A 107,764-nucleotide genomic window follows, 5' to 3' on the forward strand; every position below is an offset into this window, starting at 1 on the left:
GGCCGCGCCTGCGCCACCGGCCGCGCCACCGCCACCGCCACCGCCACCGCCGTTGCCGGGGTCGCCGCTGTTGGCGGAGGGCCCGGCCGGGGCGGTGGGGGCTCCGCCGTCGCCGGCTCCCGTCCCGCCCGGGCCCGGGCTCCCCGGGCCGCCGTCGTCGCCGGACAGCGGCGCATCGTGGCGACCGTCTCCGGAGCGGTCGTAGGAGGACTGCTGCGCGGCCCGTGATGCGTGGCCGAAATGGGGTGCGAACTGCGCCGTCAGCGCGAGCGCCGCGGCTACAGCGATCGTGGACCGGTGAATGCCAGGCATGGACTCAGGCTGGGCGCGGGCGGGCGTCCGGCGCGCTGTCCACCGGAACAGTGTGGTCTGGCCTCCTCGAGCGTGAAGAAGGCATACGATGCGCATGAGAGGCAAGCGCGTATGACCCTCGACGGGACCGAACCGCCCGCGCACACGCAAACGCTGCACGCGGACGCCCGCACGCGGGTCAGCCGGCTGCACTTCTCCGAGCGCACGGTCATCCGCAAGGAACCGGTGGGGCCCGACGCGGAGGCACGCCTGGCCCACGAGACGGCCATCCTGGAGCGCCTGCGCGGGGCGGAGGGGGTGGCGCAGTTGCTCGATATCCCGCGCTACCCGGGATCGATGGTGCTGGCGGACGCGGGTCGTGAGACCCTCGCCGGCCGTGCGACGCCGCTCGAGCCGGGTGAACTCGTCGAGCTCGCGACCCGGCTGGCACGGGCGGTGGCGGCCATGCACGCCCGGGGCGTGGTCCACCGCGACATCCACCCGGCGAACATCGTGTGGTCAGCGGGCGGCGCTGCGACCCTCGTCGGTTTCTCGGTGGCGACGACGTTCGCCGAGATGCGCCCGGAGTTCGCGCACCCGTCCGAGATCATCGGCGCGCTGGCGTACGTGGCGCCGGAGCAGACCGGGCGAACGGGCCGCTCGGTCGACCACCGGGCCGACCTGTACGCGCTGGGCTCCACCCTCTATGAGGCGGCGACCGGGAGCCCGCCGTTCGGGGTCGGCGAGCCCCTGCGCCTGATCCACGACCACCTCGCGCGCGTGCCGACTCCGCCGGCGGCGATCAACCCGGCGGTGCCGCCGCTCGTCTCCGGAGTCGTGATGCACCTGCTGGAGAAGGAGCCTGACAAGCGCTACCAGACGGCGGACGGGGTCCTCCACGACCTGACCGCCCGGCCGGCGGCGGGGGCCGGCGATCTCGGCCGGCACGATGTTCCCCTCAGGCTGCTCGCACCGTCGCGCCTGGTGGGGCGCGACGGCGAGGTCGGCGCACTGCGCGACGCCTTTCGCGGGGCGCTCGACGGCCGCTATCGCGGGCTGCTCATCAGCGGTGCGCCGGGCGTCGGCAAGACCGCGCTGATCGAAGAGCTGCGCTCGGAGGTGGCCGACGCGGACGGCTGGTTCGTCACCGGCAAGTTCGATCAGTACCGGCGCGACCTCGAGTTCGATGCCGGATACCAGGCGTTCCGTGCTCTGGGACGGCTCCTGCTGGCCGAGCCGGAGAGCGAGCTGGACCGGCTGCGAGATCGATTGCTCACGGCCCTCGCGTACAACGCCGGTCTACTGGCCGCCGTGCTGCCGGAGTTCGCGTCCCTGCTCGGGGTGACGCCTGAGCCGGGTGATCCGCTGACCGCCCAGGCACGCGCACAGCGAGCCGCCGCCGACGCGCTGCGCGCCGTCGCGGACCCGCAGCGCCCGCTGGTGCTCGTGATGGACGACCTGCAGTGGGCAGGGCGGACCCCGCTCGGGTTCATCGATGTCGTCTTGAGTGAGCGGCCGATCGACGGTCTGTTGTTCGTCGGCGCCTACCGCGCCGAGGCGGTGGACGCGGCGCATCCGCTCGCGGCGCCGCTCGCGCGGTGGAGCGAGCAGCCCACCGTCTGGCAGTTGCGGCTCGAGAACCTTCCGGCGAGCCTGCTCGCCGCGCTCGTCGCGGAGATCCTCCGCGTGGACGTCGCCACGGCAGCACGGCTCGCCGCGGTGATCGAGCCGCACACCGGCGGCAACCCCTACGAGACGATCGAGCTGCTCAACGCGGTTCGCCGCGGCGGGCTGCTGGCCGTGGCCTCGGAAGGCTGGCGATGGGATGAGGCGGCCGTTCGCGCGCATCTCGGACGCTCCGAGGTCGACGCCTTGCTCGGGGCGCGCGTCGCCGCGATGCCCCCGGCGTCCCGTCGCCTGGTCGAGTCGATGGCGTGCTTGGGCGGGCGCGTGGGGGTGAGCGTCCTGGAGGTCGCTTGCGGCCTGTCGGCAACCGCCGTCGAGGCCGCGCTGGTACCCGCGCTCGAAGAGGGTCTGCTGTTGATGGATCCCGGCGCCGTGCGCTTCCGCCACGACCGGATCCGCGATGCGGTGCTGCGCGAGCTGAGCGCCGAGCAGCGGAACGCGCTGCAGCTCGTTCTGGCGCGGCGGCTCGCCCAGGCGCCTGCGCTCTTCGCGGTCGCGGCCGAGCAGTACATGCCGGTGGTCGATGCCGTCGAGGCCGCGGACGAGCGGCATCAGGTCGTGGATCTGCTCAAGCGCGCCGCGGACCAGGCGACGCTGATCGGTGACCACGTGCTCGTCAGCGGGTTGATGACGGCCGCGCTCCAACTGGTCGGCGAAGACGACGAAGACTCGCTCGTCGAGGTGCGCACGGCTCGTCACGCCGCGCTGGTCAGCCTGGGACAGTTCGAAGAGGCAGATGTCGACTACGGCGCGATCGAGGCGCTGCGCCGCGCCGCGGACGAGCGGCCGCTCGCGACGCCGTCGCAGGTCCGCAGCCTCACGCACCGCGGACGTCTGGCCGAGGCGACCGAGCTGGGGCTTCGCGCACTGCGCGAGTGCGGCGTCGACGTGCCGGCCGAAGACCAGCTCCAAGCGCGGTTGGACCGGCGGCTCGAGACCCTGTTCCGCTGGCTCAACGAGACCGACGACGCGGACGATCTGGCCAAGCCCGACGTCACCGATCCGAAGCTGCTGACCGCGGGCCGCCTGCTCGATGCGTTGCTGGCCCCGACCTTCTTCCTCGGCGACCTGCGCATGTACTCATGGGTGTCCCTGGAGGCACTGCACATCTGGTCCGAGCACGGGCCCGCGGCGACGCTGACCGGCACCGCCGCGAACGCGGCCGCCCAATTCGTCACCGAGCGCGGCGACTATGCCGCCACCTACCGGGCGTCGCGCCGGATCCTCAGACAGGGCGAAGCGCGCGGATACGAGCCCGGGACGTCGCACGCCCGCAACGTGTTCTCCTTGCACAACTGCTGGTTCGAGCCGCTCGAGAACGCCATGGCGGAGTCCCGGCGGGCGTTCGAGGGCCTGATCGCGGGCGGCGACCTGGCCAACGGCGGCTACTCGCTGCATGGGTTCATCGCGGCGTCACTCGACTGCGCAGCGTCGCTGGACGAGCTGATCGCGGCGGTCGACGAAGGGCTGGCGTTCGAGCAGCGCACGGGCGGCGAGCAGGCCGGCCTGTGGCTCAACGAGTACCAGTGGCTGGTCGCGGTCCTGCGCGGCACGCTCCCGCGCGCGGCCGGAGCCGCGGCTCCCGCCAGCCGCCATGCCGGCAATCCGCTGGCACTCAACCACCTGTACGTGGTGCGCGCGGTGGCCGCCGCGATCTTCGGCGACGCCGAGAGCCTGGACCGGCACACCGCGCCGTTGCCGTCGCTCGCTCCCACGCTGGTCGCCTGGTCGGTCAGCGCGCTGGCCTACCCGCTCCGCGGGCTGGCGCTGGCCTGGCAGCTGCGGGAGCGTCCCGCCGACGCCGACCTGCTGCGCGAAGCCGACGCGGTGCTGCGCTGGCTCGTCGCCCGCGCCGCCGACGCTCCCGACAACTTCCTGCATCTGCTGCACCTCGTGGAGGCCGAGCTGGCGTGGACGCGGGGGGACTTCCACGCCGCCGCGGTGAACTTCGATGCGGCGCTGCGCGAGGTCCGCGATGGCCGGCGCCCGTGGCACCGGCCGCTGATCGAGGAGCGCGCGGCGCGCTTCTTCCTGACCCACGGACTCGAGCACGTCGGCTACGACCTCCTCGCGCGGGCTCGGCGCAGCTATCTCGCGTGGGGCGCGACGGCGAAGGCCGACGAGCTCGATTGGTCGCATCCGAGCCTGCCGACCGCGGCCGCGGCCGGCGACCCCGTCGCCGCCGGCACCGTCGACCTCGTCGGCATCCTGTCCGCCTCGCAGGCGCTGAGCTCGGAGACGAACCTGGAGCGGTTGCACCACCGCGTGACCGAAGTGGTGAGCGCGATGACCGGCGCCACCGAAGTCCGCCTGCTGGAGATCAGCGACGAGCGCGAGGGCTTCAGGATGGCGTCCGAAGGCGACGAGCCCGCGGCGCCCGAGACGGTGCTGCGCTACGTTCACCGGACCGGCGAGCCGCTGGTCGTCCGCGATGTCGTCGCCGACCCACGGTTCGCCCGCGACCCGTACTTCGCCGGGCTGGACCTGTGCTCGCTGCTGGCGCTGCCGGTCTTCAGCCGCGGCAGCCTGCGGGCGGTGCTGCTGCTCGAGAACCGGCTGATCCGAGGCGCGTTCGCCGCCGAGCGGCTGGACTCCGTCAGCCTGATCGGCGGGCAGCTGGCGGTCTCGCTGGACAACGCGCAGCTGTACGCCAGGTTTCGCGTCGTCGCGGACGAGCAGGCCGCGCTACGACGAGTGGCGACCCTCGTGGCGCAAGGCGCGGCTCCCGCCGCCGTGTTCGGTGCCGCGGCCGACGAGCTCGCCGGGCTGCTCGGCGCGGATGGGATCACGTTGTGCCGGTATGAGCCCGGTGACGAGCTGACCATCCTCGCCCACCGCGGCCTGCACGTGGACCGGCTGCGGCCCGGCACGCGGATACCCCACGACGGGACGAGCGTCGTGGCGACCGTCCGACGTACCCGCCGGCCGGCCCGGATCAACGCCTACGTCGATACCGACGGTCGGATCGGCGAGCTGATCGAGGACCTCGGATTCCGTTCCGGGGTGGGTGCACCGATCATCGTGGAGGGCCGCCTCTGGGGAGCCACGATCGCCAACTGGGCGGACGAGACGCCTCCCGCTCCCAACACCGAGCAGCGCATGGCCCAGTTCACGCAGCTCCTCGAGACGGCGATCGCCAATGCCGACAGCCGGGATCAGCTCAACGCCTCTCGGGCGCGCCTGCTCACCGAGGCCGACGACGCCCGCCGCCGCGTCGTCAGGGACCTGCACGACGGTGCGCAGCAGCGCTTGGTGCACGCGATCGTGTCGTTGAAGCTGGCACAGCGAGCGTTGCTTCAGGACCGCGACGGGGCGGCGTCGCTGATCGCCGAGGCGATCGAGCACGCCGAGCGGGGAAACGCCGAGCTGCGCGAGCTCGCGCACGGGATGCTGCCCGCGGTGCTCGCGCACGGTGGGATTCGTGCCGGCGTCGAGACGGTCGCGGCGCGTCTGGACCTGCCGGTGCGGCTCGATCTCCTTGCCGAGCGGTTCCCGGCCGAGGTCGAGGCGAGCGCGTACTTCATCGTCGCCGAGGCCCTCACGAACGTCGTCAAGCACGCGCAGGCGTCCGAAGCCGCGGTGCGAGCCCACGCCGAGCGCGGGGCGCTGCAGATCGAGGTGCGCGACGACGGCGTCGGCGGAGCCGACCCGAGCGGCCATGGATTGGTCGGGATGAACGACCGCGTGACCGCGCTCGGCGGCCGGCTGGAGATCGAGAGCCCGCCTGGCGGCGGAACCCGGCTGCTCGCCACGCTGCCGCTGGCCGACTGACGACCCGCGAGGCGCGCGCTCAGCGTTCGATCAGACCGCGGACCGTCGTGACGTACGTGTCCGCGCACTCGCGCCAGATCGCGGCGTGACTCTCGGCGAGCGGCAGCAGCGCGAGCAGCTTGGTCGCCCGCACCGCCTCGACATGCGCATCGGCGAGGCGATCCACGGTCGCGGAGTAGAGCTCGAGGTGGCGATGGGTGAGGGTGAGCGCGGTCTGTTGCCAGCGCTCGAGCACAAGCCCGGAGTCGGACGCGGTGTCGAACGGCATGTGGACATTCCTCCCTTGGCTGGGCATGATCGGGTCGACGGTAGGTGTTGCGGTGAGCGGTTGCGAACGCGGCGGTCGTCAGCTCGCCCGTTCGGGTAGTCGCACCCGCCCAAACGTGGACCGCCTCCGCGACGCGCGGCTACAAGCGACTGGATGCTTGCCGCCTTTGCCGACCTCGCCGCTCCCCACGCGCTCGCCGCGGAATCCCTCCGCTCCGGCCGCGAGCTCCTGCGCATCGTGCTCGGAGCGTCCGACGTCGAACCGCCCCCCGGCGACCGGCGCTTCGACGATCCCGCCTGGACGCTGCACCCCGTCTACCGCCGCTGGGCGCAGGCCTATCTGACCTGGACGGGCGCACTCGAGCGTCTCGCGGAGGCCCCGGGTCCCGGCGGCGACTGGCGGCGATCCGAACGCGCGCGCTTCGCGGCGAAGCTCCTCGCCGACGCGACGGCCCCCACGAACCTGCTGGCCGGCAATCCCGCCGCGCTCAAGCATGCGTTCGACACGGGCGGCACGAGCCTGCTGCGCGGCACGCGCAACGCCGCGCGCGACATCGCGCGCAACCGCGGGCTGCCCACACAGGTCGACCGCCGCGGCTTCGTCCTCGGCGAGAACCTCGCGGCCACCCCGGGCGCGGTGGTCTATCGCGACGACGCGTTCGAGCTCGTCCAGTACGCGCCCACGACCGGACGCGTGCGCGCCCTGCCGCTCCTGATGATCCCGCCGCAGGTCAACAAGCACTACTTCCTCGATCTCGCGCCGGGCCGCAGCCTGGTCGAGTACCTCGTCGGTCGCGGACTGCAGTTCTTCACGGTCGTCTGGCGCAACCCGTCCGCCGATGACGGCGGCCGCGCCATCGACGACTACGTGGCGGCGCAGCTGCGTGCCGTCGACGTCGTCCGCGAGATCGCGGGCTGCGAGCAGCTCGGGCTGCTCGGCGTCTGCGCCGGCGGGCTGACCACCGCGCTGATGCTCGGGCACCTGGCAGCCGCGGGCGAGGCCGAACTCGCAAGCTCGGCCACGTTCGCGATCTCGATGCTCGACACCCGCCATCCGAACCCGATGGGCCGGCTCGCCACCGCCGATGTGCTGCGCGACGTCGCGCGCGATGCGGAGGCCGCGCGCGTGTACGACCGCCGGCGGATCGGCCGCGCCTTCGCATGGCTGCGACCCGACGACCTGGTGTTCAACTACGTCGTCAACGGCTGGCTGATGGGCAATGACGCGCCGGCGTTCGACATCCTCGCCTGGAACGACGACGGCTCGGACCTGCCGGCGCGCTTCTTCTGGGAGATGCTCGACCTCTACGTGCACAACCGCGCCGCCGAGCCCGGAGCCCTGCGAGTGCTCGACGCACCGGTCGACCTCGGGCGCGTGTCGTGCGACAGCTTCGTCGTCTCGGGCACCCGGGATCACATCACACCGTGGGACTGCGGCTATGAGACCAGCCGCCTGCTCGGCGGCGAGAGCGAGGTCGTGGTGACCACGACCGGACACATCCAGACGATGGTCAACCCGCCTGGCAAAGCACGTGCGCGCTACTTCGCCGGTGCCGAGCCGGGCCCCGAGCCGCACGAATGGCTGGCCGCCGCGACCGCCCATGAGGGCTCGTGGTGGCCGCGCTACGCGGACTGGCTGCTGGCCCGCTCCGGGGAGGAAGTCGAGCCCCCGGCCAAGCTTGGCAGCGGCCGCCACCGGCCGATCGAGCCCGCACCCGGACGGTATGTCCACGGCTGACCGCGCGTTCGGCGTGGGTGAGCCGGCGGCCTGGTGGCACCGGCGGCCGCGGGAGCGGCGGGTCCGGGACGTTGTCGGCGTCCCGGAGCGCCCAGGCGCCGACGAAGATCGCCGCCGCGACGAGCGCGACGGCGATGAAGGCCAGCAGCAGCTCCAAGCGCGGCGGGGCGGAGGCGCGACCCGAGGTCGCGCGCTCCGCCTGCCGTGGGTTCACCGTCGCGGCGCGACCTGCGTCGGCTGGGACGGGGCGAACCAGGTCTGCCAGACGGACGCCGCGGCGTCCGCGCCGGCCTGCCAGCCCGCGCGGCCGGCTTCCGCACCGGCCTGCCAGCCCGCGCGGCCGGCCTCCCAGCCCTGACGTGCCGCGTCCGCGCCGGCCTGCCAGCCCGCCATGCCGGCCTCCCAGCCGGTCTGGTAGGCATCGGCACCGGCCTGCCAGTCGGAGGACGGCGCCGTGGCGGCACCGGCACCGGCGACCGGTCCGAACGCCCCGATCGCTGCGACCGCGGCCGCAACGGCTGCGATGCGCTTTGGCGTCAACATGAATGCATCTCCTTTCGCCGCGCCGCCCTGAGGGCGGGACGCGGCGTTCGTCGATTTCAACGTCGATGCTGATGACCCCCGCCGGGCCGGACGCCTGTACCGGCGGCCGGTGTGCGCTGACGCTTAGGAGCCGGTTGACGAATTCCGGTGCGCCCGCTGCGGCACATCCGCGGCGCCTCGCGCCACCCACGCTGCTCACGTGCCAGAGGCACGCATCGCGAGCGCGTGCGGCCCGAGGCACTGGCGGCTGCACCACATCGGTCGGACCGACCATTCGTCAACAGACTCCCCCCGTCAGCGCGGATCGTGACGATCGAGGAAGTGCCCGATCGCCCGGTCCGCCTCGGGCTCGTCGGTGACATAGAGATGCCCGGCCTCGGGCCAGATCGCGAGCTCGGCGCCGTTGATGGCACTCGCGAGCAGCTGGGCGTTGCGCGGAGCCTGCAACTGGTCCTGGCCGCCGTGCACGACGAGCGTGGGCGCGGTGATCTCACCCAGCCGCGACTGCGTGCTGTGGGTGGCCGCGGCCGCGACCTGGTGCAGATAGGCCGACGCGTCCGGGGCGCGGCGCAACCGCCGCGCGATGTCTTCGGCGATCCGGTTGCCGTGGTCGCGGCGCGTGCGGAGCCCGTAGCTGTAGGGCACCGCGGCCCACTCGGCCTCTTCCGCGCCCATCGCGCCGACACGCGCGTAGAACGTGAGCACGCGCGCGTTCATCGGGACGGCGCGCGGACCGCCGGCGGTGGTCGCACCGAGCACCAGCGACTGGACACGGTCGCGATGGCGCAGCGCGACCTCCTGCGCGATCATGCCCCCGAGCGAGATCCCGTAGATGTGCGCGCGCCGCTCACCGGCGGCGTCGAGCACCGCGATCGCGTCGTGCGCGAGCTGCGGGACGAGGTAGGGGAAGAGCGCACGATCGCTGCGGCCCATGTCGCGGTTGTCGAACGCGAGCACGCGGAAGCGGCCGCTCAGCGCCTCGACCGTGCGCCAGCCGGCCTCCAGCGACATGCCCTGGCCGAGGATGAGCAAGACCGGCGGGCCCTCCCCGGCGCTCTCGTAGTACACACGCAGGGAACCACTACGGGCGTAGGCCATCGCCGCTCACGCGTCGGTCGGCCACGCGAGGACCCCGCGGAAGAGCGCCAGGAACTGCCTCGCCGCGGCACGGTCGAACTGCGCATGGCGATAGCGGAGCGTGAGGTGCAGGGATCCGCCGTGCGCGACGACGCCGATCGCCGCGCCGAGCGGCATGCGGCCGGGCGGCGAGAACCACACCGCGCGCACGTCTCCTGGCAATGGCTCCAGCACACCGAGGTTGGACAGGCTCGCCGTGTCGACCACGACGTCGCCGGTCAGCGGGATCAGATCCGCCATCCGGCGCTTGACCGCGATCATCTGCATGCTCGGGGCGTCGAGCAGGTCGACGACGGTGCCCGCGAGGCGATCGCGCTTGATCGCCCGCGTCTGGCGCGCGACGGATTCGGTCGCGCGCCGCACGTCGCGCGCCGAAGCGCCGACGACGACGCTCACATACGACGCGAAGTTGCCGACGACCTCGTCGCGCCACTCCTCCGGGCGCAGGTTGACCGGCATCGTCAGGGCGATCGGCGCCACACGCCGTCCGTACGCGGCGTTCCAGCGCCGCGCCGTCACCGCGAGCGCGCCGAGCAGGAAGTCGTTGATCGTCGCTCCCGCCGGGCGAGCCGTGTCAAGCGCGCGGGTCTCCTCCCGCGTCAGTGCCGTGTGCACGACGCCGTAGCCCGCGTGGTCGCGGCCGCCGCGGCGCGCCAACCGCGCGGGCGGAATCACGCGCGCGGCCGCCTGCCGCACGAGTGCGCGCCAGCGCATGCGGCGCTCGGCGCGCGTGGTCGCACCCGCGAGCGCCTGCACGTCACGCGCCGTGAGCGGGTCCACCGGCGGCGCCGGGTCGTCCTCGCCGGCGTAGGCGAGCAGGATCGAGCGCATCAGCCGTGCCGCCGCGATCCCGTCGCCGGCGGCGTGGTGGAGGCTGAGCACGAGCGCGTCGCCGTCGGCGGTGTGCGCGAGCAGCACCGCGAACGGCGGCGGTGCCGCGAGTCCGGGGCTGACCCGCAGCAGCGCCTCGCGCGCGATGTCGAGCTCCTGCTCGTCCGCGCAGTTCGCGACGGCCAGCGGTACCGCGGGGGCGTCGGCGATCCGCCAGTGATAGCGGCGCTCGTATCCGCGCCAGTCAGACAGCGACGCGCGGGCGATCGGGTGCCGCTGCATGGCGGCGGCGATCGCGCCGGCGAGCCGCTCCGCGTCCAGCCGCCCGGCCACGTGGACCTCGAAGTGGACGTTCCACGGCTCTGCCTCCCGGTCGAGGCCGAGGAAGTGCTCGTCGAGCCGGTCGAGTACGACGGTCGTCTCCATCGATCCAGCGTGGTCGCGTCAGGGTCCGGACGCACCTGAACCACGGAACGCGCATCGCCGTACGCCCGGCCGGGGCGCTGCGTCAGCCGCTCGGCTGTGGCAGCGGAGCGCGCCGCACGTCTTCCGGGATCGCGTCGGCGATCTGCGCGCGCGAGCTGATCTCGAGCTTGGCGAAGATCTTGCTGAGGTGGTATTCGACCGTCCGGGGACTGATGAACAGCCGCGTGCCGATCTCGGCGTTGGCCAGCCCCGCGCCCGCGAAGCGCGCGATCTCCTGTTCGCGTTCGGTGAGCCCGTCGCGCAGCTCCGGCTTGCGCGCTCGCGCGTTCTTGCCCGCGGCGCGCAACTCGCGGGCGCAGCGCTCGGCGAACGCGTGCGCGCCGAGCGCCGTGAACGTTCCGTGCGCGCGCAGCAGCATGTCGCGGGCGTCCCGCCGGCGCCGCTCGCGGCGCAGCCATTCGCCGTAGAGCAGCTGGGCGCGCGCCAGCATCCCGGTGAGGCGGGCTCGCGCGAGGCACTCGATCGCGGCGCGGTAGCGCGCGTCCGCGCTGGGGCCGTCGAGGACGAGCGCCTCGGCGACGGCTTGCGCCCCGCGCGCCCAGTCGGTGTCGGCGGCGTCGGTGGTCGCCGTCAGCCGCACGAGCGCCAGCTCGGCGCGCGTGCGATCACCGGTGCGCACCGCCGCCTCGACGAACTCGCACAGCGCCCAGGCGGCGTACGGTCCGTGTGCCGCCCGCTCGGCGACGCGCAGTGCTTCGGCGTAGTCGCCGCGCGCGTTGTGCGCCAGCGCGGCCGCGAAGCCGGCGGTGCCGGGTCCGGCGCCCTCGGTGAGCGCTGCGGTGTCGCACTCCCCGCCACTCCAGGCCGCCACCACGAGCGGCCAGTCGAGCGTGAGCCGGTTGGGCGCCACGGCGGCGATCGTGGTCAGCTCGTCCGCGAGCGCCCGCGCGCCCGCGAGATCGCCCGCGACGACGCGCACGCCGATGCGGGCGTCGAGCGCATCGGGGAGCAGGCCGAGCGCGCCGGTCTCGCGCGCGAGGACGTATTGCCGTGCCGACAGCGCGTCCCACGCCTCGTAGTCCCACAGGTCCACGGCGACGCGCGTGGCCAGCGGCAGCCAGGACAGCTCGTCCTCGCGGGTCGCGCGGCCGTGGACGAACTCGCGGACGGCGCGCCGGTTCGCGTCGGCGCCGGCCGCGAAGCCTGACGACCAGCGGCGCGTGAGGCCGTCGAGCAGGAGGCCGCCCGCGTCGGGCGAGGGTTCGCCCGCGGCCGCACGTGCGTCCGCGGCGATCGTCGCGCCGCCCGAGCCGGCGCCCAGCGCGGCGCCGTAGGCCTCGAGGTAGCAGTCGCGCGCGATCTGCGGGGCCAGCGGCTGGATCCGCCGCGCCGTCTGCAGCAGCAGCGGCTCGGCGTCCCCGCCGTCGGCGACGATGGCCTGCGCCCGCAGCAGGTCGGCCTGCGCGCGGTCGACCTCGCTCAGCGGCCCGGCGTCGGCGACGGCCAGCATGTGGAGCATGGCGTCGACCGCGCCGGCGCGATGCAGCATGCGCGCCGCGGCGAGCGCCCGTGCGGCGTGTTTGGAGGGCGTCGACGTGAGCGCGGTCGCGCGCTCGAGGAAGGCCCCGGCCGCCGGGAACCCTCCATGCGCCTGGGCGCGCCCGGCCGAGCGTTCGAGCTCGTCGGCGACGGCGTCATCCGGTCCCGCCGTCGCGAGCGCGTGATGCCAGGCCCGCATCTCGGGCGCGGCCGCCGGGTCCGTCGCCGCGGCGAGCGCGCGGTGGGCGGCGGAGCGCTGATCCGCGGTGGCCAGGGCGTAGATGGCCGACCGGATACGCGGATGCCGGAAGCGCACGTGCCCATTGAACTCCGCCAGGCCGGCCGCGGCGTCGACGGCGTCCGGGCCGACGCCGAGCTCCGCCGCTGCGCGCCGCACGAGCCGCGCGTCGCCGACGGGCTCCGCCGCCGCGATCAGGAGCAGCTGACGCGTATCCGCGGGCAGGGCGTGAATCCGTCGCGTGCTCGCGTCGCAAGGCCGCCGAGCGGTGATCGTGCGCGGGACGCCGAAGCCTCCGGCCAGCTCCGCCGCCGTGAGGCCGCGGCTGAGTTCCAGCAGCGCCCGCGGGTTGCCCTGCGTCTCGTCGGCCAGCCGCTCCGCGATCCGCTCGTCGAGCGGCCCGGCGACCGCGGACCGCAACAGGGCGCACGCGTCGGCGCGGGCGAGCCCGCCGACGGTGAGCGTCGGCAACCCGTGCAGTCCGCGCCTGAGGCTGGTGGCGGCGAGCACCAGCCCGACCTGCTCGTGCCCGACGCGGCGGGCGACGAAGCCGAGGACGTCGGCTGAAGCGCGATCGAGCCACTGCGCGTCGTCGATGAGGCACAGCAGCGGCCGCTCGGCCGCGGCCTCTACGAGCAGCCCGAGCGCCGCCAGGGAGACGAGAAACCCAGGAGGCGCCGGGCCGCCGCGCATGCCGAAGGCCGTGGCGAGCGCGTCACGGCGCGGCTCAGGCAGACGGTCGAGGCTGTCGAGCAGCGAGGCGCACAGCTGATGCAGGCCCGCGAACGGCAGGTCCATCTCCTGCTGCACGCCGACGGCGCGCACGACACGACAGCTGGACTCGCCCCGGGCAAGACGCTCGAGCAGCACCGTCTTGCCGGCGCCGCGGTCGCCGCGCAGAACGAGCGCGCCGCCGTGGCGGCGACGGATGTCGGCGACGAGCCGATCCAATGTCCCGCACTCACGCTCGCGCCCGCGCAGCACCGCATCCACCTACCTCGCGGGACCGGCCGGGAAAGACGAGAACATCGCCTTCAATGGTGCCGTCTCGTCGTGTTGACGTCATCGGCCTAGAGTCGACGATCGGGCCTGCATCGGAAGGCTGACGCCGGCAGTCGCGCATACGCCTGGAGGCGACCGCGCCGCTTCAGGTCGTCGGCGTGCCGAGGCCGAGCAACCCGCTTACGAAGGAGAACGGGAACGGGAACGGCCACGGCACCCACGGCTTGCCGTCGGGACCGCACCACGCCGGGAACGGGTAACACGGGATCGCCGAGCCCGGGTTGGATGGAGTGGTCGCGGCGGGGGCCGCGGCGACGGGGCCGGCGAGCGCGAGCGCGAGGCTCACGGGCGCGATCACAGCAAGCTTGCGAAGGGTCATGTGGCATCTCCTGGATCGAAGCCGGGCGCTTGCCCGGCGCGGGAGATACTCCGCCCGTGCACGGCGTGCATGGGCTGCCCCGTCGTCGCATTCGCGCTGGCCCTTGGTCGTTCGCCCCCACGCCGCACCGAAGGTCGTCACGGTCTGGCATCTCGACCAGCTTGTGGTGACCGCGACGGCGGCGATGCTGCTCGCCGCGAATCGCCCCGACGGCATCACGCCGTCATGCTCGCGTCGCTGCCGTCAATCAGCGGCGCGACGTCCTCGGCGATCCGCGACCAGCGGTACCCAGCCACGCAACCGGGGGCGGACTCGCCAGACGGCGGTCCGCTCCCGGGACCAGGTCCACAGGACGGTGCGCGCGGCGGATGTCTCTCGTGGCGGCTCACGCAGCCGCCGCGCCGCTGCGTGCTGTCCTTCAGGACAGGGACGACCGGCCCTTGGACGCCCGGGCGCACCCCTACGCGCGGGGGGAGGATATGTCGCATGCCGATGGTCCACTGTCCACACTGCGCGTTACGCCAGTACGCCGCGGCCTCGCACGCGATGCGCGGCCAGTGCGTCTGCTGCGACGGCACGATGATCGTGGCCAGCGCACTCCCTAGGGTGCGCGGCGCGGTGTCGACTAGGGGCGGCGACTGGGGTCCCCCAGATGCGAAGGGCCCGGACGGCGAGGAGTCTCGTCAGCCGAGCCCCCATGAATACGATCAACGCTGCAACCACATCTGAATCGCTTGTTCATCCGCTCCCGGCGCTGCGGTCCGTCCCGACTTGGACCGCTGCGCTCGGCCCCGACTCGACGGATCTCGGCGCGCTGGCCGCGCTCGTGACGGCTTCGGCCGTGGACGTCGCCGACCGTGCTCGAACCGTCCTCGCGCCGTTGCTGGCGCACGACGCCCTCGTGCTGGTGACGCCGAGCGCCGCCGAGCTGCCGGTGCAGATCGCCGGGCCGCGTGGCCTGAGCGAAGGCCTCACCGCCGTCGATTGGCGGCGCGCGGTCGAGGACGACGTCGTGCCCCCCGACGGCGCGGCGACGCGCCTGCGTCTCGGGAGCCTCGACTGCGGACTCGAGGTCGCCGGCTGGACCGCGACCACGGGCCGCGTGAGCGTCTCACTGGTCGTCGCCTCGCGCGGACGGCTCGAGCCGACGCCGGCCGCCGAGCGCGCCGCGATGCTGGTGGCGATGCTGGCCGCGGTACGCATGCGCCGCGTCGACGATGATCCGCCGCCCGGCACGCTCGCGTTCTCGCGGGCGGTCAGCCGCGAGCGCGAGCGGGTTCGCGCGGAGCTCAATACGCGCCACGCCGCCACGCTCTCCGGGATCCTGCAGACCCTGCGAAGTGCCACCTGGGCGGGCGGCTCGCGCAGCGCCCCGCCGGCGGTCACCGAGGCGATCGACCGCGCGTCGCATGCCCTGCTGGACCTCGAGGCCCTCAACGCGCTCCACGACGAGGCCGACCGCGTCGCGCTGCACAAGACGTTCGCGGACACCGAGAGCGAGGTGCGGGGCATCGTCCACGCGGCTCGCCTGCGCGTGCTCGCGGATCTCGATGCCCGCGACGAGTTCCAGGTACCGCGCGCGATCGCGCAGGCGGCCCGGTTCGTCACCGCCGGCGCCGCCCTGCGCGCCGCCCGCGACTCCGGGGGAGACCGTCTGCGCGTCCTGTGGCGGCTGACGGATTCCTCGCTGGCGGTCATCGTCGCCGACAACGGCGCGGGTCCCTCGGGCGACGAGGCCTCGATGCTGCTCGCCGAGCTCGAGCGCCGGATCGGCGGCCTCGGCGCCCAGCTCGAGTTCGACTCGCGTTCGCACTGGGGCACGACGTTGACGTGCCGGCTTCCGCTGCACGACTCCGCCGCGTCGCCCGAGACGCCGGCGGTCAAGCGCCTGGCCGAGTTGCGCGACCGCGAGCGCGAAGTGCTCGAGCTGATGATCGCCGGGTTGCGCAACCGCGAGATCGCCGACCGCCTCTTCATCAGCGTGCGGACGGTCAAGTTCCACGTGTCGAACGTGCTGCGCAAGCTCGACGTCGATTCCCGCACCGCGGCGATCGCGCTCGCGCACTCGGCCGGCGTCAGTGCGCCCACGGCCGCGCTGGAACCCGAGCCCGAGCCGGCGCCGGTGAGCGCCGCACGCCCGACGTCGCTGCGCGCGGCCCGCTGACGCGTGACGCTCAGGCGAGCTCCGGCGCTGCTCGCGGCGCTGGTCCTCGCCGGCTGCGGGGGCGCCCCCAAGCGGGCGGCCCCCGCGCCGGCGACGGTCATCGACTCCTCGTCGTGCCGGCCACAGAAGCAGCACCCGAACCCGGTGGTGCTCGTCCACGGCACGTTCGCAGTGACATCGTGGGCGACGATCGGCCCGGCGCTGGCGCGACGGGGCTACTGCGTGTTCACGTTCTCCTACGGCGACGCCGGCACCGCTGACATCGTCGCCTCCGCACGCGCGCTCCGCGCGTTCGTCGCGCGGGTGCTCGCGCGTACGCACGCCCAGCGCGTATCGATCGTCGGTCACTCCGAGGGCGGGATGATGCCGCGCTACTACATCCGCTTCCTGGGTGGCGCGGCCAAGGTCGAGGACCTCGTGGGGCTGGCGCCGTCCAACCATGGGACGGACAATCCGCTGGCGCTGGCGGGCGCGTTCGCCGGCTGCACGGCGTGCGGGCAGCAGCTCGCGTGGGGCTCGCGGTTTCTCGCCGTGCTCAACGCGGGTGACGAGACGCCCGGGCCGGTCGACTACACGGCGCTCCAGACGAGCTACGACGCGGTGGTCGTCCCGTACACGTCGGCGTTCCTGGACGGACCCGTCGCACGGGTCACGAACGTCGTCCTGCAGACGGCCTGTCCTTCAGACGTCAGCGGGCATCTCGGCATCGCGACCGATCCGGTCGCGCTGCAGTGGGTCGAGAACGCGCTCAACCGGCCCGGGCCGGCCGATCCGTCGTTCCAGCCCGGCTGCGAGTCGTAACCGGACGGTAGTGTCAGCCCGACCTCCCTATCGGGACGGTAGGACATCAGACTCGGGTGTGTGGGGATGGGCGCGCGGGGGTCGCGGCGGGACACTCGAGTAGTCGGGCCGCGCGGCACGGAGCGCGGCCACCTCAGACCGAGGAGCACCACCATGTCCACACGGCACATGATCCGTCCCACGTGGCGAGTCCTTTGGGGATGCGCCGCCGACGATCCTTACAGCGCGTGGTTCAACGCTGAGCATCGCTGCGGGGAAGCGCTGCAGGCCTGGCGCGACGCGCAGGGCGCGAGCGCACGTGCCACGGCGTATCTCGCCTACTGCTTCGCGATCGACGTCGAGGAGCGGGCTGCCGCGCAGCTGGCGCGAGCGGTGGCGGCCCCGCTCGCGGCGTGACTAGCGTTTCTCGTCGCGCAGGAAGGCGAGCACCGCGAGCACGCGGCGGTGCTCGGTGGACGTCTGCGGGAGCTCGAGCTTCTGGAAGATGCTGGTCACGTGCTTCGAGACCGCCGCCTCGGTCACGAACAGCGCCGCGGCGATGCCCTGGTTGGACTTGCCCTCGGCCATCGCCGCGAGCACCTCGCGCTCGCGTGCGGTGAGCTCGGCGACCCGGCTGCCGGCGGCACGCCGTCCGAGCATGCGCGCCACGACCTCCGGGTCGAGCACGCTTCCGCCGGCGGCGACGCGGTTGACGGCCTCGACGAACGCGTCGACGTCGCCTACGCGCTCCTTGAGCAGATAGCCGACACCTTCGCTGCGCTCGGCGACGAGGTCGAGCGCGAACCGCGGCTCGTAGTACTGCGAGAGCACGAGCACGGCGGTCTCGGGACGCAGGCGCCGCAACTCGATCGCGGCGCGCAGCCCGTCATCGGTGCGCGACGGCGGCATCCTGACGTCGACCACCGCCACGTCGGCGTCGTGCGCCAACGCCTCGTCGAGGAGCGTCTCGGCGTCCCCGGCCTGAGCCGCGACCTCGAAGCCCGCCTCGGTCAACAGCCGCGCGATCGCTTCCCGGAGGAGCACGTCGTCCTCGCCGATGACCACGCGGACGGGCTCGTGCATCTGGTCAACCTACTCCCCTCGCGATGTCCGCCTTACTTACATCCGGCGTTTTGGGGAAGTGTTCGCCCGCTGTCAGGGCGCCAGGAGCGTCACGCGACGCCCAGCAAATCGGCGCGCTGGGCGACGAGGACGTCGCGCAAAGTGACCGGCGAGCGCCCTGTGAGGCGCTCAAACGCGTGACCCGCGACGTCGAAGTACCCGTGCCGGACGGCGCGGCCGAAGCCGGTGATGGCCAGTGAGGTGGACACGGGTGTGCCGATCGCGACGAGCATCGACTGCATGATCGCATCGGTCAGCGTGACGACCTTTACCGACTTCCCGCTGACCTCCGCGTACAGCGCCGCGAGGCCGGTCGGGGCCAACGCTTCGGGGCCCACGATGTCGTAGGTCTTGTGACTGCGGCCGTCGGTCGTCAGGGCCACCGCCGCCGCCTCCGCGCAATCGGCGCGCGAGATCGGGGCCATCCGCCCGCGGCCGCTGTTCGTGACGAGCTGGCCGTTCTTGACCGCCGTCGCGGCGTGCGGCAGCCAGAGCTCCGCGAACGTCCCGAACCGCAGCGAGGTCCACGCCAGCCCGCTGCGCTCCAGCATCGACTCGGTCATGCCCTGCTCCCAGGCGTTGGCGCCGAGCGGGTTGGCCGCGACCGGGTTGACGATCGACGTGAACACGACGTGTCGCACGCCGGCCGCCGCCGCGGCGTCGATGGCGGCGCGGTGCTGGCGGACACGGTGCCCGACGGCATCGGTGCTGATCAGCAGCATGCGTTCGCCGCCGGCGAACGCAGCGCGCAGCGAGTGCTGACGATCGAAGTCGCCGTAGCGGACGTCCGCGCCGCGGGCGCCCAACTCGCGCAAGGCGTCGGGACGGCGCGTGACGAGGATCAGGTCCTCTGGCGGCACGCGGGTCAGCAGACGCTCGGTGACGAGGCGGCCCAGGTGGCCCGCCGCTCCTGTGACGATGAGGCTCATTCTGTGCACATGAACTTACGCGTCCGCGGGAGCCAGACTGGCCGCTCCGAAGCAAAGCTCTGACCGTACGAGAGGCCAGCGGATCGCCGCCGTCGAAGGGCTTGACTGAAGTCGCATGCCCTTCGCGACTAACGGCGCCGTCAGGCTGCACTGGGAGAGTTCCGGTGCCGGCCCCGCCGTTCTGCTCCTCCCCGGACAGGGGATGACCGCCCAAGCCTGGTGGTCGACGATCCCGGTCCTCTCGCGCTCGTTCCGGGTGATCGCCTTCGATTACCGTGACACCGGCCGCAGCGGTCGCTCGCGCTTCCCCTATTCGGTCGCGCAGCTGGCCCACGACGCGGTGGCGGTCCTCGATTCGGCCGGCGAGCGGCGAGCCCACGTGTACGGGATCTCGCTCGGCAGCCTCGTGGCCCAGGAACTCGCCCTGCGCCATCCGGACCGCGTCCAGGCGCTCGTCCTCGGCTCCAGCTCGGCCGGCGGATTCGCCGCGTACAAGCCCGCGTCCTCGTCCTTCGCGCAGACCTTCCTCGTTCGCGCGGGGAGCATGGGGCCGGAGGAGGCGCAGTGGGCCGCGGTGCCGTACACCTACGCCGAACGGACCCGTCGCGAGCACCCCGACCGCATCGCCACGGACATCGCCCACCGCCTGGCGGGCGAGGCCGGACCGTTCGCCTACGTGCATCAGGCGGCGGCCGTCGCGAGCCATGACGCCTACGAGCGGCTCAACCGCGTGCGCTCTCCCACGCTGGTCGTCCACGGCGAGCAGGACGTCTTCGTCCCGCCCGCCAACGCGCTCGTGCTCGCCGAGCGCATCCCTGGAGCGCGGTTGCGACTGTGGCCGGACGCCGCCCACGTGTACCCGATCGACGAGCCGCTGGCCGACCCTGAGATCGCGCGCTTCCTGTCTGAGCAGTCGGACGTCTTGGCCGCCGCGGCGTGAACGCTCCGCGGATCACGCGCGCCGCGCTCTGGATCCTGGCGGCTGAGGCCGCCGTGGTCGCGGTGCCGGCGCTGCTGGCGCCGCGGTACTTCTACGACAGCTTCCCGTTCGGCGCGTCCTGGGTCGATAGGCTGCCGCCGTTCAATCGCCATCTCGTCAGCGACGTCGGCGGCTTCTATCTCGCCTTCGCGCTGCTGTTCGCGTGGGCGGCGGTCACGCTGCGGCGCGCCCTGATCGTGCCGTTGTGCAGCGCCTGGGGGATCGCCGCGCTCGTGCACTTCATCTACCACGTGACGCACCTGGACGGATGGGACGCCGGCGACGCCATCGCCCAGACCGTCAGCCTCGCGATCGTGCTCGCACTCCCCGCCGTCGCCATAGCCGCCGCGCCTCAGGACTGAGGCGCGGCGGTTTCATTTTCGGTGTGCGCTACCCGGCCATGCGGCGGATCGTGCCGGTGGCGGCTTCGATCGCCGTCGCGACGCGCCGAGGGCCTGGCCCGGCGCCCATGACCAGCGTGTAGTGGTTCACCCCTGGCACGGCCTCGATCTGCACCGAGGGGTGCGCAGCCGCGAAGGCGCGCAGGTCGGCAGCGGTGATCAGCGCGGCGTCGGGTTCATTGAACAATCCTCGCTCGGCCCGGAGGAGGTAGACCGGGCACTGCACGCGCTCCAGCGCCGTCCGCGTCACGGGGTCGCTGACCAGTTCCTCGGTGTCTGCGCGGACGGCCGCGGGGTTGCAGACGCACCGCGCCACGCTCCCGTTGAGGGCGAGGTCGTAGCGGGCGTACGCCTCGATGTCCTCATCCCATGCGTCCGCGAACGCCGGATGCGCGCGCCAGCCCTCGAGGTATCGCGCGGCAGACGGGAACGTGATCGACAGGCGCATGATCACGTTGGCAACGGCTGCTTCGAGCGTGTCCTCGAGATCCGTCACCGGGGGAAGCGGCAGGCCGGCGTCGAGTGCGACAAGGGCCCGGGCGCGCTCGGGGTGCTCGGCGGCAAGGCGCGCGAGGACGTACGCGCCCATTGAATGCCCCACCAGCACGGCGGAGGAGACGCCGGTGGCGTCGAGCACCCCGAGCAGATCGGTCACGTGCGCGGCGATGCCGTAGGGGCCGGGGAGCTCGGCGCTATGGCCGCGGCCGCGCAGGTCTGGGGCGAGCAGGCACACGTCGTCTCCGAGCACGCGTGCCAGCGAGCGCCAGGTCATCAGCGAGGCGGTTACGCCGTGCGCCGCGAGGACGACCGCGGCGCTCGCCTCCGGCGGCGGCCCCGCACGCGCGACTTGCAATGTGCCGCCGTTCACTCCCACCTCGAAGTGGTCGCTGAACGGGTCGGACAGGATGGCCTTTCCGGCGTTTGACTGCATCGCCTTAAGGGCTACCGTCCGCTCGCTTGCGGAGGCCGTCCTACGGACCGGCATCGCCTGGTCCGATCGCCAGATCCTCAGTTGCACGAGTGCAGGGGCGCGCCGAGCACGACGGCGTCGTAGTCGCGCGCGGCGAGCTCCGCCACGATCGCGGGCTCGGGCTTGCCGTGGCGGATCGCGGTGACGACCGGAATGTCGGGCGGGATGCGCAGGACGGTGTCGTGCAGCCGCTGGTGCGCGTCGGTGTCGGCCGCCTCCTGCAGGTGGGCCGGGTACGGGACGCCGGGCTGGATCGTGGCGCAGCGCCTCGCGTCGCCGACGATGTCGGGCACGACGGCCAGAAGCGTGATCGTGGCGTGGTGGCGGCGGGCTTCGGCGATGGCCGCCGCGAGCGTGATCTCCGTGTTCGGCGAGGCGTCGACCAGGACCAGCTGGCGGCGCGGACGCAGCTCGTCGAGTACCTCTGTGGGCTGCGCAGCCATGGCGGTGGCGGTCATGGGGCTACTCCCTTCGGGGTGCCGGCGGTGACTAGGAGGCGAACGCGCTGGAGCGTGCGGTGACGGGCGTCGTCACCTGCAGCTCGTGCACGACCCGTTCAGTGGACATCTCGTGATCGATGAGCCCGGCGATGGCGAGCAGTCCGGCGCCCACCGCGGTCGCGAACGAAACCCACATCAGCGTGTCACCGGTGAAGATGACGGCGAGGACGATGCTCCAGATTCCCACGATCGCGACGATGCCCCCGAGCGCACGCTGGCGTGAGGTGCCCGCGACGCCTGGTGCCGCGGCGAGCACCACCATGACGAGGCCGCCGGCGATGAACAGCCATTGGAGCGTGTCGCCCGACCACACCTGAGAGGCAACGACCAGGACGGCGGCGACCACGAGCAGGGCCAAGCGCGAGAAGAACTCGATGCGCATCTGTGGATTCCTTTCATTCGTCTGGATGACGTCGGGTAGCGTCGCGTCAGGCACGGTGATCGCACATCACATGAAACGTGTGATCTGCGTGATCAGCGCCTGCGCGATGACGTCGCCAGCAGCCCGAGGTCGCGGCCGCGCTGGACGGCATCGGCGCGCCGATGCACGCCGAGCTTGGCGTAGAGGTGGCGCATATGGGTGCGAATCGTGTTCTCCGAGACGAACAGCTCGGAGGCGATCTCCGTGGCGTGCAGGTTGGTCGGCAGGTAGCGCAGCACGCGCAGCTCGCTCTCGCTCAGCGGGTCCCGCAGCGGCTCCACGTCGCGCGGGCGGCCCGCCCCCGCCTGCCCGGCGAGCAGATCGAGGAGCTCTGCCACCAGCGCCGCGTGGGCCGTCCGGGCACGCGCATGGCGCTCGAGCAGGTCCGGCGCCGGGAACAGCAGGAAGGGCAGGAGCAGGCCGCTGCGCTCGCCCAGGTCGAGCGCGCGCTCCAGCGCGCGTGACGCGGCGCCGGCGTCGCCGCGGGCATCGTCCGCGAGCGCGCTGAGCAGGAGGGCCGACATCGGGGCTTCGGTGCGGGACGGCTCGACTCCCGCGAGCAGCTCGGCGGCGGTGTCGGCATCGTCGCGCGCGAGCGCCAGCGCGGCCGCGACGATCGCCATCTCAGCGCTGCCGTCCAGGGCTGGCTCGACCGCTTCCCAGTGGCCGGCCCGGATCTGGGCCAGCAAACGGTGCACGCGCACGCGCGCCGCCAGCACGTGCGTCGGCAGCAGGGCGTGGACGGCCTCGGCGGCGGCGAACTCGCTCAGCGCTTCGTCGACCCGGCCGCGGACGAGCTCCAGCAACCCGCGCGAGCCGTGGAACATCACGGCGACGGCCGGTTCGACCTCGGGCAGCACGGCCTGCTCGCCGCGTTTGAGCCACACGTCCGCCTCCTCCAGGCGTCCCTGCCAGAGCATGCTCGAGCCCAGGACGGTGTACACCACGCCGACGAACGGCTTGTCCTCCCAACCGTTGGCGCGCGCGAGCGCGAACGCCTGCAGCTCGGCCTCGTCCGCAGTGCCGGTGCCGCGCAGGGCCGCGGCCAGGCCCGAGTAGGCCAAGGCCCCGAGCTCGAACACCGGCCGGTCGATCCGGCGCGCCAAGGTGACGGCCATGTTCAGGTGGCGCTCGGCCTCTTCGAGCTGCCCGGTCCAGATGTTGGTGATGCCGAGCTCGTGCAGCGTGAGGGTGCGCAGGTCGTCGCTCAGCGCGACGTGCGCGGTGCCGCCCTCGGCCGGCACGAGCAGACGCTCGGCGAACGCCGCGACGCCGTCGAGATCCATGCGCCTGCGCGCCAGCGAGAGCCGCATCGCGGCCACATAGACCTCCAGTCGCTCGCGCCGCTCGCTGGGCAGCGACGGCGCCCCGCGGTCGGCGAGCGTGAGGTAGCGTTCGGCGGCGTCGAGCGAGCCCATGGTGAGCTGGTCGATCGCGGCCACCGCCGCGAGCTCGGGGTCGGCGGTGGCCGTACCGGACGGGAACAGCGCGAGCAGCTCGCGCGTGGTGGTGGCGCGGCCGTCGAGGTACAGGCTGTAGAAGCTTTCGGCGAGCAGCCGCGCGCCCTGGGTCCAGTCCTCCGCCGCCAGCGCGTGGCGGACGGCCTCGACCGGGTGGCCGTTGGCCGCCAGCCACTCGCTCGCGGTCGCGTGCAGCGCCTGCAGCTCGTCTCCCGACTGGCGCCGGAGCTCGAGCGCCAGCAGGTCGGCGAACAGGTTGTGGTAGCGAAACCACGTGCGCTGCGGGTCCAGGGACACGACGAAGGCCTGCTCGTCCTCGAGCTCGGTGAGAATGCGCTGCGCCCCGGTCCCGCCCGTCAGCCGGTCGGCGAGCGGGCCGCTCACGCGCTCCAGGATCGACGTGCGCAGCAGCAGCCGCGTGACCTCGGCCGGCTGGCGGTCGAGCACTTCCGCCAGCAGGTACTCGGCCACCGTGCGCTCGCTGCCCGAGAACTCCGCGGCGAAGCGCTCCGGGTCCGGGTGGTGGACGAGCGAGAGCGCGGCCAGGCGCAGACCCGCGGCCCAGCCCTCGGTCCGCGCGACCAGGGCGTCCAGCGCCGCGTCCGACAACCGCGTCCCCGTGGCCTCGATCAATGCGCGCGCCTCCTCGCGCGAGAAGCGCAGGTCGGCACCTCGGAGTTCGGTGAGCTCGCCCTGCAGGCGCAGGCGGTGCAGGCCCAACGGCAGGTCGACCCGTGTGAGCAGGATCAGCCGCATCGGAGGCGGCGCATCCGCCACGAGCCGGCTGAGCTGCTCCAGCGTGTCGCGGCCCGCGAGCTCCTGCACGTCGTCGAGCACGAGCCAGAGCGGCTGGGCCAGCGGACGCAGGTCCTTCAGCAGCCCATCCACGATGTTCCAGACATCGAGGTCCGGGGCGGCGGTCAAGGCGCCGACGAGCGCTGATCCCGGGCGCGTGGCCCGCACCGCGTCCAGCACAGAGAGCCAGAACCGCTCCGCGTCGTGTTCATCGCGGCCCACGGAGACCCAGGCCGCGTCGTCGGACAGGTTCGCCTCGGCGATCCACGTGCGCACCAGCAACGTCTTACCGCTACCCGCTCCGGCCGAGATCTGCGTGACGCGCCCGGCACCCGCGAGCACCGCGAACAGACCCGGGCGCACAACCGCTCCGGTGCCGCCACGCGCGGCGGCATGACCGGCGGCTCGCGATCCGCTCCGCGATTTCATCCGAAAACGGTGACGCCGACTCACCGGCCCGGCAATCATCCTGTTGACCAGGATGTCCGAGCCTTTCACCAGACCTCACTACGAGATCCGTGTCCGCGGCCGGCTCGGCCCCACGCTGCTTGAAGCGTTCCCTTCACTGGCCGCGGAACCGTCCGAGGGTGAGACCGTGCTCGCCGGCGCGCTACCCGACCAATCCGCGCTCTACGGCGTTTTGCGCCAGCTCGAGGCCCTCGGTCTCGAGCTGGTCGAGGTGCGCCGGTTCGACCGTATGCCGGGCGGTCCCGAGCTCGTGGTCCGGCGGGTGAACGGTTCCCCGCCGCCCGGCGAGTGACGACGGCGTCGGGGCCCGAAGGCCAGCGGCAACGGGCTGTGAGGACAGCGGGTCGCGGCGCGCCCGACACGACCCTTTGGTCAGATGCTCGACGACCGCGAACTCGACGCGCCACAGCCCATCACGATGCCGGCGACCGTCAAGGTCGACCCCGTGTGCTTCTGGCTGGCGGTGGCGAGCGCGCTCGGCGTGATCATCGGCGCCGTCGGCCCGTGGACGACCGCCTGGGGCATGGTTCAGGTGAGCGGCACGGGCATGCACGGCTGGCGCGAGGTCGCCGTCGGCGTCGTCGCGCTCGCGCTGCTCGCCGTCCACCGCCGGCGCGGCGGGGCGCTCGAGCTCCTGCTCGCGGCCGCCGACGGCGTGGTCGGCGCGTCGGGCGCCGCCGTGGCCCTGTCGAAGATCAACGCGAACGACACGCTGTCGGTCCTCGGCTTCCACTACACGTTCCTCGATCCCGCCTGGGGCATCTACCTCGTCCTCGGCGGCGCGATCCTGCTCACCTGCTGCGCCTCCACGCTGGCCTGGCGCAGCGCCCGCCGAGCGCGGTCCGATCGCAGACCGCGTGCGACGTACTCCTCCGGGAGTACGCCGAAGACTGTCCTTGAGACCGATGACGGGAGCGCGCCGCTCGCCGATCATTGAGGACGTTGGCGCTACGCCCTCCTCCGGCGCTCAACCAGGGCCCGCCCCGCGTTCCCATCGCGAGCCCACATCCCGGCGCTGACCCCGCCGACGCGAAGACCCCGGCCCCCCGGGGTCTTCGCCTTTTCGGCGGCCAAGTCATCGACGAGCTGCAGCGAACGCTTGCCCCTCCACGCCACAGGTGATGGTCTATTTCAACGCTCGCTTTTTCGCGATCGCGTGGCACGCCGCGAACACCCACGCGGCGACAGCGCCCGCAGCGAGGTCGAGTACGCGTATCCGATGACGTGTGTTCGAGAGGTGCTCGTCGATGCGCTTGTGCACCGCGACTAAGAGTCGGTGAAGTCGGTCATCGAGATGTAGGTGACGAACTGCGCGACGTTGTGGAGCGCGGCGAGCTGGTCGGCGTGGAAGCGCTCGAAGGCGGGGAGGTCTGACACCTCGACGCGCAGGAGGTAGTCGAACGTGCCGGTGACGTGGTGGCACTCGGTGATCTCGGGTACCTCGCGGGCGCCGGCCTGGAAGCGCTGGATGTGTTCGCGCTGATGGCGGGCGAGTCGCACGGCGACGAAGGCGGTCAGGCCGCGGCCTTCGGCCTTGGGGTCGATGATCGCCGTGTAGCCGCGGATGACGCGAGTGTCTTCGAGGCGCCGGAGGCGGCGCGAGCAGGCCGACGCCGACAGGCCGGTGGTGACCGCGAGTTCAGAGACCGTCGCTCGTCCATCGCGGCGCAGGTGGTCGAGGATCGCGCGATCGGCGTCGTCGAGGTCGGTCATCGGTGTTGGTCCTTGCATCGAGATCATCGGAATCGCAATGATCGTGCAAGTTCGAACACCATCTTGCCGAATGATTGCGGACTGGCGATCCCGTGTGCAGGATCTGGCGCATGGCTGATCCTCGTCGCAGGGCCGCAACGGCGGCGATCCACACGCGGCGGGCGGCAACGCCGGCGCGGCCCGTGTCGTCGCCGATCTTCCAGTCCACGGCCTTCGCCGCCGCGTCGGCGGACGCGCTGGCTCGCGTCGCGGTCGAGGTCGCGACGCCGGACTTCTACACCCGTCACGGCAACCCGAACCACGCCGAGCTGGCGGATGCGGTCGCGACACTCGAGCGGGCCGAGGCCGGTCTCGTGTTCGGGTCAGGGATGGGTGCGCTGACGACGACCGTGCTGTCGCTGGTGGGCAGCGGCCAGCACATCGTGGCGCAGCGCAGCATGTACGGCGGCACCTTGAGCCTCGTCCAGAAGCTCCTGCCGCGCTTCGGGGTGGAGTACACGCTCGTCGATCAAGCCGACACGGGCGCGTGGGCGGAGGCGATCACGCCCGCGACGCGCGTGTTGCTCATCGAGTCGCCGAGCAACCCGCGGCTGGAGATCACCGATCTGCGCGCGGTCGCCGAGCTCGCCCGTGCGCGCGGCATCGTCACCGTGGCCGACAACACGTTTGCGACCCCGGTCAACCAGCGGCCGGTCGAAGCCGGCATCGACCTGGTCTGGCACAGCGCGACGAAGTACCTGGCCGGGCATTCCGATGCGTCGGCGGGCGTGGTGGTGGGACGGGCCGAGCTCATCGAGACGATCTGGAACACGGCGCTGAACGTCGGCGCCGTCCTCGGACCGATCGACGCCTGGCTCGTCACCCGCGGCATCCGCACGCTCGACCTCCGCGTCGGCCGGCACAACGCCACGGCCGTCGCGCTCGCCGAACACCTTCGCAAGCATCCCGCGGTCAAGGTCGTGCACTACCCGGGATTGCCAAGCCACCCGTCGCACGCCCTCGCGGCTCGCCAGATGACCGGGTTCGGCGGCGTCCTGAGCATCGAGCTCCGCGGTGACCGCGCGACGGCAGTGCGAACGATCGAGCGCCTCGAGCTCTTCCAGCTCTCGGCCAGCCTGGGCAGCGTGGAGAGCCTCGTGGTCCACCCGGCCTCCATGTGGGGCGCGATGCTGACCGAGGAGCAGATGTCCGCCGCAGGCGTCCAGCCCGGACTCGTGCGCCTGGCCTGTGGGTTGGAGGACGCCGCCGATCTGATCGACGACCTCGACCGAGCGCTCGAAGGAGCATGACGTGCCACAACCTGCCGTATCCCTGATCTCCCGCGGCGACATCGCCCGCTACCTGTCCATCTCGCGCAGCCTGGAGCTGGCCAGGATCGCCTACGCCGCGACCGCGACCGGTGACGCCCTGCACAGCTCACTCGGTCATGTCGCGGCCCCCGACGGCGAGTTCCACATCAAGGGCAGCGGACTCGTCGTCGACGGCCGGCTCTTCGCGGCCGTCAAGGTCGTGGCCTACTTCCCCGAGCGGACCACCACTCTCAAGCTGCCGAGCATCGTCGGCCTGATCGAGCTCTTCGATGGTGCCAACGGGCAACCGCTCGCCGTGATGGAGTCGGAGCTGATCACCAAGCTGCGGACCGCCGCGGGGACCGCCGTCGCCCTCGATCAACTCGCCCGCCCCGACGCCCGCCGGCTGCTCGTCTGCGGAACCGGCGCCCAGGCACTCCCGCACATCGAGGCCGTCGCCGCGATCCGCGATCTCGAGTCCGTGCACCTGTGGGGCCGCAGCCTCGAGCGCGCCCGGGCGACGCTGGCGGAACTGCGCGAGCGCTTCCCGGACCTCCGGAGCGACATCGCGCAGGACGTCAGCGCCGCCGCCGGACGCGCCGACCTCATCGTGTGCCTGACCGCGGCCACGAAGCCATACCTGCATCCCGGCGACGTGCGACCCGGCACGACGATCGCCGCGGTCGGCTCGGACACCCCGGAAAAGCAGGAGCTCTCGACTGACCTCCTCGCGTCGGCGACGCTCGTCTGCGACGTCACCCACCAGTGCGCCCACGCCGGAGAGCTTCACCACGCCCTCGAGGCCGGCGTGATGACCCGCGCCGACGTCCGCGGCGAGATCGGCGAGGTGATCGCCGGCCAGCGCGACGGCCGCCGGACCCAAGACGAGATCGTGGTCTTCGACTCGACCGGCACCGCGGTCCAGGACACGGCTCCCGCCGCCGCCCTGTACCTGGCGACCACGAACGCGCCCACCGCCGACCTCTGGGCGATGATGTAGCGCCGACCGCCGCGACCACGGCGCGCGGTCGGCATGAGTCATGCTCTCGGGATGGTCACGAGGCTGCCCGGAGCTCAGTTGTTCGGGCGCGAGCTCGAGCGCGAGGCGCTCGAGCGGCTTCTGGACCAGGTGCGCAGCGGCCATTCTGCCGTGTTGGTCGTGCACGGCGAGCCGGGCGCCGGGAAGACCGCGTTGCTCCGGTACGCGGTCGAGGCCGCGCCGGACTTTCGCGTCGCGAGAACGGTCGGAGTCGACGGCGAGATGGGGTTCGCGTTCGCGGCGCTGCAGCGGCTCTGTGCGCCGTTGCTCGAGCTCGCCGAGCGGCTCCCGCCTCCTCAACGCGACGCGTTGGCCGTGGCGTTCGGACTGCGTTCCGGGACCGCGCCGAATCCGTTCCTCGTCGGGCTGGCAGTCCTCGGGGTGTTGTCGGAGGCCGCGGAGGAGCAGCCGCTGCTCTGCCTGGTCGACGATGCGCAGTGGCTCGATCGTGCGTCAGCGCGCTCGCTGGCGTTCCTCGGCCGCCGCCTGCTGGCAGAGCGGATCGCGCTCGTGTTCGCGACCCGCGAGTTGGGCGACGCGACGGCGGGCCTGCCGGAGCTCAGCGTCCAGCCCCTGGGGCGGCGCGATGCGCGAGCGCTCTTGGAGTCCGAGCTGCCGGCGCCGCTTGACGAACGGGTGCTCGAGCGGATCGTGTCCGAGACGCGCGGCAACCCGCTCGCCCTGTTGGAGCTGCCGCGCGGGCTGACGCCCGCGCAGCTCGCGGGTGGGTTCGGCCTGCCCGCCGCGGCGCCGCTCTCCGCGAGCATCGAGGAGAGCTTCGCGCGGCGGCTGGCGAAGCTTCCGCACGATGCCCGGCGGCTGTTGCTGCTGGCCGCGGCCGACCCGGTCGGTGACCCGGCGCTCGTCTGGCGCGCAGCCGAGTCCCTCGGGATTCCCGATGCGGCGGCGGAGACGGTCGAGGCGCAGGGCCTTCTCGCCTTCGCCCCGCATGTGGTGTTCCGTCACTCGCTCGTGCGGTCGGCCGTCTACGGAGCGGCCGGGCTGGGGGAGCGGCGTGAGATGCATCGCGCGCTCGCCGACGCCACCGATCCCGCGATCGATCCGGATCGCCGGGCGTGGCACCGCGCGCAGGCGGCGGCCAGGCCCGACGAGACGATCGCCACCGACCTCGAGCGGTCAGCGGCGCGCGCGCAGGCGCGCGGCGGGTTCGCCGCCGCCGCGGCCTTCCTCGAGCGCGCGGCCGTACTCACCACCGACCAGGCGCGCCGGGCGCGACGTCAGTTGGCCGCCGCACAGGCGATGTTCCGCTCCGGGGCGCTCGCCGAGGCGCTCGAGCTGCTCACGTGGGCCGAGGCGGGAGGACTCGACGAGTTCGAGCAGGCGCAGGCCGAGTTGCTGCGCGCTCGTATCGCGTTCGTCTCGTCGCACGGCAGCGACGCGCCGCCGCTGCTGCTCGGGGCCGCCCGCCGGCTGCAGCCGCTCGATCCGCCCCTCGCGCGCGAGATCTATCTCGAGGCGATGTCCGCCGCGATGTTCGCGGGGCGCCTCGCCTCGCCCGGCGGCAGCGCACGGGAGGTGGCGCAGGCGGCACGCGCGGCGCCCGCACCGGCCGTGGCGCGCGGTCCCGACCTGTTGCTCGACGGGCTGGCGACGATCTTCGGTGAGAGCTACAGCGCTGCCGCACCGGCGCTGCGGCGCGCGCAGGATGCGTTCGATGTCGCGGATATGCCTGCGACCGAGCAGCTGCGTTGGAAGTGGCTGGCAACCGTATCGGCCGTGCATCTCTGGGACGACGAGCGATGGCTGGCGCTCTCGGAGCGCCATGTCCAGATCGCCCGCGAGGCGGGCGCGCTCGCCGAGCTCCCGCTTGCGCTCAGCCAGCGCATCTACGTGCACCTCTTCGCGGGTGAGCTGACGGCCGCGGCCGCGCTGGTCCAGGAGATCGAGGCCGCCACGGAAGCGACCGGCACCGACCTCGCTCCGTACGGCGCGGTCGGACTTCTCGCCCTGCAGGGGAACGTCGCCGAGGCGACGCACCTGATCGATCGCAGCCGCACCGATGTGGCACGACGCGGTGAAGGCATCGGGCTCTCCGCGCTCGACTGGGCCGAGGCCGTCCTCTACAACGGACTCGGGCGCTACGAAGACGCGCGCGCCGCGGCGCTTCGGGTCACTCAGCATCCGCACGACTTGAACACCTCGAGCTGGGGTCTGGCCGAGCTCGTCGAGGCCTCGGTTCGCGCCGGCACCCCGGAACTGGCCGCCGGCGCTCAGGTCCGCCTCGCGGAGATCGCGCGAGCGACCGGTACGGACTGGGCGCTCGGGATCGCGGCACGCTCGCAGGCACTCCTCGTCGAAGGCAGGCAGGCCGAGGAGCGCTACCGGGAGGCCGTCGATCGGCTGGCCCGAACCCGGATCGCGGTCGACCTCGCCCGCGCCCACCTGCTCTACGGGGAGTGGCTGCGGCGCGAACGCCGGCGCACGGACGCGCGTGCGGAGCTGCGCCGCGCACACGACCGCTTCTCGGGCTTCGGGATGACAGCGTTCGCGGAGCGGGCGCGGATCGAGCTCGAGGCCACCGGCGAGCGGGCGCGCAGGCGCACGGCGGACGCGATCGACCAGCTCACGCCGCAGGAGGCGCAGATCTCCCGCCTCGCCGGGCAGGGACACTCCAACCGCGAGATCGCCGCTCAGCTGTTCATCAGCCCGAGCACCGTCGAGTACCACCTCCGCAAGGTGTTCCGCAAGCTCGACGTCAAGTCGCGGACGCAGCTCGCTCACCGCATGTCGTAGTCGCTTGAGCCAACCGCCGGGATCAGGTGATGCGGACTCACCAGATCAACGACGAGCTTTGCGCAGATGACCAGCCAAGCGATTCGGGACCCGTTCGCAGACCATCTGATCACGCCGCAGAACGCGGCGTTCGTCCTCATCGACTACCAGCGCGAACAACTCGCCGCGGTCAGATCGATGGAGCACGAGCTGCTGATGAAGAACGCCGTCTCCACGCTGCGAGCGGTCAAGGCGTTCGGCGTGCCGATCATCCACTCGACCGTGAACGTCGCCTCGGGTCAGGTCGGCCCGACGCTGCCCGAGCTCGCGGAGCTCTTGACGGACGACCCGCCGCTCGACCGCACCACCGTGAACTCGTGGGAGGACACGGAGTTCGTGCGGGCGGTCCGCGCGACGGGGCGCCGGAAGCTGATCTTCTGCGCGCTGTGGACCGAGGTCTGCATGGCGTTCGCGGCGCTCGACGCGCTGCGCGAGGGCTACGAGGTCTATCCGGTGGTGGACGCGATCGGCGGGACGTCGGTGGAGGCGCACCGCGCCGGGCTGGAGCGGGTCGCCCAGGCCGGGGGACAGCCGATCAGCTGGGTGTCGCTCGCCTGCGAGCTGCAGCGTGATTGGGCGCGCGTCGAGACCGTTCCCGCGATCGTGGAGATCGTGCTCACCGACCGGCTGTTGCAGGAATGAGCCGCACGATCGATCTCCACCAGCACGTCATCCCGGACTTCTATTGGCAGGCGTCCAACGAGGACGGCAACGCCGCCGGCGGGATCAATCCCCCGCGCTGGAGCCTGGACAGCGCGATCGCGTATCTGGACGCGGCAGAGATCGATGTGGCCGTACCGTCGATCAGCACCCCGGGCGTGCATTTCGGCGACGACGCGGCGGCGCGGACGCTCGCGCGGCGCGTCAACGAATATCTCGCGGAGATCCGGCGCGATCGCTCGGACCGGTTCGGTGGGTTCGCGGCACTGCCGCTCCCCGATGTGGAAGGGTCGCTCGAAGCGCTTGCGTACGCCCTCGACGTGCTCAACCTCGACGGGGTGTCGTTGATGACGAACGCCGGCGGGAGCTATCTGGGAGACACCCGCTTCGATCCGATCTTCGCCGAGTTGCAGCGGCGCGCCGCGCTGGTGTTCGTCCATCCGACCGCGTCGCCTGACCCGATCGCGCACTCGCTCGGCCTGCCCGACGCGCTGCTCGACTACCCGGTCGACACCTCGCGGGCGATCGCCAAGCTGCACTACAGCAACACGTTCGCGCGGACGCCGGACGTCAAGTACGTGTTCTCCCACGCCGGCGGGACGGTTCCGTACCTCGCGTCGCGCTTCGGGATCGTCGACGCGATGGACGTCATCGCAGGGGCGGACGAGCGCGGGTCGTTCGCCGACACGGCAACACGCCTGTACTGGGACACCGCCTCCGCGTTCAGCGACCCCGTGCTCCGCCTGCTGCGATCGGGTGACCGGCCTGCAGAACGTCGTGTTCGGGACCGACTACCCGTATCCGCACGACGAGATCTCGATCGGCGGGCTGCGGATGCTGCGACGCACGGCCGAGCTCTCCGGCGAGGAGCGCGCGGCCGTGCTCGGCGACACCGCGTCGCGGTTGATTACTCCGCGGTGACGGTTTCCGCGGCGGCGAGATGCGCCGAGAGGAGCCGCCCCGCTCGGTCGAGCGCGGCGGCTCCTTCGTCGAGGATCGCGTGATAGGCCTGGAAGACGTGGGGCACGCCGGGGGTGATGTCGAGCGTGACCTCGACGTCGGCGGCGACGGCTCGTTGCGCGAGGCGGACGGCGTCGTCGAGCAGGACCTCATGCGTTCCGGCCTGGATGATCAGGGGCGGCAGGCCGGACAGATCGGCGAACACGGGGCTGATGAGGCCGAGCGCGGCGTCGTGTCCCGCCGTGTAGTCGGGGACCCGCGCCTGGAGGGCTTCGGGGCTGAGCAGCGGGTCGGCGTCGCGCCTGGTCTCCATGGTCGTCCCGGCCAGCGTGAGATCGACATACGGCGACATGACGAAGGCCGCCGCCGGCAAGGGCAGCCCGCGATCGCGGGCGTTGATCAGCGTCGCGATCGCGAGGCCGCCGCCGGCGGACTCTCCCGCGAACACGATGTCCGAGGGGGCGACGCCGTCGCGCAGCAGCGTTTCGTAGGCGGCGAGGGCGTCGTCGACCGCCGCCGGATAGGGGTGCTCAGGGGCGAGCCGGTAGTCGACCGAGATCGCCGTGGCGTCCGCCCGCCGGGCGACCTGCGAGGCCAGGTCGGCGGCGAGGAAGGCGTCTCCCATGACGTACACGCCGCCGTGGAAGTACAGCACGACGTGGCGTCCTTCGATGCCGTCGACGGTGATCTCGGCGGTGGCAACCCCGCCCAATGTGCCTGCCGTCACGGTGATCTCGGGCGGCAGCGGCTGCGAAGAGAGCAGCGCTCGGAGGAGCCGCCGCTGCTCGTTGACGTCGCTGCCGGCGGGGAACGCCGATTGCCGCAGAATCGCGTCGAGGGTCTCTCGTTGCTCGATGCTCATTGAGGAATCTCCTTCGGGTGGGTTGGCTTGAAGCGCGCGACGAGGCGCGCCAGGTGGCCGCAGTAGGGCGCGCCGGGACAGCGCGCGAAGGCCATCGCGGCGGTCGCCGCGTCCCGGTGCTCCTGACGGCGCCCGGGGAGCAGGACGAGGGCCAGCAGCGCGGCGGCGGCGCACAGGATCGCGGCCACGGTGAACGCTCCGGTGAAGCCGTGCGTCAGCGCGGCGGCCGGCGTCGCTCCGGCGTCCAGCTCGCTCGTGATCCGCGACGTCGAGATCGCCGACAGGACGGCCAGGCCCAGCGACCCCCCGACCTGCTGGGTCGTGTTGAGCAAGCCCGAGGCGAGGCCGGAGTCCTCGGCCGCGACGCCGGTCGTCGCGGCGATCGTGACCGGCACGAAGACCATGCCGAGCCCGACGGCCATGACGACCATCGCGGGGAGCACCTGACCGGCGTAGCTCCCGTCGGGTTGCAGGCGGGTGAAGAGCGCGAAGCCCACCGTGGCGATCAGCAGGCCGAGGACGAGCACCGGCTTCGGGGTGAAGCGATCGACGACCTGCGAGGCGAGCGCGGAGCTGGCGATGAGCGTGAGGCTGAGCGGCAGGTAGGCGACGCCGGTCTTCAGCGCGTTGTAGCCGCGCACCTGCTGCAGGTACAGCGTGCAGAAGAAGAACACGCAGAAGAGCGCGGCGGCGACGAGCAGCATCGTCGCGTCGGCGGCGGCGAGGCTGCGGTTGGAGAAGATGCGCAGCGGGACGAGGGGGTTCTCGTGCCGGCGCTCGATCCACACGAACCCGACCAGCAGCACGGCGGCGATCGCAAGGCCGGCGAGCGTCCGCGTCGATCCCCAGCCCCAGTCGTTGGACTTGATGAGCGTGAAGACCAGCGCCATCGTGCCCAGCGTGATGGCGCTCGCGCCCTCGAGGTCGTAGCCGCCCCGGACGCGCTCGGCCCGGCTCTCGGCGAGGATCCGGGGCGCCAGCAGCAGGACCGCCGCGCCGATCGGCAGGTTGACGAAGAAGACCCAGCGCCAGCTGAGCAGTTCGACGATCGCTCCCCCGAGCAGGAGCCCGACCGCGCCGCCGGCGCCGGCGATCGCACCCCACACGGCGAGCGCCCGGTTGCGCTCGCTGCCCTCCGCGAACGTCGTGAGGATGATCGACAGCGCCGCGGGGGAGACGAGCGCGCCGCCGAGGCCCTGCGCGCCGCGGCCGATCAGCAGCGTGGCCTCCGACCGCGACACGCCGCAGACGAGCGACGCGCCCGCGAACAGCGCGATGCCGGCCATGAACAGGCGACGGCGACCGAGTCGATCGGCGGCGCGCCCGCCGAGCAGCAGGAACCCGCCGAAGATCAGCGTGTAGGCGTTGAGCACCCACGACAGGTTCTGCTCGGAGAAGCCGACGTCGCGCTGGATGCTCGGCAGCGCGACGTTCACGACACTCGCGTCGAGCACCACCATGAACTGGGCCACGGCGACGACACCGAGCACCGCGCCCGCGCGGGCCATCACGCGGCCTTCGCGATCCGTTCGGCGATCATGATCGTCGTGGGGTTGATCGCCACCGACGGAACGTCCGGGATGATCGATGCGTCGACCACGCGGAGCGCATCGATCCCGCGCACCGCGCCACGGGAATCCACCACCGCCCACGGGTCATCGGCACCGCCCATGGGCGCTGTCGCCGTGGGGTGGCCGTAGGAGGCGAGGTTGGACGCGATCGCGTCGGCGAGCTGGTCGTCTCCGACCGCGTCGCCCGGCAGGATCTCGAGCTCGAGGAACTGCGCGAGCGCCGGGTTGCGACCGATTCTGCGGGCGAGCTTCACGCCTTCGAGCATCCGGCGCGCGTCACGGCCTTCGGCGAGGAAGTTGCAGTCGATCTCAGGCTGCTCGCGCGGGTCGCGGCTGCGCAGGGTGAGCGTTCCGCGCGAGTCGGGCTTGGCGACGGCGACGCTCAGCGCGATCGATCCTCCGGTCGGGCTGTACTGGGTCGGCATCAGGTGCGTCACCGCGATGTGGAGGTCCAACTCGTCGCCGCGAGCTTCGCTGGACGCCGTCCAGAGCAGGGCGCCGACCGCCGGCCGCATGTCGAGCGCGCCCGTCTTCAGGGCGTAGGCGTTGTAGTAGAAGGGCTGGTCGTGCAGACGCTGGCCGACGGACAGATCGGCCACGACCTCGATGCCGAGCTGCGCCAGGTCGGCCGCCGGACCGACGCCGGACCGCAGCAGGATCGCCGGGCTCCCGTAGGCGCCGCCGCAGAGGATCACCTCGGCTGCCGGGATCTCGGTGCCGCTTGCCGTCAGGACTCCGGTCGCGCGGCGCCCCTCGAAAAGCACGCGATCCACGAGCACGTCGCCGGAGAGCGTGAGGTTGGGGCGGTTGCGAACCTCCTCGGTGAGATACACCAGGCCCGTGTTCTGCCGCACGCCGTCGATGACGTTGACCGGGGACGCGCCGACGCCGCGCGGATCCGGCCCATTGAGATCCTCGACGCGGGTGAACCCCTCCGCGACCGTCGCGTCGATGAACCCGCGCAACGAGGCGGTCAGATCGCCGTAGCGCTGCTGCCGGATCGGGAACGGCCCCGTGCGCCCGCGGTCGGCGTCGTCGCCGTCGGGCGTGTTCTCCATGGCTCTGTAGGTCGCGTAGACGTCCTCGATCGTCCAATCGGGGAGTCCGTGACGTTGCCAATCGAGGATGTCGCCCGGTCGTGCCCGCATCGCCACCGTCGCGTTGTGCGCCGAGCAGCCGCCGAGCACCTTTGCCCGCGCGGCCGAGATCTCCGGTGAGGCCGCTCCGCCGCGGGCGGTGAAGCCCCACTCGTGCTCGGGGTTGGCCGGCACGTGTGCCGCATCCCGCAGATCGTCTGGATAGCCGTCGACGCCGTAGGCCCGGCCTGCCTCGAGCAACAGCACCGAGCGGGTCGGATCTTCGCTGAGCCGATTCGCGAGGACGGCCCCCGCCGAGCCTCCTCCCACGATGAGCACGTCGTGCATGGACGGCATCGTGCGCGGAGAGCGGGTGACGCGCCCATCGCCGGATTCCGGTGACTACGACAGTCGTTCCGCGAGCTGCGTCCGTGACTTGACGCCGAGCTTGCGGAACGCCTTGCGCAGGTGATACTCGACGGTGCTGGCGCTGATGAACAGCTGCGCCGCGATGGCCCGGTTGGTCTCACCCTGTGCCGCCAGGCGAGCGATCTGCGTCTCCTGCGGTGTCAGCTGGTCGAGGGTGTCGACGGTCCGCTTGCGGGCCCGCTCACCCGTGGCCTCCAGTTCGAGCCGTGCCCGCTCGGCGAACGCGTCCATCCCGGCGTCTCGGAAGAACTCGTGGGCGATTCGCAGTTGTTCGCGAGCATCGAGCCGCCGGCGCTCCCGCCGCAGCCACTCGCCGTAGAGGAGGTGGGTGCGCGCGAGCTGAACGCGGATGCGTGTGCGACCGAGCCGGCTGATGGCCTCCCGGTAGAGCGCATCGGCAGCGTCGCCGTCGCTGAGCAAGGCGAGCAGGCGAGCCTCGATCCCCAGCGCCCAGTCGGTGCCGGCGGCGCGCGTTGTCTCTCTGACCCGCTCGAAGGCGCGCCGGGCACGCTCCGGCTGGCCGAGCCGAACGGCCGCCTCGATCAGCTCGGTCAGCGCCCAGATCGCCGGCCCTTCCCTGTAGAAGCGCTCGGCGGGTGCGACTGCGGCCAGCGCGGCCTCGTAGCGGCCGAGCGCGTTGTAGAGGCCTCCGCTGAGAAACTCGGCGTTCGTCAGGGCGATCCCCTCCCCCCGAGCCTCAGCGTCGCCGAGCGTGGTTCGGATCAACTCCGCGAACTCGGCCTCGCGACCGCGCAGCGCAGCCAGCGACAGCGCGCCACTCGGGTCCGCGGCAACGCCGATCGCCTCGGTTGCCGCCCGCTGTTCCTCCGCGAGGATCGCGGCGGTTCTCAGCTCACCGAAGAACGCGTACACCGCGATGGCGGAACCCAGATGGAACGCCAGCGCCGAGAGGGCACCGGTTCGGCGCGCGAGCTCGAGCTGCCGGGTGGACAGCGCCAACCAGGCGTCGTCGTCCCACATGAACAACGCGATCACGCTGGCGAACCACAGCCACCGTGCGTCATTCGGCGACAGGTCCTCCTCGCGCTGGAAGGCGTCCAGCGCCGCCTGGAGCAATGGCGCCGCGGGCGCATATCCCTCGGTGGCTTGCACCGCGAGTCCCCGCAGGAGCAGGTCAGACGGCTGCGGCTGGTCAGGCGGCGGGCCGGCCAGCGCCGCCTCGCTGATCTCGACCAGGCCGCCGCCTCCGATCAGGCGCCCCGCGAACGTCGCCGCAGACAGGGCGTCGAGGTAGGTCGCCCGTGCGAGGCCGGGATCCACCGCCTGAAGCTCGCGCGCGGCCGCGAGCAGCAGCGGGGCGGCGTCGCTGCCTCGCCGCGCCGCGAACGCGACCTGGGCACGCAACAGGTGCGCGTGGGCACGCAGTCCGTCGTCGACCGCCGAGCCGGACTCCGCGGTCTTCAGCAGCTCGAGCGCCTCGTCGAGCGCCCCGGCCTGGAGTTTCGTCTCCGCGGCGATCAGCGCGCGTCGCGCGCGGCTCATCGGGTCGGGCGAAAGGGCGACCGCGCGCTCGAGGAAGGCTCCGGCGGCGGCGAGACCGCCGCGGGCCTGCGCGCGTGCGGCCGAGCGTTCGAGCTCGGCGGCGACCTCCTCGTCCGGCTTGCCCGCGGCCTGCGCGCGGTGCCAGGCGCGGCGATCCGGGTCGATGTCCCGGTCGGTCGCCTCCGCGAGGGCGCGGTGGACCTCGCGACGGGCATTCGGCTCGGCGGACCCGTAGACGGCCGAGCGAACCAGTGGGTGGCGGAACGCCACGCGGGGAGACAGCGAGAGCAGCTGCTCCGATTCGACGGCGTCGGCCGCCGACTCGGGGATCCCGAGCCGTTCGGCCGCCCGCCAGACCAGCGCCGGATCGCCCACGGGGTCCGCGGCCGCGACGAGCAGCAAGCGCCGCGCGTCGGGCGGCAGCGTCGCCAGCCGGCGGGTGTAGCGGTCCTCGATCCCGGCGGACAGCGGCGCCGTGGTCGGCAGGCCGAACCCCCCGGCGAGCTGGGTCGGGCTCAGCCCGCGAGGCAGCTCCAGCAGGGCGAGCGGGTTCCCGCGCGTCTCGGCGACGATCCGCTCGAGCACGCGTTCATCCAGCCGAACGGGCAGGACCGAATCCAGCAGCGTACGCGCGTCCGTGCGGTCCAGCGGGGCGACGTGGAGCTCCGGCAAGCCCGAGAGCGTCTCGCCGAGCTCGCGTGTCGCGAACACGAGGGCGATCTTCTCGGCGACGAGCCGGCGCGCCACGAAGGCCAGGGTGCGCGCGGACGCACTGTCGAGCCATTGCGCATCGTCGACGGCGCAGGCGAGTGCCTGCTCCTCGGCGGCTTCGGCGAGCAGGCCGAGGACCGCCAGGCCGACCAGGAATCGATCCGGTGCGGGTCCCGTCCTGCGTCCGAAGGCGACCTCGAGCGCGTCGTGCTGGGGTTGCGGCAACCGGTCCATGAGGTACAGGAACGGTGCACACAGCTGCTGCACCGCCGCGAACGGGAGCTCCATCTCCGCCTCGACCCCGACGGTGCGGGCGATCCGGAACTCAGGTCCAGCCTCGACCGCGTACTCGAGCAGCGCGGTCTTGCCAACGCCGGGCTCGCCGTGTATCACGAGCACGCCGCCTCGCCCGGCGCGCACGCCGTCCAGCAGCCGGTCGAGCGCGTCGCGTTCGCGTTCGCGGCCGACCAATGTCCTCCCGCTCATCCTGCCTAAGGATGAAGGACTAAGGATTCAAGGATTCGAACGCCCGGCGACAGCGCCACGATCCATGGCCGTGGATGACAGAGCGCGGCTCTTGGGAAAGGTGTGCGTCATCACCGGCACGGGTGGCAGCATGGGCCGCGCGACGGCTCTGGCGTTCGCTCGCGAGGGCGCGTCGGTCGTCGGCTGCGACGTCGCCGTCGAGGCCGCCGAGTCGACCGTCGAGATGGTCCGCGGCGCCGGGGGAGAGATGGTCTCCAGGCAGCCCTGCCGCCTCGACGATCCGTCCGAGTGCGACGCACTCATCGAGCTGGCGCTGCGCACCTACGGCAAGATCGACGTGCTGTTCAACCTCGCCGCGGTCTCGTCCTTCAACTGGCTCGAGGACATCACGGATGAGGAGTGGGATCAGGCCCGCTGGGGCGAGGTCGACCTGGTCTTCTACCTCACGCGCGCGGCGTGGCCGCATTTGAAGGCGAGCGGTGGCGTGGTCGTGAACATGGCGTCGCTGAACGCGTCACTGAGCTTCAAAGTCCTTCCGTCACTCGCCCACACGACGAACAAGGCCGGGATCATCGGCATGACGCGACAGCTGGCGATGGAGGGCCGCGAGCATGGGATCCGCGCGAACTCGATCTCGCCAGGCCTGATCGAGAGCAACGCGACACGCGAGCAGCTCGAGGACCCGGAGTGGGCGAATGCCATGCTCGGCAAGACGTTGCTCGGTCGCCTCGGCCGGCCCGAAGAGGTCGCGAGCGTCGCGCTGTTTCTGGCCTCGGACGAGAGCTCGTATGTCACGGGCGTCGACATCGTGGTCGACGGCGGGATGAAGGTCTGGTGAACGGAGCGGAGTGCAACTGATCTCCACCGACGCCTCGGCCGCCCGGGGCCTGCTGGATCGCGACGACCTCCTCCAGGTCCTGGATCGCGCCGTCAGCCGGCGCGTGACGATCATCTCGGCGCCGCCTGGAAGTGGCAAGACCTCGCTCTTGCGCGCATGGGCAGAGCGCGCGACCACCGTTCGTCACGTCACGTTCGTGTCCGTCGACCGCGACCAGCAGGATGCCCAGCAGTTCTGGTGCACCGTCCTGGACGCGCTCGCTCCCGAGACGCACCACGCGCCACTCGACGCCGATCAGCTCGTCGAGCTGATCGTCTCGGAGCTCGCCGGACACGTCGATCCCGTCCTACTGATCGACGATCTCCACGAGCTGCGGTCCGCTGACGCCCTCAGGCAGCTCGAGCAGGTGCTGGCGGTGCTTCCGAGCTCTGCGCGCGTGGTGCTGTCGTCTCGCCGGGATCCGGCGATCAGGCTGCACCAGCTCAGGCTCGCGGACGAGATCGCCGAGATCCGAGCCGCCGATCTGCAGTTCACCGAGCGCGAGACGCGCGAGCTGCTTGCGAGTGCTGAGGTCAGTCTGTCCGATGGCGGGGCGTCCGCCTTGCACCAGCGCACAGAGGGTTGGGCCGCCGGCCTGCGTCTCGCGGTGATCTCGCTCAACGGCCACGCCGATCCGGAGCGTTTCGTGGCTGAGTTCTCGGGCACCGACCGGGCGATCGGCGAATACCTGATGGCCGAGATGCTCGAGCGCCAGCCGAGCGAGGTTCAGCGCATGTTGCTGCGGACCTCGCTCGTCGAACGGCTGAACGGAGAGCTCGCGGACCTGTTGACCGGCCGCGCGGGCTCCGAGCAGCTGCTGCTGGAACTCGAGGACGCCAACGCGTTCGTCCTGTCGCTCGACGCTGAGCGCACCTGGTTTCGCTACCACCAGCTCCTAGCGGATTTCCTTCGCCTGGAGCTCCGCCGAACCGCGGCGGATGAGGTTCCCGCCCTCCACCGCCGGGCCGCGCGGTGGTTCGCCGACCGCGGAGAGGTCGTCGAGGCCGTCCGCCAGACGCTCGCGGCCGGGGACTGGCCCGATGCCGCTCGGCTTGTCGCGGACCACTCGTTCAGGTGGGTGCTCGACGGGCAGGCCGGAACGATTCGCGAGGTCCTGCAGGCGTTTCCCGAGGGCGCATCGGTCGATCATCCTGACCTCGCGCTGGCACACGCGGCAGCGGAGCTCAACCAAGGGCGGCTGGAGGAGGCGGCCGCGCAGCTGGCGCTGGCCGAGTCCCACGTCCAGAGCGCCCCGCCGGCGCGCCGCCGGCGCTTGTCGGTGGCGATCGCGTCTCTGCGGTTGGCGATCGCCCGGCGCAGCGGTCAGTTCAGTGAGGTGGTCGAGCAGGTGAATCTGCTCGATGCTTCGATGGCCGACGAGCCGAGCGAATCGATGGCGATGGGGAGTGAGTTGCGCGGAGTCGCGCTGCTGAATCTCGGGATCGTCGAGACCTGGTCCGGGCGACTCGCCGACGCGCAGCGGCACCTCTCCGAGGGAGCCGCGCTCGCCCAGACGATCGGCCGGCCGTACCTGGAAGTCGCCTGTCGCGCGCATCAGGGGTTCCCGTCGAAGGTCGTCTCGGTTGCCGCCGCACGCGAGCGCGGCCGTCAGGCGGTAGCGCTCGCCGAGCGCTACGGCTTGGACGATCGGCCGATACTCGCTCCCGCACTTGGCTCTGTGGGCGGCATGGCGATCTGGATGGGCGAGTTCGACGAGGGAGAACGCTGGCTCCAACGCGCCTGGACGGTCGCGTCAACCTCCATCGATCCTGCCGCCGCCGTCCTGCTGCACGTGGCCACGGGCATGTTGCACGCAGGACGCGGGCACCATCGATCGGCGCTCGAAGCCTTCACGGCGGCAGCGCAGGCGCAGTCGCTGCTCACCGGTGTGCACGCTCTCGCGCCCCGGATCACGGGATGGCTCGCGTCGATGCACGCTCGCCTCGGAAGCCTCGATGAGGCGCGCGCGACGCTCGCCGGATTCTCCGCTGACGCGGCGCGGATGGGTGTCCTCCCGAACGCACGTGCGGTGATCCTCCTGGAGGAAGGGGACCCCGCCGCGGCGGTCGAGGTACTCCGGGACAGCCGATCGTCCGCGATCGTCTCCCCGTTCACGCACGTGGAAGCGCACCTGCTGGCCGGTACTGGGTACCTGCGTCTGGGCGAGCGGGACGCCGCCGTCGCCGCCGCCGAGGAAGCGCTCTCGGTCGCCGAGTCCGACCGGCTGATCTTCCCCTTCGCACTGACCGACGCCGCGGAGCTCCTGCACGCGCTCCCCGGTCACCGAACGGCTCACGGCGCCCTGCTCGCCGACGTCCTCGACGTGTTGCGCGGCGGGCCTTCACCGCGCCCCGACCAAGAGCCGTTCGACGAGTTGAGCCCGAGCGAGCTGCGCGTCCTGCGCTACCTCCCGACCAACCTGACACGGCCCGACATCGCGCGCGAGCTCTACGTGTCGATCAACACCGTCAACACGCACATCCGCAACATCTATTCCAAGCTCGGTGCGCGTGACCGCTCGTCCGCCGTCGTCCGCGCGCGCGAGCTGCGGCTCCTCTCAGCCGGACGCGCCTGAACATCACCGGATCCCGGCGGTGTCGCCTCACTGGGCCGGGCGGCACGATGCTCGTGTGGCCACGCCATTGGGCTTGTACACGATTCGGATACGCGGCCGACTGGGCGCTACCGCCCTGTCGGCCTTTCCATCGATGGTGTCTGAGCTGAAGGGCGGCGAGACCGTGCTCACCGGCTTGCTCGAGGATCGCTCCGCGGTGTTCGGCGTCGTCGCCCAGATCGAGGCGCTCGGACTCGAACTCCTCGAACTCCGGCGGATCCAGCCGAGACCCAAGGCGCCTGAAGGGGGAATCACCGGCATCCGGTGAGGACGGCTCACCTGGGTCGCGGTGAGCCTGCAGCGCATGCAACTTGTCGTCAACGGTGCCGCTGCCGAGGTCGATGACCGGCACGCGAAGACCCCGCTGCTGTGGGTTCTGAGGGATGTCCTCGGCCTGCGTGGCACGAAGTTCGGGTGCGGTGGCGGGTTCTGCGCGGCGTGCACCGTGTTGGTCGACGGGCACAACACGAAGTCCTGCCAGACACCGGCCGAACGCGCGGCCGGCAAGGCCGTGACGACGGTCGAGGGCGCCGCCGGTCCGGTCGTGGACGCGGTCCGCGACGCGTGGCATCGCGGCAACGTCGTGCAGTGCGGCTACTGCCAGCCTGGGCAGACCCTCGCCGCCGTGTCGTTGCTCGAGTCAGACGCCTCCCCCGACGACGCGACGATCGACCAGTGGATGAGCGGGAACCTGTGCCGCTGTGGCACCTATCCGCGCATCCGCGCCGCCATTCACCGCGCCGCGGACACCCTCGCGGCGGGCGATGCGCCGGTCGCGCTGGTCGCGCCGCCCGAACTCGACGTGCGCCGCCTGACGCCTGAGGAGGCGAGCGACCCGGTCCATCCGTACATCCGGATCCACGCCGACGGGACGGTCCTCGCGTACTCGAGCCAGATCGAGATGGGGCAGGGGATCCACACGGGGCTGGCGACGATCGTCGCCGAGGAGCTCGACGCCGCGTTCGATTCGGTCCGGGTCGTCAACGCCGCGAACGGGGCGGGGCCGAACGGTGACGTCTACGGGAATCCCGCCGCCGGCGGCGCTCTCCAGCTCACGGGCGCGTCCAATTCGATGCAGGGGTACTGGATCCGGTACCGGCTGGCCGCCGCTCAAGCGCGGGCGCGGCTCGTGAACGCGGCGGCCGAGGCGTGGGACGTGCCGGCGGCCGAAGTCGAGGTCGAGGACGGCGTCGTGCGCCATGCGAGCGGGCGCCGGGCGGCGTTCGCCGAGCTCGCCGCGCGAGCCGAGCAGCTCCCGGTTCCGGACGGTGTGCAGCCCAAGGATGCGGCCGCCTACAAGCTGATCGGGCGCGAAGGCCGGCTGCGGGTCGACGCCGTAGGGAAGATCCTCGGCGCCACCCACTTCACGATCGACCTCAGCCTTCCGGGGATGCTGACGGCGCTCGTCCTGCACCCGCCGAGGTTCGGCGCCACGGCTGCCGCGATCGATGACCGGGCGGCGCTCGCCGAGGCCGGCGTGGCCGCGGTCGTCCCGATCGACGAAGGCGTCGCCGTGGTGGCCGAGAACCTCGCCGACGCGCAGCGTGGCCTGCGTGCCCTGGTCGTGGAGTGGGACGATGCGAACGCCGAGCGGCGCAGCACCGAGGAGCTGCTCGCCGAGCACCTGCGGCTCCTCGAGTCGCGCGAGAAGGCAGTGACGTCTCGGGACGACGGCGATGTCGACCGCGCCCTCGCCGACGCGGCCTCGACGGTCGACGCGACGTACGTGTTGCCCTACCTCGCCCACGCCGCGATGGAGCCGAACAACGCGGCGTGCCGGATGCGCGACGACGGCGTGCTCGACGTCTGGGCCGGGACCGAGGGACCCCAGTACGTGAAGATGAACGCCTCCTCGATCGCCGGGATCGACGTCGAGCAGGTCGAGGTGCACGTCTCCTTCGTCGGCGGATCGTTCGGTCTGCACTCGAGCGCCGAACACGACCCGGTCGCCGAGGCCGTGCAGATCGCGAAGGCGCTCCGATGGGAGCACCCGATCAAGGTGCAGTCACTGCGCGAGGAGGAGTTCAAGGTCGGTCGCTACCGGGCGATGGCCGTCCACCGGGTGCGGGCCGGCGCCGACGCGGACGGTCGCCTCACCGCCTGGCATCAGGAGATCGTGGCCGCGCCGACTTCGATCAACCTGCCGTTCGTTCGCGACGTGATGTTCACGAACGGCGTCGACTTCTTCACGACGACCGGTGCCGTCGACCCACCGTACGCCGTCGAGAACTTCCGGGTCGACTCGACCAACTTCGAGTCGCGGATCTCGACGATGGTCTGGCGATCGGTGGGCAACTCGCACACCGAGTTCGCGCGCGAGTCGGCGATCGACGAGCTCGCGCTCGCGGCGGGCCGTGATCCGGTCGACCTCCGTCGCGCGCTGCTCGCCGGCAGCCCGCGCACGGTGCGCGCGCTCGAGCTCGCGGCGGAGTCTGCAGGCTGGGGATCTCCGCTGCCGGAAGGGCATGCGCGCGGCCTCACGTGCTCCGGCTTCCTCGGCCACAGCGCCAACGTGACCGAGGTCTCGCTCGATGCTCGCGGGCGCGTCCGTGTCGACCGGATCGTGTTCGCCCTCGACTGCGGGCGAAACGTCAACCCCGATCTCATCCGTGCGCAGGTCGAAGGTGGACTGCTGTGGGGGCTGAGCGCCGCGGCGTGGGGCGAGGTCGTCCTCGGCGAAGGCGGCGAGATCGTCACCCAGAACTTCGACCGCTACCCGATCCTGCGGATGCGCTCCGTCCCGCAGATCGAGATCCACCTGATCGACTCGACCGAGCCGCCGACCGGCGTCGGCGAGGTCTCCGTGCCCTCGGTCGCTCCCGCCCTGGCGAACGCCATCGCCGCGCTCACCGGGACCCGGATCCGGAATCTGCCCTTCTCCAAGACCATCAAGATCGCCTAGGGAGGCCCCGCCATGCCCGACGTCACCATCACCCCCAGCGAAGACGGCCCGTACATCGTCGCCGGCCCGGTCACCCTGGTCGCGCCCGACGGGCACGTGATCGACCACCCCGATCCGATGGCGATGTGCCGCTGCGGGCACTCGTCGAACAAGCCGTTCTGCGATGGCACACACGCCACGATCGACTTCGACGGGACCCTGGCGAACTGATGACCGAGAGCGTCGGGATCATCGGCGCGGGCCGGATCGGCCGGGCGATGGCGCGGATCGCGCGCCGTGCCGGCCGACCGGTCACGATCGCCAACCGGCGAGGGCCACAGTCGCTGATGTGGCCGGACGTTCCGAAGGCCGTCGACGGGTTGGCATGGGAGGGACGGACCGTGATCGACCCGACCAACGCCTTCGATCCAAGCGACCTCGACGGGCGCACTTCCAGCGAGCTCGTCGCCGATCTCGTCACGCCGGCCCGGGTGGTCAAGACCGCCAACAACTTCGCGGCCGACGTGCTCGCGTCGGACCCGCACCAAGCGGGTGGGCGGCGGGTCATGTTCCTGTCGGGAGAGGACGCCGGCGCCAAAGCTGAAGTGGGCGAGCTGTTCGAGGCCGCCGGCTTCTTCGCCATCGACCTCGGTGGGCTCCGCGACGGCGGACAACTGCAGCAGTTCGGCGGCCCGCTCGCCGGCCAGAACCTGATTCGTCTCGCCTGAGTGGATCACCAGCATGATCCACATTGAGATCACACATGCCGAGCAGGCCGACCGGCTGGCCATCCGCGAGCTGATCGACGCCTACGCGCACTGCGCCGACCGCCGCGACGCCGAGGGCCAGAAGTCGCTGTTCACGGACGACACGCACTTCGTCGTCTACATGGAGGGCGAGCGTTCCACCCCGACGCAGGCGCTCGACGGCCGCGAGGCATTGACGCCCGTCTTCGCCGCCCTGAACACCTACGAGACGACGATGCACTTCAACGGCCAGAGCACGGTCGAGCTCGCCGGCGATCGGGCAACGGGCGAGACCTACTGCATCGCTCATCACCTGTTCACGACGGACGGGAAGCGCCAATTGATGGTGGCCTTCCTGCGCTACCACGACACGTTCGTCAAGCGTGACGGGACCTGGTTGTTCGCCGCGCGTGAGCTCTACGTCGACTGGACCGAGACCAGGGCGTCGCAGCCCTGAATCAACGAGCGAGAGGTTGGAGAGTGGGGGCCATGTCGGCAGATGCTGTTCAGAACGCTCCGGGCGCCGTCGATTCGAGGCACCTGCTGGTGGTCGGGACCGGCCCGGGGCTGGGTGCGTCCGTCGCGCGCCGCTTCGCGCGCGAGGGGTATCGCCTGACGCTCGTTGCCCGGTCGCCGGCGACGTTGGCCGCGCTCGCCGATGCGTTGCGCGCCGCGAGCACCGACGTCACGATCGTCGCTGCGGACGCCGGTGACCCTGATCGCCTGAGTGCCGCCCTCGCACCGCTGTTCGCCGGGCCCGGGGCGCCGGGCGTCGTGATCTACAGCGCGGCCTTGGCGGCATCCGACGAACTGCTGAGCGTCACGCCGCAGCAGCTCGCCGCGGCTTACGCCGTCAATGTGATCGGCGCGGTGGTGACGGCACAGCTCGCCGTGCCCGCAATGCGCGCGGCGGGTGGCGGAACGCTCCTGTTCACCGGCGGCGGCTTCGCAGACGCGCTCCCGGAATCGCTGACCACGCTCTCACTCGGCAAGCTCACCCTGCGCGGGGTCGCGACGATGCTCGCGCGCCAGGTGCGCGACGACAACATCCACTCCGGCAGCCTCACGATCCGCGGGCAGATCGCCGCGGGCACCCCGTTCGCCCCGGACCGGATCGCCGACGCGTATTGGGCGATCCACAACGAGGACCGTGACGGTTGGCGCGAGGAATATCGCTTCGACGGCGCTGTCGCGACCACGGACGCCTGACCCGGCTGAAGCCACCGCCCGGAGTTAAGTCGATCGCCCGATGCCGCGGCCGCCGATGGCGGATACGCGGCGTCGGATGACAGGCGCGCCCGGCAGGCCGATCGGCGTCAATACTCGATCGTGGAACTCCGCCATCTGCGCGTGTTCGTCACCCTCGCGGAGGAGCTGCACTTCGGGCGGACGGCGCTTCGTCTGCACCTGACGCAGCCCTCTGTCAGCGGGCAGTTGCGCCAGCTCGAAGCCGACTTGGGTGTCCGGTTGATCCGTCGCAACGCGCGCCAGGTGACGTTGACCGACGTGGGGGTGGGGTTTCTGCGCGATGCCCGCCGCGTGCTCGAGCAAGCGGACGCAGCGGCGGGCGGCGTCCGGCGGTTTCAGGACGGCGTCCGAGCCAGCCTCAGAATCGGCTACCTCTGCGACGCGGTCCCTGAGCGATTCCCGTTGGCACTCCGGCGCACCGCGCACGGCTTTCCCCCGACGCGCGTGGTGCTCAGCACCGGGGAGCCGCAGAAGCTCCTCGAGGACCTCCGCGATGACCTGCTCGACGTCGCGGTGGTCTCGCTCCCCGCTCCGGTCGCCGGCCTCCGGGTGACACGGGTGGGCTTTGAGCGTGCGGTCGCCGCCGTCCCCTCCAACCTCGACCGCGACGACGCGTCACCGCTCGAGCTGCTCGCGCAGCACACGCTGTTGACGCTTCCTCGCCGGCGCAATCCGGCGTTCTATGACGCGCTGATCGCGGCGCTGCGGTCGGCGGGGCTTCCGGGATCGCTCGTAGAGGTCGAGGCCGCGTCGATCGAGCCGTTGCTGATGGAGGTCGCATGCGGTGCGGGTTGCGCTCTCGTGCCGGAGTCCGTGATGCTTCGCTGGCGCGCCCCCGGAGTGACGTTTCGCCGGGTGGCCGGCGACACGGCGGTCGGGTGCGACATGGCGGCCGTGACCCCGGACGCCGCGCGGACCCCGGCCCTGTCGGCGTTCATCGCCGGGCTCGTCCGCGAGCGGGCACTCGTGGCGGCCTGAGCTCAGCGGCTGGAAGCGTTGAGTGAGTCGCGCAGCTGCGCGCGCGTGGTGACCCCGAGCTTGGGGAAGATCCGGTACAGGTGCGAGCCGACGGTCCGCGGAGAGAGCAGCAGGCGTTCGGCGATCTCGCGGTTGGAGAGTCCCTGTGCGGCCAGCTCCGCGATCTGGCGCTCCTGGACGGTCAGGCCGGTTCGCTCGTCCGCCGGAGAACGCGTCCGATCGCCTGTCGCCCGGAGCTCGTGACGTGCGCGCTGCTCCCACCCCGATGCGCCGAGCGCGGCGAACTGATCCGCCGCGGCGCGCAGGGGAGTCCGAGCATCGGCGCTCCGGCGATGGCGGCGTAGCCAACGGCCCTGTGCGAACAGCGTCCGTGCCCGCAGGAGCGGGTAGCCGGACAGGTCCGCCTCCAGCGCGGCGGCGAACCGTTCCTCGGCGGCAGCGTCATCGGCCACGAGCGGGCGGGCACACAGCACTCCCGCTCGCAGGACCGGCGGACCATCCACGCCGGCGATCGCCGCGAGCGTTTCCAGCACCGCACCCGCCACGTCGTGGCGACCGCAGCCGACGGCCGCTTCGACCACATCAAGGACGGCGGGCCAGCGCATGAAGCCGTGAAAGACCGGCGATGCTTCGTCGAACACCGGCCACAGATGCGCGAAGGCCTCATCGTGCCGGCCATCGCCAAGGGCCGCGGCACCGCGTGCCAGGTGAGCGGGTGCCAGCAGCGGCCCGCCGCCGAGCGCGAGCAGCTTCGCTTCGGGAACGGAGAGCATCGCGTCGATCTGGGTCTCGGATCCGGTCGTGGCGGTCGCCAGCGCGGCCATCAGTCGCGCCGTCAGCCCGAATTGCGGTTGGCGTGTCTCTTGCGCGAGCGCCGACGCTTCGCGCCCGGACTCGACGGCGGCCTGCCAATCGCCGGTGTAGGTCGCGACCCAGGCGTAATGGACCAGCGCCTGGGTGAGCATGCCGAGCGCGCCCTGCTCGCGGAGCTGCTCGACCGCGCGCCCGAGCCGGTGTGCTCCGGCGACGAAGTCCCCGGCCTTCTCGGCGGCGATCCCGCGGTAGGTCTCGCCGAGTGGATCGGCCAGCCGTGCGCTCGGAAGCCGCGCCAGCCGCCGTCGCACCTCGAGCCCCGTGGTCTCAGGGTCGGCCAACGCGATCACCGCCAGCAGCCGTGAATCGTCATCGTCCGCGGCGACCCGGCGCGCCGCGTCGACGAGATAGCTCCTCGTCCGCGGCTTTGAGCGGACCCACCAGCAGCGATGCGCGATCGGGACCAGCGACCGCAGCGCCATGTCCGGGTCTCCGGCCTCGGCCATCTGCTCGGCGATCGTCACGAACGTCCGCGTTGCTCCGGCCTGTGACCAGAAGTCGCCGGCGATCATCTGTCGCAGCCATTCCAGACGGGCGGCTTCCAACGGCCCGACCGCGATGGATTCGGCCTGAGCGAGGAGCCGCCGGACGAGCTCGACGTGACCGAGCTCGTAGGCCACTTCCGCCGCGCGCACCAGCCGCTCGCCGCGGCGAAGCGGGTCAGAGGTCAGCTCGGCGGCGCGCTCCAGCGCCGCCGCGGCGGCGATCATCGCCCCCCGACGGCGGGCGACGGCGGCATGGGCGTCGAGGGCGTCGGCGAGCGTGTCATCGAGGCCGAGCGTGGCTCGCGCGCGGTGCCACAACCCGCGTTCGGGGTCGGCGACGACCTCGGCGAGGGCGCCGTAGGTCGCCAGCAGCTCGGCGGGGAGGGCGGACTGCGAGACGGCCGTGCGGATCAGCGGGTGGCGGAAGCGCAGCTCGTCCCCCCGGATGTCGATCAGGCCGGTGAACACCGCGGGATCGAGGACGGAAGGCCCGACGGTCCGACCGTGGATTCGGCTGACCGCTGCGATGACGTCTCGCAGGGATGCCTGCTGGTCGAGCGCCGCCACCAGGAGCGCTTCACGGGTCTCCGCTCCCAGCTCGTCCAGTCTCGCCGCGAAGGCCCGCTGCAGGCGCTCGGTCAGCGTGATCGAGGAGAACATGGGTGCGTCACCCGATGGGGCGGACGGCTGCAGCGTCCGGCCCAGCTCGATCAGCGCGAGCGGATTTCCGGCCGCTTCCGCGAGTACACGCGCGCGAGCTCCGGGGCGGAGCTCGGGGGTCGAGCGGTCGAGCAGATGCCCGGCGGCATCGAGATCCAGCGGCCCGAGGCTCAAGGTCGGTAGGCGAGCGTCCTCGAGCGGCGTCGAATAGCCGTCGCGGCACGCGGCGAGGAGCACCACCGGCTCACGGGCGAGCCGGCGGGCGATGAACGCGAGAACGCCCAGGCTGGACCGATCGAGCCAGTGCGCATCGTCTGCGACCAGCAACAGCGGGGCGGAGGCGGTGGCGCCGATCACGAGCTCATAGGCAGCGAGCGCGACCAGGAACGGATCGGGCTCGTCGTCTCCGGTCATGCCGAAGGCGGCCTGCAGCGCCCGTCGCTGCGGCGCGGGCAAGGTCTCGACCCCGCCGCGGATGGGCCGCAGGAGCTGATGCAATCCGGCGAACGCGAGCTCGGCCTCGGACTCCACGCCCTCGGCGGCCAGCGTTTCGATGCCGTGCTCGGCGGCGTGGCTCTGGACCTCGCCGAGCAAGGCCGACTTGCCGATCCCCGGAGCGCCCTTGACGAGCAGGGCACCGCCCGCCCCGGGCAGACGATCGACCAGTGCCTCGGCACGCGCGACCTCGGCGTCTCGTCCGAGGAGTGAGGACCCCACGGAGCCATTCTGCCAGCCACATCACGCGCCCTGATCGATCGATTCAGAATCGGGCTGGATTTTCGTGGCCGATGGCGGACGATGGGTGCGACTGCGAAAGGAGCACACGTGTCCGGCACCCTGGTCGAGAACTACGTCGACGCTGAAACCCAAGTGCTCGGCGCCGCCAACGGCGTTGACTACGCCTACCGCGCCACGGGGGACCCCGACACGATGCCGATCGTGGCGTTGCAGCACTTCCGCGGCAATCTCGACAACTGGGATCCCGCGCTGATCGACGCGCTGGCCACCGGCCGCCGGGTGATCACCTTCGATAACCGCGGCGTCGCGGCTTCAACCGGGACGACGCCGAGCACGATCGCGCAGATGGCCCTCGATGCGATCGACTTCATCGACGCGCTCGGGCTGGGAGCGGTCGATCTGCTCGGGTTCTCGATCGGCAGCTTCGTGGCCCAGGAGATCGCGCTCGTACGTCCCTCGGCCGTGCGCAAGCTGGTCCTCGCCTCCTCGGCACCGCAGGGCGCCACCGGAATGCATGGCTGGCCCCCGGAGGTCATCGGCGCCGTGGGGAAGCCCGAGACCTCACCCGGGGAGTACCTGAGCGTCTTCTTCGCGAGCTCTGACGCGAGTCGGGCGGCGGGGCAAGCGGTCCTCGGCCGCGTGTATGGGGCACGCACGGCCGATCGCGACGCGACGACCAGCTGGCAGACCCGGCTGGCGCAATACGACGCGGTCTGCGCGTGGGGACAGCCGAACCATGCCCTGCTCCAGCGCGTCTCGGCCATCGACAAGCCCGTGTTCGTCGCCAACGGCGACAGCGACCCGATGATCCTCCCGCGCTACTCCTACCTGCTGGCCGGGCTGATCCCCGACGCGCGCCTCAAGCTCTACCCGGACGCGGCCCACGGCTTCCTCTTCCAACACCACGAGGCGTTCGCCGGCGACGTTCACGCGTTCCTGGCCGGGGCGTAGGCGGTGAGCCAGGCCGCCGCCAGCTCGGTCCATGCCTCGGCCTCACCGGCGCCACGCGCAAGCCCCAGGCTGTGCGGCCCGCGCGAGAAGACGTGCAGCGCGTGTGGGATGCCGTGCGCGGCGAGCGCTGCCGCCAGGCGGTAGCTGTGCTCGACGGGGACGTACGGATCCTCGGCCGTGTGCCAGATGAAGAACGGCGGGGCAGCCGCGGTCACGAGCGCGTCCAGCGAGGTCGCTCGGCGCAGCTCCGGCGACGCGCCTTCGCCGAGCAGGATCAGCCGCGCCAGCCGGTAGGTCTCCAGCTCCATCGATGTGATCGCGTAGCCGAGCACGGCCAGGTCGATCGAGGCATCCGACAGGGCGGCGTGACCGGCGAGATGCCCGCCGGCGGAGAAGCCGATCAGGCCGATGCGCCGCACCCCCGTGGCGCGCAGCCGGCGCACCTCCGATCGGACGGCGTCCAACGGGATCGGGTGGCGCGCGTTCAGCGGGTAGCGCAGGACCGACGCCGGGATGCCCAACCCCTCCAGCCACTCGCGGATCGGCTCCGCCTCGTTCTCGGCATGCGCCGCGTACCCGCCTCCGGGGAGCACCACGAAGTGCGTCGGTGAGCTCATCCGCCGCCCCCTCCGGACAGCTTCGCCGCCTCCGCCCGCGCCGCCGCGACGAGCTCCGCGTTGGTGTGGGCGTGTCCCCAGAGCCCCCAGCCGCCGTCCGGAGCTTCGGTGAGCAGCACCCACGTGCGCTCCCGCAGCTCGGGACGTCCCGCGGCATCGGCGACGATGCCGGTGAACTGCTCGACGACGGCCAACTGCTTGGGGCGATCCAGGGCTCCCAGGTTCGTGAGCACCTGGACGCGGACGTAGTCGCCCTCGCCCTCGACGTTGGCGATGGCGCCGGCCGGGAGTGCGTGCACGAACGCGGCCGTGTTGTTCCGGAACATCGGCAACGCCGGAACCTCCTCGATGCGCATCAGCGTCGCTGCCAGGCGCTGGGCGAGCGAGCCCGGATCGGCGAATGTGCCGGCGGCCGCGTAGACGTCGATCATCGGCATCACGCATCACCGCCGACGCGTGTGTAGCCGCCGTCCAGCCACGCCAGGGCGGCGTCGCCCCACGCCTCGGCGCCGTCCTCCCACGCGAAGTGGCCGAGGTCGAGCACCGTCAGTTCGCAGTGCGGCAGGCGCTCGGTCAGATAGGTGGCGTTGCTGAGCGGAACCATCGGATCGTGGTCGCCGGCGATGATCTTCACCGGCGTCTCGATCCGGGGCAGGAGACCCTCCAGCAGCGCCAGGTCGGTCGGGTAGTTGCGGACGAACCGCGCCGACTCGCCGAAGCGACTGCCGGCGTACCCGGTGACATAGTCCTCCAGAGCCGCCGCGGAGACGGTGTAGGTCTCGTGCATCGTCATCGACTGCCTGACGATCTCGGCGCCGTCGAGCGCGAGCAGCGACTCGAAGTCGGGGTTGTCGATCAGGTCCTTCAGCGTGCCGTCCACTTCGAGCGGATACGACGTCGCACCGTTGCCGATGACTGCGCTGAGGAGCGACGAGGGAGATTCCGCGGCGGCGAAGAGCGCGGTCGGCGCGCCGACGTCCGGGCCGAAGACATGCGGCGCTCCGAGCTCCCACTCCTCGATCAATCCGACGAGGAACCGGCCCATGGCCTGCGGCGAGAAGAGGTCGGCGCGCGCCTGCGAATGGCCGAAGCCCGGCAGGTCGATCGCGAGCACATGTCCCGCTGCGCTCAGGCGCGGCCAGAGCTGCTCCCAGGCGTAGATGGTCTCGGGCCACGGGTTGAGCAGCAGCAACGTCGGCTCGGCACCGGCGTTCCATTCGGCGTAGCGGATCTCGAGGCCGTCGGCCTTCCGCGTCGACACCTTCTCCATTTGCGGTCGCATGTCGCGGACGGTAGGTCCCCGGTGGCGGCGTCGCGATCGGCGATCGGCATCGTTCGATCACGCCTCGTGCCACGGCGAGCTAATCGACCAGCTGTCCGCGCAGCATCCAGAGCTGGTCCTCGAGCGTGCCCTGCACGCCGAGGAGCGCGTGATGTGACACTGCGTCCAGCGCGGCGAGCCGGTCGGCGCGCTGGCGGACCCGGAGCGCGACGTCCCAGACCTGCAGGCAGAGCCGTTCGATCGCGGCTCCGGCTTCGGTGAAGCCCGGCTCCAGCGGCCGGTGGTCGTCGAGCTCGATGACCGCGGCAGCCGATCCGTCGAGCGCCATCCCGATCGCGGCCGCGCGCCCGGCGACGACGTCCTGGAGTGCTCGCCACTCGTCCACGAGCCGGCCGAGGTAGCCATGGACGCTGACGAGGTCGCGGCCGTAGCACGTCCACTGCAGCTGCTTGCCCGCGAGCGACAGGGCGATCAGTTCGACGAGGGTGAGCTGGAACTGCTTGCCGATCTCCTCGCACGCCTCGTCCGGGAGCGGCGAGTTCGGCGCCCTTGAGGACATGGTGATCTCCGATCCGTCGCCGGGCCGGCAGGACCGCGAGCGTCCTGCCGGCCGGGCGGCACGTTCAGGCGACGGCCTTCGCGGCGGCGAGCGCCTGCTGTGCGGCGGTCTTGATCAGGTCGGCGGTCGCGCGTGGTTGGGAGACGTAGATCGAGTGGCTGGCGGGTGCTTCGGCGACGGTGGCGCCGGCGCGCTCGGACATGGCTCGCTGGGCGGGCGGCGGGATCATCCGGTCGTCGCTGGCGACGAGGTACCAGCTGGGCTTGCTGCGCCACGCGGGTTCGGTGATGGCGCCGCCGAGCGCGTCGACGCCCCACGGGACCTGGGAGTCGGCCATGAACGCGGCGTCGTCGGCGGCGAGGTCGGCGGCGAAGGAGGCGGCGAACTTGTCGCGGTCGAGGAACAGGAATCCGTCGACGGGCGGCAGGATCGGCGGCACCGGGGCGCCTGGGGGCGGGTCGGCGATCAGCGTGTTGACGGACTCGCCGGCGTCGGGGGCGAACGCGGCGATGTAGGCGAGTCCGGCGACGCGTTCGTGGCGGCCGGCTTCGGTGATGACGGCGCCGCCGTAGGAGTGCCCGACGAGGATCGCGGGGCCGTCGAGTTGGTCGAGCACGTGGTGGGTGGTCGCGACGTCGCTCGCGAGCGAGAGCGTCTGGTTCTGCACGACGCTCACGTTGAATCCGTCGGCCTTCAGCAGGTCGTAGACGCCCCGCCATCCGGAACCGTCCACGAACCCGCCGTGGACCAGGACGACGTTCTGTACCTCGGTCATGGCTGACCTCCTCGGTGTTGGCTTGGTCACTCGTGGACTCTGGCCAGGACGCGAACGCGATACATGCGTCACACGACGACATCTTCGGCGCGTCGCGTACGTACGTCACGCTCGCCGCGTCGTAGGAGCTAGCGCGTCGCGCCCGACGCCAGGGCCGGTCCAAGCTCCGCCCGGGAGGTGATCCCGAGCTTCGGAAACACGCGATACAAGTGCGTGCTGATCGTGCGGTGCGACAAGAACAGGCGCTGGCCGATCTCACGATTCGACAGCCCCTCGGACGCGAGCTGGGCGATCTGCAGCTCTTGCGCCGTCAGATCGTCGCGTGCTTCGGGAGCGCGGCGCCGACTGCTCTCGCCCGACGCGCGCAACTCGCGGCGCGCCTGGTCTCCCCAGCCGGCTGCGCCGATCGCGTCGAACAGACCCCGAGCCTCACGCAGCGGCGCGCGGGAATCCATCACCCGCCGGTGGCGGCGCAGCCACCGGCCGTGGGCGAGCAGCAGGCGGCCACGCCAGAGCGGCCAGCCGCCGAGATCGGCGCTCAGGGCCTCCTCGAAGCGCACACTCGCTTCGCGATCGTCGTCGGCGAGCAGGGCTCGGGCATGGCGGAGCGTGATCGCGAGCCACTCGGCCGGTGCGCCACCCACGAGGACCTCGACCTCGGCGAGGCGCTCGCGTGCCGCCTGCGCGTTCTCGGCGTGGACCGCGGCCTCGGCGAGGTCGCCGATGGCCATGCACGCGAAATGCAGATGGTGCGCCGGATCGCGCGGGTCGAACATCCGCTCCACGAACCCGAGTGCCTCGGGATAGCGACTCTGCCCCAGCGCGGAAAGCGTCAATCCCATCTGGGCGAGCGCGACGAGATGGGTCGCGCCCAGCGGCAATGCGAGCGCGTCGGCACGGGCCGTGGCACGCTCGGTCGCGTCCGGGTCTCCGCGCAGGGCGCCGATCATCGCCACCGCCGTCTCGGCCGTCGCGAGCCAGACCGGCTGGCCGAGCTCGGTCGCCAGCCGGCGGGCCTCCTCGGCGGCGGGGATCGCGATGTCCCAGTCGGGCAGGCGAACGGCGAGGATCGCCTGCGTCGCCAGCAGACGGGGGAGAGCGCCGAGGCGCCCTTCTTCGCGGGCACTGTCGATCGCGGCGGTGCAGAACATCAGGCTGTGGTGGAAGGCGCCGATGACCATCCCGGCCGAGGCGAGGTATCCCGCGGGCACCGCGCCGATCGCGCGGCTGTCGGCGGCCTCGCGCAAGCAGTCGACGATCTTCGACGCGTTGGCATGCGGATCGGCGTACGCGTGAATCGAGACCAGGCGCGCGTTCGCCGCGGTGGGCGCGCCGGCGCGGTTGGCGGCGTCCACGATCAGCCGGCGGATATCGGGTCCCGGGCTCGCCCACCACGTCCGCGCGGCGGCGATCCACAACAGGTTGTGATGCAGCTCGAGATCGCCCGCTTCTCCCGCCTGCTCGGCGATGGCGATCAGATCCGCCACCCGTGACCGATCCGCCAGCGCGCGGGCGTCCAGCAGCTCGCTGATGAAGCGGGCTCGCGCGACGTCCAGCGGCTCGCGCTGATCCAGGCGCTCGATCTCGCGCAGCATCGCGGCCGCGATGTCCGGCCGCCCGCCGTCGTAGGCCAGCTCGGCGGTCGCGAGCATCCGAGGAGCCCGATGGCTCGGCTCGCTGAGCTCCACGGCGCGCCGCAGCGCCGTCAGGGCGATGTCGACGGCGCCTCGGCGCCGCGCGCGCACCCCGGCCTGCTCGAGTTCGCGCGCGACCTCCTCGTGCGTCCCGCTCACCAGTGCCGCGCGATGCCACACGCGCCGGTCGGGATCGTCTTCGAGCGTCGCCGCGAGCGCCTCGTGCACACGGCGACGCAGCTGCACGCCGGCGCTCTGGCGGACCGCAGAGCGAATCAGCGGGTGCCGGAACCGGATGGCATTGACGTCGAGTTCGATGAGCGCCGCGTCGACGGCCGGCTCGAGCGCTTCGAGATCGACGGGGGTTCCGGCGACGGCGCTCGCGGCCTGCAGGCTTTCGCTCATGGCATCGTCGTCGCTGAGCGCGCTGACCAGCAGGACGAGGCGCGTGATCTCCGGCAGATCCGACACGCGGCCCGCGAAGGCCCGCTCGAGGCGCTCGGTCACCGGCACCGCGCCCGGCTGCGCCGGCTCGCCCCTCGCCGCCGGAAGCTCGAGCAGCGCCAGCGGGTTGCCGGCGGCCTCGCGCAGGACGCTGGTCCGTCGAGTCAGCGACAGATCGGGGACCGCGGCATCGACCAACGCCGCGGCCGCCACGTCGTCGAGCGCAGCCAGCCGGTGCTCCGCCAGCCCCGCCTCCGTGAGCCCCTCGGGATACCCGTCCCGGGCGGCGGCCAGCAGGAGAATCGGATCGGACTCGATGCGCCGAGCGACGAACGCCAGCACATCCGCGCTCGGGCGGTCGAGCCACTGCGCGTCATCGACGACGAGCAGCAACGGGCCGTCCGTGGCGACCTCCGACACGAGGTCGAGCACGGCCATCGCGATCCGGTAGGGCTCCGGCGCGACATCGGGCGCCAGCCCGAACGCGGCGTCGAGCGCCTCACGCTGGATCAGAGGCAGCTCGACGGCGCGCTCTCGTATCGGGCGAAGCAGCTGATGCAACCCGGCGAACGGCAGCTTCGCCTCCGACTGCACGCCGGCGGCGGTGAGCACGGCCATCCCTCGCTCGCGGGCGCCGCGCGCGGCCTCGGAGAGCAGGCGCGACTTGCCGATCCCCGGCTCCCCACGGAACACCAGCGCGCGGCCACACGTCGCGACCTCATCCAACAGCGACGTCAAGAGCCGCAGTTCGCTTTCGCGACCGAGAAGCGGCGCCCCCTCATCACGAACCGTGCCGACCATGGGCAGCAATGCTGGCACTTCGAGCCGGCTGCCCCCGCCAGACTCGTGGACGGAGGCGCCGACATCCAAAAGTGGGGCTCGACTACCGTGCGCGCGACTTATTGTTAACTAGAGCGTCACCTGCGGCGTGATCTGCAACCCGGTGACGCCGCCGACGAGGTACACGAAGGCAGCGTTGCCGACTCGTAGGTCCGACACGACCCCTGGGGAGCGGTGTATTGGGCCCACCGACCCGCCCGCGTCTCAGAAGGTGAGATACCGCCGTCGCGTCGCGGGGATGCACTCCGCGACGCGAACCATCCGCCCTCTCATTTCCCTCCCGCGTCGAAATGTCAACCGGCACCGACCTGTCCGATGGCACGGTTGGTTCTGCCCGTTCGTACGTCGGCAACGCTCTGAGCGAAAACACACCTCGTACGTGTTTGCCGCCGGAACGGTGAGGGCTGGTATGAGGGGCAGGTCCGACGCGGTTTCGCAGGACTGCACACTGCAGCCCTGACCGATGAAACGGAGGCACTTCTACATGGCTGTGACAGCCGTACACGAGGTTGACGTGAACGCGCCGGAGGCATCTGAGAGCAGCGAGCCGTTCCGCGACGCCGTTGAGGTTGCCGTGACCGGCGGGATGCTGCGCGTCGCGCGCGCCGGGTCGCCGCCGGAGGAAGCGCAGGGCGTCGTGCTGGCGCTGCACGGGATGACGGGGACCCACATGGTCTATCGGACCGTGGCGCGTGAGCTGAGCCGCAACGCTCCCGAGTTGTGTCTGCTCGCTCCCGATCTGCGTGGGCGGGGGGCGAGCGCCGGGCTTCCCGCGCCCTACGGCATGGGCGTGCACGTGGCGGACCTGATCGCGGTGCTGGACGATGCCGCCGTCGAGCGAGCGGTCGTCGTCGGTCATTCGATGGGCTGCAACGTCGCAGCACGGCTTGCCGCCGAGCATCCCGAGCGCGTGGCGGCGGTGGTATTGCTCGATGGCGGGCTGCCGCTGCTGCCCGACAACATGATGAGCGAAGACGACGAGCAGGAGGACGAGTCGCACGAGATCTTCGCTCGGTTCGAGTCGACGTATGCCACGGTCGACGCCTACATGGGCTACTGGCGACAGCACCCGGGGCTCGAGCGCGCGTGGGATGAGGACGTCGAGGCCTTCGTCCGGCGTGACTTCAAGCAGGATCGCGACGGCGTGCGCTGCCGGGCCCACCTCGAGGCCGTGCGTAAGGACGTCGCCGACATCATGCTCGACGGACGCACCTGGACGGCGATCACGCGCGTCAGTGCGCCGGTGCGAGTACTGCGAGCCGAGCGCGGTTTCTACGACGACGATCCGGTGATCCCGCTGGAACCGCTCGACAAGTTCGTCCGCGACCATCCGCACGTCTCGGTCGAGGTGGTCAGCGACGTCAATCACTTCACACTGGTCATCGGAGGCGGTCACGGCCCGCGCCGCGTTGCCGCGACGCTGGCCGCGATGGCCCTCGGCGATACGGCGCGCTAGGGCGCACCAGGTGACATCGAAACGAACATATTCAGCGGCCGAGGATCGTGACTTCAAGGCCGCGCAGCGCGCCGTGTGGGCGCGGGGCAATTACCACGAGTTCGCGCGGCGCGCCCTCTGGGGATTCGGGGGCGAGCTCGTCGATGCCTGTGGAATCGGCCCCGGTCAGCGTGTCCTCGACGTGGCCGCGGGAAGCGGCAACGTGGCAATCCGCGCCGCGCTGGCCGGCGCCGAAGTGGTCGCGTCGGACCTGACGCCCGAGAACTTCGAGGCCGGACGCCGCGAGGCCTCGGCGCACGGCGTGCGGATGGAATGGGTGGAGGCCGACGCCGAGGCGCTGCCGTTCGGCGACTCGGAGTTCGACGTCGTCACCTCGGCCTTCGGAGCCGTCTTCGCGCCGCGCCACCAGCTCGTGGCCGACGAGCTGCTGCGTGTCTGCCGGCCGGGCGGCACGATCGGGCTCACGGTGCCCGCGCTGCCGGAAGGCAAGGCGGCGCGCGTGCCGATCGGCACCGACCTGCCGTCGATGTGCGGTCCGGAGTCGGCGCTGCCGTGGGGCGAAGAGCAGCATGTGGCGGAGCTGTTCGGCGAGCGCGTCGACGCGCTCGAAATGACCCGCCGGCGCTCGAAGCTCGAGGGCTTCACCAACGAAACCGAGCTGCGCGACTTCCTCAAAGCGAACCACCCGGTGGCGGTCGCGATGTACCGCGAGCTGCTCGAGGACCCTGAGCTGCGCGACGACGAACGCGAGCTCGCGACGGCGATGCTCGACGACGCGTTTCTCGTGACGGTCAAGCTCTGGTACTCACGCGGCGACGGCGGCTCGGGGAGCCTCGGCCAGGAGGCGGTGTTCATCGTCGCGCGCAAGCGCAATGCCACGCCGACCCAGACCCGTTTCCGGCTCCGGCCCGTCGCCCGAACCAGGTGAATCCGGCGTAGTCCACGTGCTTGAACACGAAAGCCCCGCCGGGAGCGATGCGCCGAAGGGACTCGCTGAGCCGAGAGAGTCGCCGGGTCAGCTCTCCGGCGGCGGCTCGCCGACGATGCGCCACAGCGTTGCGTGGAACGCCGCGCGGTCGGACGGCTGGATGCCCGCGAGGCGGTCGTTGATCGCCTCCTCGCGCGCGATCGCGACGCGCTCGTAGACCTTCACTCCCTCGGGCGTGATCTTCGGGATCCGCGCGCGGCGGTCGCGCGTGGAGGTCGTCCGGACGACCAGGCCGTCGCGCTCCAGCCGGTCGAGGATCGGCACGAGCGTCGAGCGGTCGATCGCGAGGTGCGTCGCGATCTCCAGCTGCGTGCGCTCGGCGTCGTCGAGCGTCAGCAGCGCGAGGACGAGCCAGTCGCGCAGGTCGGTCAGGCCGGCATCGCGCGAGACCTTGTTGAACGCGGCACCGAGGGCGTCGGCCGCGCGGTAGGCGAGCCACGTCAGGTCGTCGAAGCCTGGCTTGGCGTCCTCGGTCATCGGCAACAGGCTAGCCCAGATCGCCTGGATGTGGTGACGAGAAATTATCTTGTATCAGATGATCTTATGCGCAATGATACGGAGCGCCCGTACCTCGAACACCATGAGAGAGGGGTCCCGCATGACCACCGACCTCGACGCGCGCCTGCGCCGCCTCGAAGACCGCACCGAGATCAGCGAGCAGGTGATCAAGTACGCCATGGGCGTCGACCGGCGCGACTGGAGCATGTTCGCCGCCTGCTTCACCGACTCCGTCTACGCCGACTTCTCGGCCGGCGGGAGACCGGCCGCCACCGTGTCGCGCGACGAGCTGGCGGACAGCGTCTCCGCCGCCCTGGACGGCTTCACCGCCACGCAGCACATCAGCCCGAACCACGTCATCGAGTTCGACGCGCACGATCCCAACCGCGCGATCTGCCACTCGTACATGTACGCCCAGCACCTGTTGCTCGGCGCCGCCGGCGGCGACTACTACCTGCTCCGCGGCTCGTACACCAATCACATGCTGCGCACGGCCGGCGGCTGGCGCATCGAGGGCATCGTGCAGCACAGGAGCTGGACCGACGGCAACGACAACGCGGTCGCCGAGGCGATCGCGCGTACGGCACCGGCCGGGACGTAGTCTGCGGCGGATGTCTGACTACTCGATCGTGAACCTACGTGAAGTCGACGATGACACAAAGGGCCGCGTGGACGGCATGCGCGGCGCGTTCGGTCGCAAGTACCTCGACTCTCGTGACCTCGGCGTCTCGCTCTGGTGCTACGACGCCAACCTCCGCGTCCCGTTTGCCCACTCGCACCGCGAGCAGGAAGAAGCCTACGTCGTGGTTGCCGGCTCCGGCCGCATCCGCCTCAACGACGAGGTGCGCGAGCTCAAACCCTGGGACGTCGTCCGCGTCGCGCCTGACGTCGTCCGCGGCTTTGAGGCCGGCCCGGACGGGCTCGAGCTGATCGCCGTCGGCGGCCCGAAGCCCGAGGGCGGCGACGGCGTACCTTCGGACTCGCCCTGGCCCGAGTAGCGAGCACGCGACATGCCGGCCCGCCGCCGCCCTGTGGGCGATGCAGCACGACGTCGTCGGCTGAGGAGTCGGCGGCTGGACGCAAGTGGTTCCAACCTTTCGGCGCGCCGAGCGTTGTTCCGTCGAGTTGTCCAATTTGCTGATGGGAGCGCTCGATGCGCAGATTCGTGATTGTGGCCGCCATGGTCGGCAGCAAGTGTGTGTCCAAGCGCGCCAAGGCGCATAAGGGCGGCGTCGATTCGTAGCGCTCTCCAAGGGGTGGGGCCGGCCTGCCGGCGGCCCTGCGCCCGGGGAGCGTGCCGAGATGCCCCGTTCCCGTCGGGAAGCCGGACTCCGTGAGCACCGCGTTGTCCGGGAGCGGCCATTTGGCGTCCGTCGTGCGGCGGTCCGTGACGCGCTCGCCGGCCGCGCGCGGAGACGCCGCGGCGTTCGCGGAGCTCTACGAGCGCCATCACCAGGCGCTCTATCGCTACTGCGGCTCGATCTTGCACCACGAGCAGGACGCGCAGGATGCGCTGCAGAGCACGATGACGCGCGCGTTCGCGGCGCTGCGCGACGAGCCGCGCGACTTCGAGTTGCGCCCCTGGCTCTTCCGGATCGCACACAACGAGGCAATCTCGCTGCTGCGCCGGCGGCGTCCGACGGACGAGATCGACGAACTGCGCACCACCGAAGCGTCGGTCGAGGACCAAGTCTGCCTGCGCGCCGACCTGGAGGTCCTGCGGCTCGACCTCCAGGCGCTCACGGAGCGTCAGCGCGCCGCGCTGGTCTTGCGGGAACTGAACGGTCTCAGCCACCGCGAGATCGCGGAGGCGCTCGAGTGCACCCCCAACGCCGTCAAGCAATCGATCTTCGAAGCGCGAACCAGGCTGCTCTATGCGCGGGAGGGACGCGAGATGGAATGTGAAACCGTCCGCCGGGCGCTGTCAGACGGGGACGGCCGCGTGCTGCGAAGCGGGCGGATGCGCGCCCACCTGCGCAGTTGCTCATCCTGCCGGGCCTTCCAGCAGGCACTCGTCGACCGTCCGCGCGAGCTCGCGCTGCTCGCGCCGCCGATGCCGGTCGCCGCGAGCGCGGCACTGCTCGCAAGTCTGCTGCCGCTCTCCGCCGCGGCGACGACCGGCGTGGTCTCCGCGACTACCGCGGCGGCGTTCGCGCCCAAGGTCGCGGCCACCGTCGCGGTCCTGGTCGCCGCGGCGGGCGGAACCGCCGCGGTCCACGACAGCCGCACGCCGTCACCGCCGCGGCCACCCGTTGAGCGCCCGGCGCCCGCGAAGGTGGTCGTCGCGTCACCCAAGGCGGTCGTCGTCGCGCGGACCGGCGAGCGGGACATCGCCCCGCCGTCACCGAGGGCAGCCACGGTGACCCGCTCATCACCCGCTTCCACCCACACACGCCATGCCAAGTCCAACCGGCGCGCGAAGGCGCCGCGGACCCATGCAGCGGCAGCCAAGTCGCGGGGACGCGGCCGCGAGCGGGCGTCGGTGGCTCATGCGCACACGCCGAATGGCGTCGCGCGCGGTCAACAACGGCCCAAGACCTCGAACCGGTCGGCGACAGCGGGCCATTCCGTCGCGAAGAAGAAGGCGCCATCCACCCGGCCCGGGGCCGCCACGAAGCGGGCGGCCAACACGCCGCGGGGCCGCTCGCGCAAGCCCTGACGTGCCTGGCTGAGGGACGAACACGGCACGCGGGGCAGGCGGATGGATCGCGTGGCCATCAGCGTTTGTCGTCTCCTCCACTGAATTGCTCACGCGATTTCCACTATCCACTAGACATGGCTTCATGAGTGGTGTTACGTTTTGTCTGGCGGTCCAACGTGCAGGAGGGGCGCGGTCGCCGGTTCGCATCAGCGAGTTGGGGAGGAGAGGACGCAATGCACCGGACCCGTCTGACGGGAGGGGCGATCGCGGCCATCGCGGTCGCGGCCGTTTTAGTGGTTCCGTCCGCCGCCGCGGGACAGGCGTTCCCAGTGTTCGGGAAGGACAAGTGGCTCGGCAGCGTCAACGAGCTCACCCGTCCGCTGTTCACGCAGTACTTCAACCAGGTCACGCCTGAGAACGCGGGCAAGTGGGGCAGCGCGGCCGGCACGACGCGCACCGCGGCGATGCGCTGGGCGAATCTCGACCAGGCCTACAACTTCGCGCAGACCAACGGCTTCCCGTTCAACTTCCACGTGCTGGTCTGGGGCAACCAGCAGCCGACCTGGATGGCCGCGCTGCCGGCCGAGGAGCAACTGGTCGAGATCAAGAAGTGGTTCGCGGCCGTCGCGGAGCGCTACCCGAACATCAAGTGGCTGCAGGTCGTCAACGAGCCGCTGCACGACCCGCCCGACTGCACGCACTCGGCCAACCAGGGCGCCAACTGCAACGCCAGCGGCAACTACGCGCGAGCGCTGGGCGGCGCCAACGGGACCGACGGCACCGGGTGGGACTGGGTCCTCAATGCCTTCCGGCTGGCGAGGCAGTACTTCCCCAACGCGAAGCTGATGCTCAACGACTACAGCATCACCAACTCCAACAGCGCGACCACCCAGTACCTGCAGATCATCGACATCCTCAAGCGCGAGAACCTGCTCGACGTCATCGGCGAGCAGGGTCACGCGTTCTCGACCACCGGCAACATGGCGGTCCACAAGTCCAACCTCGACCGCCTCGCCACGACCGGGCTCCCGATCCAGATCACCGAGCTCGACATCGACGGAGTCGCGGCCGGCGGGGTCGCCGGCGATGTCGTCCAGCTGCGCGACTACCGGCGGATCGTCCCGGTCTTCTGGGAGCACCCCGCGGTCCAGGTCGTCACGGTCTGGGGCTGGCGGCAGCCCAACCACTGGCGCAACGCCCAGAACGCGCCGATCGTGCTCTCCGATGACATGCCCAAGCCCGCGGCGCTCTGGCTGCACGACTACGTCCGCGGCATCGCGCCGGCGATCAGAGCGAACCAGACGTTCAGCGTCCGCGACGTCAACGCCCCGGTCGGCACCGTCCAGGCCGACGACTGGGCATCCGCGATCGGCCGTCCCGAGCTGCGGACGTTCACGTGGCAGCTGACCGGGACGGACGGGCCGTTCGCGATCGATCCGAGCACCGGCGCGCTTCGCATCACCGATCAGCGCCAGCTCGACGAGCGCACCACGTACACGCTCAAGACCCGCGTGAGCGACGGCTTCCACACCTCCGACGAGGTCACGCTCACCGTGGCCACGCAGGATCTGGCCAACGTCGCCGACGGCGACGCCGGCGGCAGCGTCCCCGCGACGCTCGCGCTCGCACTCGGCGGCGGTGCCGGCTTCGGTGCCTTCACCCCCGGCGTGGGCAAGGACTACGCGGCGTCGACGAGCGCCAATGTCATCAGCACGGCGGGTGACGCGACGCTGAGCGTGGTCGATCCGGGCGCGTCGCCCGGCCGGTTGGTCAATGGGGCATTCTCCCTGGCGCAGCCGGTTCAGGCGGCGGTGTCGGCCGCGTTCGCGCCGGTCGGGGCGGCACCGGTCACGCTCCACTCCTACAGCGGACCGGTCAGCAACGACCCGCTGACCATCCGCTTCAGGCAGACCATCGGCGCGTCCGAGGCGCTGCGCACCGGCGCGTACTCCAAGACGTTCACGTTCACCCTGTCGACGACGACACCATGAACCTCGGTCACTTGATTCGGCGGCACGGCGTCAGTCCGCCCCGGCTTCCAGGAGGTGCTTGAGCGTGGCGAGGTTGGCGTCGACGCCGCGTCTGACCGCGCGTCCGGCGAGTGGCCCGGCGAGGGTGGCCAAGCCCGCGAGCTCGACGGTGGCGTCGAGCTCGAGGATGGTGGCGACGCCGTCGGCCATGAAGCGGTAGCGATAGACGAACGGCGTGGGGCCGGAGGTCGTGCGGATGGCGAAGGTCGTGGGCGGCGTGAGCTCCAGGATCTCGAGGGTGTTCTCCGCGGGGCCGGTGGGGAGTGCGCGGCGCATCAGGAATGTCGACCCGGCCTCGCCCGGACGCGTGGAGGTGGCGCGGACGGATTCGACGGCTGAGTTCCAGTGGGGGAACTGCGTCGGATCCGCGACGTAGGCGAACAGCTCGTGCCGCGGGCGCATGATTCGCACGCTGGTTTGGAACGCGACCATGGAAGCTCGTTTCATGTGGAGGGGGCGGAGCGAGCTCCAAGATACATGATGTATCACGTATTTCAATGACACGACATGTATCTCTATGCTGCCTCGCATGGATCCCGTGGAAGAGCTGCGCTATCTCGTCCTCGCGGCACAGCGCGACGGCAACCGCGCCCTCGCGGCGCTGTTGCGTCCGCTCGCCTTGACCCCCGCGCAGGCCGAGGTGATCAACGTTCTCGCGCGAGCCGAACGTCCGCTCACCGTCCGGGAGGTCGGCGACCACCTCGTCTGCGAGCCGGGGAGCCCGAGCCGGCTAGTCGCCTCACTCGCCGAGGCGGGGCTGGTCGCCCGCAGCGTCGATCCCCGTGACGCCCGCGCCTGGACGCTGGAATTGAGCGAGAGTGGACGGCAAGCGGCAGAAGCCGTCCGTGCCGTCGATGCGCGCCTCCATGACGAACTGCGGGCCGGCCTCACGTCCCAGAGCGACATCGAGGCGGCGTTGCGCGTGCTCCGACAGTTGGCTCCGGACGGCGCCTCGGCCGCCGCGCTCGGACGTCGGCTCGCGGCCGAGGCCGCTCGCCCGTCGTCACGCTCGTGACCGAGCGGGAGATGCGAGGCAGCGGTGCGGCGACCGCGCCCGACCTGTTGCGCCGCTAGCCACCGTGCGCCGAGAAGACCAAGGCGGGGCTAATGTTCGGCGCCGGCGTATGAGTCCGCTCAATCATCAGATCCGCCTGGCCGCTCGTCCTTCCGGGCGTGCAGAGGCGTCGGACTGGGAGCTGACCACGGAGCCGGTCCCGTCGCCCGGACCCGGCGAGTTCGTGGTTGCGGTCGCGTACGTATCGATCGATCCCGCGATGCGGCGCTGGATCGCCGCGAGCCCGTTCTACTCGGCGCCGGTGGCCATCGGCGCGGTGATGGAGGCCGGGGCGGTCGGGCGCGTGGCGACGTCCGAGCACGCAGGCTTCGCGGTCGGTGAGTACGTCTACGGCGGGTTCGGCGTCCAGGAGTTCGCCCGTTCCGACGGGACGGGCGTGACGAAGCTCGACGCGTCGCTCGCGCCGCTGACGGCCTACCTCGGGGCGCTCGGGATCCCCGGCCTCACGGCGTATTTCGGGTTGCTCGACGTCGGCCGCGCGAGCGCGGGCGAGACCGTTGTCGTGTCGGCCGCGGCGGGCGGGGTCGGGAGCGTCGCGGGTCAGATCGCCGGGATCAAGGGCTGTCGTGTGATCGGGATCGCGGGCGGGCCGGAAAAGTGTCGCTGGCTCGTCGATGAGCTCGGCTTTGACTCCGCGATCGACTACAAGGCGCAGGACGTCTCCCGCGTGCTCGGGGAGCTCGCGCCCGACGGTGTCGAGGTGTTCTTCGACAACGTCGGCGGCGAGATCCTCGACGCGGTGCTCTCGCACCTGGCCCGCGGCGCGCGCGTCGTCATCAGCGGGGGTCTCTCGCAGTACGACGAGGATCAGCGCTGGGGGCCGTCCAACTATCTGGAGCTCCTGCGGACGCGCTCGTCGATGACCGGATTCGTCACGCCCGACTACGCCGACCGCTATCCGGAGGCCGTTGCGGAGCTCGCCGGCTGGCTGCGCGAGGGCCGGCTGGTCTCACGCGAGCAGATCATCGAGGGCGGCGTTCGCGCCTTCCCCGACGCGCTGCGGATGCTGTTCGCCGGCGAGAACCTCGGCAAGTTGATACTCGCCGTGTCGGACCTGACCTAGGCGACGCAAGATCCGGTCGCTCCGCGCCGATCCTGGCTAGTAGACGCGGTCGCGGTGGGCGGTGGCGTGGACTGTGGCAGCGCTCATCGCTCCTCCTCCGCGTCCGCGATCTTCCAAGACGGCTTGCGCAGTTTGTAGAGCGCCAACGGCGGAACGATGCCGATCAGCACCGTGCCGCCAAGGATCAGGAGCCCGTACGTCAGCGGGCTGGCGCTGCCGAATGCGACGGCGGCACGAAGCCGATCACGAACGCGGCGAGCGACGCGAGCAGGCCCGTGATGCACAGCGCGGTGAGCGCCGGCGCCTAGTAGCCGCGCGGGTGATCGGGCTGGTCGCGCCGCGACCGGCGCGCCGCCACGAACATCAGCACGTACATGATCAGGTACACCTGCGTGGTCATCACCGAGAAGATCCAGTAGGCGCTGGAGACGCTCGGCGGGAAGGCGAAGAGCAGCCCGATGATCGTGGTCACGACGCCCTGGGCGACGAGGATGTTGACCTGGATGCCCTCCGCGTTGAGCTTCTGGAACTGCGGCGGCAGGTAGCCCTGCTCGGCGCCGATCTTGAGCAGGCCCTTGGACGGGCCGGCGAGCCAGGCGTTCATGCCGCTGAGCGAGGCAGCAACCAGCGCGAGCGCGATCAGCGGCACGAGGAAGGACATGCCGAAGTGCGCGAAGAAGGCGCTGAACGCCTGCATGACGCCGGCCGTGAGGCTGAGCTCCTCGGCCGGGATCATCCACGAGATCGCGAGTGCCGGCAGGATGAAGATGGCGAGCACGAGGCCCATCGCGACGAAGATCGGCTTCGGGAACTCCCGCGCGGGGTCCTTGAGCTCGGACACGTGCACGGCGTTCATCTCCATCCCCGCGTAGGAGAGGAAGTTGTTGACGATGAGCACGAGCCCGGCGAGGCCGGTCCAGGCGGGCACGAGCTGGCTGGTGTCCATGGGCGCGGCCGAATGGTTGCCCTGGAGCAGGTACACGAGCCCCATGACGACGAGGATCGCGCCCGGGATCAGCGTCCCGATCACGGTGCCGTGCGACGCGAGCTTCGCGACCAGGCCCATCCCGCGCGAGGAGACGAGCACGCCGCCCCAGAAGAGCGTGATGACGACTGCGGCGGTGTAGACGCCGTTGCCGGCCAGGCCGGGGTCGATCACGTAGGCGAGGGTGCTGCCGACGTAGGCGAGCAGTGTCGGGTAGTAGAAGATCGTCAGCGCGAACTGGCACCAGATGGCGAGCAGCCCGAGCGGCGCCGACAGGCCCTCGCTGACCCAGCGGTACACGCCGCCCTTCCAGCCGGAGGCGAGCTGCTGGAGGCCCCGATATCCGGAGCGTATGGCCGCCGCCAGGACCATCACCGTCCGGCCAACGCCGAGAGGCCCGCCGGTCGGCGGGCCTCTCGTGGGGCGGATGCGTTTCGCGCTCGCGTCAGCGCGCGGCGCGCTCGATGACGTCAGCGACGGTGCCCGCGTGGCTGATCAGGCCGAGGTGCGACGCGTCGATCTCGGTCGTACGGCCGTGCGCGCGCTTGGCCATGAAGCGCAGCCCGGCGGGATCGATCGCCTTGTCCTGGCGGCCGATGACGAACCACGACGGGATCGTCTTCCATGCGGCCGCGGTCGGCGGCTCGACGAACGCCGACTGGTCGACCGGGCGCTGGGCCGCGGCGGCCAACGCGATCGCGTGCTCGGGCACATCGGCGCCGATCACCTCGCGGAAGCGGCTCGGCTGAACGTACACGTCAGTGCCGGTCTGTCCGCCGGGTAGCGCGTACGGCCGTGTGATCAGCGCGGGGCCGAGCAGGTTGTTCGGGAAGCGCTCGCCGATCGACCCGGCGGGCTCGCCGACGTCGAGCGCGAACGCGTCGACGAACACGAGCGACTTGACGTTGGGCAGGCCGGCCGCGGCCTGGCCGATCACGGCGCCGCCGTAGGAGTGACCCGCGAGCACGACCGGGCCCGGAATCGTCTTTACGACACTCGCCAGGTAGGTGGCATCCGAGGCGATACCGCGGAGCGGGTTCGCCGGCGCGATCACGGGATACCCGTCGCGCTGGAGTCGGTCGATGACGCCGTTCCAGGTCGACGCGTCGGCGAAGGCGCCGTGGACGAGCACCACGGTGGGCTTCGGCTGGCGCGGCTCGTTCTGTGCCGCCAGCGTGTTCGTTGCCGTCAGGGCGAGTGCGGCAACCCCGACCGCCACGAGGGCGATACGACGGCGGATCGATTGCTTGTTGTACATCTCGGCCTCCAGGAAAAGGGGGGTGTTTTGGCTGTCTCCAGCGTCGCGCGCAGCCGGTCCCTTCGCACCCGTGCGGGCCCGGGTCCCGCGACTGGCTCGCCGCACGTGACCCGGGCCTCGCCGGTGGAGTTAGGCGGCCGCGGTCGTCGCGGTCGGGGCGGACCAGGCCTTGTCGAGCTCAGCAGGGAGGCGCTTGGCCTCGAAGGCCAGCACGACGCGCGAGACGCCGATGGCGACGGCCCAGATACCGGCGACGGTGATGATGGCGGCGAGGGTGGCGCCGGGGTTGGCGAGGGCGAGCACGCCCAGCGGGATCTCGAGCAGCCCGATGAGCAGCAGCATCCACCAGTACGGCAACACGGGCCGGACGGCGAACGCGCCGCTGATGGCGATCGTGCCGGAGACGACAAGCCAGGCGCCGAGGAAGATCGCGACGGCGACGATGCCGGGCTCGGGCCAGGCGATGATGGCGATGCCGGTGGCGATCGAGATCAGCCCGGAGATGACGTTGGCGCGTCGCACGCGCGGGTCGATGCCGGACGCGAGCGCGCGCGAGGCGCCTTCGAAGATGAACAGGGCGCCGATGAAGGTGGCGAGCGAGTTCACGGTCCAATCGATGCTGAAGACGAGCACGCCGGCGACGATCAGCGCGAGGCCGTTGAGCAGCAACAGCCACCAGGCCTTGGCGACCCTGGTCGCGGCGTCGCGGGTGAGTTGGTGTGCGAGCGTCATGGTGTACCTCCGTGGGGGATGGGTGGACTGATGAGGGTCCGCAGCCAGTGCAGACCTTGTTGTTCGAGTTGGCGGCTGCGTTGCTCGCCGACGCCGAGCCAGTCCGCGATCTGCTCGTGGCTCTGGGCGTCGTCGCGGCCGATTCCGAAGCGGCGCAGCAGGACTTCGCGGTGGCGTGCGGGCAGCAGGTTCAGCAGCGAGCACAGCCGGCGGCGGGTCTCGTCTCGCTCGGTCTGCTGCCACGCCGGGTCGCCGTCAGGGTCGCCGATCAGCTCGGCGAGCGGGGTGCCGTCCTCGCCGAGCGGCTCGTCGAGCGAGGCGGTCACATGCGGTGCGTCGCGCAGCGCGTGCACCGTGCGCGGACTGAGGCCGGCATGCGCGGCGATCGCGTCGTCGCTGGCGACCACGTCGAGCCGGCGCAGTTCGTCCTCAGCGCGCAGAACGGCCGCGAGCTGCTGCCGGGCGGCGGGCGGAATGCGGATCGCCTGGGCGTCGGTGAGGGCGTCCATGATCGAGCGCCGGATCCACCAGGCGGCATAGGTCGAGAACCGCAGCCCGCGCCGGTGATCGAACTTCTCGGCGGCGCGGACGAGCCCGACCGCGCCTTCCTGTGTCAGATCCTCGAGCGGCACGCCGCGACCGCGGTAGCGTTGCGCCACGGCATAGACCAGCCGCAGGTTCGCGGTGATCAGCTCGTCTTTGGCGACCAGGTCGCCGCGCTCGATCCGGCGTGCCAGGCGTACCTCGTCCGCCGCGGTGAGGAGTCGATCGCGTGTCATGCCACCGCCTCCAGGACGCGCAGGGAAGACGGCGCGGCGGCCGCTTGCGCGCTCGTGATCAGCTCGCGGAGGGCGGGCGATGGCGTCTCGTCGCGCCGGATCAGCGCGAAGCGCAGGCGTCGCGTCGGGGTCAGCGGGCGCGCGATCAGCCCGGCTGTCGGCGCGCTGGCGAGCGCGAGCGCCTCACCCGCGGCGACCGCCGCATGCAGCGCGGGGCCGGGGCCGCCGGGGACCAGCTCAGCCGTGACACCAAGGCTGTCCAGCAGCTCGGACACGGCGCGGTCGTAGCCCGCGCCGTCGCGGTGCCCGGTGGTCACGATGCGCTCGCGATTGAGTGCGGTGGCGCTGATCGGACCGGGCGTGGCGAGACGGTGGCCGTGGGCGACGAGCACGGACCACGGCTCCGAGGCGATTCGCAGCGATCGCAGGTTCGCGGTCCCGATCGCCGAGGGTGCGATCACGGCGTCGAGCCGGCCGTCGTGCAGGTCGCGCAGCAACGCGCCCGCATAGGACGTGACGACCGTGACCTCGACGTCGGGCCGGTCGCGCCCGAAGGCGGCGAGCAGCCCCGGCGTGACGCCGGCCGGCGCCTCGTCCGCGAGCCCGAGCCGCACGCTGCCGACCAGCCCCGCCTGGAGGTCTCGGCCGGTGGCGAGCGCGCTGTCCGCGGCGGCCAGGGCCAGGCGGGCGCGTTCGAGCAACAGCTCGCCCGCGTCGGTCAGGTCGACGCCGCGGCTGTGGCGCGTGAAGAGCGTGACGCCGAGCTCGCCTTCCAGCCGCCGGATCTGCGACGAGAGACCGGGCTGGGCGATCCACAGGCGCTCGGCGGCACCCGTGAAGCTTCGCTCCTCGGCGATCGCGACGAAGTAGCGCAAGTGACGCAGTTCCATGGCGCTCACTCGGTTCCCGCGATCGCGAACAGCTCGTCTGCGGCGTCCGCCTCGAGATCGAGCGCGGCGACGTAGGCGGCGAACGCCTCGCGGCGCACCGACGGGCGGTCCGCGGCCAGGTAGTGCTGCCAGGCGTCGCCCACCTGCTGGGCGGCGAATCGCCACGACTCCAGCGCCTGGTCGACGGACACGGCTTCGATCAAGAGGTTCACGGTGGCTCCTTCAGGTCAGGGACGGTGTGTGTCCACAGTGCGCCTCGGGCACGCGAATAGCGCCCGGGCCGACCCCTGGTCAGGACCCCCTGGTGGCTACACGGGCGCCGGGTCAGCGGCCCGGGTGGGCAGCGCTTCGGGCAAGCCGCGCCGGGAGCTGATCCCGAGCTTGCTGAACACCTTCTTCAGGTGCCATTCGACGGTTCGGGGGCTGAGGAACAGCTGGCCGCCGATCTCCGCATTCGTGAGCCCGTCGCGCGCCAGTCGTGCGATCTGCCCCTCCTGCGGCGTGAGGTCGTCACGCGCCTCGGGCTGCCGCCTGCGGACCGTCTCGCCCGTCGCGATCAATTCGCGTCGCGTGCGCTCGGCGAACGCCTCCATCCCCATCTCGGTGAACATGTGGTGCGCGGTCCGCAGCGGCTCCCGAGCGTCCGCGCGGCGAGCAAGGCGGCGCAGCCATTCACCGTAGAGCAGGTGCGTCCGCGCGAGCTCCGCGCTCAGACGCGTGCGTCCGAGGCGCTCGAGCGCGTCCTGATACAGCGGCTCGGCGTCTTCGCCTTCGCTGATGAGCGCGCGTGATCGGGCCTCGATGCCCAGCGCCCAGTCGGTACCGGCCGCGCTGGTGCTCTCCGCCAGCCGCCGCATCGCGTCCTCGGCGAGCGCGCGTTGGTTGCTGCGGACGGCGGCCTCGACGAGCTGCGGCAACAACCGCGTCAAGCAGGAGAGCTCGTGCGGACGATCCAGGCCGTGCCGTGCCGCCGCGCACGCGTCGGGATAACGGCCAAGCGCGCAGTAGAGCATCGCCTCGGCGTGCTCGAGCAACGCCATGGCGATCCCCTCGCCACGCGCGCCGACCTGCTCGCGGACCGCGCGAATCAGCTTCGCGGCTTCGTCCTCGCGGCCTCCGAAGGCGGCGAGCGCGAGCGCGCTGTACGGGGGAAGTCCGCTTCCGATGGCGTCCTTGACCGCCACCAGCTCGTCGATGAGCGAGGCGGCCGCCGGCAGCTCACCGGCGCTGAGGTGCAGATTGACGCGACCGTTGAGCGCGAAGGGCAGCATGGCCAGCGCGCCCGCTTGCCGGGTCAGCGTGACGTGCCGCTCGCTCAGCTCCTCCCAACCCTCGTCATCCCACACATCCTGGGCGGCGTAGGCGGCCATCCACAGCCACCGGATCGCATCTGGCGCAGGCATGTCCGCCCTGCGAAACGCCGTGACGGCGCGCTTCACGAGCGGCGCTCCGGCGCGATAGCCGTCCGTGATCTGGACGGCCAGGCCGCCGAGCAGCAGATCCTGCGGGCGGCCGGAATCCATCGACGCCGCGCGCACGGCCTGAGCGACCTCCACGACGCCGATCTCACCGGCGTGCCGTCCCACGTACAGCGCCGCCGCCATTGCCTCGAGATAGGCGTCACGCGCCGACAGCCGGTCGAGCGGTTCGAGTTCCTTCGCCGCCGCGAGCAGCAGCCGCGGCGCGTCGCGACGGTTGAGCGAGCCGAACGCGGCTCGTCCGCGAAGCAGCTCGACGTGGGCGCGCTCGCGAGCATCGAGGGGACCGGCCTGGGCTCGCCCCAGCAGCCTGAGCGCAGCCTCCGGGGCGCCGGAGAGCAGTGTCGCCTCGGCGGCCGCCAGCGCGCGGCGCGAGCGCCGTGCGGCATCGGGTGTGAGATCCATCGAGCGCTCAAGGACCGTGGCGGCCACGGCCAGGCCGCCACGCAGCTGCGCGCGACCGGCGGAATGCTCGAGTTCGGTGGCCACGTCCTCGTCCGGCCCGGCCGCTGCAAGAGCGCGGTGCCACGCGCGGCGATCGGCGTCGACGTCAGCGTCGCAGGCGTCTGCCAACGCCGCGTGGGCGCCGCGGCGATCCTCCGGGGACGCCTCCCCGTACACCGCCGAGCGCACCAGCGGATGCGGGAAGCGCACGTCGGCGCTGATCTGCAGCAGCGCGCTCTCGCGTGCCGGATAGAGGTCGCTCGCTCCCAGCCCGAGCCGCTCCGCGGCCCGCCAGAGCAGGGTGGTGTCTCCCGCCGGCTCGGCCGCCGCCAGCAGCAGCAACCGCTGCGTCGCCTCGGGAAGCGCGTGGAGACGTTTGCAGTAGCGCTGCTCGATGCGACTGGCAAGATCCGCCGCGGCGGGCACGACCAAGCCGCTGGCGACGCCCGGTGCGCTCCTATGCCGCGACAGCTCCAGCAACGCGAGTGGGTTGCCGCGCGTCTCGGCGATGATTCGCTCGCACACCCGATCGTCGCGGAGGCCCGGGACGGCCGTCGCCAGCAGGACGCGAGCGTCCTCCGAGCCGAGCCCTCTCAGCCGCAACTCCGCCAAGCCTTCCAGCGCAGGTGTGCCCGAGCGCTTGCGTACCCCGAACACGAGTGCGACCGATTCCGCGAGCAGCCTTCGCGCCACGAACCCGAGGATCTGACTCGACGCGCGGTCCAGCCACTGCGCGTCATCCACCACGCACAGCAGCGGTCGCTCCTCTGCCACTGCCGCCAGGAGGCTGAGCACGGCCAGCGCGACCAGGAAGTTGTCCCGCGGCTCGCCGGACGAGAGCCCCAGCGCGACGCTCAGCGCCTCGCGCTGGGGCTCCGGAAGCGTGTCGAGCCGAACCAGCATCGGAGCGCAGAGTTGATGCACCGCCGCGAACGGCAGGTCCATCTCGGCCTCGACGCCGGCGATCCGCGCCGTCCGGAACGCCGACGCCTGGCTCGCGCAGTAATCCAGGAGCGCGGTCTTGCCGATCCCCGCTTCGCCGCGGATCACCAGGACCGCGCTCTGGCCGCCGCGGACGTTGTGCAACATCCGATCGAGCATTTGGCGCTCGGCGGCACGGCCCAGCAATACCGGCGCACGGCGGGTGGCCATGGCCCCGCTGAGACTACTCCTCCGGCATGCGCGCGAGCGGCCGCTCCGCCATACGACTCGCCTATGACGCTGACGCGGTGTGGTCTAACCGTCACGGCGCGCCCGCGCCACGGTAGGACATGATCCCGCTGTCCGACGGCATCCCCGCACGGCGCTTCCCCGTCGTCAACGTCGCGTTGATCGCGGCCAACTTCCTCGTCTGGATCTTCTACGAGCTGCCGGACCTCAACGGCTCGGTCGCGCATTCCTCCTTCTACCCGTGCGCGCTCGACGGCTCGTGTCACGCGCCGCTCGCGTGGGGGGTGAGCTGGTTCACCGCGATGTTCATGCACGGCAGCTGGGACCACATCCTCGGCAACATGCTGTTCCTCGCGATCTTCGGCAAGAACGTCGAGGACGCGTTCGGGCATCTGCGTTACCTGGCGCTGTACTTCGCGGGCGGCTTGGCGGCCGCGCTCACACAGGGTCTGATCACGCTCGTGGCCGGGACGGCCGCCGACGCGCACGTCCCGATGCTGGGCGCAAGCGGCGCCATCGCAGCGGTGCTCGGCGCCTACTACGTGCTCTATCCGCGCTCGCGCGTGCTGACGCTCGTGTTCGTCTTCCCGATCCGCATCCCGGCCTGGGTCTTCCTCGGCGCCTGGTTCCTCTTCCAGCTCGTCGAGGCCAACTTCGGCCTCATCGACCCCGGTGCCGGCGGCACGGCGTTCTTCGCCCATGTCGGCGGCTTCCTCTTCGGCGTCCTCGCCGCCCGTCTGCTCTCCATCCAACCCAACCCATCCCTGAGGGAGGTCCCCACATGACCGACAACCAACTCCGCAGCGACGCGCAGGAAGAGCTCCGCTGGGAACCGCGAGTCGACGACACATCGATCGCCGTCTCGGCCGCCGACGGCGTCGTGACGCTGCGCGGGACGGTCGGAAACTTCCGCGACAAGCGCGAGGCCGCCAACGCCGTGAAGCGCGTCTACGGCACCAAGCGCGTCGAGAACGAGCTCGAGGTCAGGTTGCTCAACGCCGACCGTCGGGCGGATGCCGACCTGCGCGGCGACGTGCTGCAGGCGTTGATCCTCGACTCGTTCGTCCCGAGCACGATCGACGCGAAGGTGGACGACGGCGTCGTCACGCTCAGTGGCACCGCGCACCTGCATTTCGAGAGCGACGAAGCCGAGCAGGTGGCGGGCAACATCACCGGCGTGATCCGGGTCGACAACCAGGTCGAGCTGATCGCGCCGCCGCCGCTCGAAGGCGACGTCCGGGACTCGATCAAGCGGGCGATGGAGCGCGACGCCAAGCTGGATGCGGAAGGCGTGCACATCGAGAGCGCCGACGACGGGAAGGTCAAGCTCACCGGGAGCGTCCGCTCCTGGGCCGAGCGCGACGCGGCCGTCGGCGCGGCGTGGGCCGCACCCGGCGTGAACTTCGTCGACGACCACCTCTCCGTCGCCTACTAGCGGCATAGACAAGGGCTATCGCGCTCGCCGTCCACTCGCATGACGCCGGTGGACGGCGAGCGCCATCTTGGGCCATGTCCGATACCTCCCTCCAGCGAGACGTCATGCAGGCGCTCGCCGACAACCAGCTCGTGTTCCCCGACGAGATCGCCGCCCAGGTGGTGGGCGACGACGTGACCCTGCGTGGCACCGTCGGCAGCGTCCAGCAGCGCGACGAGGCGGGCCGATCCACGCAGTGGGTGCCCGGCGTCCGCCACGTCGATAACCAGCTGCGCGTGCGGCCGCTCGACAGCGACCGGCGCGCGGATGCCGACACGCAGGCCGCCGTGATGGACGCGCTAAGCGCTCATCCCGGGCTGCACCCGGCGCGTCTCGACGCCATCGCCACCGCCGGCACCGTGACGTTGCGCGGTGTCGTCGACACGCCCGACCTGCGCGGCAAGGCGGCGCAGATCGCCTTCCAGACCTCGGGCGTCACCGAGGTCCACAACAAGATCGAGGTCGCGAGCTGATGGCCTCGCACACGGGTCATCACGGGGCGCTCTGGCCACCGTTGGCGCCGGAGCGCGACCACGTCGACGGTCCGGCCTCCGCCGCTCCCACGCTGCTCGTCTTCGGTGCCTACGCGACGCCTTGGTCGCGCCGGCTGGGCGAGGTGCTCGACGCCGCGCGCCTGACGACCCGTGTCGCCTGGCGCCACTACCCCGATGAGACCGCCCACCCGCACGCCTTCGCGTTCGCCCTCGCCGCCGAGGCCGCCGCGACCCGCGGCAAGTTCTGGGTCCTCACCCGCGAGCTGCTCAAGCTGCGCCACGACGACCCGCAGGACCTCCATGACGCGCTCGTGCGCGCCGGGCTCGACCCCGAGTGGACGTTGGAGGCGATGCGCGCGCGCACCGGCGCCGAGCGCATCGACGCCGACGTCGCCAGCGCACGGGCCAGCGGCGTGGCCTTCGCTCCGACGCTGTTCGTCAACGGCGAGCGCTACCGCGGCGAGCTTGACCCGGCTGCCATCACTGGTCGCCCCCGGTGACGACATGACCAGTGTCAACACGGGTGCGACGCGAAGCCCAGCGGCGCACACTCGGGTCGGAAGGAGCATTTCGATGACCAACACCGCACATCTGCAGCCCCCTACGGCCGGCCTGCCGCCGGCCCGGCTTTCCGGCACGAAACGTGTCTTCGCGCGGGTCTTCTTGCGCGACTGGCATCCCGTGCTGCGGGATCCGCTCGACCTCTTCCGGCTGAGCTTCCCGATCGGCGCGCTGGTCTACGCGCTGATGGGGAACTGGGACGCCGCACTGCGGCTCGCAGCGCCGGGCCTGGCGGTGTTTCTCGTGCGCGCCATCGACGTTCCCCGTGCGGTCGATTGGGTGTTCTGCACGGCCATGTTCTTCCAGGGTTGGGGCAACGCGCTGCATCTGTTCAGCCGCTTCTGGTGGTACGACAACCTCGTTCACATCACGCTGCCGATGAGCCTGGCGCCGATCCTCTACATCGGATTCGCGCGCCTGGACGTCGTGCCCGATCCATCCAAGCGCTCGGGCAGCAACTGGCAGCTCGCGGGCATGGCCCTGATCACCTGCTGCCTCGGTGTGACCGCGGCCGCCTTCTATGAGGTCTACGAGTGGGTCGTGGACAACTGGTTCGGCCAGCACCTGTTCATCGGTGAGACCGACACCGTCACCGACATCGCCGACGGCTTCCTCGGCGCGGGCGTCGGTGGGCTGTTCCTGGCCGTCTGGGCGATCGCGAGCTACACGACCCGGCGGCTGCCCGCGCGCATGGAGCGCCGGCTGCTTGCGGAGGGACGATGACGACCGCGGCGATGCATCGCCGGCCGCGGCTGCCGAGCCGCCCGGCCGCGATCACCGCGCTGCAGCTCGCCTACCTGGTCTGGGCAGCGGTGGAGGTGGGGCAGGGCCGGCCGGGCAAGGCGCTCGCGCTGGTGGTCGTGTTCGCCGTGCTCCAGGTGCCGCGCCTGCTGCGACTGCCGGTGGCGTTCGATGTCGCGTTCCTCGTGGCGTGGACGCTGCAGGAGCTCGGCCAGGTCGCGGGCTTCTGGGGGCGCTACGAGTGGTGGGACACGCTCGTGCACACGGCGCTCCCGGCGGTTCTGGCGCCGACCGCCGTGATCGTGCTCATCCGCGCCGGCGTGCTGCCCGACGTGCTGCACCCCGTGCGCTGGGTCGAGCGGATCGGCGCGGTGCTGCTCGTGTTCCTCGTCGCCACCGGCTTCGGGAGCGCTTACGAGATCTACGAGTGGACCTCCGACAGCCATCGCGGCACGCACTACCAGCCCGACAACAACGACACCATGACCGACACCACGGCCAACGCGCTCGGCGGGCTCGCCGGCGGAGTGCTCTTGGCAGCAACGGCGACCCGGCGCCGCCGGGAGCCTGAGTGATGCCGCCTCAGCGCAGATGGATCGGGTTGGACAGCAGCCAGAACCGCTGGTCGATCCGCGCTTCGATCCGGTAGACGCCCGGGAGCTCCACGTCGAGGTCGAGAGTGTCGCCGTGCACCCGCCGCAGCGGTACGCCGTCGCGCAGGAGGACGATGTCGGCGGGCGCCGGCAGCCGCGCGCACAGCCGCGTGGGACCGGCGCGAGCCTCGCCGCCCATGGCGATCGTCGTTCCGTCGTCGCGCTCGGCCCAGAGCCGGGCGCCGTGGGCGGGCGCGACGAACGGGCAGACGAGCCACGCCGCACCGGCAGCGAGCGCGGCCAGGAGGGTCGACCGGTCGGCGTCGACGTCGCCGCTCAGGGGCCGCTCGCAGACCAGGTGGGTGCGCAGCAGGCCGAACGTGCGCGCGTGTGACAGGGGCGAGTGGACGCGTCCGCGCACGCGGACGCCGGGCGCGTGGCCGTCGAGGCCGCCGAGCGCGGGCAACCGCCGGCGGGCCGACAGCTCGTCCCAGCGCCGGAGGTGATGGGCCGGTGGACCCGCGGCGACGGCCGCCTCCGGGTCGCGCAGCCAGCGCCATGCCTCGGCCGGCGTGCTCCACGCCTCGGCCGCGTCCGTGGTCACGCTCCACAACTCGATGCCGTCGCACCCGTCTTCGAGCGCCGGCCATCCGTGCGGCAGCACGATCCGCCGCGCGACCGGCGGATACAGCATGTGCCCGCCGTCCGAGAACGGGTGCGCGGCGAAGCCGATACCGCCCGCCGCCCGCACCGAGTCCGCGATCTCGCGCGCCGACCGCCCGGCGTGCGAGATCTCGTCCGCCACGCCGAAGGCCAGGTAGTGGCCCACTCGCGGACTGACTTCGGTCCCCACCAGCAGGAAGACCCCGTCATGCGTGCCCTCCCACCCGTCGCGACGCGCGGCCAGCGAGTCGTGGTCGGTGAGCAGCACCGCCTCGGCGCCCGCCTCACGCGCGGCGGCGAGCAGCTCGGGCACGGTCGCCGTTCCGTCCGAATACGTCGTGTGGACGTGGACGACGCACGAGACGTCGAACGCGACATCGTGCATGCGTCCATCGTCACACACCGGCCACTGCATCGCTGAGTCGTATCGACGGCGGGGGCAGAACGACTCGGCTGGGTTCGGGCGGCGAGGTAGGTGTCGGACATGAACAAAGTGGTCGCGGTGCTCCCCAGCTTCGACGGCACCGCGGCGCACGTCGACGTCCGGTGGCTGCTCGCCGGCGTGCTGCTGCACATCCTTTCTCAGGCAGTGCGGTCACGCGGCTGGTTCAACATTCTTCGCGCGTCCTACCCGCACGCGCGCGAGCTCGGCGGGCGGCACGTCATGGCCGCGTCGTTCGCCGCGGCGGGGTTGAACGGTCTGCTGCCGGCACGCGGCGGCGACGTCGTGAAGCTGGCCTTCGTCCGCCGTCGTATCGACGGCGCCCACTATCCCTCGCTGATCGCCACGGCGGTCGCCGAGACCGCTTTCGAGTCGCTGTGCGGCGCGGCGCTGCTCGTGTGGTTGCTCGTCCGAGGCTGGGTGCCGATGCCGAGCGTGGCGGGAGCGCTATCCGCGGCGGGCGCGTCGATGCACCCGGTGGTGACATCGGTCCTCGCGCTCGCGGCATTGGTCGTCTTGACCGCGGCCGCGCGCCCGCTGGGGCGCCGTTTGGCTCGCGCCGGGTCTCGCTGGCGTCGGGGACTGGCGATCTTCTCCACCCCCCGACGCTTCCTCACCCGGGTGGCGAGCTGGCAGGCGCTCGCTCGCCTGATCCGTCTCGCCTCGCTCTTCTGCTTCCTGGGCGCCTTCGCGCTTCCGGCGACGCTCGGCACGGCGGCGCTCGTCATGGCGGTCCAGGGAGGCGCGCGCGTCGTTCCCTTCGCGCCGGTGAGCGCGGGGATGCGCATCGCGTTGCTCAATTGCGGGATCGCCGGGATCGCCGGGCACCCGGTCGCCCTCAGCGCGATCGCGGCGTTCATGGTCGGCATGAGCGCCACGACCTTCAGCGTCATGCTCCCCATCTCCGCCGTGCTCGTCGGACGCGAGCTCGGGACGCGCTCGCCGCGGCTGGCGCTTCAGCGTGCCCGCGTGCGTCTGCAATCGGCCGCGGTCTAGGGGCTCGGCCGACCCACGCACAGCGACTCCGCGAGTCGGGCTAGTGCCGAACGGACTGCGCGGCCTCGAGGATGAGCTTCGTCACCGCGGCCGGGTGCGAGAGGAAGGACACGTGCGAGGAGTTGATCTCGACCGTGTGCGCGCGGGCGCGCTTGGCCATGAACCGCTGCGCTTCAGGGCTGATGACCTCGTCCTGGCGGCCGATGAGATACCAGGAGGGAATCGTCTTCCAGGCCGGTGCGGTGGCCTTCTCCTGGATGGCGGCGAGTACCACCGGGCGCTGAGCGGTGGCCATCAGTGCGGCGGTCCGGGCCGGGATGTCGGGGGCGAACAGCGCGCGGAACTTCGTCGTGTCGACGTAGAGATCCGTGCCTCCGGGGAACGGTCGCGGCACCAGTGCGTCGGCGAACTGATTGGGGAAGCGCTGGGTGATCTCGACGTTGCTCTCGCCTTCATCCATCGCCAACGCGTTGAGGTAGACCAGCGCCTTCACGTTGCCGACTTGGGTGGCCGCCTCGGTGGTCACGGCGCCGCCATAGGAGTGCGCGACCAGGACGATCGGTCCGCTGATGGTCTTCAGCACGCTCGCGATGTAGGCGGCGTCGCTCGCCGGTCCGCGGAGCGGGTTGGCCGGTGCGATGACCGTGTACCCACGATCCTGCAGCCGGCCGGTCACGGCGCCGAAGCCGGAGGCGTCGGCGAATGCGCCGTGGACGAGGACGATGGTCGGCTTGGCGCCGGTGCGTGCCGCCGCGGGCGACGCAGCGATGGTGGCGGCGAGAAGGATCGCGGCGAGCGCCGCGGTCAGGCAGGAACGGATCATCGGGACTCCTCACCGTGGAGAGCGACGCGCAGGACCGAGCTGGCCTGAGCGATGGCAGCCCGCGTCGCGTGCGTGGCGCTGAGCGGGTTCAGCATCATGAAGTCGTGCGTGATGCCGTCATAGCGGACGGTCGTGACCGCCACTCCGGCCGTGCGCAGGCGCGCCGCGTACGCCTCGCCCTCGTCGCGCAGCACATCGGCCTCGTCGACGATGACGAGCGCCGGCGGCAGGCCCTGCAGCTGCTCGTCACTCGCCCGCAGCGGTGACGCGAACGGCTCCGAGCGCAGCGCGAGGTCCGGGCAGTAGCAGTCCCAGAACCAGGCCATCGACTTGGCGGTGAGGAAGTAGCCCTCCGCGAACTGCGCGTAGGAGCCGGTGTCCATCGCCGCGTCGGTGACGGGGTAGTACATGCACTGGTGAACGAAGCGGACGTCGCCGCGCTCCTGGGCCATGAGCGCGATCGCGGCGGTCATGCCGCCGCCGACCGAGTCGCCGGCGATCGCCATCCGATCGGGGTCGAGTTGGTGGGCGTGGCCCTCGCGCGTGATCCACTGCGCGACGGCGTAGCCCTGCTCGATCGCGACCGGATAGCGGGCCTCGGGCGACCGGTCGTACTCGACGAACACGACGGCGGCGCCGGCGCCGACCGCGAGCTCGCGAACGAGCCGGTCGTGCGTCCCGGCGTTGCCGAGCACCCAACCGCCGCCGTGCATGTACAGGATCACGGGCAACGTCCAGAGGACGTTGCGCGGGCGAACGATCCGGACTCGCACGTCGCCGACGTCGGCCGGCACGGTGACCCAGTGCTCGTCGACCGGCAACTTCGCAATCGGCGCGGACTGGACATCGTCGAGCACCTTGCGCGCCTCGTCGGGGGTCAGCTCGTACAAGAACGGCGGCGTGGAGGTCGCCTCGACGAACGCCTGCGAAGCAGGCTCGAGCGCGACGTCCGTGGACTCTGCGAACGCGCCGTGGACCAGCGCGACAGTCGACTGCATGTGGATGCCCTTTCGGTCAGGTTTGATCCTCCAGGACCGAGCGCCGCACTGGTCTGTGACAGCCGCGGCTCGCACCGGTGACCGCAGAGCGCCCACTGGACCGCATGTCATGTCACAGACCCAGTCGCTATCCGGTCCTACCAGTGCACCACCGATGACTGCAACGAACGAAAGGGCGGCCAATGACTCCTGCCACTTCCACGCCTGACACGATCGTCCTGGTCCACGGCTTCTGGGTCACGCCCCGGAGTTGGGAGCACTGGATCGAGCGCTACGAGGACAGAGGGCTGCGCGTGATCGCCCCCGCCTACCCCGGGTTCGAGGTCGACGTGGAGGCGCTCAACGCCGATCCCACGCCGATCGAGCGCGTGACGGTCCCGGCGATCATCGAGCGCCTCGAGGGCATCGTCGGCGCGCTCGAATCGCCCCCGATCATCATCGGCCACTCCGCCGGCGGCGTGTTCACCCAGATCCTGCTCGACCACGGCTTCGGCGCCGCCGGCGTGGCGATCGACTCGGCGCCGACCGAGGGCGTCAAGCGCATCCCGTTCTCCCAGGTGCGCGCCAGCTTCCCGGTGCTCAAGAACCCGGCGAACCGCCACAAGGCCGTCGGCCTCACCTTCGAGCAGTGGCAGTACACGTTCACCAACGGACTCCCCGAGGACGAGGCGCGGCGGCTGTACGAGCGCTACCACGTCCCCGCGTCCGGAGAGATCTTCTGGGGCAGCGCGCTCGCGAACATCCATCCCGGCCGGGACGAGACCTGGGTGAACTACGACAACGAGCAGCGCGCGCCGCTGCTGTTCATCTCCGGCAGCGCCGACCACCTGATGCCGCCGTCGATCCAGCGCTCGAACGCCAAGCACTACAACGACAACGTCATCACCGAGGTCGAGGAGTTCGAGGGGCCGCATCTCCTGCCCGCGTCGCCGGGCTGGGAGAAGGTCGCCGACTTCGCGCTCGACTGGGCGCTCGAGCACGCGGCGCTGCCGAGCACGCGATGAGACGTGGAAGCGGTTGACGGGCGGATCGCGCACGGAACGGCCAACTCGCACTCATCTGACATTCAGCTTCACACGCCGCCCTAGGGAATTTCCCGGGCGCGAACGTAGCGCGACCGACCGTAAGGTTCGATTCTGTTCGATATCGGTCTGTTCGTTCAGTGAGGAGAGTGAATGCTCATACGATCGATCACGGGACGTCGCTATTGGCGTCCAGCGGTCAAGGCAGCAGCGGTCACATCTGCGTGCGGGGTGCTGCTGGTCGCCGCCGGCAGCGCGCCCGCCGGGCCGGATGGCAGCGCAGTGGCGGTCCAGACGCTGCGCGTCAACACGATGGCCAATCCGATCGGCATCGGCGACGCGACGCCGAACCTGAGTTGGAGGCTTTCAGGCGGGCGCCAGACCGCCTACGAGGTGCGGGTCGCGTCGTCCGCGGCACAGCTCGAGCAGCCGGACCTGTGGGACTCGGGCAAGGTGTCCTCGGGCGCCTCGTCCAACATCGCCTACGCGGGTGCCGCGCTCGCCTCGCGCAAGGCGGCGGTGTGGGACGTGCGCGTATGGGACGGATCCGGCGCCGCGAGTGACTGGAGCGAGCCGGCGACGTTCGACGTCGGCCTGCTCGCCAACCGCGACTGGTCTGCGAAGTGGATCGAGAACCCGGATTACACCTATGCGACCGGCGGCGTTCCGAACCCGCTTCCGATCTTCGCCAAGCCGTTCGACCTCTCCAAGCAGGTGACCAAGGCTCGGTTGTATATGACCGGCCTCGGGCAGTACGCGGCGCAGCTCAACGGCAAGCCGGTCGGCGAGGCCGTGCTCGAGCCCGGGCAGACGTCGTACTTCGCCGAGGTCGACTACCGCACGTATGACGTCACGTCGCTGCTCAAGCAGGGCGGCAATCTCCTCGGCGTCGAGACCGGCAGCGGCGCCTATCAGCGCGTCATCACGGCGGGCCGGTACTTCTTCCAGAACAACCCCGCGCCGGTCTACGGATCGCCCAAGGTGATCGCCGAGCTCGACCTCACCTACGCGGACGGCTCCAAGCAGACGATCGACAGCGACTCGACGTGGCAGACCAAGCTCGGGCCGACGACCTTCTCCGCCTGGTGGGCGGGTGAGGATTACGACGCTCGTCGCCTGCCGACCGACTGGACGTCGGCGTCGGCGCTCAGCGGCTCCGGCTGGCGTGACGCCGGCCTCGTCACGCTCACGCCGACCACGACCCCGACGGACACGACGCCGCTGATCGCCGATCAGCGCCCGCCGGTGACCGTCGCCCGCGAGGCGCACCCGGTGGCGATCGCGCAGATCACGCGCGCCAACATCGCGACGACGCTCGCCGCGCCCGTGCGTCCGTCGGACACGAACGTCAAGCTGGCGTCGATCAGCGGGCTCAACCCCGGCGACTCGATGAGCATCGACGGCGAGGCCCGCACCGTCGCGGGCGTCGGGACCGCGGCGGGCGCCGCCACGACGCTGTTCTCGCCGGCCGCCGCAGGTGACATCAACGTCAAGGTCTCGAGCATCACCGGCTTCGTGGTCGGCCAGCAGGCCCTGGTCGAGAACGAGCTCGCGACCATCACCGCGATCGGCACCGCCGGCACCGCGACGACCCTGTCGGCGGCGGCCGCCGCCGGAGCGACGAACCTGCGCGTCGCCTCGGTCACCAATCTCGCGGTCGGCGACAGCCTGACGGTGGACGGCGAGACGGTCACGATCACGTCGGTGGGTACGTCCGGCGCCAACGGCACCGGCGTCGGCGTCACCCCGGCACTCGCCGGGGCGCACGCGAGCGGCGCGGCCGTGCGCGACCAGAGCAAGGCGGGCACGGGCATCACGCTCTCGACCGCCTTGGGCGCCGCGCACGCGATCGGCACCGCCGCGCGCGGCGCGGGCACGGGCGTCACCGTCTCCGCGGGCTTCACCACCGCGCATGCGAACGGCGCCGCGGTGACGACCACTCCCGGACCGACGTACGTGCTTGACTTCGGGAAGAACCTCTCGGGGCTTCCGAAGGTCAGCGCCTCCGGGCCGGCTGGGAGCACGGTCACGATGATCCCCGCCGAGGTCGCCAACGCCGACGGCACGATCAACATCAGCTCCACCAGCGCGTCGGCGACGAACCAGATCCTCTACCGCTACACGTTCGCCGGCAGCGGCACGGAGACCTGGCACTCGCAGTTCACCTACAACGGCTTCCGGTACCTGCAGGTGACCGGCCTCGCGTCGGCGCCGACGGCCGACACCGTCACCGTGCAGGTCACGCACGCCTCCAACCGCGAGAGCGCGACGTTCGACAGCTCGAGCGACCTGCTCGATCAGATCTACACGATCTCCAAGCAGGCGCTGGAGAACAACATGCAGTCGGTGCTGACGGACTGCCCGGATCGCGAGAAGGGTCCGTACACCGGCGACAACCTGCACAACATCGACACCGAGCTGACGCTGTTCGACATGCAGGCCTACGAGGGCCAGCTCGTCAACAACATGCGCACCGCGCAGCGCCCGGTGCCGGCGAACGGCCAGTTCCCCGGCATGATCGCCAACATCGCCCCGGAGTACCACTTCGTCCCGCCGAGCTCCGGTGGCACATGGTTCCTCGACGAGCCCAACTGGGGCGGCGCCGTGATCATGATCCCGTGGAACCTCTACCAGGTCTACGGCGACACCGACGCCATGCGCGTCAACTACGACGCGATGGTCAAGTGGCTCGACTGGGAGGCCACTACCAAGGCCGCCAACAACGGCAACATCCGCGGTCTCGGCGACTGGTCGGCTGCGCAGAGCACCACCGCGCAGCCGGTCATCGACTACGGCTACTACCGTGGCGCGAGCGCGATGGCCAAGATCGCCGCATTGCTCGGAAAGACGGCCGACGCCGACAAGTACTCGCAGCTGGCGACCAGCCTCGCGGCTGAGTACAACACGAAGTACCTGCACACCGACGCCGGCGGGAACGCCTGGTACGCGAACAACACCGAGGCGTCCAACGCCGTCGCGCTCGACGCCGGCCTGGTCCCGGCGCAATATCACGACGCGGTGGTCAACAGCCTCGTCGCCGCCGTGCACGCGTATGGCGATCGCATCGGCACCGGCTCGGTCGCGCTCGGTCCGCTGTTCCGGACGCTGCACGCCGCGGGCCGCGACGACGTCATCTACACGATGGTCGCCAACCCCGCCTCGCCGGGCTACGCGTTCCTGGTCAACAGCGGCAAGACCACCCTGACCGAGAGCCTCAGCGGCACCGGCTCCCAGGACCATCACTTCCTGGGCGAGGTCGCCTCCTGGTTCGTGCACGGCCTCGCCGGCATCCAGCAGGCTCCCGACTCGATCGGTTACCGCAGCCTCGAGATCAAGCCGGCGCTCGTCGGCGACCTCAACCACGCGGAAGGTACGTACGCCACGCCGCAAGGCGTCGCGTCGTCGAGCTGGACGCGTGCGGCGAACGGGCTGCTCAGCACGCTCGCGGTGACCGTGCCCGGGAACACCACGGCACGCGTCTACGTGCCGACGTCGTCGCCGACCGAGACGTTCGTGGCCAATGGCAGCGCGGCCGTGACCTATGTCGGCTACCAGAACGGCGCGCAGGTGTACGACGTCGCGGCCGGCAGCACGACGTTCGTGCACGGCACGAGCGTCGACACCGGAGTGGGCGGGACCGTCCCGGCCACGCTCGCGCTGTCGCTGGGCACACCGGCCGCGTTCGGGGCCTTCACTCCGGGCATCGGCCGGTCCTACGACGCGGCGACGACCGCGACCGTCACCTCGACCGCGGGCGATGCCACGCTCTCGGTCAGCGATCCGTCCTCGACGGCGACCGGCCGGCTGGTCAACGGCACGTTTGCTCTGAGTGAGCCGCTGCAGGCACGGGCGAACGCGGGTGCGTTCGCGCCGTTGCCGAGCAACGGACCGCTCACGTTGTTGACCTACGCGGGGCCGGTGAGCAACGACGCCGTCGCGATCGGGTTCCGCCAGCACATCGGGTCGAGCCAGGCGCTCAGGACGGGCGCCTACAGCAAGACCTTGACGTTCACGTTGTCGACCACGACGCCCTGAATCCAGTGCATGCGCCGGCCGCTGTCGCGGCCGGCGCTTCGCACCGGCCGACTGAAAGGGCTGGTAAGAGTGGCTTGGTGGGATACGCCGGGACATCACCGTTCGTGGATCGCGAAGCCGAATTCGGTGCGTTGCAAGCCGCCTTCGATCAGGTCATCAAGGGCCAGCCGCGGACCCTGGTGATCGAGGGCGAAGCCGGGATCGGCAAGACCACGCTCGTCGAGCAGTTCCTCTCCCGGCTTGCCTCCGTCAGGCTGCTGCGCGCCAGCGGCGAGGAGTCAGAGGCGCACGTGCCGTTCGCGATGGCAGACCAGCTTCTCCGTGACGCCGGCACCGCGAGCGACGCGCTGCTGACCGGACAGCACGTCCGCGTCGGGATGGAGCTGCTGGAGCTGATGGCGTCGACCACCGGCGGCGCCGAAGCGGTCGTCTTCGTCGACGACGCGCATCTGGCCGATACCGAATCGCTGCGCGCGTTGCTGTTCGCGGCGCGCCGGCTTGCCGCGAGCCGCGTGCTGTTGCTCGTCGTCGTTCGCGGGAGCGCCGACGAGACGCTGCCCGAAGGCTGGCAGAAGCTCGCGACGGAGCCGTCCGGTGGAGTCTTGAGCGTCGGACGGCTCGACCCGGGCCAGATCGCGGCGCTGGGCGTGACGCTCGGCGTCGCCATGACGCCGGATGCCGCCCGCCGGCTCTGCGAGCACACGCGTGGCAATCCGCTGCACGCGCGAGCCGTGCTGCAGGAGCTTCCCGCCGAGGGGACGTGGCAGCACGAGGATCGGCCACTCCCGGTCCCCAAGTCCTATGCGCAGCTGATCCTGCGACAACTCGATCGGTGCGCGCCCGACGTGGTCGGCCTGATCCAGGCCGCTTCGGTCCTCGGGGTGCGTGCGCCGCTGCATCCGGTGAACGAGCTCGCGCGGCTGCAAGACCCGCTCGAGACGCTCGACGATGCCCTCGAAAGTCGGCTCATGCGTCTCGACCAGGGGGCCGGCGGCGCGTTCGTCGAGTTCTCGCATCCGCTGATCCGCGCCGCCATCTACGACGCGATCCCACAGGCGCGCCGCGCCGCGCTCAACACCGCGGCCGCGGAACTGCTGGAAGATGCTGGGGCAGTGATGCGGCATCGCGTGGAGGCAGCGACGGTCGCCGACGAGACGTTGCTGGCGGAGCTGGAAACCCAGGCCCACGAGCAGATGTCGCGAGGGGCCTGGGCCGGCGCGGTGTCCAACCTGCTCGCCGCGAGCCGTCTGCACCCACGGCCCACGGATCGCGACCGCCTCGCGCTGGAGGCGATTGAAGCGATGATGTACTCCGGCGACGGTGCCGCGGCCCGCCGGCTCGCGGAGCGGGTCAGCTTCGCCGATGGGCCGCGCCGCGACAGCGTCCTGGCCTACCTGGCGATCTTCGCGGGAGACCTCGAGGCGGCGCAACGGCTGCTGGCGCTTGCGTGGGAGCGGCGAGAGCTCGCCGATGACGATCGGCTCTCGGCGACGATCGCGCAACGCAGCGCGTTTCTCGCGACATCGCGACTCCGAGGCCACGAGGCGCTCGAGTGGGTCGCCCGCGCACACGCGCTCGCGCCGGGTGACGCGGCGACGGCGCGGCTGGTGGCGCCGTCTGAGGCCCTTGGCTCCAGCTTCATCGGCCGCCGCGAAGACGCGTACGCCGCGCTCGATCGCTGGCTTGAGCCGCGGCCCGGCGCCGGCTTCGTGCTCCTGGCCCTCAAGGGGTTCCTGGTGCTGGCCGACGGAAACGTCAACGCGGCCCGCTCGGCCTTCGCGACGTCCGCTCGCGAAAGCCTCGCCGAAGGTCTGCTCGTGGTCGCTGCCCTCTCGCTCTCGGGTCTGACCTATGTCGAGTACGTGGCGGGAGAGTGGGACCACGCGGTGGTCTCGTCGGAACGGGCCATCTCGCTCGCGATCGAATCCGAGGACCGCTGGGTCACCGGTCAAGCGCACTGGAGGGCCTCGTATGTCGCCACCGCGCGGGGTGATTGGCCGGTCGCGGAGGCTCACGTGCGCGCGATCCACGACCAGGCGCCGAGCTTTGAACGCCATCGCGCCGCCGCGGCGATCGCTGCGGCTGGGTTCGCGGCGGCTCGCGAGCGCCCGGCCGAGGTTCTCGACGCGCTGGCTCCTCTGGAGCAGATGCGGTCTCACGAGGGCGTCGACGATCCCGCGTTCCTGCCGTGGCAGCATCTGAAGGCGCACGCGCTCGTCGATGGCGGCCAGTTCGACGAGGCTGAGCGGTTTCTCGCCGAGGCGGCCGGCATCGCGTCGTCGCGCGCCAACCCGCTGCTGGGGGCGCGACTGGCGCACGCGCGCGCCAAGCTCGAGTTCTCCCGCCGCCGGCTCGGGCAGTCGATCGAGGCTTTCCAGGAGGCCCGTGCGCTGATCGAGCCGCTCGCCATGCCGTATGAGCAGGCGCTGATCGAGCTCTCGCACGGTCAGGTGTTGAGACGCACGGGGGAGCGACGGGCCGCCGCGGCGATGTTGCTCGCGGCGCACGGGCGGCTGAACGAGCTCAAGGCCCTGCCGGCGCTCCAGCGCTGCGCGAACGAGCTCGCGGCGTGCGGCCTGTCACCGTCGGCGCGCAAGACGCGCGACTACACCGCGCTGACCCCCCAGGAGGTCGCGGTCACGAGGCTGGTCGTGTCGGGGATGAGCAATCGCGAGGTCTCAGTCGAGCTGATGCTGAGCACGAAGACCGTCGAGTTCCATTTGAGCAACGTCTACACGAAGCTCGGCGTGCGCTCGCGCTCGGAGCTCCGGGCTCGCGCCCGGGCGAGCGAGCTCACGCTCTGAGCGAGCGGTCGACCGCACGCCGGCGGCGCAGCGGCAGCCTAGGGGTTCTCCCGGGCGCGAACGGGCAGTCGAGGCGGTACAACCCGGCGTGCGCCTTCGCGGTCGCCTGGTCCCGTTTCATCGGCCCACCCGCGTTGAAACGATCAGAGAGTTCATGAACGCAACGGAAAAGCGTCTGTCGAGAGCGAACGATGGTTGATGAATTCGGGCCCCTGCAGCTGAGCGAGGCGCGACGGGAAGCGATCCGGAAGCTGTTGATGGAGTCGGGTGCGGTGACGACGCGGGAGTTGCAAGCGCGCTTCGGCGTCTCCCCGATCACGGTGCGGCGAGATCTGGAAGCCCTCGAGCAGCGTGGCACCGCGCGCCGCACCCATGGGGGCGCCGTCCTGCCGTCCGTCGCGATACCCGACGGCTCCTTCACACAGCGAATCGAGCGCGCGACCGACGCAAAGCTCCGGTTGGCGGAAGCGGCGTGCAACATGCTGTCCGGGGGTGAGACGGTGTTCCTGGACTCGTCGACCACCGCCTACTTCATCGCTCGCCGGATCACTCAAGGTTCGCTCAGCCTGAGGGTGATCACCAATAGCGGGCCGGTGATGCAGCTGCTGGCATCTTCTGAAGAGTCCAATGTCGATCTCTACGCGATCGGCGGAATGCTGCGACGGCTCACGGGCTCGTACGTCGGACCGTCATCGGTGCGAATGATCCGCGATCTCTGGGCGGACAGGGTGTTCTTAGGGGTGACGGGCGTGACGGCCGGCGGGATGCTCACCGACACGGATCAACTGGAGGCCTCGGTCAAGCTCGCGATGCTCGAGCAGGCAAGGGAGTCCGTGCTGCTCGTCGACGCGTCGAAGTTCGCTAAGTATGGGCGACAGGCGATCGCCTCTCTGGACGCGGTCTCGCTCGTCTTGGCGGACGGGCTCGGGGATGAGGAGCTCGATCGGCTCCGTCTCAAGGGCGTGGCGGTGCAGCTCGTCGATACGCCGGCGTCGCGCAGATTCAAGGCCAGGACGACCACCGACGATTGACAGCTTCCGACCGCCGTTGGTAGATTCTGGGCGATTGTGCCATGTATGGTCTGGTAGCGACCATTATCGCTATCGACGGCGCGGTCGAGTTCCAACGTCCGGAGGAGAGTCGTGACGGCAGGTCGGGGCGTTTGGCGCAACACCATCCTCGCTGCGCTCGCGAGCTACATCGACGCGGGCTCGATCGTCGCGGGCGCGGCGGGACTGGCGCTGTGGGCGGATGAGTTCGGTCTCGGGTCGAGCACGATCGGCCTGATCGGGGCGTTCAGCTCGAACGCGATCTCGGCCGGCGCCGGAGCGCTGGCCGGCGGCTGGCTGTGCGACCGGCTCGGGCGCCGACGGGTCTATCAGTGGGACTTGCTGCTCTACGCGTTCGGGCTGCTCTGGATCATCTTCGCCACGACGCCGTGGATGCTGATCACCGGCTACGTGTTCGCCGGTCTCGCCGTCGGCGCGGATGTCCCCGCCTCCTGGACCTTGATCGCCGAGACCGCGCCCGCCCGCAAGCGCGGGCGCTACGGCGGGACCGCACAACTGTTGTGGAGCCTTGGCCCGATGGTGGTGTTGCTGATGGCGCTGGCGCTCTCCGGGCTCGGCGTTCTCGGGATCCGGATCATCTTCGCCCACCTGCTCATCGTGTCGCTCGTGCTGTGGGCACTGCGCCGCCGGATGCACGAGTCGCCGATGTGGGAGGACGCCAAGGAGCGAGCGACGACGAGGCTCGCGGACGTCCGGGTGCTGCTCAGCCGCTCCTACCTGCCGCCGCTGCTGTTCCTGGCGGGGATGTACGGCTTCTGGAACCTGAAAGCCGGCACGAGCGGCTTCTTCCTGCCCTACATCCTGCGGACCGCGGGAAACCAGAGCCAGGCCGCGAGCGTCGCGTTTCAGGCGGTCGGCTTTGTCCTCGGGAGCCTTGGGATCGTGTTCGTGTTCATGCGCCTCGTGGACCGGACGAATCAGCGTCGGATGTTGCTGACCAGCGTCGGTTTGCAGATTGCCGCGATGCTGCTGTTCGCGCTGTTCCCGCTCACCACGCTGGTCGCGATCCTGTACGTGCTGGTCGGTGGTATCGGTGGCGGCTTCGGGCCGCAGGCGTTCTTCCAGCTCTGGAGCGCCGAGCTCTTCCCGACCACGCTGCGCGCGTCCGCGCTCGGCCTGATGTTCGCCGTCGTCCGGATCGCGCTCGGGATCTGGAGCCTGTACGTGCCCGCGATCACCGCGGCGGGCTTTCACACCCTCGCATGGCTGCTGACCGGGTTCCTGATCGTCAGCGGCGTCCTCGGTTTCGCCTTCGCACCGTCCAACCCCGGCCGCTCGCTCGCCGAGCTCCATCCCGAGCCCGCGAACAGTGTGGAGCCGTCAGTCCTCGTAGCCGCCCGGTAGCGGTCGCACCAAGGGTCACGTCCTAGGGAAAAGCTCGGGCGCGAACTTCGGCATGGCTCTGTAAAACCGCGTTTGGGGGCTGTTGTGATCGAGTGGGATTCAGTTTCCGTCGAGACGACCGCAGCCGAACACAAGGTGAGGAGAGTTCTGTGAAGGCTTCATCAGCGGTCGCCTGTGTGGCGGCCGGCCTGGCGACGCTTGTGGGCGCCGGATCGGCCGCGGCGCAGGGGCCGGTTGAGTTGTCGCGTTCGCCGATCCCGGAGAACGCCGCGTGGAAGAGCTACGTCATCGGCTCGGGGAGCGCGGACGTGGCTCCGGTGCGCGTCGCTTCCGTCTCTGGGTCCGTGACCAACGCTGACGGACTGGTCGATCCATCCAAGGGTCCGGCCACGCTGACTTTCACCTCGGGCGGTCAGCCGCCGGTGATCATTCTCGACTACGGTCGCGAGGTCGGCGGTCTGCCGTTCTTCACCTCGAGCGCGGTCAGTCCCGCCGGCGGCGGAACGTCTGTAACGCTGCGCAGCGCCTACAGCGAAACGCGTCAGTTCCTCTACTCGGCAGGCAACACGACACTGACCTTGCCGGCGGCGGTGGGGGACACGAACCTCAAGGTCGGCGGCGTCGGCAACTTCGTCGTCGGCGACACGCTGCGGATCGGCTCCGACACGGTGACGATCACGGCGGTCGGGACGCAAGCGCGTTCGACCACGCTGTTCGCCGCGGCGGCGGCCGGCGCGACCAACGTGAAGGTCGCGGCGACGACCGGGTTGGCCGCCGGCGACGCACTCCGCGTCGACGGTGAGACCGTGACGATCGCGAATGTCGGCACTCAGGGCCGCAACACGACCCTGTCGGCCGCGGTCGCGGCGGGCGCGACGAACATCAAGGTGGCCAGCGTCACCGGGATGGCGGCGGGCGATCCGATCGTGGTCGACGGCGAGCCGGGCACGGTCCAGACGGTCGGCACCGCCGGCGCGAACGGCACCGGCGTCACGCTGGCCGCGCCGCTGACCACCGCTCACGCCTCGGGCGCCGCGGTCCAGGATCTCGGCACCGGGGTCACGTTCTCTCCCGCCTTGGCGGCTGCGCATGCGAGTGGCGCCCCGGTCATCGGGCCGGGCACCGGCATCACGATCTCCGCGCCGCTGACCGCCGCGCAGCCCGTCGGGACCGCCGTTCGCTCCTCGCCGGGGGCACTCACCGGGGATGCCAACGGCTTCAATGGCGTCGGCGTGGCCGCGAGCCGCGCTGAGAACTGGGTGTTCTCCGCGCCCGGCACCCTCGGCAACGCGGCCAACGCGATTCAGGGCGGCGAGCGCTTCCAGGCACTCACGCTGACCACGCCCGGCAGCATCCAGCTGAGCCAGGTCGGCATCCACGTCCGCTACCCGAACGCCGGCTCCGCCGACTACGTGGGCCATTTCCTGTCCAGCGACGAGAAGCTCAACAAGATCTGGTACCAGGGCGCCTACACCAACGACACGAACATGGTGCCGATCGGCGCGGTGCCGGGCCAGACGATCCCCGTGATCCTCGACGGCGCCAAGCGCGACCGGCGGCCGTGGTCGGGTGACCTCGATCTCCAAGGCAAGACGATGTTCTCGAGTCTCGGCTTCGGCGCGAAGGGGTCGGACTACATCAAGGGCTCAATTGCGCTCTTCGGCGCCAGCCAGGCCGCAAACGGGTCGATCTTCGGCCATATCCAGGACTGGACGCGCAATCCCCCCGCGGGCGGCTTCTACTCGCTGAGCTACTCGATGTACTACGTGCTCAACCTGGCCTCCTATTACCTGTACTCGGGCGATCTGGACTTCGTGCGCTCGCAGTACGCGATCGTGCAGCGCCAGATGGCGTACAACCGAGCGCTGGTGGACCCCTCCACCGGCCTGCTGATCTCCAACAGCAGCGAGCGTGACTGGGACTTCTACGACGGCGGCAAGCCGGGTGCGGTGACGGCGTACAACGCGATCTACTACAAGGCCCTGACCGACGCCGCGTACATGGCCAGTGAGCTGGGCAACACGGCCGATGCCGCCACCTACTCCGCGCAGGCAGCTGACCTCAAACCGCGGATCAACGCCGCGCTGTTCGACCCGGCTCGCGGTGTCTACAGGCTCGCGGACCGCGACAATGCCAATCACCCCGGCAACTCCGTGCCACAGGACGCCAACTCGGAAGCGATCTCGTTCGGGATCGCTCCGGAGAGCGCGCACGCCGGCATTCTCAGCTGGCTGCGCACCAACCTGTGGGAGCCGTTCGGTCCGCAGCCGTATTCCAGGGATGCGAACTACTCCACGGTGATCAGCCCGTTCGTCACCGGCAAGGAGCTCGACGCCCGCTTCCACGCCGGCGACACACAGGGCGCGCTGGACCTCACCCACCTGCTGTGGGATCAGATGACCAACGAGAGCGGCCCGTACTACACGGCCACCATGTGGGAGAAGCTCAATCAGGACGGCACCGACGTCGATGCCAACGCGAGTCTGTCGCACGGCTGGGCCACAGCTCCGACACCGGCGCTGAGCCACTACGTGCTCGGCGTCCAGCCCGTGTCGGCGGGCTTCAAGACGTGGACGGTCGCGCCACAGACCGGCGACCTGAAATGGGCCCAGGGCAGCGTGCCGACGCCGCAGGGAGTCATCGTCTCTCGCTGGTCGCGCGGAGAGGGCGACCGCTCGTTCGCCATCACCGTGTCGGCTCCCGCGGGCACCTCCGGATCGGTTCGGGTGCCGCTGCTCGGCCGCTCACGGACGATCGCGATGGATGGCGCCGTCGTGTGGCAGGACGGCGCCCCTGCCCCGGGGATCACCGCGACGCAGCGTGGCGGCGCGGTCGAGTTCAGCGGCGTGACGGGATCGCACACGTTCGCCTTCGGGACCGTGACGACCGGCGCTGATGGCACGGCCGGCGGTTCGGTGCCGGCCACGCTGTCGCTGAGCCTGGGCACCCCAGCCGCGTTCGGCCCCTTCACCCCGGGCGTGGCAAGGGACTACCTCGCCGCGACGACGGCGAACGTGGTCTCGACCGCGGGTGACGCGACACTCAGCGTCGCCGATCCCAGCAGCACCGCGACCGGCCATCTGGTCAACGGCGCGTTCAGCCTGCCGCAGCCGCTACAGGCTCGGGCGCGCAACGCCGCCAACACCGGCACCGCCTACAACAACGTCGGCTCCTCCGCGAGCCCGTTGAACCTGCTGACCTACAGCACGCCGGTTTCCAACGACGCCGTCGCGCTGGAGTTCAAGCAGAGCATCGCGGCCAACGACGCGTTGCGCACTGGCACTTACGCCAAGACGTTGACGTTCACGCTGTCGACGACGACGCCGTAGCGCGGGTTCCGGAACCGGCCGGCGCGCGGGCGCCGGCCGGTGTATCCCCGTACTCCTCGTCCGTGACGTGCCGGCCCCACGTGACCGGGCTGCCGGACTCGTCGTTCTGCTGCATCGCGATGTGGAGCATGAAGCGGTTGGGCGCGGCGCCGTGCCAGTGGTTCTCGCCCGGCTCGAAGAAGACGCGGTCGCCGGGCCGGATCTCCTCGATCGGGGCGTTCTCGCGCTGGCAGAGGCCGACGCCTTCGGTGACGAAGATCGTCTGGCCGTGCGGGTGGGTGTGCCACGCGGTGCGTGCACCGGGCGTGAAGTGCACCGCGGCGGCGGCGAACGTGGAGGTGCCGGCGGGTGCGGCGACGGCGTCGATGTAGACGTCGCCGGTGAACCAGTCGGCTGGGCCCTTCTGGGTGTCGGTGCTTGAACGCGTGATCTGCATGAGAGCTCCTTCGAGGGCTAGCGTCGGCGCAGGGCGGGCTGGAGGACCTGCTCGCCGTAACTGGTGTCGGCCGGGTTGATGGTCACGCCGGGCGCGACGATCTGGTCGATGCGGTCGAGCACCGCGGCGTCGAGCACGGCGTCGGCGGCGGGCAGCTGGCTGTCGAGCTGCTGCATCGTGCGCGGGCCGATGATCGCCGACGTGACGCCCGGGTGGTTGATGACGAACGCGATCGCCAGCTCGATCATGGAGACGCCGGTGTCGTCGGCGACCTGCTGCAGCTGCTCGACGGCTTCGAGCTTGCGCTGGTTCTCGGGCAGTGACATGTCGAAGCGCGCGGCGAGTCGCTGCCGCGCGGGCGAGATCGGGGAGCTGTCGGCGCTCCAGCTGCCCGAGAGCCAGCCGCCGGCGAGCGGGCTGTAGGTGAGGATGCCCATCCCGTGGCGCTGCGCGGTCGGGAGGACGTCGAGCTCGATGCTGCGGGTGAGCAGCGAGTAGGGCGGCTGCTCGGTGCGGAAGCGCTCCAGCCGCCGCTCGCGGGCGGTCCATTGGGCCTCGACGATCTCGCTGCCCGAGTACGACGAGGACCCGATGTAGCGGACCTTGCCCTGCTGCACGAGGTCGGTGAGCGCACCGAGGGTCTCGTCGACGTCGACGGCGGGGTCGGGACGGTGCACTTGGTAGAGGTCGATCCAGTCGGTGTCCAGGCGCCGCAGGGAGTCCTCGACGGCCTTGACGATCCAGCGGCGCGAGCCTCCGCGGCGGTTCGGGTCGTCGCCCATCGGCATGAAGAACTTGGTGGCGAGAACCACGTCGTCGCGACGACCCTTGAGCGCCTTGCCGACGATCTCCTCCGACTCGCCGGCCGAATAGACGTCGGCGGTATCGACGAAGTTGATCCCGGCATCGAGCGCGCGATGGATGATGCGGACCGAGTCGTCGTGGTCGGGGTTGCCCCAAGCGCCGAACATCATCGTGCCGAGGCAGAGGGGCGAGACCTGGACGCCGGTGCGTCCGAGCGGGCGGAAGTCCATGGTTCAGGCCTCCGGGATGTCGCGGCCGAAGGACTCCAGCGTGATCGCCTCGGGCTCCGGCCCGCCGCGGCGGCCGGTGTCGAGGCCGTCGATGGCGGTCAGCTCGTCGGCCGAGAGCTCGAAGTCGAAGACGTCGATGTTCTCGGCGATGCGCGCCGGCTTGGTGGACTTCGGGATCACCGATCGACCGTGCTGCAGGCCCCAACGGAGCATGACCTGCGCCGGGCTCTTGCCGTGCGCCTCAGCGATCTCGACGATGACGGGGTCTTTCAAGGTGCTGGTGTGCTCGCTGTCGCGGTAGAAGGTGATGCCGCCGATCGGCGACCACGCCTGTGTGAGGATGCCGTGCTCGGCGCCGAAGGCCTGGACCTCCGGCTGGACGAAGTAGGGGTGCACCTCGATCTGGTTCACCGCCGGCACGACTGTCGTCTGCTCGAGCAACCGCATGAGGTGGTCGACCGTGAAGTTGCTGACGCCGATCGCGCGGACCTTGCCGTCGGCCAGCAGCGTCTCCAGGGCGCGGTAGGCCTCTAGTGTCCGGTCGAACGCCGAGGGCAGCGCCTGATGGAGGATCAGCAGGTCGATCTGCTCGACGCCGAGCTTGGCCGCGCTCTTCTCGAACCCGTGCAGCGTCTCGTCGTAGCCGTAGTCGGAGATCCAGATCTTGGTCTCCAGGAACACCTCCGAGCGATCGAGCCCTGAGTCCCGCACCGCGTCGCCGACCTCGCGCTCGTTGCCGTACGCGGCGGCCGTGTCGATGTGGCGGTAGCCGTCGCGCAGCGCCGTCTCGACGGCCGCCGTGGTCTCCTCCGGCGGGCTCTGGAACACGCCCAGGCCGAGGGCCGGGATGTCGACGTCGTTGTTGAGCTTCAGGGCAGGGGTTGTTGCGGGAGTCATTGGTCCTGGGTCCTTTCGGATCGAAGATGGTGGAGCTAGCGCGTGTCGTGGCCTGCGGGGGCCGTCGTCCAGCTGGCCAGCAGGTCGAGCGCCTGCTGGGACGCCGAGCCGACCTCGGCGGTGTAGAGCGCCAGGCGCAGCCCGTCGTCGGCGTCGAGCGTGAGCGTCTCGTAGCTGAGCTCCAACGCGCCCACGACCGGGTGCTGCAGGCGCTTGCTGCCCGTCCGGTGGAAGCGCACGTTGTGCGCCGCCCAGCGGACGCGGAACTCGTCGCTGCGCGTCGAAAGCTCGCCGATGAGGTCCTGCAGGTTGCGGTCATACGGGTTGCGCCCGGCCTGCGAGCGCAGCGACGCGACGAGCTCGGAAGCCAGTCGGTCCCACTCTGGGTAGAAGTCGGGCGCTGCCGGGTCCAGGAAGGTGAACCGTGCGCTGTTGGCCGGCTGCTCGGGACTGTCGAAGACCGGCGCGTACAGCGCGCGGCCGAGCGCGTTCGCCGCCAGGTAGTCCCCGTACACGGTGCTGACGATCGCCGCCGCATCGATCTGGTCGAGCAGGCGCTGCACGACGGGACGTACCCGCTTCTTGACCGGCCGCGAACGCTTCGGAGCGACCGGACTGGCGGCCCGGGCCAGGTCGAAGAGGTGCGCGCGCTCGGCGTCGTCGAGCTGCAGCGCTCCGGCCAGGCCTTCCAGGACCAGCTCCGAGACGCCGCTGAGGTTGCCGCGTTCCAGGCGCTTGTAGTACTCGACGCTCATCCCGGCCAGCGACGCGACTTCCTCCCGGCGCAGACCGGGCACGCGCCGCTTGCCATAGCTCGGAAGACCGGCCTGCTCGGGCGTGATCTTCGCCCGGCGGGTGGTCAGGAACTCGGCGATGTCGTTGGCGGCGTCCACGGTCTAGATCTTCTCTCGATCGGCTTCTGCCACGACGGTAGACCGCGCCCGCCCTCGTTGGGGTGCCCTACCAGTACCCCTCTCACAGGGCCCCTCACAAGGTCGGTACCCGCGCTTCTATGGAGGCATGCCCGCAGCCAGGTTCCATGAGCCCGCCGAAGCACTCCTCGTCCTCGCGTAAGGAGCACCACATGCACGCCAACTCCCACTCGGGCCGCGTCGCGGTCATCACGGGCGCCTCGTCGGGCATCGGCGAGGCGACCGCCCGAGCGCTGACCGCCGACGGCTTCCGCGTCGCGCTGCTGGCCCGCCGTGTCGACCGGATCCAGGCGCTGGCCGACGAGCTGGGCGACGGGGCCATCGCCATCGAGGCCGACGTCACCGATCGCGACTCGCTCGTCGCCGCCGCGCAGCGCGTCCAGGACGAGCTCGGCGGCGCCGACGTGCTCGTCAACAACGCCGGCGTGATGCTGCTCGCGCCGTTCACCTCCGAGCAGCGCGCCGAACAGCGCCAGATGGTCGAGGTCAACCTGCTCGGCGCGATGACCGCCACCGAGGTCTTCCTCGACCAGCTGCGCGACGGCGGCGGCGACCTGGTCAACATCTCCTCGGTCGCCGGCCGCACCGCCCGCGCCGGCAACGCCGCCTACGCCGCGACGAAGTGGGGCATGAACGGCTGGTCGGAGGCGCTGCGCCAAGAGCTTCAGCCCGACGTCCGCGTGATCGTCGTCGAGCCGGGAGCCGTCGCGACGGAGTTGGTGAACCACATCACCCACGGCGAGACCAAGGAGGCGATCGAGCAGTTCTACGACGCCACCTCGATCACCGCCGACGACATCGCCGAGATCATCGCCTTCGCGGTCACCCGCCCGCACAGCGTCTCGCTCAACGAGATCCTCGTCCGCCCCACACGCCAGCAGGGATGACGCCATGTACGTCTCGCACTAAGTCCACCGCGCGTCGCAAACCTTGAGGTGACGAGCAGGGTGCCGATGATGCGCAGGCAAGCAGCTTTTCCTGAGGTGCACACGGAGGTGCCCTGAATTGTCGGTTTCCCCTAAGAGTCGCTGGCGCGGCTGGACCACAGGGGTCCTGCTCGCCCTTGCGGTTCCACTCGCGACGGGCGGTTCGATCGCCCAAGCGACGCCGACGGCCCAGGCACGCCTCGCTTCTGTGGCGATGAAGACTCCGGCCAGCACGGTCGAAGCGATCGTGCAGTTCAAGCCCGGTCTGTCCGAGCGCAAGGCTCGCGCGCTCGTCCGTTCCCACCACGGTCGCGTCACGGACCGGCTCCCGAGCCTCAACGGCTTCGCCGTCAAGCTCGCGGCCCGTGACGCGCGGGCGCTGCGGCGGAGCAAGCACGTCGTCAACGTCACGCTCAACACCCGCGTGCGCCCCACCGGCGTCGACGGCGGCAGCCTCGCGACGACCTACCCGAAGACGGTCGGCGCGGATCAGTTGTGGGCCGCCGGCATCACCGGCAAGGGCGTCGGTGTCGCGGTCATCGACTCCGGCGTCGGCGGCGACCTCGCGGACTTCAAGAACGCCGACGGCAGCTCGCGCATCACGGCCAACGTGATCGCCAACTCGGACGCGACCCGCCCGGGCGACGACGTCGGCCACGGCACCCACGTCGCCGGCATCATCGCCGGCAACTCGTTCAATCGCGACCCTGCCGACCCCGCGCACGGCGCCTACATCGGCATCGCTCCCGAGGCCAACCTGATCACGGTCAAGACCGCCGACGACGCCGGTGACTCGACCGTGCTCGACGTCATCACGGCGCTGCAGTTCGTCGTCGAGCACAAGGACGACCTCAACATCCGCGTCGTCAACCTCTCGGTGGCCTCGGACACCCCCGGCTCCTACCTCGACGACCCGCTCGACGCGGCCGTCGAGTTCGCCTGGCACTCCGGCATCGTCGTCGTCGCCGCCGCGGGCAACCGCGGGGACGCGGGCGACGCGGTCCAGTACGCCCCGGGCAACGACCCGTACGTGATCTCCGTCGGCGCCACGGACGAGGGCAACACGCTCGACCCGACCGACGACACGACCGCGACGTTCTCGAGCCGCGGCACCACCCAGGACGGCTTCGCGAAGCCGGACGTGTCCGCTCCCGGCGCGCGGATCGTCGCGCCGCTGGCCCTGGGCAGCGCGTTTGCGGCCCTGTGCCCGGCGTGTGTCGTCGGCGGCGAGTACCTGCGCATCGGCGGCACGTCGATGTCGGCCCCGGTCGTCTCCGGCGCCGCGGCACTCCTGCTGCAGGCTCGCCCCGAGCTCAACCCCGACGAGGTCAAGGCGCTCCTGGTCCAGAACCCCAGCGTGGCGTCCGGTGGCGTCGACCTCGGCGCGGCCGACGGCTTCGCGGTCCTGGCGGGCGCGACGGTGACCAACACCGGCCCGTCGACGATCGACGGTGGCCTCGGCGTCAGCCCGGGCACGGCGGTGACCGGCCTCGTCGCCGGGACCGTCAGCGGGGCGACACACGCAGCCGACGCCGCCTCGCTGAAGGCGAAGGCCGACCTCGCGACCGCGTACGTCGCGGTCGCCAACCGCGCCCCGAGCACGCCGGTCCCCGCGGACCTCGGCGGGCGCACGCTCACACCGGGCGTCTACGGGTCCGCGTCCTCACTCGGGTTGACGGGAACCGTCACGCTCGACGCCGGCGGCGATCCGAACGCCGTCTTCGTCTTCCAGGCGGGGTCGACGCTGATCACCGCCTCGGGTGCCCGCGTGCGCCTGGCCAACGGGGCACAGCCCTGCAACGTGTTCTGGCAGGTCGGAAGCTCCGCGACGCTCGGGAGCGGCACCGTCTTCGCCGGCAACATCCTCGCGCTGGCGTCGATCACGATGAACGCCGGCGTCGAGCTGACCGGGCGAGCGCTCGCTCGCACCGCCGCGGTGACGATGATCGATGACACGGTCACCGCCCCGCACTGCACGGGCGAGCTCAACGTCGCCCGCGCCCTGCCGGCGGAACCAGGCGGCGGCGCCAACGCGGGCCTGAGCCCGAACCACTCCGTCGAGCAGGCGCTCGTCGAGGCCGGGCTCGACCCCACACGCGCGAACTGGAGCAAGTCGACGTGGAGCAAGTCGACCTGGTCGAAGTCGACGTGGAGCAAATCGACCTGGTCGAAGTCCACCTGGTCCTCGGAAGACGAGCTCGCCGCCCCGTGGGCGCGTTCGACCTGGACGGCGCTCAACCCGTAGCGCCAAAGCGCCGATGAGAGCTCGAGTGGGCATCCACACAATTCGCCGGAAGCTGGGATCGATCGAATCGGTGTGGTGGCTCAACGCCGTCATCGGCGCGAGCTCGTTGGCGCTGTACGTCCTCTGCATCCGTTCTCTGGGCCCGATTCAGGGCCCGGAGATCACGTGGTGGTGGACGCTCGGTGTCATGGTCTTCGTCACCGAGCGCTGGCCGGTCGAGTTGGAGTTCCGGCGCAGCAATCACTCCTTCTCGCTGACCGACATCCCGGTGACGCTGGCGCTCCTGTTCGCGACCGGCACGCACGCCTTCGTCGCGGTGATGGGCGGCGCGCTCGTCGCGCTGCTGCTACGCCGGCTGCCGCCGATCAAGTTCGCCCTGAACCTCGCGCAGTTCGGGCTGGTCACGGCTGTGCTGATCGTCGGTGTGCACCTGGCCGCCTCTTTCGACCCCGGCTTCGGCTGGGTCACCTGGAGTGCCGTGCTCGCCGCGAGCCTGGTCGGCGGCATGCTGACGACGGCGCAGATCATCGCCGCGATCGCGCTGACCGAAGGGCACGTCTCACGCGCTCGGGTGCGCGAGATGTTCGGCCTGGACCTGGTGGTCACGCTGACCGGCGCGACGATGGCGCTCGTCTGCGGCATCCTCTGGATCGAGCGGCCCGCGGCGACTCCGCTGCTGCTGATCCCGATCGTGATCGCCGCCCTCGGCTACCGCGCGTACGTCCAGGAACGCCAGGGCCGCGAGAAGGTCACGACGCTCTTCGAGGTCAACCGCACCCTCTCCGAGTCACCCGAGGTCGCCGTCGCGCTCGACGGACTGCTCGAACGGGCCCTCGAGGCCTTCCACGCCGAGCAGGCCGAGGTCATCCTCTTCGCCGCCGACGGTGGCCCGCCGCTGCGCACCAGCCTCGGCCCGGGCGTCGCGCGCGAGTCGATGGCGACCGTCGAGGAGGCCGCGGCCACCGCATTGCGCACGTGCGCCGCGAGCTCCGAGGCCGCGGTGGCGCTGGCCGAGCCGTTCCCGGCGACGCTTGACCCTTATCTCGGCGACCGCGGCGTCCGGCACGCGATGCTCGGCCTGTTGCGCGGCAAGGACCGCGTGATCGGGACGATCATGCTCGCGAACCGCTTCGGCCTCTCGCGCGGGTTCACCGACGGCGATCGCGCGCTGTTCGCCACGCTGGCCGCCAACGCGAGCGCCGCGCTGCAGTTCGATCACCTCGAGCAGGCCGTCTCCGAGCTGCACGACCTGCAGGACGAGCTCCAGCATCAGGCCCACCACGACCCGCTCACGGGGCTCGCCAACCGCTCGCTGTTCAGTCAGCAGGTGCGCGAAGCGCTCGAGCCCGGCTCCGCGGGCGAGGTGGCCGTGATCTTCCTCGACCTCGACGACTTCAAGGCGGTCAACGACACGCTCGGACCCGCGGTCGGCGACGAGCTGCTGCGTGGCGTCGCGACCAGGCTGATGCGCTCCGTCCGCAACGACGACGTCGTCGCGCGCCTCGGGGGCGACGAGTTCGCGGTGCTCGTCTGCCGCCCGTCGGATGTCGAGGCCGGGGCCGTGGGTCTCGCCGAGCGTGTGCTGCAGTCGTTCCTGCTCCCGGTCACCGCCGGCGAGGAGCTGCTCAACGTGGGCCTCAGCATCGGCATCGCCACGAGCCAGCACTCGCGCACCTACGCCGAGGAGCTGCTGCGCGACGCCGACGTCGCCATGTACGCGGCCAAGGAGGGCGGCAAGCGCCGCTTCGCGGTGTTCACGCCCGCGATGCGCGACTCGATCGTCCGCCGCCACGGCCTCAAGGCCGAGCTCGAGCACGCGATCAAGCAGCGTGAGCTGGTCGTGCAGTACCAGCCGATCGTCGACCTCGCCAGCGGGCAGACCGTGTCCGTCGAAGCGCTGGTGCGCTGGAACCATCCGGGCCGCGGCCGCATCCCTCCGCTCGAGTTCATTCCGCTCGCGGAGGAGACCGGCCTGATCGTGCCGCTCGGTCGCTACGTGATGGAGGAGGCGTGTGCGCGCGTCAGCGGGCGCCACCCCGAGCTGCAGGTCCAGGTCAACCTGTCGGCGATCGAGCTCGAGCATCCCGACCTGATCGAGTCGGTTGCGGGCGTCATCGCGCGCACCGGCATCGCCCCCGACCGAGTCGTGCTCGAGGTCACCGAGACCCTGCTCGTCAAGGACGCCGTCCGCGGCGTCGAGACGCTGCAGCAGCTACGGGACCTCGGCGTGCAGCTCGCGCTCGACGACTTCGGCACCGGCTACTCGTCGCTCAGCTACCTGCGCAACCTGCCGCTCGACTCCCTGAAGATCGCGCGCGAGTTCGTCGAGGGCCTGGCGTTCTCCGATCACGACGCCGCGTTCGTGCGGTTGATCGTCGGCCTGGCCAAGACCGTCGGCCTCAAGGTCGTCGCCGAGGGCATCGAGACCCGTGAGCAGCTCGACATGCTGCGTGAGATCGGCTGCGACCTCGGCCAGGGGTACTACTTCGCCAAGCCGATGGATGCCGACGCGGACTGGCTCGCCGCGGGCATCGGCCCCGCGTTGGTCTAAGCCCGAGCACTACAGCCGCCGCGAGGACCAGAGCACGGCGGCGAGGACGAGCGACACGATCGACGCCACCAGCCCGATCAGCCATCCCTGAGAGCTCTGCGAATCCATGATCGCGGCGATCACCACCGCGATGCCGACGATGCCCGCCGTGGCGACGACTCGCATCAGGGGCGCCTCCAGCGGCAGCCGCTTGCGGCGATCGGGGATCATCACCCCAGAACGCTCGGCGCTCGGTCCCCGGCGGTCCTCCCGCGCCTGCCGCCTGGCTTCACGCTCGCCACCGGGGTCCCTGGACGCGGCGCGTGGATCTTCGACGGCGGCGTCGTGCACGACACGAACCGGTTCAGGAATGACACCGGGGACCGGGGAGCCGGTCTTCTCGGTGGGGTGCTCGGTCGACATGTCAGCGACCTTCCCGAGCGTGGGCCGCCAATCTCGGCGTCCTTACGCTCCCTAGGGGGGATGGCTCTTCCGTCGCTGAGGCGATTCGCAGGAGCGGTGAACGGGCCCTGTGCAACTCGATTCTACTCCCGGATGTCCGCGCGGGACCGAGGTCGCCGGCTCCTGTTAGACGGCGACGCGCGCGGCGCCTCGGGCCTCGCTGAACAGGTCTGGCAGCGGGCGGCCGGCCTCCCGCGGGAGCACCAGCACGGGGCACTGGGCGGCATCGACAAGCCGGCGCGAGACGCCGCCGAGCAGCACGCTGCGGAGTGGGCCGTAGCCGCGGGAGCCGCAG

Annotated in this window: 88 protein-coding genes and 4 pseudogenes; 49 read left to right on the forward strand and 43 right to left on the reverse strand. The window is 71.2% G+C overall.

What is annotated here, in order from left to right:
- Nucleotides 1-312, reverse strand: a pseudogene (locus OM076_RS28850) (hypothetical protein); the annotation flags it as partial.
- A 111-nt stretch (nucleotides 313-423) separates the two neighbouring features.
- Here OM076_RS28850 and OM076_RS28855 point away from each other — a divergent pair.
- Entirely contained in the window at nucleotides 424-5,748 is a 5,325-nt protein-coding gene (locus OM076_RS28855) for an AAA family ATPase (protein WP_270043587.1), read from the forward strand.
- Between the two features lie 19 nt (nucleotides 5,749-5,767).
- On the opposite strand, the gene OM076_RS28860 is transcribed toward OM076_RS28855, so the two are convergent.
- Nucleotides 5,768-6,016: a hypothetical protein gene (locus tag OM076_RS28860; RefSeq protein WP_270043588.1), complete on the reverse strand. Its 249-nt coding sequence runs from the start codon at nucleotides 6,014-6,016 to the stop codon at nucleotides 5,768-5,770.
- A 153-nt stretch (nucleotides 6,017-6,169) separates the two neighbouring features.
- Here OM076_RS28860 and OM076_RS28865 point away from each other — a divergent pair, with 153 nt between their 5' ends.
- A complete protein-coding gene (locus OM076_RS28865) occupies nucleotides 6,170-7,753 on the forward strand; it encodes a PHA/PHB synthase family protein (protein WP_270043589.1) in 1,584 nt (527 codons plus the stop codon).
- 210 nt (nucleotides 7,754-7,963) lie between these two features.
- On the opposite strand, the gene OM076_RS28870 is transcribed toward OM076_RS28865, so the two are convergent.
- The 5 genes from OM076_RS28870 to OM076_RS28890 all read right to left on the reverse strand — a co-directional run bounded on the left by OM076_RS28870 (nucleotide 7,964) and on the right by OM076_RS28890 (nucleotide 13,848).
- Nucleotides 7,964-8,296 carry a hypothetical protein gene (locus OM076_RS28870; RefSeq protein ID WP_270043590.1) on the reverse strand — a complete coding sequence of 111 codons (333 nt, stop codon included), beginning with the start codon at nucleotides 8,294-8,296 and terminating at the stop codon, nucleotides 7,964-7,966.
- A 294-nt stretch (nucleotides 8,297-8,590) separates the two neighbouring features.
- Nucleotides 8,591-9,394, reverse strand: coding sequence for an alpha/beta fold hydrolase (locus OM076_RS28875; protein WP_270043591.1), 804 nt, complete (start codon nucleotides 9,392-9,394; stop codon nucleotides 8,591-8,593).
- A 6-nt stretch (nucleotides 9,395-9,400) separates the two neighbouring features.
- Nucleotides 9,401-10,690: a condensation domain-containing protein gene (locus OM076_RS28880; protein WP_270043592.1), complete on the reverse strand. Its 1,290-nt coding sequence runs from the start codon at nucleotides 10,688-10,690 to the stop codon at nucleotides 9,401-9,403.
- A gap of 82 nt (nucleotides 10,691-10,772) precedes the next feature.
- Nucleotides 10,773-13,451, reverse strand: coding sequence for a helix-turn-helix transcriptional regulator (locus tag OM076_RS28885; protein ID WP_270043593.1), 2,679 nt, complete (start codon nucleotides 13,449-13,451; stop codon nucleotides 10,773-10,775).
- A 163-nt stretch (nucleotides 13,452-13,614) separates the two neighbouring features.
- Entirely contained in the window at nucleotides 13,615-13,848 is a 234-nt protein-coding gene (locus OM076_RS28890; RefSeq protein WP_270043594.1) for a hypothetical protein, read from the reverse strand.
- 697 nt (nucleotides 13,849-14,545) lie between these two features.
- Between OM076_RS28890 and OM076_RS28895 the strand changes: the two genes are divergently transcribed.
- From OM076_RS28895 to OM076_RS28905, 3 genes are all read left to right on the forward strand, one after another.
- Entirely contained in the window at nucleotides 14,546-16,012 is a 1,467-nt protein-coding gene (locus OM076_RS28895) for a helix-turn-helix transcriptional regulator (protein ID WP_270043595.1), read from the forward strand.
- Nucleotides 16,013-16,015: 3 nt separating this feature from the next.
- The gene (locus OM076_RS28900) at nucleotides 16,016-16,813 is read left to right on the forward strand and encodes an esterase/lipase family protein (protein ID WP_270043596.1); all 798 of its coding nucleotides are present in this window, start codon (nucleotides 16,016-16,018) and stop codon (nucleotides 16,811-16,813) included.
- A 153-nt stretch (nucleotides 16,814-16,966) separates the two neighbouring features.
- A complete protein-coding gene (locus OM076_RS28905) occupies nucleotides 16,967-17,209 on the forward strand; it encodes a hypothetical protein (protein WP_270043597.1) in 243 nt (80 codons plus the stop codon).
- Here the strand turns inward: OM076_RS28905 and OM076_RS28910 are convergent, their stop codons facing one another.
- Both OM076_RS28910 and OM076_RS28915 read right to left on the reverse strand, forming a co-directional pair.
- Complete coding sequence (locus OM076_RS28910; protein ID WP_270043598.1) at nucleotides 17,210-17,875, reverse strand: response regulator transcription factor; 666 nt, start codon at nucleotides 17,873-17,875, stop codon at nucleotides 17,210-17,212.
- An 89-nt stretch (nucleotides 17,876-17,964) separates the two neighbouring features.
- Nucleotides 17,965-18,843, reverse strand: a complete 879-nt coding sequence (locus OM076_RS28915; protein ID WP_270043599.1) for an NAD(P)H-binding protein — start codon at nucleotides 18,841-18,843, stop codon at nucleotides 17,965-17,967.
- 115 nt (nucleotides 18,844-18,958) lie between these two features.
- Between OM076_RS28915 and OM076_RS28920 the strand changes: the two genes are divergently transcribed.
- Nucleotides 18,959-19,783 carry an alpha/beta fold hydrolase gene (locus OM076_RS28920; RefSeq protein WP_270043601.1) on the forward strand — a complete coding sequence of 275 codons (825 nt, stop codon included), beginning with the start codon at nucleotides 18,959-18,961 and terminating at the stop codon, nucleotides 19,781-19,783.
- Nucleotides 19,780-20,184: a hypothetical protein gene (locus tag OM076_RS28925; protein WP_270043602.1), complete on the forward strand. Its 405-nt coding sequence runs from the start codon at nucleotides 19,780-19,782 to the stop codon at nucleotides 20,182-20,184. Before OM076_RS28920 ends, OM076_RS28925 begins: the two co-directional genes overlap by 4 nt.
- 28 nt (nucleotides 20,185-20,212) lie before the next feature.
- Here OM076_RS28925 and OM076_RS28930 read toward each other — a convergent pair whose 3' ends face one another.
- The 4 genes from OM076_RS28930 to OM076_RS28945 all read right to left on the reverse strand — a co-directional run bounded on the left by OM076_RS28930 (nucleotide 20,213) and on the right by OM076_RS28945 (nucleotide 24,798).
- The gene (locus OM076_RS28930; protein WP_270043603.1) at nucleotides 20,213-21,154 is read right to left on the reverse strand and encodes an alpha/beta fold hydrolase; all 942 of its coding nucleotides are present in this window, start codon (nucleotides 21,152-21,154) and stop codon (nucleotides 20,213-20,215) included.
- A gap of 77 nt (nucleotides 21,155-21,231) precedes the next feature.
- Nucleotides 21,232-21,651: a universal stress protein gene (locus OM076_RS28935; protein ID WP_270043604.1), complete on the reverse strand. Its 420-nt coding sequence runs from the start codon at nucleotides 21,649-21,651 to the stop codon at nucleotides 21,232-21,234.
- Nucleotides 21,652-21,682: 31 nt separating this feature from the next.
- The gene (locus tag OM076_RS28940) at nucleotides 21,683-22,075 is read right to left on the reverse strand and encodes a hypothetical protein (RefSeq protein WP_270043605.1); all 393 of its coding nucleotides are present in this window, start codon (nucleotides 22,073-22,075) and stop codon (nucleotides 21,683-21,685) included.
- A gap of 92 nt (nucleotides 22,076-22,167) precedes the next feature.
- The gene (locus tag OM076_RS28945; protein WP_270043606.1) at nucleotides 22,168-24,798 is read right to left on the reverse strand and encodes a winged helix-turn-helix domain-containing protein; all 2,631 of its coding nucleotides are present in this window, start codon (nucleotides 24,796-24,798) and stop codon (nucleotides 22,168-22,170) included.
- Nucleotides 24,799-24,850: 52 nt separating this feature from the next.
- Between OM076_RS28945 and OM076_RS28950 the strand changes: the two genes are divergently transcribed.
- Together OM076_RS28950 and OM076_RS28955 are read left to right on the forward strand one after the other, a co-directional pair.
- A complete protein-coding gene (locus OM076_RS28950) occupies nucleotides 24,851-25,129 on the forward strand; it encodes a DUF8691 family protein (RefSeq protein ID WP_270043607.1) in 279 nt (92 codons plus the stop codon).
- 84 nt (nucleotides 25,130-25,213) lie between these two features.
- A complete protein-coding gene (locus OM076_RS28955; protein ID WP_270043608.1) occupies nucleotides 25,214-25,774 on the forward strand; it encodes a hypothetical protein in 561 nt (186 codons plus the stop codon).
- Nucleotides 25,775-26,103: 329 nt separating this feature from the next.
- Here the strand turns inward: OM076_RS28955 and OM076_RS28960 are convergent, their stop codons facing one another.
- Complete coding sequence (locus OM076_RS28960) at nucleotides 26,104-26,550, reverse strand: Lrp/AsnC family transcriptional regulator (protein WP_270043609.1); 447 nt, start codon at nucleotides 26,548-26,550, stop codon at nucleotides 26,104-26,106.
- Nucleotides 26,551-26,660: 110 nt separating this feature from the next.
- Here OM076_RS28960 and OM076_RS28965 point away from each other — a divergent pair, with 110 nt between their 5' ends.
- The 6 genes and pseudogenes from OM076_RS28965 (at nucleotide 26,661) to OM076_RS46965 (ending at nucleotide 33,252) form a co-directional block, all read left to right on the forward strand.
- Nucleotides 26,661-27,839, forward strand: a complete 1,179-nt coding sequence (locus tag OM076_RS28965) for a trans-sulfuration enzyme family protein (protein ID WP_270043610.1) — start codon at nucleotides 26,661-26,663, stop codon at nucleotides 27,837-27,839.
- 1 nt (nucleotide 27,840) lies between these two features.
- A complete protein-coding gene (locus tag OM076_RS28970) occupies nucleotides 27,841-28,839 on the forward strand; it encodes an ornithine cyclodeaminase family protein (protein WP_270043611.1) in 999 nt (332 codons plus the stop codon).
- A 51-nt stretch (nucleotides 28,840-28,890) separates the two neighbouring features.
- Nucleotides 28,891-31,632 carry a helix-turn-helix transcriptional regulator gene (locus tag OM076_RS28975; protein ID WP_270043612.1) on the forward strand — a complete coding sequence of 914 codons (2,742 nt, stop codon included), beginning with the start codon at nucleotides 28,891-28,893 and terminating at the stop codon, nucleotides 31,630-31,632.
- A gap of 66 nt (nucleotides 31,633-31,698) precedes the next feature.
- Nucleotides 31,699-32,313, forward strand: a complete 615-nt coding sequence (locus OM076_RS28980) for a hydrolase (RefSeq protein ID WP_270043613.1) — start codon at nucleotides 31,699-31,701, stop codon at nucleotides 32,311-32,313.
- Nucleotides 32,310-32,924, forward strand: a pseudogene (locus OM076_RS46960) (amidohydrolase family protein); the annotation flags it as partial. The gene OM076_RS28980 and the pseudogene OM076_RS46960, both read left to right, overlap by 4 nt.
- A gap of 163 nt (nucleotides 32,925-33,087) precedes the next feature.
- The gene (locus OM076_RS46965; protein ID WP_372518090.1) at nucleotides 33,088-33,252 is read left to right on the forward strand and encodes an amidohydrolase family protein; all 165 of its coding nucleotides are present in this window, start codon (nucleotides 33,088-33,090) and stop codon (nucleotides 33,250-33,252) included.
- Here the strand turns inward: OM076_RS46965 and OM076_RS28990 are convergent.
- Genes OM076_RS28990 through OM076_RS29005 form a run of 4 tightly spaced genes read right to left on the reverse strand, consistent with a single transcriptional unit; the run spans nucleotide 33,239 to nucleotide 39,929 of the window.
- Complete coding sequence (locus tag OM076_RS28990; RefSeq protein ID WP_270043615.1) at nucleotides 33,239-34,153, reverse strand: alpha/beta hydrolase; 915 nt, start codon at nucleotides 34,151-34,153, stop codon at nucleotides 33,239-33,241. The two genes, OM076_RS46965 and OM076_RS28990, sit on opposite strands and share 14 nt — an antisense overlap.
- Nucleotides 34,150-35,661, reverse strand: coding sequence for an MFS transporter (locus OM076_RS28995; protein WP_270043616.1), 1,512 nt, complete (start codon nucleotides 35,659-35,661; stop codon nucleotides 34,150-34,152). The genes OM076_RS28990 and OM076_RS28995 overlap by 4 nt, the downstream gene beginning before the upstream one ends.
- Complete coding sequence (locus OM076_RS29000; RefSeq protein WP_270043617.1) at nucleotides 35,661-37,148, reverse strand: GMC family oxidoreductase; 1,488 nt, start codon at nucleotides 37,146-37,148, stop codon at nucleotides 35,661-35,663. Before OM076_RS29000 ends, OM076_RS28995 begins: the two co-directional genes overlap by 1 nt.
- Before the next feature lie 54 nt (nucleotides 37,149-37,202).
- Nucleotides 37,203-39,929, reverse strand: coding sequence for an ATP-binding protein (locus OM076_RS29005; protein ID WP_270043618.1), 2,727 nt, complete (start codon nucleotides 39,927-39,929; stop codon nucleotides 37,203-37,205).
- Nucleotides 39,930-39,993: 64 nt separating this feature from the next.
- Here OM076_RS29005 and OM076_RS29010 point away from each other — a divergent pair, with 64 nt between their 5' ends.
- The 9 genes from OM076_RS29010 to OM076_RS29050 all read left to right on the forward strand — a co-directional run bounded on the left by OM076_RS29010 (nucleotide 39,994) and on the right by OM076_RS29050 (nucleotide 49,273).
- Nucleotides 39,994-40,767 carry an SDR family NAD(P)-dependent oxidoreductase gene (locus tag OM076_RS29010; RefSeq protein ID WP_272598529.1) on the forward strand — a complete coding sequence of 258 codons (774 nt, stop codon included), beginning with the start codon at nucleotides 39,994-39,996 and terminating at the stop codon, nucleotides 40,765-40,767.
- Nucleotides 40,768-40,777: 10 nt separating this feature from the next.
- A complete protein-coding gene (locus tag OM076_RS29015) occupies nucleotides 40,778-43,381 on the forward strand; it encodes a winged helix-turn-helix domain-containing protein (protein WP_270043620.1) in 2,604 nt (867 codons plus the stop codon).
- A 55-nt stretch (nucleotides 43,382-43,436) separates the two neighbouring features.
- Nucleotides 43,437-43,688, forward strand: a complete 252-nt coding sequence (locus tag OM076_RS29020; protein WP_270043621.1) for a DUF8691 family protein — start codon at nucleotides 43,437-43,439, stop codon at nucleotides 43,686-43,688.
- A gap of 36 nt (nucleotides 43,689-43,724) precedes the next feature.
- The gene (locus tag OM076_RS29025; RefSeq protein WP_270043622.1) at nucleotides 43,725-46,322 is read left to right on the forward strand and encodes a molybdopterin cofactor-binding domain-containing protein; all 2,598 of its coding nucleotides are present in this window, start codon (nucleotides 43,725-43,727) and stop codon (nucleotides 46,320-46,322) included.
- A gap of 12 nt (nucleotides 46,323-46,334) precedes the next feature.
- Nucleotides 46,335-46,532 (forward strand): CDGSH iron-sulfur domain-containing protein, encoded by a 198-nt coding sequence (locus tag OM076_RS29030; protein ID WP_270043623.1) that lies wholly within the window; start codon nucleotides 46,335-46,337, stop codon nucleotides 46,530-46,532.
- Nucleotides 46,532-47,029: an NADPH-dependent F420 reductase gene (locus OM076_RS29035; protein ID WP_270043624.1), complete on the forward strand. Its 498-nt coding sequence runs from the start codon at nucleotides 46,532-46,534 to the stop codon at nucleotides 47,027-47,029. Before OM076_RS29030 ends, OM076_RS29035 begins: the two co-directional genes overlap by 1 nt.
- Nucleotides 47,030-47,042: 13 nt before the next feature.
- Nucleotides 47,043-47,504 carry a nuclear transport factor 2 family protein gene (locus tag OM076_RS29040; protein WP_270043625.1) on the forward strand — a complete coding sequence of 154 codons (462 nt, stop codon included), beginning with the start codon at nucleotides 47,043-47,045 and terminating at the stop codon, nucleotides 47,502-47,504.
- Nucleotides 47,505-47,536: 32 nt separating this feature from the next.
- Nucleotides 47,537-48,256: an SDR family NAD(P)-dependent oxidoreductase gene (locus OM076_RS29045; protein WP_270043626.1), complete on the forward strand. Its 720-nt coding sequence runs from the start codon at nucleotides 47,537-47,539 to the stop codon at nucleotides 48,254-48,256.
- 120 nt (nucleotides 48,257-48,376) lie between these two features.
- The gene (locus OM076_RS29050) at nucleotides 48,377-49,273 is read left to right on the forward strand and encodes a LysR family transcriptional regulator (RefSeq protein WP_270043627.1); all 897 of its coding nucleotides are present in this window, start codon (nucleotides 48,377-48,379) and stop codon (nucleotides 49,271-49,273) included.
- Nucleotides 49,274-49,275: 2 nt separating this feature from the next.
- Here the strand turns inward: OM076_RS29050 and OM076_RS46355 are convergent, their stop codons facing one another.
- Nucleotides 49,276-52,008 (reverse strand): ATP-binding protein, encoded by a 2,733-nt coding sequence (locus OM076_RS46355; protein WP_270043628.1) that lies wholly within the window; start codon nucleotides 52,006-52,008, stop codon nucleotides 49,276-49,278.
- Nucleotides 52,009-52,116: 108 nt separating this feature from the next.
- Here OM076_RS46355 and OM076_RS29060 point away from each other — a divergent pair, with 108 nt between their 5' ends.
- Entirely contained in the window at nucleotides 52,117-52,980 is an 864-nt protein-coding gene (locus OM076_RS29060; protein WP_270043629.1) for an alpha/beta fold hydrolase, read from the forward strand.
- Here OM076_RS29060 and OM076_RS29065 read toward each other — a convergent pair.
- From OM076_RS29065 to OM076_RS29090, 6 genes are all read right to left on the reverse strand, one after another.
- The gene (locus OM076_RS29065) at nucleotides 52,956-53,597 is read right to left on the reverse strand and encodes an alpha/beta hydrolase (protein ID WP_270043630.1); all 642 of its coding nucleotides are present in this window, start codon (nucleotides 53,595-53,597) and stop codon (nucleotides 52,956-52,958) included. The two genes, OM076_RS29060 and OM076_RS29065, sit on opposite strands and share 25 nt — an antisense overlap.
- Complete coding sequence (locus OM076_RS29070; RefSeq protein ID WP_270043631.1) at nucleotides 53,594-54,028, reverse strand: tautomerase family protein; 435 nt, start codon at nucleotides 54,026-54,028, stop codon at nucleotides 53,594-53,596. Before OM076_RS29070 ends, OM076_RS29065 begins: the two co-directional genes overlap by 4 nt.
- A 5-nt stretch (nucleotides 54,029-54,033) precedes the next feature.
- Nucleotides 54,034-54,879, reverse strand: coding sequence for an alpha/beta fold hydrolase (locus OM076_RS29075; RefSeq protein ID WP_270043632.1), 846 nt, complete (start codon nucleotides 54,877-54,879; stop codon nucleotides 54,034-54,036).
- A 79-nt stretch (nucleotides 54,880-54,958) separates the two neighbouring features.
- Nucleotides 54,959-55,438: a ferritin-like domain-containing protein gene (locus OM076_RS29080; RefSeq protein WP_270043633.1), complete on the reverse strand. Its 480-nt coding sequence runs from the start codon at nucleotides 55,436-55,438 to the stop codon at nucleotides 54,959-54,961.
- A 64-nt stretch (nucleotides 55,439-55,502) separates the two neighbouring features.
- Complete coding sequence (locus OM076_RS29085) at nucleotides 55,503-56,213, reverse strand: alpha/beta fold hydrolase (protein ID WP_270043634.1); 711 nt, start codon at nucleotides 56,211-56,213, stop codon at nucleotides 55,503-55,505.
- Between the two features lie 128 nt (nucleotides 56,214-56,341).
- On the reverse strand, nucleotides 56,342-59,092 hold the full coding sequence (locus OM076_RS29090; protein ID WP_270043635.1) for a helix-turn-helix transcriptional regulator: 2,751 nt from the start codon (nucleotides 59,090-59,092) through the stop codon (nucleotides 56,342-56,344).
- Nucleotides 59,093-59,645: 553 nt separating this feature from the next.
- Here OM076_RS29090 and OM076_RS29095 point away from each other — a divergent pair.
- Together OM076_RS29095 and OM076_RS29100 are read left to right on the forward strand one after the other, a co-directional pair.
- A complete protein-coding gene (locus tag OM076_RS29095) occupies nucleotides 59,646-60,587 on the forward strand; it encodes an alpha/beta fold hydrolase (RefSeq protein ID WP_270043636.1) in 942 nt (313 codons plus the stop codon).
- A 10-nt stretch (nucleotides 60,588-60,597) separates the two neighbouring features.
- Nucleotides 60,598-61,515, forward strand: coding sequence for a class I SAM-dependent methyltransferase (locus OM076_RS29100; RefSeq protein WP_270043637.1), 918 nt, complete (start codon nucleotides 60,598-60,600; stop codon nucleotides 61,513-61,515).
- 87 nt (nucleotides 61,516-61,602) lie between these two features.
- Here the strand turns inward: OM076_RS29100 and OM076_RS29105 are convergent, their stop codons facing one another.
- Complete coding sequence (locus tag OM076_RS29105; protein ID WP_270043638.1) at nucleotides 61,603-62,052, reverse strand: MarR family winged helix-turn-helix transcriptional regulator; 450 nt, start codon at nucleotides 62,050-62,052, stop codon at nucleotides 61,603-61,605.
- A gap of 121 nt (nucleotides 62,053-62,173) precedes the next feature.
- Here OM076_RS29105 and OM076_RS29110 point away from each other — a divergent pair, with 121 nt between their 5' ends.
- From OM076_RS29110 to OM076_RS46970, 4 genes and pseudogenes are all read left to right on the forward strand, one after another.
- Nucleotides 62,174-62,674 carry a nuclear transport factor 2 family protein gene (locus OM076_RS29110; RefSeq protein ID WP_270043639.1) on the forward strand — a complete coding sequence of 167 codons (501 nt, stop codon included), beginning with the start codon at nucleotides 62,174-62,176 and terminating at the stop codon, nucleotides 62,672-62,674.
- Between the two features lie 10 nt (nucleotides 62,675-62,684).
- A complete protein-coding gene (locus OM076_RS29115) occupies nucleotides 62,685-63,071 on the forward strand; it encodes a cupin domain-containing protein (protein ID WP_270043640.1) in 387 nt (128 codons plus the stop codon).
- Between the two features lie 335 nt (nucleotides 63,072-63,406).
- On the forward strand, nucleotides 63,407-64,732 hold the full coding sequence (locus OM076_RS29120) for a sigma-70 family RNA polymerase sigma factor (RefSeq protein WP_270043641.1): 1,326 nt from the start codon (nucleotides 63,407-63,409) through the stop codon (nucleotides 64,730-64,732).
- A 254-nt stretch (nucleotides 64,733-64,986) separates the two neighbouring features.
- Nucleotides 64,987-65,982, forward strand: a pseudogene (locus OM076_RS46970) (endo-1,4-beta-xylanase); the annotation flags it as partial.
- Nucleotides 65,983-66,735: 753 nt separating this feature from the next.
- On the opposite strand, the gene OM076_RS29130 reads toward OM076_RS46970, so the two are convergent.
- Nucleotides 66,736-67,275 (reverse strand): SRPBCC family protein, encoded by a 540-nt coding sequence (locus tag OM076_RS29130; RefSeq protein WP_308214357.1) that lies wholly within the window; start codon nucleotides 67,273-67,275, stop codon nucleotides 66,736-66,738.
- Here OM076_RS29130 and OM076_RS29135 point away from each other — a divergent pair.
- Nucleotides 67,274-67,759: a MarR family winged helix-turn-helix transcriptional regulator gene (locus tag OM076_RS29135; RefSeq protein ID WP_270043644.1), complete on the forward strand. Its 486-nt coding sequence runs from the start codon at nucleotides 67,274-67,276 to the stop codon at nucleotides 67,757-67,759. The genes OM076_RS29130 and OM076_RS29135 overlap by 2 nt on opposite strands.
- Nucleotides 67,760-67,868: 109 nt before the next feature.
- Nucleotides 67,869-68,882, forward strand: coding sequence for an NADP-dependent oxidoreductase (locus tag OM076_RS29140; RefSeq protein WP_270043645.1), 1,014 nt, complete (start codon nucleotides 67,869-67,871; stop codon nucleotides 68,880-68,882).
- Nucleotides 68,883-68,965: 83 nt separating this feature from the next.
- On the opposite strand, the pseudogene OM076_RS29145 reads toward OM076_RS29140, so the two are convergent.
- The 7 genes and pseudogenes from OM076_RS29145 to OM076_RS29175 form a co-directional block, all read right to left on the reverse strand.
- Nucleotides 68,966-70,194: pseudogene (locus OM076_RS29145) on the reverse strand (APC family permease); the annotation flags it as partial.
- Nucleotides 70,195-70,312: 118 nt separating this feature from the next.
- Nucleotides 70,313-71,125 (reverse strand): alpha/beta fold hydrolase, encoded by an 813-nt coding sequence (locus OM076_RS29150; protein ID WP_270043647.1) that lies wholly within the window; start codon nucleotides 71,123-71,125, stop codon nucleotides 70,313-70,315.
- A gap of 129 nt (nucleotides 71,126-71,254) precedes the next feature.
- Nucleotides 71,255-71,857 (reverse strand): HdeD family acid-resistance protein, encoded by a 603-nt coding sequence (locus OM076_RS29155; RefSeq protein WP_270043648.1) that lies wholly within the window; start codon nucleotides 71,855-71,857, stop codon nucleotides 71,255-71,257.
- Complete coding sequence (locus OM076_RS29160; protein WP_270043649.1) at nucleotides 71,854-72,636, reverse strand: sigma-70 family RNA polymerase sigma factor; 783 nt, start codon at nucleotides 72,634-72,636, stop codon at nucleotides 71,854-71,856. The genes OM076_RS29155 and OM076_RS29160 overlap by 4 nt, the downstream gene beginning before the upstream one ends.
- Nucleotides 72,633-73,526, reverse strand: coding sequence for a LysR family transcriptional regulator (locus OM076_RS29165; protein ID WP_270043650.1), 894 nt, complete (start codon nucleotides 73,524-73,526; stop codon nucleotides 72,633-72,635). The genes OM076_RS29160 and OM076_RS29165 overlap by 4 nt, the downstream gene beginning before the upstream one ends.
- 5 nt (nucleotides 73,527-73,531) lie before the next feature.
- Nucleotides 73,532-73,738 (reverse strand): hypothetical protein, encoded by a 207-nt coding sequence (locus tag OM076_RS29170; RefSeq protein ID WP_270043651.1) that lies wholly within the window; start codon nucleotides 73,736-73,738, stop codon nucleotides 73,532-73,534.
- A 96-nt stretch (nucleotides 73,739-73,834) separates the two neighbouring features.
- Nucleotides 73,835-76,600, reverse strand: coding sequence for a helix-turn-helix transcriptional regulator (locus OM076_RS29175; RefSeq protein ID WP_270043652.1), 2,766 nt, complete (start codon nucleotides 76,598-76,600; stop codon nucleotides 73,835-73,837).
- A 119-nt stretch (nucleotides 76,601-76,719) separates the two neighbouring features.
- On the opposite strand from OM076_RS29175, the gene OM076_RS29180 reads away from it, so the two are divergent.
- The 6 genes from OM076_RS29180 to OM076_RS29205 all read left to right on the forward strand — a co-directional run bounded on the left by OM076_RS29180 (nucleotide 76,720) and on the right by OM076_RS29205 (nucleotide 80,463).
- Nucleotides 76,720-77,403: a rhomboid family intramembrane serine protease gene (locus OM076_RS29180; protein ID WP_270043653.1), complete on the forward strand. Its 684-nt coding sequence runs from the start codon at nucleotides 76,720-76,722 to the stop codon at nucleotides 77,401-77,403.
- The gene (locus OM076_RS29185) at nucleotides 77,400-78,053 is read left to right on the forward strand and encodes a BON domain-containing protein (protein WP_270043654.1); all 654 of its coding nucleotides are present in this window, start codon (nucleotides 77,400-77,402) and stop codon (nucleotides 78,051-78,053) included. Before OM076_RS29180 ends, OM076_RS29185 begins: the two co-directional genes overlap by 4 nt.
- A 74-nt stretch (nucleotides 78,054-78,127) precedes the next feature.
- Nucleotides 78,128-78,565: a BON domain-containing protein gene (locus OM076_RS29190; RefSeq protein ID WP_270043655.1), complete on the forward strand. Its 438-nt coding sequence runs from the start codon at nucleotides 78,128-78,130 to the stop codon at nucleotides 78,563-78,565.
- Nucleotides 78,565-79,086 carry a DsbA family protein gene (locus OM076_RS29195; protein WP_270043656.1) on the forward strand — a complete coding sequence of 174 codons (522 nt, stop codon included), beginning with the start codon at nucleotides 78,565-78,567 and terminating at the stop codon, nucleotides 79,084-79,086. The genes OM076_RS29190 and OM076_RS29195 overlap by 1 nt, the downstream gene beginning before the upstream one ends.
- Before the next feature lie 73 nt (nucleotides 79,087-79,159).
- The gene (locus tag OM076_RS29200) at nucleotides 79,160-79,870 is read left to right on the forward strand and encodes a DUF2238 domain-containing protein (RefSeq protein ID WP_270043657.1); all 711 of its coding nucleotides are present in this window, start codon (nucleotides 79,160-79,162) and stop codon (nucleotides 79,868-79,870) included.
- Nucleotides 79,867-80,463, forward strand: a complete 597-nt coding sequence (locus OM076_RS29205) for a DUF2238 domain-containing protein (RefSeq protein WP_270043658.1) — start codon at nucleotides 79,867-79,869, stop codon at nucleotides 80,461-80,463. Before OM076_RS29200 ends, OM076_RS29205 begins: the two co-directional genes overlap by 4 nt.
- 7 nt (nucleotides 80,464-80,470) lie before the next feature.
- Here the strand turns inward: OM076_RS29205 and OM076_RS29210 are convergent, their stop codons facing one another.
- Nucleotides 80,471-81,529 (reverse strand): PHP domain-containing protein, encoded by a 1,059-nt coding sequence (locus OM076_RS29210; protein WP_270043659.1) that lies wholly within the window; start codon nucleotides 81,527-81,529, stop codon nucleotides 80,471-80,473.
- Between the two features lie 99 nt (nucleotides 81,530-81,628).
- Between OM076_RS29210 and OM076_RS29215 the strand changes: the two genes are divergently transcribed.
- Complete coding sequence (locus tag OM076_RS29215; protein ID WP_270043660.1) at nucleotides 81,629-82,582, forward strand: lysylphosphatidylglycerol synthase domain-containing protein; 954 nt, start codon at nucleotides 81,629-81,631, stop codon at nucleotides 82,580-82,582.
- A gap of 40 nt (nucleotides 82,583-82,622) precedes the next feature.
- Here OM076_RS29215 and OM076_RS29220 read toward each other — a convergent pair whose 3' ends face one another.
- Both OM076_RS29220 and OM076_RS29225 read right to left on the reverse strand, forming a co-directional pair.
- Nucleotides 82,623-83,405 (reverse strand): alpha/beta fold hydrolase, encoded by a 783-nt coding sequence (locus OM076_RS29220; protein WP_270043661.1) that lies wholly within the window; start codon nucleotides 83,403-83,405, stop codon nucleotides 82,623-82,625.
- On the reverse strand, nucleotides 83,402-84,403 hold the full coding sequence (locus OM076_RS29225) for an alpha/beta hydrolase (protein WP_270043662.1): 1,002 nt from the start codon (nucleotides 84,401-84,403) through the stop codon (nucleotides 83,402-83,404). The genes OM076_RS29220 and OM076_RS29225 overlap by 4 nt, the downstream gene beginning before the upstream one ends.
- Before the next feature lie 182 nt (nucleotides 84,404-84,585).
- Between OM076_RS29225 and OM076_RS29230 the strand changes: the two genes are divergently transcribed.
- From OM076_RS29230 to OM076_RS29255, 6 genes are all read left to right on the forward strand, one after another.
- The gene (locus OM076_RS29230; RefSeq protein ID WP_270043663.1) at nucleotides 84,586-85,407 is read left to right on the forward strand and encodes an alpha/beta hydrolase; all 822 of its coding nucleotides are present in this window, start codon (nucleotides 84,586-84,588) and stop codon (nucleotides 85,405-85,407) included.
- A 171-nt stretch (nucleotides 85,408-85,578) separates the two neighbouring features.
- A complete protein-coding gene (locus tag OM076_RS29235; RefSeq protein ID WP_270043664.1) occupies nucleotides 85,579-89,460 on the forward strand; it encodes an alpha-L-rhamnosidase in 3,882 nt (1,293 codons plus the stop codon).
- A 104-nt stretch (nucleotides 89,461-89,564) separates the two neighbouring features.
- Nucleotides 89,565-92,264: a helix-turn-helix transcriptional regulator gene (locus OM076_RS29240; protein ID WP_270043665.1), complete on the forward strand. Its 2,700-nt coding sequence runs from the start codon at nucleotides 89,565-89,567 to the stop codon at nucleotides 92,262-92,264.
- Between the two features lie 191 nt (nucleotides 92,265-92,455).
- Nucleotides 92,456-93,295: a DeoR/GlpR family DNA-binding transcription regulator gene (locus tag OM076_RS29245; protein WP_270043666.1), complete on the forward strand. Its 840-nt coding sequence runs from the start codon at nucleotides 92,456-92,458 to the stop codon at nucleotides 93,293-93,295.
- 111 nt (nucleotides 93,296-93,406) lie between these two features.
- On the forward strand, nucleotides 93,407-94,678 hold the full coding sequence (locus OM076_RS29250; protein ID WP_270043667.1) for an MFS transporter: 1,272 nt from the start codon (nucleotides 93,407-93,409) through the stop codon (nucleotides 94,676-94,678).
- A gap of 149 nt (nucleotides 94,679-94,827) precedes the next feature.
- On the forward strand, nucleotides 94,828-98,007 hold the full coding sequence (locus tag OM076_RS29255; RefSeq protein WP_270043668.1) for an alpha-L-rhamnosidase C-terminal domain-containing protein: 3,180 nt from the start codon (nucleotides 94,828-94,830) through the stop codon (nucleotides 98,005-98,007).
- Here OM076_RS29255 and OM076_RS29260 read toward each other — a convergent pair.
- From OM076_RS29260 to OM076_RS29275, 4 genes are read right to left on the reverse strand one after another with little or no spacing between them, the layout of a single operon-like run.
- Nucleotides 97,982-98,443: a (R)-mandelonitrile lyase gene (locus OM076_RS29260; RefSeq protein ID WP_270043669.1), complete on the reverse strand. Its 462-nt coding sequence runs from the start codon at nucleotides 98,441-98,443 to the stop codon at nucleotides 97,982-97,984. The two genes, OM076_RS29255 and OM076_RS29260, sit on opposite strands and share 26 nt — an antisense overlap.
- A 17-nt stretch (nucleotides 98,444-98,460) precedes the next feature.
- A complete protein-coding gene (locus tag OM076_RS29265; protein WP_270043670.1) occupies nucleotides 98,461-99,477 on the reverse strand; it encodes an aldo/keto reductase in 1,017 nt (338 codons plus the stop codon).
- Between the two features lie 3 nt (nucleotides 99,478-99,480).
- Nucleotides 99,481-100,374, reverse strand: coding sequence for an aldo/keto reductase (locus OM076_RS29270; protein ID WP_270043671.1), 894 nt, complete (start codon nucleotides 100,372-100,374; stop codon nucleotides 99,481-99,483).
- A gap of 35 nt (nucleotides 100,375-100,409) precedes the next feature.
- Complete coding sequence (locus tag OM076_RS29275) at nucleotides 100,410-101,267, reverse strand: helix-turn-helix transcriptional regulator (RefSeq protein WP_270043672.1); 858 nt, start codon at nucleotides 101,265-101,267, stop codon at nucleotides 100,410-100,412.
- 191 nt (nucleotides 101,268-101,458) lie between these two features.
- On the opposite strand from OM076_RS29275, the gene OM076_RS29280 reads away from it, so the two are divergent.
- The 3 genes from OM076_RS29280 to OM076_RS46360 all read left to right on the forward strand — a co-directional run bounded on the left by OM076_RS29280 (nucleotide 101,459) and on the right by OM076_RS46360 (nucleotide 107,028).
- Nucleotides 101,459-102,193 carry an SDR family oxidoreductase gene (locus OM076_RS29280; RefSeq protein ID WP_270043673.1) on the forward strand — a complete coding sequence of 245 codons (735 nt, stop codon included), beginning with the start codon at nucleotides 101,459-101,461 and terminating at the stop codon, nucleotides 102,191-102,193.
- 253 nt (nucleotides 102,194-102,446) lie between these two features.
- Nucleotides 102,447-104,477, forward strand: coding sequence for an ice-binding family protein (locus tag OM076_RS29285; RefSeq protein WP_270043674.1), 2,031 nt, complete (start codon nucleotides 102,447-102,449; stop codon nucleotides 104,475-104,477).
- Between the two features lie 25 nt (nucleotides 104,478-104,502).
- Nucleotides 104,503-107,028 carry a putative bifunctional diguanylate cyclase/phosphodiesterase gene (locus OM076_RS46360; RefSeq protein ID WP_270043675.1) on the forward strand — a complete coding sequence of 842 codons (2,526 nt, stop codon included), beginning with the start codon at nucleotides 104,503-104,505 and terminating at the stop codon, nucleotides 107,026-107,028.
- A 9-nt stretch (nucleotides 107,029-107,037) separates the two neighbouring features.
- Here the strand turns inward: OM076_RS46360 and OM076_RS29295 are convergent, their stop codons facing one another.
- Nucleotides 107,038-107,238: a hypothetical protein gene (locus OM076_RS29295; protein WP_270043676.1), complete on the reverse strand. Its 201-nt coding sequence runs from the start codon at nucleotides 107,236-107,238 to the stop codon at nucleotides 107,038-107,040.
- A 357-nt stretch (nucleotides 107,239-107,595) separates the two neighbouring features.
- Nucleotides 107,596-107,764 (reverse strand): universal stress protein (locus OM076_RS46975; RefSeq protein WP_372518091.1); only part of this gene is annotated, 169 nt, incomplete at its 5' end.

Source organism: Solirubrobacter ginsenosidimutans (assembly GCF_027587205.1).

Coding starts and splice junctions, on each gene's coding strand:
- OM076_RS28855 (WP_270043587.1), top strand. CDS start 424: ATGACCCTCGACGGGACCGAACCGCCCGCGCACACGCAAACGCTGCAC.
- OM076_RS28860 (WP_270043588.1), bottom strand. CDS start 6,016: ATGCCGTTCGACACCGCGTCCGACTCCGGGCTTGTGCTCGAGCGCTGG.
- OM076_RS28865 (WP_270043589.1), top strand. CDS start 6,170: ATGCTTGCCGCCTTTGCCGACCTCGCCGCTCCCCACGCGCTCGCCGCG.
- OM076_RS28870 (WP_270043590.1), bottom strand. CDS start 8,296: ATGTTGACGCCAAAGCGCATCGCAGCCGTTGCGGCCGCGGTCGCAGCG.
- OM076_RS28875 (WP_270043591.1), bottom strand. CDS start 9,394: ATGGCCTACGCCCGTAGTGGTTCCCTGCGTGTGTACTACGAGAGCGCC.
- OM076_RS28880 (WP_270043592.1), bottom strand. CDS start 10,690: ATGGAGACGACCGTCGTACTCGACCGGCTCGACGAGCACTTCCTCGGC.
- OM076_RS28890 (WP_270043594.1), bottom strand. CDS start 13,848: ATGACCCTTCGCAAGCTTGCTGTGATCGCGCCCGTGAGCCTCGCGCTC.
- OM076_RS28895 (WP_270043595.1), top strand. CDS start 14,546: ATGAATACGATCAACGCTGCAACCACATCTGAATCGCTTGTTCATCCG.
- OM076_RS28905 (WP_270043597.1), top strand. CDS start 16,967: ATGTCCACACGGCACATGATCCGTCCCACGTGGCGAGTCCTTTGGGGA.
- OM076_RS28910 (WP_270043598.1), bottom strand. CDS start 17,875: ATGCACGAGCCCGTCCGCGTGGTCATCGGCGAGGACGACGTGCTCCTC.
- OM076_RS28915 (WP_270043599.1), bottom strand. CDS start 18,843: ATGAGCCTCATCGTCACAGGAGCGGCGGGCCACCTGGGCCGCCTCGTC.
- OM076_RS28920 (WP_270043601.1), top strand. CDS start 18,959: ATGCCCTTCGCGACTAACGGCGCCGTCAGGCTGCACTGGGAGAGTTCC.
- OM076_RS28930 (WP_270043603.1), bottom strand. CDS start 21,154: ATGCAGTCAAACGCCGGAAAGGCCATCCTGTCCGACCCGTTCAGCGAC.
- OM076_RS28935 (WP_270043604.1), bottom strand. CDS start 21,651: ATGACCGCCACCGCCATGGCTGCGCAGCCCACAGAGGTACTCGACGAG.
- OM076_RS28940 (WP_270043605.1), bottom strand. CDS start 22,075: ATGCGCATCGAGTTCTTCTCGCGCTTGGCCCTGCTCGTGGTCGCCGCC.
- OM076_RS28945 (WP_270043606.1), bottom strand. CDS start 24,798: ATGAAATCGCGGAGCGGATCGCGAGCCGCCGGTCATGCCGCCGCGCGT.
- OM076_RS28950 (WP_270043607.1), top strand. CDS start 24,851: ATGTCCGAGCCTTTCACCAGACCTCACTACGAGATCCGTGTCCGCGGC.
- OM076_RS28955 (WP_270043608.1), top strand. CDS start 25,214: ATGCTCGACGACCGCGAACTCGACGCGCCACAGCCCATCACGATGCCG.
- OM076_RS28960 (WP_270043609.1), bottom strand. CDS start 26,550: ATGACCGACCTCGACGACGCCGATCGCGCGATCCTCGACCACCTGCGC.
- OM076_RS28965 (WP_270043610.1), top strand. CDS start 26,661: ATGGCTGATCCTCGTCGCAGGGCCGCAACGGCGGCGATCCACACGCGG.
- OM076_RS28975 (WP_270043612.1), top strand. CDS start 28,891: ATGGTCACGAGGCTGCCCGGAGCTCAGTTGTTCGGGCGCGAGCTCGAG.
- OM076_RS28980 (WP_270043613.1), top strand. CDS start 31,699: ATGACCAGCCAAGCGATTCGGGACCCGTTCGCAGACCATCTGATCACG.
- OM076_RS28990 (WP_270043615.1), bottom strand. CDS start 34,153: ATGAGCATCGAGCAACGAGAGACCCTCGACGCGATTCTGCGGCAATCG.
- OM076_RS28995 (WP_270043616.1), bottom strand. CDS start 35,661: ATGGCCCGCGCGGGCGCGGTGCTCGGTGTCGTCGCCGTGGCCCAGTTC.
- OM076_RS29000 (WP_270043617.1), bottom strand. CDS start 37,148: ATGCACGACGTGCTCATCGTGGGAGGAGGCTCGGCGGGGGCCGTCCTC.
- OM076_RS29005 (WP_270043618.1), bottom strand. CDS start 39,929: ATGAGCGGGAGGACATTGGTCGGCCGCGAACGCGAACGCGACGCGCTC.
- OM076_RS29010 (WP_272598529.1), top strand. CDS start 39,994: ATGGCCGTGGATGACAGAGCGCGGCTCTTGGGAAAGGTGTGCGTCATC.
- OM076_RS29025 (WP_270043622.1), top strand. CDS start 43,725: ATGCAACTTGTCGTCAACGGTGCCGCTGCCGAGGTCGATGACCGGCAC.
- OM076_RS29030 (WP_270043623.1), top strand. CDS start 46,335: ATGCCCGACGTCACCATCACCCCCAGCGAAGACGGCCCGTACATCGTC.
- OM076_RS29035 (WP_270043624.1), top strand. CDS start 46,532: ATGACCGAGAGCGTCGGGATCATCGGCGCGGGCCGGATCGGCCGGGCG.
- OM076_RS29040 (WP_270043625.1), top strand. CDS start 47,043: ATGATCCACATTGAGATCACACATGCCGAGCAGGCCGACCGGCTGGCC.
- OM076_RS29045 (WP_270043626.1), top strand. CDS start 47,537: ATGTCGGCAGATGCTGTTCAGAACGCTCCGGGCGCCGTCGATTCGAGG.
- OM076_RS29065 (WP_270043630.1), bottom strand. CDS start 53,597: ATGAGCTCACCGACGCACTTCGTGGTGCTCCCCGGAGGCGGGTACGCG.
- OM076_RS29070 (WP_270043631.1), bottom strand. CDS start 54,028: ATGATCGACGTCTACGCGGCCGCCGGCACATTCGCCGATCCGGGCTCG.
- OM076_RS29075 (WP_270043632.1), bottom strand. CDS start 54,879: ATGCGACCGCAAATGGAGAAGGTGTCGACGCGGAAGGCCGACGGCCTC.
- OM076_RS29080 (WP_270043633.1), bottom strand. CDS start 55,438: ATGTCCTCAAGGGCGCCGAACTCGCCGCTCCCGGACGAGGCGTGCGAG.
- OM076_RS29085 (WP_270043634.1), bottom strand. CDS start 56,213: ATGACCGAGGTACAGAACGTCGTCCTGGTCCACGGCGGGTTCGTGGAC.
- OM076_RS29090 (WP_270043635.1), bottom strand. CDS start 59,092: ATGGTCGGCACGGTTCGTGATGAGGGGGCGCCGCTTCTCGGTCGCGAA.
- OM076_RS29105 (WP_270043638.1), bottom strand. CDS start 62,052: ATGACCGAGGACGCCAAGCCAGGCTTCGACGACCTGACGTGGCTCGCC.
- OM076_RS29110 (WP_270043639.1), top strand. CDS start 62,174: ATGACCACCGACCTCGACGCGCGCCTGCGCCGCCTCGAAGACCGCACC.
- OM076_RS29115 (WP_270043640.1), top strand. CDS start 62,685: ATGTCTGACTACTCGATCGTGAACCTACGTGAAGTCGACGATGACACA.
- OM076_RS29135 (WP_270043644.1), top strand. CDS start 67,274: ATGGATCCCGTGGAAGAGCTGCGCTATCTCGTCCTCGCGGCACAGCGC.
- OM076_RS29130 (WP_308214357.1), bottom strand. CDS start 67,275: ATGCGAGGCAGCATAGAGATACATGTCGTGTCATTGAAATACGTGATA.
- OM076_RS29140 (WP_270043645.1), top strand. CDS start 67,869: ATGAGTCCGCTCAATCATCAGATCCGCCTGGCCGCTCGTCCTTCCGGG.
- OM076_RS29150 (WP_270043647.1), bottom strand. CDS start 71,125: ATGTACAACAAGCAATCGATCCGCCGTCGTATCGCCCTCGTGGCGGTC.
- OM076_RS29155 (WP_270043648.1), bottom strand. CDS start 71,857: ATGACGCTCGCACACCAACTCACCCGCGACGCCGCGACCAGGGTCGCC.
- OM076_RS29160 (WP_270043649.1), bottom strand. CDS start 72,636: ATGACACGCGATCGACTCCTCACCGCGGCGGACGAGGTACGCCTGGCA.
- OM076_RS29165 (WP_270043650.1), bottom strand. CDS start 73,526: ATGGAACTGCGTCACTTGCGCTACTTCGTCGCGATCGCCGAGGAGCGA.
- OM076_RS29175 (WP_270043652.1), bottom strand. CDS start 76,600: ATGGCCACCCGCCGTGCGCCGGTATTGCTGGGCCGTGCCGCCGAGCGC.
- OM076_RS29180 (WP_270043653.1), top strand. CDS start 76,720: ATGATCCCGCTGTCCGACGGCATCCCCGCACGGCGCTTCCCCGTCGTC.
- OM076_RS29185 (WP_270043654.1), top strand. CDS start 77,400: ATGACCGACAACCAACTCCGCAGCGACGCGCAGGAAGAGCTCCGCTGG.
- OM076_RS29190 (WP_270043655.1), top strand. CDS start 78,128: ATGTCCGATACCTCCCTCCAGCGAGACGTCATGCAGGCGCTCGCCGAC.
- OM076_RS29195 (WP_270043656.1), top strand. CDS start 78,565: ATGGCCTCGCACACGGGTCATCACGGGGCGCTCTGGCCACCGTTGGCG.
- OM076_RS29200 (WP_270043657.1), top strand. CDS start 79,160: ATGACCAACACCGCACATCTGCAGCCCCCTACGGCCGGCCTGCCGCCG.
- OM076_RS29205 (WP_270043658.1), top strand. CDS start 79,867: ATGACGACCGCGGCGATGCATCGCCGGCCGCGGCTGCCGAGCCGCCCG.
- OM076_RS29210 (WP_270043659.1), bottom strand. CDS start 81,529: ATGCACGATGTCGCGTTCGACGTCTCGTGCGTCGTCCACGTCCACACG.
- OM076_RS29215 (WP_270043660.1), top strand. CDS start 81,629: ATGAACAAAGTGGTCGCGGTGCTCCCCAGCTTCGACGGCACCGCGGCG.
- OM076_RS29220 (WP_270043661.1), bottom strand. CDS start 83,405: ATGATCCGTTCCTGCCTGACCGCGGCGCTCGCCGCGATCCTTCTCGCC.
- OM076_RS29225 (WP_270043662.1), bottom strand. CDS start 84,403: ATGCAGTCGACTGTCGCGCTGGTCCACGGCGCGTTCGCAGAGTCCACG.
- OM076_RS29230 (WP_270043663.1), top strand. CDS start 84,586: ATGACTCCTGCCACTTCCACGCCTGACACGATCGTCCTGGTCCACGGC.
- OM076_RS29235 (WP_270043664.1), top strand. CDS start 85,579: ATGCTCATACGATCGATCACGGGACGTCGCTATTGGCGTCCAGCGGTC.
- OM076_RS29245 (WP_270043666.1), top strand. CDS start 92,456: ATGGTTGATGAATTCGGGCCCCTGCAGCTGAGCGAGGCGCGACGGGAA.
- OM076_RS29260 (WP_270043669.1), bottom strand. CDS start 98,443: ATGCAGATCACGCGTTCAAGCACCGACACCCAGAAGGGCCCAGCCGAC.
- OM076_RS29265 (WP_270043670.1), bottom strand. CDS start 99,477: ATGGACTTCCGCCCGCTCGGACGCACCGGCGTCCAGGTCTCGCCCCTC.
- OM076_RS29270 (WP_270043671.1), bottom strand. CDS start 100,374: ATGACTCCCGCAACAACCCCTGCCCTGAAGCTCAACAACGACGTCGAC.
- OM076_RS29280 (WP_270043673.1), top strand. CDS start 101,459: ATGCACGCCAACTCCCACTCGGGCCGCGTCGCGGTCATCACGGGCGCC.
- OM076_RS29285 (WP_270043674.1), top strand. CDS start 102,447: ATGAAGACTCCGGCCAGCACGGTCGAAGCGATCGTGCAGTTCAAGCCC.
- OM076_RS29295 (WP_270043676.1), bottom strand. CDS start 107,238: ATGATCCCCGATCGCCGCAAGCGGCTGCCGCTGGAGGCGCCCCTGATG.